Annotated in this window: 109 protein-coding genes and 1 tRNA gene (2 of these 110 only partly in view); 63 read left to right on the forward strand and 47 right to left on the reverse strand. The window is 57.3% G+C overall.

Annotated features, from left to right (window positions below; translation table 11 throughout):
- From selB to MC50_RS07535, 5 genes are all read right to left on the reverse strand, one after another.
- Window positions 1-1327: the 5' portion of a selenocysteine-specific translation elongation factor gene (gene selB, locus MC50_RS07515; RefSeq protein ID WP_047663588.1), read on the reverse strand. 512 nt of this gene lie to the left of the window's left edge; only the first 1327 of its 1839 coding nucleotides appear in the window; the start codon lies at window positions 1325-1327; the stop codon falls past the left edge of the window.
- The gene (gene selA / locus MC50_RS07520; protein WP_047663589.1) at window positions 1324-2712 is read right to left on the reverse strand and encodes an L-seryl-tRNA(Sec) selenium transferase; all 1389 of its coding nucleotides are present in this window, start codon (window positions 2710-2712) and stop codon (window positions 1324-1326) included. The genes selB and selA overlap by 4 nt, the downstream gene beginning before the upstream one ends.
- A gap of 106 nt (window positions 2713-2818) precedes the next feature.
- Window positions 2819-3427: a glutathione S-transferase gene (locus MC50_RS07525; protein WP_032696996.1), complete on the reverse strand. Its 609-nt coding sequence runs from the start codon at window positions 3425-3427 to the stop codon at window positions 2819-2821.
- 91 nt (window positions 3428-3518) lie between these two features.
- The gene (locus MC50_RS07530) at window positions 3519-4655 is read right to left on the reverse strand and encodes an HlyD family secretion protein (RefSeq protein ID WP_032690292.1); all 1137 of its coding nucleotides are present in this window, start codon (window positions 4653-4655) and stop codon (window positions 3519-3521) included.
- 2 nt (window positions 4656-4657) lie between these two features.
- Entirely contained in the window at window positions 4658-5014 is a 357-nt protein-coding gene (locus MC50_RS07535) for a DUF3302 domain-containing protein (RefSeq protein WP_032696998.1), read from the reverse strand.
- Window positions 5015-5678: 664 nt separating this feature from the next.
- On the opposite strand from MC50_RS07535, the gene mtlA reads away from it, so the two are divergent.
- The 3 genes from mtlA to mtlR all read left to right on the forward strand — a co-directional run bounded on the left by mtlA (window position 5679) and on the right by mtlR (window position 9463).
- A complete protein-coding gene (gene mtlA / locus MC50_RS07540) occupies window positions 5679-7598 on the forward strand; it encodes a PTS mannitol transporter subunit IICBA (RefSeq protein ID WP_032690291.1) in 1920 nt (639 codons plus the stop codon).
- Between the two features lie 120 nt (window positions 7599-7718).
- On the forward strand, window positions 7719-8867 hold the full coding sequence (gene mtlD, locus MC50_RS07545) for a mannitol-1-phosphate 5-dehydrogenase (protein ID WP_032690290.1): 1149 nt from the start codon (window positions 7719-7721) through the stop codon (window positions 8865-8867).
- Complete coding sequence (mtlR, locus tag MC50_RS07550; protein WP_032690289.1) at window positions 8864-9463, forward strand: mannitol operon repressor MtlR; 600 nt, start codon at window positions 8864-8866, stop codon at window positions 9461-9463. The genes mtlD and mtlR overlap by 4 nt, the downstream gene beginning before the upstream one ends.
- On the opposite strand, the gene MC50_RS07555 is transcribed toward mtlR, so the two are convergent.
- Window positions 9452-9676, reverse strand: a complete 225-nt coding sequence (locus tag MC50_RS07555) for a hypothetical protein (protein WP_032690288.1) — start codon at window positions 9674-9676, stop codon at window positions 9452-9454. The genes mtlR and MC50_RS07555 overlap by 12 nt on opposite strands.
- A 275-nt stretch (window positions 9677-9951) precedes the next feature.
- On the opposite strand from MC50_RS07555, the gene MC50_RS07560 reads away from it, so the two are divergent.
- From MC50_RS07560 to trmL, 5 genes are all read left to right on the forward strand, one after another.
- Window positions 9952-10314 carry a YibL family ribosome-associated protein gene (locus MC50_RS07560; RefSeq protein WP_032690287.1) on the forward strand — a complete coding sequence of 121 codons (363 nt, stop codon included), beginning with the start codon at window positions 9952-9954 and terminating at the stop codon, window positions 10312-10314.
- Window positions 10315-10849: 535 nt separating this feature from the next.
- A complete protein-coding gene (gene lldP / locus MC50_RS07565) occupies window positions 10850-12505 on the forward strand; it encodes an L-lactate permease (protein WP_047663590.1) in 1656 nt (551 codons plus the stop codon).
- Window positions 12502-13275, forward strand: a complete 774-nt coding sequence (gene lldR, locus MC50_RS07570; protein ID WP_032690285.1) for a transcriptional regulator LldR — start codon at window positions 12502-12504, stop codon at window positions 13273-13275. Before lldP ends, lldR begins: the two co-directional genes overlap by 4 nt.
- Window positions 13275-14459, forward strand: coding sequence for an FMN-dependent L-lactate dehydrogenase LldD (lldD, locus tag MC50_RS07575; RefSeq protein WP_047663591.1), 1185 nt, complete (start codon window positions 13275-13277; stop codon window positions 14457-14459). Before lldR ends, lldD begins: the two co-directional genes overlap by 1 nt.
- Window positions 14460-14552: 93 nt before the next feature.
- On the forward strand, window positions 14553-15026 hold the full coding sequence (trmL, locus tag MC50_RS07580; protein WP_032690283.1) for a tRNA (uridine(34)/cytosine(34)/5-carboxymethylaminomethyluridine(34)-2'-O)-methyltransferase TrmL: 474 nt from the start codon (window positions 14553-14555) through the stop codon (window positions 15024-15026).
- Between the two features lie 182 nt (window positions 15027-15208).
- Here the strand turns inward: trmL and cysE are convergent, their stop codons facing one another.
- The 5 genes from cysE to MC50_RS07605 all read right to left on the reverse strand — a co-directional run bounded on the left by cysE (window position 15209) and on the right by MC50_RS07605 (window position 18446).
- The gene (gene cysE / locus MC50_RS07585) at window positions 15209-16030 is read right to left on the reverse strand and encodes a serine O-acetyltransferase (RefSeq protein ID WP_004106845.1); all 822 of its coding nucleotides are present in this window, start codon (window positions 16028-16030) and stop codon (window positions 15209-15211) included.
- An 80-nt stretch (window positions 16031-16110) separates the two neighbouring features.
- Window positions 16111-17127 (reverse strand): NAD(P)H-dependent glycerol-3-phosphate dehydrogenase, encoded by a 1017-nt coding sequence (gpsA, locus tag MC50_RS07590; protein WP_032690282.1) that lies wholly within the window; start codon window positions 17125-17127, stop codon window positions 16111-16113.
- On the reverse strand, window positions 17127-17594 hold the full coding sequence (secB, locus tag MC50_RS07595; protein ID WP_004868904.1) for a protein-export chaperone SecB: 468 nt from the start codon (window positions 17592-17594) through the stop codon (window positions 17127-17129). The genes gpsA and secB overlap by 1 nt, the downstream gene beginning before the upstream one ends.
- Before the next feature lie 58 nt (window positions 17595-17652).
- Window positions 17653-17904, reverse strand: a complete 252-nt coding sequence (gene grxC, locus MC50_RS07600) for a glutaredoxin 3 (protein ID WP_004868906.1) — start codon at window positions 17902-17904, stop codon at window positions 17653-17655.
- A gap of 110 nt (window positions 17905-18014) precedes the next feature.
- Window positions 18015-18446, reverse strand: coding sequence for a rhodanese-like domain-containing protein (locus MC50_RS07605; RefSeq protein ID WP_004868909.1), 432 nt, complete (start codon window positions 18444-18446; stop codon window positions 18015-18017).
- Window positions 18447-18691: 245 nt separating this feature from the next.
- On the opposite strand from MC50_RS07605, the gene gpmM reads away from it, so the two are divergent.
- Genes gpmM through MC50_RS07620 form a run of 3 tightly spaced genes read left to right on the forward strand, consistent with a single transcriptional unit; the run spans window position 18692 to window position 22471 of the window.
- On the forward strand, window positions 18692-20236 hold the full coding sequence (gene gpmM / locus MC50_RS07610) for a 2,3-bisphosphoglycerate-independent phosphoglycerate mutase (RefSeq protein WP_032690281.1): 1545 nt from the start codon (window positions 18692-18694) through the stop codon (window positions 20234-20236).
- Between the two features lie 9 nt (window positions 20237-20245).
- Window positions 20246-21517, forward strand: a complete 1272-nt coding sequence (gene envC / locus MC50_RS07615; protein ID WP_047663592.1) for a murein hydrolase activator EnvC — start codon at window positions 20246-20248, stop codon at window positions 21515-21517.
- A gap of 3 nt (window positions 21518-21520) precedes the next feature.
- Window positions 21521-22471 (forward strand): divergent polysaccharide deacetylase family protein, encoded by a 951-nt coding sequence (locus tag MC50_RS07620; protein WP_032690280.1) that lies wholly within the window; start codon window positions 21521-21523, stop codon window positions 22469-22471.
- On the opposite strand, the gene MC50_RS07625 is transcribed toward MC50_RS07620, so the two are convergent.
- From MC50_RS07625 to kbl, 3 genes are all read right to left on the reverse strand, one after another.
- Complete coding sequence (locus MC50_RS07625) at window positions 22468-23265, reverse strand: glycosyltransferase family 2 protein (protein ID WP_032697000.1); 798 nt, start codon at window positions 23263-23265, stop codon at window positions 22468-22470. The two genes, MC50_RS07620 and MC50_RS07625, sit on opposite strands and share 4 nt — an antisense overlap.
- A 183-nt stretch (window positions 23266-23448) precedes the next feature.
- On the reverse strand, window positions 23449-24474 hold the full coding sequence (gene tdh, locus MC50_RS07630; protein WP_004868917.1) for an L-threonine 3-dehydrogenase: 1026 nt from the start codon (window positions 24472-24474) through the stop codon (window positions 23449-23451).
- A 9-nt stretch (window positions 24475-24483) separates the two neighbouring features.
- Window positions 24484-25677: a glycine C-acetyltransferase gene (gene kbl / locus MC50_RS07635; protein WP_047663593.1), complete on the reverse strand. Its 1194-nt coding sequence runs from the start codon at window positions 25675-25677 to the stop codon at window positions 24484-24486.
- Window positions 25678-25890: 213 nt separating this feature from the next.
- Here kbl and rfaD point away from each other — a divergent pair, with 213 nt between their 5' ends.
- From rfaD to MC50_RS07660, 5 genes are read left to right on the forward strand one after another with little or no spacing between them, the layout of a single operon-like run.
- Entirely contained in the window at window positions 25891-26823 is a 933-nt protein-coding gene (gene rfaD, locus MC50_RS07640) for an ADP-glyceromanno-heptose 6-epimerase (RefSeq protein ID WP_032690277.1), read from the forward strand.
- A gap of 8 nt (window positions 26824-26831) precedes the next feature.
- Window positions 26832-27890 carry an ADP-heptose--LPS heptosyltransferase RfaF gene (gene rfaF / locus MC50_RS07645; protein ID WP_032690276.1) on the forward strand — a complete coding sequence of 353 codons (1059 nt, stop codon included), beginning with the start codon at window positions 26832-26834 and terminating at the stop codon, window positions 27888-27890.
- A 3-nt stretch (window positions 27891-27893) separates the two neighbouring features.
- Window positions 27894-28865 (forward strand): lipopolysaccharide heptosyltransferase RfaC, encoded by a 972-nt coding sequence (gene rfaC / locus MC50_RS07650; protein WP_032690275.1) that lies wholly within the window; start codon window positions 27894-27896, stop codon window positions 28863-28865.
- Window positions 28865-29773 carry a sugar glycosyltransferase gene (locus MC50_RS07655; protein ID WP_032690274.1) on the forward strand — a complete coding sequence of 303 codons (909 nt, stop codon included), beginning with the start codon at window positions 28865-28867 and terminating at the stop codon, window positions 29771-29773. Before rfaC ends, MC50_RS07655 begins: the two co-directional genes overlap by 1 nt.
- Window positions 29751-30923, forward strand: coding sequence for an O-antigen ligase family protein (locus MC50_RS07660; RefSeq protein WP_046853333.1), 1173 nt, complete (start codon window positions 29751-29753; stop codon window positions 30921-30923). The genes MC50_RS07655 and MC50_RS07660 overlap by 23 nt, the downstream gene beginning before the upstream one ends.
- Before the next feature lie 46 nt (window positions 30924-30969).
- Here MC50_RS07660 and MC50_RS07665 read toward each other — a convergent pair whose 3' ends face one another.
- Both MC50_RS07665 and MC50_RS07670 read right to left on the reverse strand, forming a co-directional pair.
- Window positions 30970-32052: a glycosyltransferase family 9 protein gene (locus tag MC50_RS07665; protein ID WP_032690272.1), complete on the reverse strand. Its 1083-nt coding sequence runs from the start codon at window positions 32050-32052 to the stop codon at window positions 30970-30972.
- A 20-nt stretch (window positions 32053-32072) separates the two neighbouring features.
- Window positions 32073-33035 carry a polysaccharide deacetylase family protein gene (locus MC50_RS07670; RefSeq protein WP_032690271.1) on the reverse strand — a complete coding sequence of 321 codons (963 nt, stop codon included), beginning with the start codon at window positions 33033-33035 and terminating at the stop codon, window positions 32073-32075.
- Window positions 33036-33146: 111 nt separating this feature from the next.
- Here MC50_RS07670 and rfaQ point away from each other — a divergent pair, with 111 nt between their 5' ends.
- The 7 genes from rfaQ (at window position 33147) to coaD (ending at window position 40097) form a co-directional block, all read left to right on the forward strand.
- Complete coding sequence (rfaQ, locus tag MC50_RS07675) at window positions 33147-34223, forward strand: putative lipopolysaccharide heptosyltransferase III (protein WP_047663594.1); 1077 nt, start codon at window positions 33147-33149, stop codon at window positions 34221-34223.
- Window positions 34220-35347 (forward strand): glycosyltransferase family 4 protein, encoded by a 1128-nt coding sequence (locus MC50_RS07680; protein ID WP_047663595.1) that lies wholly within the window; start codon window positions 34220-34222, stop codon window positions 35345-35347. Before rfaQ ends, MC50_RS07680 begins: the two co-directional genes overlap by 4 nt.
- 2 nt (window positions 35348-35349) lie before the next feature.
- Window positions 35350-36444, forward strand: a complete 1095-nt coding sequence (locus MC50_RS07685; protein ID WP_032697010.1) for a glycosyltransferase — start codon at window positions 35350-35352, stop codon at window positions 36442-36444.
- Window positions 36445-36474: 30 nt separating this feature from the next.
- On the forward strand, window positions 36475-37464 hold the full coding sequence (locus MC50_RS07690) for a glycosyltransferase (protein ID WP_032690267.1): 990 nt from the start codon (window positions 36475-36477) through the stop codon (window positions 37462-37464).
- 91 nt (window positions 37465-37555) lie between these two features.
- A complete protein-coding gene (waaA, locus tag MC50_RS07695; protein ID WP_032690266.1) occupies window positions 37556-38830 on the forward strand; it encodes a lipid IV(A) 3-deoxy-D-manno-octulosonic acid transferase in 1275 nt (424 codons plus the stop codon).
- A complete protein-coding gene (locus MC50_RS07700; protein WP_032690265.1) occupies window positions 38830-39600 on the forward strand; it encodes a glycosyltransferase family 2 protein in 771 nt (256 codons plus the stop codon). The genes waaA and MC50_RS07700 overlap by 1 nt, the downstream gene beginning before the upstream one ends.
- A gap of 2 nt (window positions 39601-39602) precedes the next feature.
- A complete protein-coding gene (coaD, locus tag MC50_RS07705) occupies window positions 39603-40097 on the forward strand; it encodes a pantetheine-phosphate adenylyltransferase (protein WP_032690264.1) in 495 nt (164 codons plus the stop codon).
- Between the two features lie 92 nt (window positions 40098-40189).
- Here coaD and mutM read toward each other — a convergent pair whose 3' ends face one another.
- The 4 genes from mutM to radC form a co-directional block, all read right to left on the reverse strand.
- Window positions 40190-40999, reverse strand: coding sequence for a bifunctional DNA-formamidopyrimidine glycosylase/DNA-(apurinic or apyrimidinic site) lyase (gene mutM, locus MC50_RS07710; protein WP_032697013.1), 810 nt, complete (start codon window positions 40997-40999; stop codon window positions 40190-40192).
- Window positions 41000-41145: 146 nt separating this feature from the next.
- The gene (rpmG, locus tag MC50_RS07715) at window positions 41146-41313 is read right to left on the reverse strand and encodes a 50S ribosomal protein L33 (protein WP_003024094.1); all 168 of its coding nucleotides are present in this window, start codon (window positions 41311-41313) and stop codon (window positions 41146-41148) included.
- A 20-nt stretch (window positions 41314-41333) separates the two neighbouring features.
- Window positions 41334-41570: a 50S ribosomal protein L28 gene (gene rpmB, locus MC50_RS07720; RefSeq protein ID WP_002436699.1), complete on the reverse strand. Its 237-nt coding sequence runs from the start codon at window positions 41568-41570 to the stop codon at window positions 41334-41336.
- A gap of 216 nt (window positions 41571-41786) precedes the next feature.
- The gene (gene radC / locus MC50_RS07725; RefSeq protein ID WP_032690262.1) at window positions 41787-42452 is read right to left on the reverse strand and encodes a RadC family protein; all 666 of its coding nucleotides are present in this window, start codon (window positions 42450-42452) and stop codon (window positions 41787-41789) included.
- Between the two features lie 174 nt (window positions 42453-42626).
- On the opposite strand from radC, the gene coaBC reads away from it, so the two are divergent.
- The 3 genes from coaBC to slmA all read left to right on the forward strand — a co-directional run bounded on the left by coaBC (window position 42627) and on the right by slmA (window position 44996).
- Complete coding sequence (gene coaBC, locus MC50_RS07730; protein ID WP_072000064.1) at window positions 42627-43838, forward strand: bifunctional phosphopantothenoylcysteine decarboxylase/phosphopantothenate--cysteine ligase CoaBC; 1212 nt, start codon at window positions 42627-42629, stop codon at window positions 43836-43838.
- Window positions 43816-44274 carry a dUTP diphosphatase gene (dut, locus tag MC50_RS07735; protein WP_004868951.1) on the forward strand — a complete coding sequence of 153 codons (459 nt, stop codon included), beginning with the start codon at window positions 43816-43818 and terminating at the stop codon, window positions 44272-44274. Before coaBC ends, dut begins: the two co-directional genes overlap by 23 nt.
- Window positions 44275-44399: 125 nt before the next feature.
- Entirely contained in the window at window positions 44400-44996 is a 597-nt protein-coding gene (slmA, locus tag MC50_RS07740) for a nucleoid occlusion factor SlmA (RefSeq protein ID WP_032690260.1), read from the forward strand.
- 39 nt (window positions 44997-45035) lie between these two features.
- On the opposite strand, the gene pyrE is transcribed toward slmA, so the two are convergent.
- Both pyrE and rph read right to left on the reverse strand, forming a co-directional pair.
- On the reverse strand, window positions 45036-45677 hold the full coding sequence (pyrE, locus tag MC50_RS07745) for an orotate phosphoribosyltransferase (protein WP_004868953.1): 642 nt from the start codon (window positions 45675-45677) through the stop codon (window positions 45036-45038).
- 175 nt (window positions 45678-45852) lie between these two features.
- Window positions 45853-46569 carry a ribonuclease PH gene (rph, locus tag MC50_RS07750; RefSeq protein WP_032690259.1) on the reverse strand — a complete coding sequence of 239 codons (717 nt, stop codon included), beginning with the start codon at window positions 46567-46569 and terminating at the stop codon, window positions 45853-45855.
- 239 nt (window positions 46570-46808) lie between these two features.
- Here rph and MC50_RS07755 point away from each other — a divergent pair, with 239 nt between their 5' ends.
- Together MC50_RS07755 and MC50_RS07760 are read left to right on the forward strand one after the other, a co-directional pair.
- Complete coding sequence (locus MC50_RS07755; protein WP_032690258.1) at window positions 46809-47672, forward strand: YicC/YloC family endoribonuclease; 864 nt, start codon at window positions 46809-46811, stop codon at window positions 47670-47672.
- A 207-nt stretch (window positions 47673-47879) separates the two neighbouring features.
- Window positions 47880-48497, forward strand: a complete 618-nt coding sequence (locus MC50_RS07760; RefSeq protein ID WP_004868959.1) for a trimeric intracellular cation channel family protein — start codon at window positions 47880-47882, stop codon at window positions 48495-48497.
- Between the two features lie 5 nt (window positions 48498-48502).
- Here MC50_RS07760 and ligB read toward each other — a convergent pair whose 3' ends face one another.
- Window positions 48503-50182, reverse strand: a complete 1680-nt coding sequence (ligB, locus tag MC50_RS07765; RefSeq protein ID WP_046853330.1) for an NAD-dependent DNA ligase LigB — start codon at window positions 50180-50182, stop codon at window positions 48503-48505.
- A gap of 256 nt (window positions 50183-50438) precedes the next feature.
- On the opposite strand from ligB, the gene gmk reads away from it, so the two are divergent.
- From gmk to fpr, 7 genes are all read left to right on the forward strand, one after another.
- On the forward strand, window positions 50439-51062 hold the full coding sequence (gene gmk / locus MC50_RS07770) for a guanylate kinase (protein ID WP_032690256.1): 624 nt from the start codon (window positions 50439-50441) through the stop codon (window positions 51060-51062).
- A 54-nt stretch (window positions 51063-51116) separates the two neighbouring features.
- A complete protein-coding gene (gene rpoZ / locus MC50_RS07775) occupies window positions 51117-51392 on the forward strand; it encodes a DNA-directed RNA polymerase subunit omega (protein ID WP_004868966.1) in 276 nt (91 codons plus the stop codon).
- Between the two features lie 18 nt (window positions 51393-51410).
- The gene (spoT, locus tag MC50_RS07780) at window positions 51411-53531 is read left to right on the forward strand and encodes a bifunctional GTP diphosphokinase/guanosine-3',5'-bis pyrophosphate 3'-pyrophosphohydrolase (RefSeq protein WP_032690255.1); all 2121 of its coding nucleotides are present in this window, start codon (window positions 51411-51413) and stop codon (window positions 53529-53531) included.
- A 165-nt stretch (window positions 53532-53696) separates the two neighbouring features.
- On the forward strand, window positions 53697-54458 hold the full coding sequence (gene trmH, locus MC50_RS07785) for a tRNA (guanosine(18)-2'-O)-methyltransferase TrmH (protein WP_047663596.1): 762 nt from the start codon (window positions 53697-53699) through the stop codon (window positions 54456-54458).
- A complete protein-coding gene (recG, locus tag MC50_RS07790) occupies window positions 54459-56540 on the forward strand; it encodes an ATP-dependent DNA helicase RecG (protein WP_046853329.1) in 2082 nt (693 codons plus the stop codon). It begins immediately after the preceding gene.
- Window positions 56541-56607: 67 nt separating this feature from the next.
- Entirely contained in the window at window positions 56608-57618 is a 1011-nt protein-coding gene (gene glpX, locus MC50_RS07795) for a class II fructose-bisphosphatase (protein ID WP_047665426.1), read from the forward strand.
- Between the two features lie 194 nt (window positions 57619-57812).
- On the forward strand, window positions 57813-58559 hold the full coding sequence (gene fpr, locus MC50_RS07800) for a ferredoxin--NADP(+) reductase (protein WP_032698539.1): 747 nt from the start codon (window positions 57813-57815) through the stop codon (window positions 58557-58559).
- Here the strand turns inward: fpr and MC50_RS07805 are convergent, their stop codons facing one another.
- Window positions 58560-58988 carry a DUF805 domain-containing protein gene (locus MC50_RS07805; protein ID WP_032690251.1) on the reverse strand — a complete coding sequence of 143 codons (429 nt, stop codon included), beginning with the start codon at window positions 58986-58988 and terminating at the stop codon, window positions 58560-58562.
- Between the two features lie 112 nt (window positions 58989-59100).
- Here MC50_RS07805 and MC50_RS07810 point away from each other — a divergent pair, with 112 nt between their 5' ends.
- Window positions 59101-59700, forward strand: a complete 600-nt coding sequence (locus MC50_RS07810) for a DUF1454 family protein (protein WP_032690250.1) — start codon at window positions 59101-59103, stop codon at window positions 59698-59700.
- Between the two features lie 110 nt (window positions 59701-59810).
- Window positions 59811-60578, forward strand: a complete 768-nt coding sequence (tpiA, locus tag MC50_RS07815; RefSeq protein WP_015585511.1) for a triose-phosphate isomerase — start codon at window positions 59811-59813, stop codon at window positions 60576-60578.
- A 112-nt stretch (window positions 60579-60690) separates the two neighbouring features.
- Here tpiA and MC50_RS07820 read toward each other — a convergent pair whose 3' ends face one another.
- From MC50_RS07820 to zapB, 4 genes are all read right to left on the reverse strand, one after another.
- A complete protein-coding gene (locus tag MC50_RS07820; RefSeq protein WP_032697017.1) occupies window positions 60691-61995 on the reverse strand; it encodes an SLC13 family permease in 1305 nt (434 codons plus the stop codon).
- Between the two features lie 108 nt (window positions 61996-62103).
- Window positions 62104-62859, reverse strand: coding sequence for a CDP-diacylglycerol diphosphatase (locus MC50_RS07825; RefSeq protein ID WP_032690248.1), 756 nt, complete (start codon window positions 62857-62859; stop codon window positions 62104-62106).
- Window positions 62860-62950: 91 nt separating this feature from the next.
- Window positions 62951-63940 carry a sulfate ABC transporter substrate-binding protein gene (locus MC50_RS07830; RefSeq protein WP_004868989.1) on the reverse strand — a complete coding sequence of 330 codons (990 nt, stop codon included), beginning with the start codon at window positions 63938-63940 and terminating at the stop codon, window positions 62951-62953.
- Between the two features lie 160 nt (window positions 63941-64100).
- On the reverse strand, window positions 64101-64346 hold the full coding sequence (gene zapB, locus MC50_RS07835; protein ID WP_086815662.1) for a septal ring assembly protein ZapB: 246 nt from the start codon (window positions 64344-64346) through the stop codon (window positions 64101-64103).
- 557 nt (window positions 64347-64903) lie between these two features.
- Between zapB and MC50_RS07840 the strand changes: the two genes are divergently transcribed.
- Both MC50_RS07840 and glpK read left to right on the forward strand, forming a co-directional pair.
- Window positions 64904-65749, forward strand: coding sequence for an MIP/aquaporin family protein (locus MC50_RS07840; RefSeq protein ID WP_032690247.1), 846 nt, complete (start codon window positions 64904-64906; stop codon window positions 65747-65749).
- 21 nt (window positions 65750-65770) lie between these two features.
- Window positions 65771-67276 (forward strand): glycerol kinase GlpK, encoded by a 1506-nt coding sequence (glpK, locus tag MC50_RS07845; RefSeq protein WP_047663597.1) that lies wholly within the window; start codon window positions 65771-65773, stop codon window positions 67274-67276.
- Between the two features lie 100 nt (window positions 67277-67376).
- On the opposite strand, the gene gltS is transcribed toward glpK, so the two are convergent.
- Window positions 67377-68579: a sodium/glutamate symporter gene (gene gltS, locus MC50_RS07850; protein ID WP_032690246.1), complete on the reverse strand. Its 1203-nt coding sequence runs from the start codon at window positions 68577-68579 to the stop codon at window positions 67377-67379.
- A gap of 286 nt (window positions 68580-68865) precedes the next feature.
- Here gltS and MC50_RS07855 point away from each other — a divergent pair, with 286 nt between their 5' ends.
- The 4 genes from MC50_RS07855 (at window position 68866) to MC50_RS07870 (ending at window position 75365) form a co-directional block, all read left to right on the forward strand.
- Window positions 68866-70257 carry a nucleobase:cation symporter-2 family protein gene (locus MC50_RS07855; RefSeq protein ID WP_032690245.1) on the forward strand — a complete coding sequence of 464 codons (1392 nt, stop codon included), beginning with the start codon at window positions 68866-68868 and terminating at the stop codon, window positions 70255-70257.
- Between the two features lie 199 nt (window positions 70258-70456).
- Window positions 70457-72172 carry an AsmA family protein gene (locus MC50_RS07860; RefSeq protein WP_047663598.1) on the forward strand — a complete coding sequence of 572 codons (1716 nt, stop codon included), beginning with the start codon at window positions 70457-70459 and terminating at the stop codon, window positions 72170-72172.
- 240 nt (window positions 72173-72412) lie between these two features.
- A complete protein-coding gene (locus tag MC50_RS07865) occupies window positions 72413-73972 on the forward strand; it encodes a PTS transporter subunit EIIC (RefSeq protein ID WP_032690243.1) in 1560 nt (519 codons plus the stop codon).
- Window positions 73973-73985: 13 nt separating this feature from the next.
- Window positions 73986-75365, forward strand: a complete 1380-nt coding sequence (locus tag MC50_RS07870) for a family 4 glycosyl hydrolase (protein WP_047663599.1) — start codon at window positions 73986-73988, stop codon at window positions 75363-75365.
- A gap of 148 nt (window positions 75366-75513) precedes the next feature.
- Here the strand turns inward: MC50_RS07870 and MC50_RS07875 are convergent, their stop codons facing one another.
- Complete coding sequence (locus tag MC50_RS07875) at window positions 75514-76245, reverse strand: MurR/RpiR family transcriptional regulator (RefSeq protein WP_032697020.1); 732 nt, start codon at window positions 76243-76245, stop codon at window positions 75514-75516.
- 337 nt (window positions 76246-76582) lie between these two features.
- Between MC50_RS07875 and MC50_RS07880 the strand changes: the two genes are divergently transcribed.
- A tRNA-Sec gene (locus MC50_RS07880) sits at window positions 76583-76677 on the forward strand.
- Between the two features lie 201 nt (window positions 76678-76878).
- On the opposite strand, the gene MC50_RS07885 is transcribed toward MC50_RS07880, so the two are convergent.
- Window positions 76879-78075, reverse strand: coding sequence for a hypothetical protein (locus MC50_RS07885; protein ID WP_047663600.1), 1197 nt, complete (start codon window positions 78073-78075; stop codon window positions 76879-76881).
- A 552-nt stretch (window positions 78076-78627) separates the two neighbouring features.
- Here MC50_RS07885 and MC50_RS07890 point away from each other — a divergent pair.
- The 3 genes from MC50_RS07890 to MC50_RS07900 all read left to right on the forward strand — a co-directional run bounded on the left by MC50_RS07890 (window position 78628) and on the right by MC50_RS07900 (window position 81199).
- Entirely contained in the window at window positions 78628-79635 is a 1008-nt protein-coding gene (locus MC50_RS07890) for a zinc-binding alcohol dehydrogenase family protein (protein WP_032697022.1), read from the forward strand.
- Window position 79636: 1 nt separating this feature from the next.
- Window positions 79637-79936: a putative quinol monooxygenase gene (locus MC50_RS07895; protein WP_032690238.1), complete on the forward strand. Its 300-nt coding sequence runs from the start codon at window positions 79637-79639 to the stop codon at window positions 79934-79936.
- 213 nt (window positions 79937-80149) lie between these two features.
- On the forward strand, window positions 80150-81199 hold the full coding sequence (locus MC50_RS07900; RefSeq protein ID WP_032690237.1) for an NAD(P)-dependent alcohol dehydrogenase: 1050 nt from the start codon (window positions 80150-80152) through the stop codon (window positions 81197-81199).
- On the opposite strand, the gene MC50_RS07905 is transcribed toward MC50_RS07900, so the two are convergent.
- Complete coding sequence (locus tag MC50_RS07905; protein WP_032690236.1) at window positions 81196-82149, reverse strand: GlxA family transcriptional regulator; 954 nt, start codon at window positions 82147-82149, stop codon at window positions 81196-81198. The two genes, MC50_RS07900 and MC50_RS07905, sit on opposite strands and share 4 nt — an antisense overlap.
- 26 nt (window positions 82150-82175) lie before the next feature.
- Window positions 82176-82955: an MBL fold metallo-hydrolase gene (locus tag MC50_RS07910; RefSeq protein ID WP_047663601.1), complete on the reverse strand. Its 780-nt coding sequence runs from the start codon at window positions 82953-82955 to the stop codon at window positions 82176-82178.
- 168 nt (window positions 82956-83123) lie between these two features.
- On the opposite strand from MC50_RS07910, the gene MC50_RS07915 reads away from it, so the two are divergent.
- On the forward strand, window positions 83124-83678 hold the full coding sequence (locus tag MC50_RS07915; RefSeq protein ID WP_032690234.1) for an NUDIX domain-containing protein: 555 nt from the start codon (window positions 83124-83126) through the stop codon (window positions 83676-83678).
- Here MC50_RS07915 and MC50_RS07920 read toward each other — a convergent pair.
- From MC50_RS07920 to MC50_RS07930, 3 genes are all read right to left on the reverse strand, one after another.
- Window positions 83670-84530 (reverse strand): DMT family transporter, encoded by an 861-nt coding sequence (locus MC50_RS07920; RefSeq protein ID WP_032690233.1) that lies wholly within the window; start codon window positions 84528-84530, stop codon window positions 83670-83672. The genes MC50_RS07915 and MC50_RS07920 overlap by 9 nt on opposite strands.
- A 24-nt stretch (window positions 84531-84554) precedes the next feature.
- Window positions 84555-85364 carry a lipoprotein NlpA gene (gene nlpA, locus MC50_RS07925; RefSeq protein WP_047663602.1) on the reverse strand — a complete coding sequence of 270 codons (810 nt, stop codon included), beginning with the start codon at window positions 85362-85364 and terminating at the stop codon, window positions 84555-84557.
- Window positions 85365-85671: 307 nt separating this feature from the next.
- Entirely contained in the window at window positions 85672-86577 is a 906-nt protein-coding gene (locus MC50_RS07930; RefSeq protein WP_046853321.1) for a helix-turn-helix transcriptional regulator, read from the reverse strand.
- Window positions 86578-86694: 117 nt separating this feature from the next.
- Between MC50_RS07930 and MC50_RS07935 the strand changes: the two genes are divergently transcribed.
- Window positions 86695-87231 (forward strand): carboxymuconolactone decarboxylase family protein, encoded by a 537-nt coding sequence (locus MC50_RS07935; RefSeq protein ID WP_032697028.1) that lies wholly within the window; start codon window positions 86695-86697, stop codon window positions 87229-87231.
- Between the two features lie 17 nt (window positions 87232-87248).
- Here MC50_RS07935 and MC50_RS07940 read toward each other — a convergent pair whose 3' ends face one another.
- Both MC50_RS07940 and MC50_RS07945 read right to left on the reverse strand, forming a co-directional pair.
- A complete protein-coding gene (locus tag MC50_RS07940) occupies window positions 87249-87719 on the reverse strand; it encodes a nuclear transport factor 2 family protein (protein WP_032690229.1) in 471 nt (156 codons plus the stop codon).
- A complete protein-coding gene (locus MC50_RS07945; protein WP_047663603.1) occupies window positions 87716-88348 on the reverse strand; it encodes a pyridoxamine 5'-phosphate oxidase family protein in 633 nt (210 codons plus the stop codon). The genes MC50_RS07940 and MC50_RS07945 overlap by 4 nt, the downstream gene beginning before the upstream one ends.
- Before the next feature lie 102 nt (window positions 88349-88450).
- On the opposite strand from MC50_RS07945, the gene MC50_RS07950 reads away from it, so the two are divergent.
- Window positions 88451-89365 carry a LysR family transcriptional regulator gene (locus tag MC50_RS07950; protein ID WP_047665429.1) on the forward strand — a complete coding sequence of 305 codons (915 nt, stop codon included), beginning with the start codon at window positions 88451-88453 and terminating at the stop codon, window positions 89363-89365.
- On the opposite strand, the gene MC50_RS07955 is transcribed toward MC50_RS07950, so the two are convergent.
- Window positions 89362-90855 (reverse strand): MDR family MFS transporter, encoded by a 1494-nt coding sequence (locus tag MC50_RS07955; RefSeq protein WP_032690226.1) that lies wholly within the window; start codon window positions 90853-90855, stop codon window positions 89362-89364. The two genes, MC50_RS07950 and MC50_RS07955, sit on opposite strands and share 4 nt — an antisense overlap.
- Window positions 90856-90935: 80 nt before the next feature.
- On the opposite strand from MC50_RS07955, the gene MC50_RS07960 reads away from it, so the two are divergent.
- The gene (locus MC50_RS07960; RefSeq protein WP_032690225.1) at window positions 90936-91583 is read left to right on the forward strand and encodes a TetR/AcrR family transcriptional regulator; all 648 of its coding nucleotides are present in this window, start codon (window positions 90936-90938) and stop codon (window positions 91581-91583) included.
- 28 nt (window positions 91584-91611) lie between these two features.
- Here the strand turns inward: MC50_RS07960 and MC50_RS07965 are convergent, their stop codons facing one another.
- A complete protein-coding gene (locus MC50_RS07965) occupies window positions 91612-92028 on the reverse strand; it encodes a GNAT family N-acetyltransferase (RefSeq protein ID WP_032690224.1) in 417 nt (138 codons plus the stop codon).
- Window positions 92029-92228: 200 nt separating this feature from the next.
- Between MC50_RS07965 and MC50_RS07970 the strand changes: the two genes are divergently transcribed.
- The 9 genes from MC50_RS07970 to MC50_RS08010 all read left to right on the forward strand — a co-directional run bounded on the left by MC50_RS07970 (window position 92229) and on the right by MC50_RS08010 (window position 103677).
- Window positions 92229-92798 carry a TetR/AcrR family transcriptional regulator gene (locus tag MC50_RS07970; protein WP_047663604.1) on the forward strand — a complete coding sequence of 190 codons (570 nt, stop codon included), beginning with the start codon at window positions 92229-92231 and terminating at the stop codon, window positions 92796-92798.
- A gap of 135 nt (window positions 92799-92933) precedes the next feature.
- Window positions 92934-94058, forward strand: coding sequence for an efflux RND transporter periplasmic adaptor subunit (locus tag MC50_RS07975; RefSeq protein ID WP_047663605.1), 1125 nt, complete (start codon window positions 92934-92936; stop codon window positions 94056-94058).
- Window positions 94058-97165 (forward strand): efflux RND transporter permease subunit, encoded by a 3108-nt coding sequence (locus MC50_RS07980; RefSeq protein ID WP_032698519.1) that lies wholly within the window; start codon window positions 94058-94060, stop codon window positions 97163-97165. Before MC50_RS07975 ends, MC50_RS07980 begins: the two co-directional genes overlap by 1 nt.
- A 3-nt stretch (window positions 97166-97168) precedes the next feature.
- Window positions 97169-98533 (forward strand): efflux transporter outer membrane subunit, encoded by a 1365-nt coding sequence (locus MC50_RS07985; protein WP_032690221.1) that lies wholly within the window; start codon window positions 97169-97171, stop codon window positions 98531-98533.
- A 47-nt stretch (window positions 98534-98580) separates the two neighbouring features.
- A complete protein-coding gene (locus MC50_RS07990; RefSeq protein WP_032690220.1) occupies window positions 98581-99744 on the forward strand; it encodes a multidrug effflux MFS transporter in 1164 nt (387 codons plus the stop codon).
- A 164-nt stretch (window positions 99745-99908) separates the two neighbouring features.
- A complete protein-coding gene (gene murQ / locus MC50_RS07995; protein ID WP_032690219.1) occupies window positions 99909-100811 on the forward strand; it encodes an N-acetylmuramic acid 6-phosphate etherase in 903 nt (300 codons plus the stop codon).
- A gap of 24 nt (window positions 100812-100835) precedes the next feature.
- Entirely contained in the window at window positions 100836-102269 is a 1434-nt protein-coding gene (murP, locus tag MC50_RS08000; RefSeq protein ID WP_032690218.1) for a PTS N-acetylmuramic acid transporter subunit IIBC, read from the forward strand.
- Window positions 102270-102390: 121 nt separating this feature from the next.
- Entirely contained in the window at window positions 102391-103293 is a 903-nt protein-coding gene (locus MC50_RS08005; RefSeq protein WP_047663608.1) for an EamA family transporter, read from the forward strand.
- A gap of 93 nt (window positions 103294-103386) precedes the next feature.
- Window positions 103387-103677: a YicS family protein gene (locus tag MC50_RS08010; protein WP_047663610.1), complete on the forward strand. Its 291-nt coding sequence runs from the start codon at window positions 103387-103389 to the stop codon at window positions 103675-103677.
- Here the strand turns inward: MC50_RS08010 and MC50_RS08015 are convergent, their stop codons facing one another.
- The 4 genes from MC50_RS08015 to MC50_RS08030 are packed head-to-tail and all read right to left on the reverse strand — an operon-like array spanning window position 103678 to window position 107078.
- Window positions 103678-104544, reverse strand: coding sequence for an NAD(P)-dependent oxidoreductase (locus tag MC50_RS08015; protein ID WP_032698514.1), 867 nt, complete (start codon window positions 104542-104544; stop codon window positions 103678-103680).
- Window positions 104544-105626, reverse strand: coding sequence for a 4-oxalomesaconate tautomerase (locus tag MC50_RS08020; protein WP_032697037.1), 1083 nt, complete (start codon window positions 105624-105626; stop codon window positions 104544-104546). The genes MC50_RS08015 and MC50_RS08020 overlap by 1 nt, the downstream gene beginning before the upstream one ends.
- 1 nt (window position 105627) lies before the next feature.
- The gene (locus MC50_RS08025) at window positions 105628-106341 is read right to left on the reverse strand and encodes a 4-carboxy-4-hydroxy-2-oxoadipate aldolase/oxaloacetate decarboxylase (RefSeq protein WP_032690213.1); all 714 of its coding nucleotides are present in this window, start codon (window positions 106339-106341) and stop codon (window positions 105628-105630) included.
- Entirely contained in the window at window positions 106338-107078 is a 741-nt protein-coding gene (locus tag MC50_RS08030; protein WP_032697040.1) for a PIG-L deacetylase family protein, read from the reverse strand. The genes MC50_RS08025 and MC50_RS08030 overlap by 4 nt, the downstream gene beginning before the upstream one ends.
- 127 nt (window positions 107079-107205) lie before the next feature.
- On the opposite strand from MC50_RS08030, the gene MC50_RS08035 reads away from it, so the two are divergent.
- A complete protein-coding gene (locus tag MC50_RS08035) occupies window positions 107206-108426 on the forward strand; it encodes a LysR family transcriptional regulator (protein ID WP_032690211.1) in 1221 nt (406 codons plus the stop codon).
- Here MC50_RS08035 and MC50_RS08040 read toward each other — a convergent pair.
- The 3 genes from MC50_RS08040 to MC50_RS08050 all read right to left on the reverse strand — a co-directional run bounded on the left by MC50_RS08040 (window position 108423) and on the right by MC50_RS08050 (window position 112227).
- Entirely contained in the window at window positions 108423-109685 is a 1263-nt protein-coding gene (locus tag MC50_RS08040; RefSeq protein ID WP_032697041.1) for a gallate dioxygenase, read from the reverse strand. The two genes, MC50_RS08035 and MC50_RS08040, sit on opposite strands and share 4 nt — an antisense overlap.
- Window positions 109686-109698: 13 nt before the next feature.
- On the reverse strand, window positions 109699-111069 hold the full coding sequence (locus MC50_RS08045) for an MFS transporter (RefSeq protein ID WP_032697042.1): 1371 nt from the start codon (window positions 111067-111069) through the stop codon (window positions 109699-109701).
- 216 nt (window positions 111070-111285) lie between these two features.
- Window positions 111286-112227, reverse strand: coding sequence for a LacI family DNA-binding transcriptional regulator (locus MC50_RS08050; RefSeq protein WP_015585487.1), 942 nt, complete (start codon window positions 112225-112227; stop codon window positions 111286-111288).
- A gap of 294 nt (window positions 112228-112521) precedes the next feature.
- Here MC50_RS08050 and MC50_RS08055 point away from each other — a divergent pair, with 294 nt between their 5' ends.
- Entirely contained in the window at window positions 112522-112836 is a 315-nt protein-coding gene (locus MC50_RS08055) for a PTS sugar transporter subunit IIB (RefSeq protein ID WP_032690208.1), read from the forward strand.
- 11 nt (window positions 112837-112847) lie between these two features.
- On the forward strand, window positions 112848-113650 hold the 5' portion of the coding sequence (locus tag MC50_RS08060; RefSeq protein WP_046853315.1) for a PTS sugar transporter subunit IIC. It continues 523 nt past the right edge of the window; the window shows 803 of its 1326 coding nt (coding positions 1-803); the start codon lies at window positions 112848-112850; the stop codon falls past the right edge of the window.

Genomic DNA, 113650 nt, shown 5'->3' on the forward strand with positions numbered 1-113650 from the left:
CGCGGCCCGGTCCAGGCTCGTCGCGATGCTGATCGTGATAGCGCGCCAGCGCATCAAGGAGTTTTGTCTGCCAGCGCGCCGCCAGCGCAGGGCTGAGCAGGTTATAACCGGCCTGCAGATAGCCGGCGTTGCGGGTCAGCGCCGCCAGGCCATTTTCGTTCAGCTGACGGGCCCAGGCAAATTCATCCAGACGTACCGCGTCGCGCTGCAGGTGCGTCTCCAGCGCCTGGGCATCATCCGCAGCCGCCGCTAGCGCATGGAGCCACTGCAGATATTCCGCTTTCCGTTTGCCGCGCCGCGGCGGATTTAGCGTCACCACGCGGGCACCCGCCAGGGTAACGCGGGCGGAGATATCGCGCAGCACCAGGCGGTCGTTATCTGCCAGCCACAGCGGAGTATCGAGTACCAGTTCGGCAAGATTCCCCTCCAGCAGCGAGACGCGTCCGGTAATATGGCTGGCGGCATGATGGATATGCAAAGACTGCCATTGCGTCAACGGCGTATGGCACTGTAATTCAACAATCACCCGCCCGGACGCTTCGGGAGGCTGAACGGACAGCAGCCAGTCGCCGCGATTGAGCGCCTCTTTCTGCGCATCGCCGACAATGTTCAGCGCAATTCGCTGACCGGCCCGCGCCCGGTCGACCGGCTGGTTTTGCGCATGCAGCCCGCGCACGCGTATCGGCTTATCCACCCCGGTCAGCCATAGCGTATCGCCGACGTTGACCTCGCCGCTGAGCGCGGTGCCGGTCACCACCAGGCCCGCTCCTTTTACGGTGAAGGCGCGATCGATAGCCAGGCGAAAACGCTGATGCTGTGGGTGGGTGCGTTCAGGCAGCTGGCGCAGATGCGCGCGTAGCTCGTCGACCCCCCGGTTTTCCGTCGCCGCCGTGGCAAACAGCGTGGCGTGGGTAAAGCCAAATTCGGCCAGCACCGCGGCCACCTCGGCACGCACCTCGCTCACGCGCGCCCCATCAACGCGATCGGCCTTAGTCAACGCCACCGTCAGCGACGGCTTTCCCGTCAGCTGCAGGATGGCCAGATGCTCGCGGGTCTGCGCCATCACGCCATCATCGCAGGCCACCACCAGCAGCGCGTGGTCAATACCGCCCACCCCCGCCAGCATGTTAGACAAAAACTTTTCGTGGCCAGGCACATCGATAAACCCCAGCACGCGACCGTCGGGCTGTGGCCAGTAGGCGTACCCCAGATCGATCGTCATCCCGCGTGATTTCTCTTCCGGCAGACGGTCGGCATTAACGCCGGTGATCGCCTGCAGCAGCGTCGTTTTGCCGTGGTCAACATGTCCGGCAGTGGCAATAATCATTGTAATAACATCTCCATAAACCGGGGTTCATCTTCAAGACAGCGCAAGTCCAGCCACAGACGCCCATCGTAAATCCGTCCGATCACCGGGATCGTCAGCCCACGCCAACAGGCCGCCAGCGCCTCCAGCTGACTGCCTCGACCATCGCGCGGCGTAAAGGTCAGCGCCGCCCCAGGCAGACGGTCCACCGGTAGCGAACCGCTGCCAATTTGCGACTGACAGGGCTCCACCCGCACCTCAAACTGCGCGTAATGCGCGGCCAGCAATGGCTGCAGGCGCAGCGCCTGTGCCTGAATCGCCTCCGCCGTGCGGGTCAGCAGGCGTAGCGTGGGCAGCCGATCGGCCAGCGTTTCCGGATGCAGATAGAGCCGCAGAGTGGCTTCCAGCGCGGCAAGGGTCATTTTATCCGCCCGCAGCGCGCGCTTAAGCGGGTGCTGCTGCAGACGGGCAATCATCGCCTTCTCACCAACGATAATCCCCGCCTGCGGGCCGCCCAGCAGCTTATCGCCGGAGAAGCTCACCAGACTGACGCCCGCCGCGATCATCTCCTGCGGCATCGGCTCTTTCGGCAGGCCATACTGGCTCAAATCAACCAGCGACCCGCTGCCCAAATCCGCCACCACCGGAATACCCGTTTCGCGGCCAATCATCGCCAGCTCGGCTTCATCGACGGCCGCCGTGAAGCCCTCGATGCTGTAATTGCTGGTATGGACCTTCATCAATAGCCCGGTATTGTCATTCACGGCCTGGCGATAATCTTTCGCATGGGTGCGGTTGGTGGTACCAACTTCATGCAGGATACAACCCGCCTGGCGCATCACATCGGGAATACGGAATGCTCCGCCGATCTCCACCAGCTCGCCGCGCGAGAGCACCACCTCTTTACCGCCGGCGGTGGCCGCCAGCATCAGCAGCACCGCCGCGGCGTTATTGTTGACGATACAGGCATCTTCTGCACCGGTGATGCGGCACAGCAGTTCCGCCAGCGCCCGATCGCGGTGGCCGCGTCCGGCATCATCCAGGCTGTACTCCAGCGTGACCGGCGCACGCATCGCCTGGGCGACGGCATCAACCGCCGTTTCTGCCTGGATTGCGCGCCCCAGGTTGGTATGCAGCACCGTGCCGGTGAGATTGAACACCGGGCGCAGCGCGCTTTGCAATGTTTGCGCCAGCCGTCGCCCGGTTTCCTGCGGCCAGTCATCGCACCAGCCCGGCAGCGCCTGCTGCTGACGAATGTATTCCCGCGCCTCCTCCAGCATCTGGCGCAGCAGCGTCACCACCTGAGCATGACCATAGCGGGCCAGCACAGCAGAAAAAGCGGGGTCGCGAAGCAAACGGTCGGTGGCCGGAAGCCGGGTGTAAAGCGCACGAATATCGGTAGTCATGAATGGACCTGGCGGTAAGTTATTTACCCCCCTCCCGACGGGAGAGGGAGTCAACAAATCAGCGGTGATTGTAACGTCTCCGGGGGGAAACTGTTACCTGCCTGGGTCAAGTCCTTGGCGGTTCGGTACGGGCAAAACTGGCGCGCTGAAAAAGCGCATCGACCAGCTTAATCAGCTGAGGCCGCGTCGCACACCAGCCGGGCGCAACCCGCCGAAAGTTTAGATAGGCAATCGCGCACGCCGCTGAAATCGTGGCCAGATTGACCTCATCGATACGCAGGCTGCCATCGGCAACATAGGCTTCCAGCGCATCGAGGCCCCGGGTCACTTTCTCCCGCTGGCGCAGCAGCTCGCTTTCTGACTGCTGCGCCGCCGGACGGCTCTTTTCACGCACCAGTGCCTGCGCCGCCTCCATTACGCCGTCGGCCAGGGCCTCCAGCTGGCGCATTTTCAACGCCGCTTTCGGGTCCGATGGCACCATTGCCGGCGCCGCGCCGAGCTGATCGAGGTATTGCGCGATAATGGGAGAGTCATACCAGCATTCGCCGCCGTCGGTGACCAGCACCGGCACCTTGCCCAAGGGATTGTATTGGCCGACGCCGTTCTCGTCGTGGTAGGGAGATTCATTGACGAATGCGAAGGGGAGGTTTTTCTCCAGCAGAATGACGGATATTTTACGTACAAAGGGACTGGTGTAGCTGCCGATCAGTTTCATTGCCTGCTCCTTTCGCCAACAAAAAAGTAAGTATGGTTCAGGCGCAGGCAAAAGGCAGGTCAGACTTAACGTCAGCCTGCCTTCATCGCAATTAATGATCCAGGTAGAGGTAGTGCATCCAGCTGGTCATGCGTAGCAAGACCTTTCTCATGACCGATACATGGCTGAAGTGGTCAGAATAGACCGCCACCTGGGCATAAATACCGTCCGGCAGCGAGTCGACATCCGCGTTGGGATCCAGCTCAATTGTCGCCAGGACGCCATCGGTTCCCGGTAAGACCGTCAGCGACTGCAATGCCCCTTGCGCCTGGTAAGATCCCCCCGGGACCACCGGAAGAATACTGGTCAGCTTGCCATGGAATACCTGGCCCGGCAGCGCGTTAAAGACCACTTCGGCATCATCGCCTGGCTTCAGTCGCAGCAGCGAGTTTTGGCGGAACTGGGCAACAATCTGCCGTTTTTGTTCCGGGATAAAGACCATCACCGGGCGCAGCGGCAGCGCTGCCGCATAGGTGCCGGGACGGATCAGCACCTGGGTAACATAGCCGTTGCTTGGCGCGCGAATCACGGTCTGGTCGAGGTTATATTTCGCCTCCGTCAACTGCGCGCGCAGACTGACAACCTGCGACTGCTCACCCCCCACCATGCTGTCCAGTTGACTCTGTATCTGCGCCTGCTCGGCAACGGATGCTTTCACTAACGCATCCTGCGCCAGATAGTTTTGCCGGGCGTTATCGATATCGCTTTCAGAGAACGGGTTGACCCGCGCCTGGCTGCCTTTCAGATAGCGCTGGTAGTCCTTGTAGAGCCGATCGCGCTCGGCGGAAACACGTACCGTGTTGGCCTGCGCTTCTGAAAGCTGCGCCTTCAGAGTGTTGATGCTGTGCAGCGCGGTCACCAGATCGGCCTGCAGTCTGTCCACCCGGGCCTGATAACGCACGGGATCAATCGTAAACAGGACATCACCCTTATTAACACGTTGATTCGTTTTATCCGTCACGGTACTGACGATACCAGTCACCTGCGGCGTAATGGGAATAGAAATAACCGCCTTTTGTGCAGTAAATGTATAAGGATGATTATAGTTCATTAATAAAATAAGGGCGCTGACGAGAAATATGCCGCCTAATGCCGCCGTGGCTAAAGTCCACTGGTTAACCGGAATGCGAAATATCTTAAAAACCGCCCATGCAATCGCTACATAGGTCAATACAATTAACAGATCCATGATTAGCGCTCCGGGGTCTCTTTATCTGCGGATGATGGCACCGCACCCAGTCTTTTTTCCAACTCGGCAACGCGTTGTGAAAGCCTTTCGATATCGGGATCGCGTTCAGCTGGAGGAATATGAGATTTCATTCCCCACCCGCGCTCAGGTTGATAGAGCGTGGCCCAAATCCACAGGAATGGCCAGATAACATGCAGCGTAAACAGGCTCACCCACCCGGCGGTATGGATGGCATCAGCATGGGGATGATTACGTTTTTTGGCCATTAAATAGGGAATATCATGAATTGCAATGATTCCATAAAAGAGAACCAGAAAAACGAAGATCAATACACCCAACGCAAAATAGTTGAGAAACATATGTGCCTCACTAAACACGACGACAGCTCATCAATAATATAAAATGGTAAGCAACCAAATTAATTAATGAAATTTAAGTAAAAGAAAAATACGCTTATAATTTAAGGCCGAGGAGTATTGTTTTTAGTTATTCTCCTTGCAAGTTTTTAAGCGTGACAAAATATATCCTGAAGAACGATATACTTATCTTTACAACTTGAGCTTAAGCCACATGCTGACTTTTTTCCATACGGCCCGCCGATGATGTTTTTTCATTGTGAAGTCCGTGGACCGACGCCAGCCGCAGAGCGAGGGAGCAAAGTTTGCCGGCGATCACATCTGCAAAATTCAACGAATTATTTTTTGTGAACATGATCACAATATAGAGACAAACCAAAAACAATATTATGTGATGTAATTCACATTAATTGCCCTAATCAGGCTAATTTTGACCCATTGTCTTTTTTTTGCACACCAATTTTGTGATGTACATCACTACAAATAGCTGTCAGACACCTATATTCATGTGATCAGAATCACACAAAAACCCACCGACTGGACAGTTTAACCATTCAGTGCCAGATTCGCTTTATCAATCAGGGTCCGGCGACCTCTGCCGCCATATTCACAACAAGCCTCAGGCTTTTAGCCTACGCGATAAGCAAAACAGAAGAAGGGGTGTTTTATGTCATCCGATATCAAGATCAAGGTGCAAAGCTTTGGTCGTTTCCTCAGCAATATGGTGATGCCAAACATCGGCGCGTTTATCGCGTGGGGTATCATCACCGCATTATTCATACCGACAGGGTGGTTACCGAACGAGACGCTGGCGAAGTTAGTCGGCCCGATGATCACCTACCTGCTGCCGCTGCTTATCGGCTATACCGGCGGTAAATTAATTGGCGGTGAGCGTGGCGGCGTCGTCGGTGCCATCACCACAATGGGCGTCATCGTCGGCGCGGACATGCCGATGTTCCTCGGCGCCATGATCGCAGGTCCGCTGGGCGGCTGGGCGATTAAACATTTTGATGGCTGGGTAGACGGTAAGATTAAGTCCGGTTTCGAGATGCTGGTGAACAACTTCTCCGCCGGTATTATCGGGATGATCCTCGCGATTCTGGCATTCCTCGGCATTGGCCCGGCGGTTGAAGTCCTGTCCAAAATTCTGGCGGCGGGCGTTAACTTCATGGTTGTCCATGACATGCTGCCGCTGGCATCTATCTTCGTTGAACCGGCGAAAATCCTGTTCCTGAACAACGCTATCAACCACGGTATCTTCTCGCCGCTGGGTATTCAGCAGTCTCATGAGCTGGGCAAATCAATCTTCTTCCTGATTGAAGCCAACCCGGGCCCGGGGATGGGCGTGCTGCTGGCATACATGTTCTTTGGTCGCGGTAATGCGAAGCAGTCTGCAGGCGGTGCCGCAATCATCCACTTCCTGGGCGGTATCCACGAAATCTACTTCCCGTATGTGCTGATGAATCCGCGTCTGATCCTTGCCGTTATTCTCGGCGGTATGACCGGCGTGTTCACTCTGACTATCCTCAACGGCGGTCTGGTTTCTCCTGCTTCCCCGGGTTCTATTCTTGCGGTGCTGGCGATGACGCCGAAAGGCGCGTACTTCGCTAACATCGCGGCAATTATTGCGGCAATGGCCGTCTCCTTTGTGGTCTCCGCCATTCTGCTGAAAACCAGCAAAGTGAAAGAGGAAGATGATATCGATGCGGCGACTCGTCGCATGCAGGATATGAAAGCCGAATCTAAAGGCGCGGCTACCCCGCTGTCTGCAGGTACCGTAGCTAACGACCTGAGCCACGTGCGCAAAATCATCGTCGCCTGCGATGCCGGCATGGGTTCCAGCGCCATGGGTGCCGGGGTGCTGCGTAAAAAAGTGCAGGATGCGGGGCTGAGCAATATCTCCGTCACCAACTGCGCGATTAACAACCTGCCGCCGGATGTCGACCTGGTGATTACCCACCGCGATCTGACCGAGCGTGCGATGCGCCAGGTGCCGCAGGCCCAGCATATTTCGCTGACCAACTTCCTCGACAGCGGCCTGTACACCAGCCTGACCGAGCGTCTGGTTGCGGCGCAGCGCCATACTGACAACGAAGAGAAAGTCCGCGGCAGTCTGAAAGACAGCTTCGATACCGCCGACACAAATCTGTTCAAGCTTGGCGCAGAGAATATCTTCCTCGGTCGCAAAGCGGCGACCAAAGAAGAAGCGATCCGCTTTGCGGGCGAGCAGCTGGTGAAAGGCGGCTACGTTGAGCCGGAATATGTGCAGGCGATGCTGGATCGTGAAAAACTGACCTCCACCTATCTGGGAGAGTCCATCGCGGTACCACACGGCACGATTGAAGCTAAAGACCGCGTCCTGAAGACCGGCGTGGTGTTCTGCCAGTATCCGGAAGGGGTGCGCTTTGGCGAAGACGAAGATGACGTAGCCCGTCTGGTTATCGGTATCGCGGCACGCAATAACGAGCACATTCATGTGATTACCAGCCTGACTAACGCGCTGGATGATGAGTCGGTGATTGAGCGCCTGACCCACACCACCAGCGTTGAGGAAGTGCTGGCGCTGCTGAAAGGCAACAAAGCGTAAACGGTCCCGGCCACGCCGGGAGACGAATCCCTCTCTCTCTGACTGGAGAGAGAGGGTTCGGGTGAGGGGCAGGCCTCACCCGAACCCTCTCAGGTAAAAACATTAATGAAGGTTAATACTATGAATGCATTACATTTTGGCGCAGGTAATATCGGACGTGGCTTCATCGGCAAATTGCTGGCTGACGCGGGGATCGCTTTAACATTCGCCGATGTGAATCAGGTGGTACTTGATGCCCTGAATGCCCGTCATAGCTATCAGGTTCACGTCGTCGGTGAAAACGAGCAGGTCGATACCGTTTCCGGCGTCAATGCCGTCAGCAGCATCGGTGAGGAAGTGATTGACCTGATTGCCCGCGTTGACCTGATCACCACCGCCGTCGGCCCGGTTGTGCTGGAGCGCATTGCGCCGGCTATTGCGAAAGGGCTGGCGAAGCGTAAAGCGCAGGGGATAACCGCCCCGCTAAACATCATTGCCTGTGAAAATATGGTGCGCGGAACCACGCAGCTCAAAGGCCACGTGTTTAATGCCCTGGCGGAAGAAGACAAAGCCTGGGTAGAAGCCAACGTCGGCTTTGTCGATTCCGCGGTTGACCGTATTGTTCCCCCGTCCGCCTCTGCGACGCATGACCCGCTGGAAGTGACCGTGGAAACCTTCAGCGAGTGGATCGTCGATAAAACTCAGTTTAAAGGCACGCTGCCGGCGATCCCGGGAATGGAATTAACCGACAACCTGATGGCATTTGTCGAACGTAAGCTATTCACCTTAAACACCGGACATGCTATAACCGCCTACCTCGGAAAACTGGCCGGGCACCAGACGATCCGCGACGCGATTCTTGATGAGAACATTCGCGCCGTGGTGAAAGGGGCTATGGAAGAGAGCGGCGCGGTGCTGATCAAACGCTACGGCTTTGATGCACAGAAGCACGCCGCCTACATCCAGAAAATCCTCGGCCGTTTCGAGAATCCGTACCTGAAAGATGACGTTGAGCGCGTGGGTCGTCAGCCGCTGCGTAAACTGAGCGCGGGCGATCGTTTGATTAAGCCGCTGCTTGGTACGCTGGAATATGCTCTGCCGCACGTCAATCTGGTCAAAGGGATCGCGGCGGCAATGCACTTCCGCAGCGAAGAAGACCCGCAGGCGCAGGAGCTGGCAGCCTTGATTAACGACAAGGGCCCCCAGGCTGCGCTGGCACAGATTTCTGGCCTGGATGCAGCAAGTGCCGTGGTGACCGAGGCCGTTAACGACTACAACGCCACCAAATGAGGCAAGACCTGGCGCGGAATGAACCGCGCCCATTACTACTCCTGTCAGATATGCAGGCAATAATGGAAGAAACACAGGCATTTGAAAACCGCGTGCTTGAGCGTCTGAATGCTGGCAAAACCGTACGAAGCTTCCTGATCGCCACCGTCGAGCTACTCACGGAAGCGGTCAATATTCTGGTGCTTCAGGTGTTCCGTAAAGACGACTACGCGGTGAAATACGCAGTGGAGCCATTGCTGGATGGCGATGGGCCGCTGGGGGACCTTTCTGTACGCCTGAAGCTGATTTACGGCCTTGGGGTGATTAGCCGCGCCGAATACGAAGACGCCGAGCTGCTGATGGCCCTGCGTGAAGAGTTGAATCACGACGGAAATGAGTACAATTTTACCGATGATGAGATTCTTGGGCCTTTTGGCGAACTGCATTGCGTGACCGCCCTACCGCCGACGCCGCTGTTTGATGAGAGCGATGAAGAACTGCTGGCAATGCAGAAGCTGCGCTACCAGCAGGTGGTACGTTCAACAATGATGCTGTCTCTGACCGAGCTGATTTCCCGAATCAGCTTAAAAAAAGCCTTCCAGAAATCAACGCTCTGATTCAGGTTCAGACTGATCGCAGGTTGGCCGGTAAAGTTGCCGGTAATACTCCAGCCGATTCAAAAATAGCGCCTCTTTGTTCTGCGGAATCTCCGGTGGCACATGCTGTAAACGCGGGGATTTTTTCAGATACTCCATAAAAGCCTGGCTTGAAGCCATAAAATCAACTGTCTTGTCGATAATACGCGGTACGCCGTCACCGATTTTTGCCATCTCGCCCTCCTGTGTTCAGGGATCATCCTGTAAAGGATTAGCGAAAAGCGAGGTCAGGGTTGAGGAAAACGTGCTGTATTGACGACAGACTTCACAGAGATGAAAAACAGGCCACTCTTAGTCACAATATGATTAACATTCATATAATTATAAATCATTGCCTCTGAGACTTCCGCGGAAAAAACGCCGGATTCTGGATAAATGACTACCCACAACAGAAGTCACAGCACATACTATATGTTGTCGAAATCCCTTTATTAATAGATTAAGTCATCATGAAAGAAGTCGAAAAGAATGAAATCAAGCGTTTGAGCGACCGCCTCGACGCCATCCGCCACCAGCAGGCAGACCTGTCGCTGGTGGAAGCGGCGGACAAATACGCCGAGCTGGAAAAAGAAAAAGCCACCCTCGAAGCCGAAATTATTCGCCTGCGCGAAGTTCAGGGCCAGAAACTGAGCAAAGAAGCACAGAAGCTGATGAGCCTGCCACATCGCCGTGCGATTACCAAAAAAGAGCAGGCCGATATGGGCAAGCTGAAGAAAAGCGTTCGCGGACTGGTGATTGTTCATCCGATGACTGCCCTCGGTCGCGAAATGAACCTCAAAGAAATGACCGGCTTCGCTAAAACCGAGTTCTAAGCTTTTAGCCGCGAGAACCTCCCCCGGTGGCGCTGCGCTGACCGGGGCTACGGGAACGCGTACGCTGGCGGTCGGTGACCAGACAGGTGTATCAGGCGCCGTGTCCGGGAATCCCACGGTCTCCCGACGGCGCTGCGCTGACCGGGGCGACGGGAACGCGTACGCTGGCAGTCGGTGGCCGGACAAGCGTATCAGGCGCCGTGTCCGGGAATCCCACGGCCTCCCGACGGCGCTGACCGGGGCGACGGGAACGCGTACGCCGGCGGTCGGTGTCCGGACAGGCGCTGATTCGCATACCCTTCACATCCATGATTCCCCCACCCCATTGGCCCTACCAATTATTTCTTAAACCACTCAACGGTTCACATATCCATCATTTTTAGTCACAGATATATTGCCTGCCAATAACATTTGGTTAACCATTCGTTGTCGTTAACCCTACAACTAAATTTTGGCTGGGCCAGTTTTACAAAAGATGTGATCTGCAAGGAGCGCAGACTCAGCACCGCATCTTTTTGGCCCGATGGAGACCTGCATGAACCTCTGGCAACAAAATTACGATCCGGCCGGTAATATCTGGCTCTCAAGTCTTATCGCATCGTTACCGATTCTGTTTTTCTTTTTTGCCCTGATAAAGCTCAAGCTCAAAGGGTACCTGGCGGCGACATGGACCGTGGCCATTGCGCTGTCGGTCGCGCTGCTGTTCTATAAGATGCCCGTCGATCGCGCGCTGACTTCCGTGGTCTACGGTTTCTTTTACGGCCTGTGGCCCATCGCGTGGATTATTATCGCCGCGGTATTCGTCTATAAAATTTCGGTTAAGACCGGACAGTTCGATATTATTCGCTCGTCGATTCTCTCGATTACCCCTGACCAGCGCCTGCAGATGCTGATTGTCGGCTTCTCCTTCGGGGCTTTCCTCGAGGGTGCGGCCGGTTTTGGCGCCCCGGTGGCGATTACCGCCGCGCTGCTGGTCGGCCTGGGCTTTAACCCGCTGTATGCCGCGGGGCTGTGTCTGATTGTCAACACTGCGCCGGTGGCCTTTGGTGCGATGGGCATTCCGATTCTGGTCGCCGGCCAGGTCACCGGTATCGACAGCTTTGCCATCGGCCAGATGGTCGGTCGTCAACTGCCGTTCCTGACCATTATCGTCCTGTTCTGGATTATGGCGATTATGGACGGCTGGCGCGGTATCAAAGAGACCTGGCCGGCGGTCATGGTTGCCGGTGGCTCGTTCGCCATCGCGCAGTATCTCAGCTCTAACTTCCTTGGCCCGGAACTGCCGGACATCATCTCCTCTCTGGTGTCACTGGTTTGCCTGACCCTGTTCCTCAAACGCTGGCAGCCGGTCCGTATCTTCCGCTTCGGCGATATGGGTGCCGCCCAGGTCGATCAAACGCTGGCGCGTACCCATTACAGCGCCGGGCAGGTCGTCCGCGCCTGGTCGCCGTTCCTGTTCCTGACCGCCACCGTGACTTTGTGGAGTATTCCGCCGTTTAAGGCCCTGTTTGCTCCCGGCGGCGCGATGTATGACTTTGTTATCAATATCTCCGTGCCGTTCCTCGATAAGATGGTGGCCCGCATGCCGCCGGTTGTCAGCGCCGCCACCCCTTACGCGGCGGTGTATAAGTTCGACTGGCTGTCTGCCACCGGCACCGCCATCCTGTTTGCGGCTATACTTTCCGTCATCTGGCTGCGTATGAAGCCAAAAGATGCGCTGATCACCTTTGGCAGCACGTTAAAAGAACTGGCTCTACCGATTTACTCCATCGGCATGGTGCTGGCGTTCGCCTTTATCTCTAACTATTCCGGGCTGTCGTCGACGCTGGCCCTCGCGCTGGCGCACACCGGCCACGCGTTTACCTTCTTCTCGCCATTCCTCGGCTGGCTGGGGGTATTCCTGACCGGTTCAGACACCTCGTCTAACGCGCTGTTCGCCGCGCTGCAGGCGACCGCGGCACAGCAGATCGGCGTCTCCGATATTCTGCTGGTCGCGGCCAACACCACCGGCGGCGTCACCGGCAAAATGATTTCGCCGCAGTCCATCGCTATCGCCTGTGCGGCGGTAGGCCTGGTGGGGAAAGAGTCGGACCTGTTCCGCTTTACCGTAAAACACAGCCTGATCTTTACCTGCATGGTCGGTGTTATTACCACGCTACAGGCCTATGTCTTAACCTGGATGATCCCATGATAGTGATGCCCCGGCGCCTCGCAGACGATGTAGCCCGTCGTGTGCGGGCGCTGATTGAAGAACAGAAGCTGGAGGCGGGCATGCGACTGCCCGCCGAGCGCCAGCTGGCCGCCCTGCTTGGCGTCTCACGCAACTCGCTGCGCGAAGCGCTGGCGATGCTGGTGAGCGAAGGCCTGCTGGTCAGCCGCCGCGGCGGCGGGACTTTCGTGCGCTGGCAGCACGAGGCGTGGTCGGAACAGAATATCGTTCAGCCGCTAAAAACGCTGCTCGCCGACGACCCCGATTACAGTTTTGATATTCTGGAAGCGCGCCACGCCATCGAAGCCAGCACGGCCTGGCATGCGGCGATGCGCGCAACTGACGCCGAAAAAGAGCGCATTCGCCTGTGCTTTGAAGCGACCCAGAGCGAAGACCCGGACCTGGCCTCACAGGCTGACGTTCGCTTTCACCTGGCGATTGCCGAAGCCTCGCACAATGTGGTGCTGCTACAAACCATGCGCGGATTTTTCGACCTCCTGCAATCCTCGGTCAAACAGAGCCGCCAGCGGATGTATCTTGTCCCGCCGGTATTCGCCCGTCTGACTGAACAGCACCAGGCCGTGATGGAGGCCATTTTCGCCGGTGACGCCGAAGGCGCGCGGCAGGCGATGATGGCGCACCTAGGCTTTGTCCACGCCACGATTAAACACTTTGATGAAGACCAGGCCCGCCAGGCGCGCATTACCCGCCTGCCCGGTGACCACAACGAAAATGCCAGGGAGAACCCGTGATGATTATTTCAGCCGCCAGCGACTATCGCGCAGCCGCACAGCGTATCCTGCCACCGTTCCTGTTCCACTACATCGACGGCGGCGCCTATGCCGAACACACGCTGCGCCGCAACGTTGAAGATCTGTCTGATGTGGCGCTCCGCCAGCGGGTGCTGAAGAATATGTCGGACCTGAGCCTGGAGACCACGCTGTTCAAAGAAAAGCTCTCTATGCCGGTGGCGCTGGCGCCGGTCGGACTGTGCGGAATGTACGCTCGCCGCGGTGAAGTGCAGGCGGCAGGCGCCGCGGATGATAAAGGCATTCCGTTTACCCTCTCCACCGTTTCCGTCTGCCCGATAGAGGAAGTCGTGCCGACCATCAAGCGCCCGATGTGGTTCCAGCTGTACGTCCTGCGCGATCGCGGCTTTATGCGCAATGCGCTGGAGCGCGCCAAAGCGGCGGGATGTTCAACCCTGGTGTTTACCGTCGATATGCCCACCCCCGGCGCTCGCTATCGTGATGCCCATTCCGGAATGAGTGGCCCGAATGCGGCGATGCGCCGCTACTGGCAGGCGATGACCCACCCGCAGTGGGCGTGGGATGTCGGTTTAAACGGCCGCCCTCACGATCTTGGCAATATCTCCACCTATCTTGGCAAGCCTACCGGTCTTGAGGACTACATTGGCTGGCTGGCGAACAACTTCGATCCGTCTATTTCGTGGAAAGACCTCGAGTGGATCCGCGAATTCTGGGACGGTCCGATGGTGATCAAAGGGATCCTCGATCCGCAGGATGCGCGCGACGCCGTACGCTTCGGCGCCGACGGGATCGTGGTCTCCAACCACGGCGGTCGCCAGCTCGACGGCGTTCTCTCCTCAGCCCGTGCGCTGCCGGCCATCGCCGATGCGGTAAAAGGCGATATCACCATCCTCGCCGATAGCGGTATTCGTAACGGTCTCGATGTGGTGCGCATGATCGCGCTGGGCGCCGATAGCGTACTGCTGGGCCGCGCCTATCTGTACGCGCTGGCCACCCACGGCAAGCAGGGTGTAGCCAACCTGCTGAATCTGATCGAGAAAGAGATGAAGGTGGCCATGACCCTGACCGGAACCAAAACCATCGGTGAAATCAGCCGCGACTCACTGGTTCAGAACGCCGACGCGCTGCATACCTTCAATGCGATGACGCAGGGCAACGCGGCATAATCCCCCTGCCCGGCGCTCCCCCACGGGGATGAGGGCCGGGCAAATATCTGCTATTCTGCCCGCGCGATTAAGAGCCTAATGAGACAGGGCAGCATGCTGAACATTGTACTATTCGAACCTGAGATCCCGCCAAATACCGGGAACATCATCCGCCTGTGCGCCAACACCGGCTTCAATCTGCATATTATCGAGCCGATGGGTTTCACCTGGGACGATAAGCGCCTGCGCCGCGCCGGGCTGGATTACCATGAATTCGCCGCCGTTCAGCGCCATCGTGACTATGCTGCCTTCGTGGAAAGCGCCAGGCCGCAGCGCCTGTTCGCCCTGACCACAAAGGGCACGCCGGCTCACAGCGCGGTCAGCTATCAGGATGGTGATTTCTTGATGTTTGGCCCGGAAACGCGCGGCCTGCCGGCCAGCATTCTTGATGCCCTGCCGCCACAGCAAAAAATCCGTATTCCGATGATGCCGGACAGTCGCAGTATGAACCTGTCAAATGCGGTGTCGGTGGTGGTGTATGAGGCCTGGCGCCAGCTGGGGTATCCGGGGGCGGTATTACGCAGTTAGCCTGAGTCATTCACGGATTGCGAGGCGCTGCGCCTGAGCCAGGCTACCCGATCTCACAGGCCCGTCGCCCGGCTACGCGCAGCGCCAGCCGGGGGAAAGCAGTCCGGCAGCAAATGCCAGAATAGCCGCGCAGGCGCCTGCTCCTCGCTACGTCGGCAGCGCGTTATCGGGATAGCCCGAGTCTAGATACCGTCGCCGTACTCGAAGGTATGGTGAATACCGTTAAAGTGCTGATCCATATCCATCGCCGGCTTGTCGCTCTCTGGCTTACCGACGATACGCGCCGGTACGCCGGCTGCGGTGGTGTGCGGCGGTACGGGCTGTAGCACCACGGAACCGGCGCCAATTTTCGCCCCCCGACCAACTTCGATATTACCGAGGATCTTCGCACCGGCGCCAATCATGACGCCTTCACGGATTTTCGGGTGACGGTCGCCGCTGGTTTTACCGGTACCGCCGAGGGTCACGGACTGCAGAATCGACACGTCGTCCTCAATCACCGCCGTTTCGCCGACCACAATGCCGGTGGCGTGATCGAGCATAATCCCACGGCCAATTTTCGCCGCCGGATGGATATCCACCTGGAAAGAAACGGAAACCTGGTTTTGCAGGAAAATCGCCAGCGCCCGGCGCCCCTGATTCCACAGCCAGTGGCCAATGCGATAGGCCTGCAGCGCGTGGAAACCTTTCAGGTACAGCAGCGGCGTGGAGTACTTATCGACCGCCGGATCGCGGGTACGCACGGCCTGAATATCGCAGGCGGCGGAGGCGATCATCTCCGGATCAGCGGCATATGCCTCTTCCACTACCTCACGAATGGCAATAGCGGGCATAATCGGCGACGCCAGTTTATTCGCCAGCATATAGCTCAGGGCGCTGCCCAGATTTTCGTGCTTGAGTAGCGTTGCGTGGTAAAAACTGGCGAGCATAGGCTCACAGTCGGCCAGAGCCCGGGCTTCGGCTTTAATATTGTTCCAGACGATATCCAGTTCTTCACACGGCATTGCTGACTCCAGGCGATAGCAGAATGACCGGCCAGTTCTACGCTGACCGGGTCATCGAGGTGACAAAGGTTCCTTTAAGCTTAATTGCTGCGCTCGTCCTTGCGTGCGCGGCCCAATAAAGTCAATGCTGCCTCGCGCGCAATTTTTCCGCAATACAATACCTGATAAATTTCCTCGGTTATTGGCATTTCGACACCTAAACGCTGTGCCAGAACGCGAACTTCCTTGGTATTGCGATAGCCTTCAACCACCTGGCCAATCTTATCCTGCGCGCTTTGCACATCCATACCCTGGCCGAGCATCATGCCAAAGCGGCGGTTACGCGATTGGTTATCGGTACAGGTCAGCACCAGATCGCCCAGCCCCGCCATCCCCATAAAGGTTTCCGGATCGGCGCCCAGCGCGGTACCGAGACGAGACATTTCAACCAGACCACGGGTTATCAGCGCCGTACGCGCATTGGCGCCAAAGCCGATACCGTCAGACATCCCGGCGCCAATGGCGATGACGTTTTTCACCGCCCCGCCAAGCTGCACGCCGATAAAGTCCGGGTTGATATAGACGCGGAAGCTTTTACCGCAGTGCAGCAAGCGCTGCAGGTCGTCGGCAAATTGCGGCTCCGTGGACGCCAGCGAAATGGCCGTCGGCAGCCCTGCCGCCAGCTCTTTGGCGAAGGTCGGGCCGGAAATCACCGCCAGCGGGATTGTGTCGCCCAGCGCTTCGCGCGCGACATCCTGCAGCAGGCGACCGGTTTCAGCCTCAAGGCCTTTCGTCGCCCAGACCAGGCGCGCATCCGAACGCATCAGCGGTTTAATCTGGCGCAGGACCTCACCAAAGACATGGCTTGGCACCACAACCAGAATGTCGCGGCTGGCAGCCAGCGCGGCAGACAGATCGCTTTCAAGATGCAGCGTGTCAGGGAAAGGGACGTCAGGAAGGAAAGCGGCATTGCAGCGGTCATGTTGCAGCGTCGCGATATGTTTCGGGTCATGGCCCCAGAGCACAACATGGTGGCCATTTCTTGCCAGAGTGATGGCAAGAGCGGTGCCGTATGAGCCGGCACCGATCACAGTCATTGCAGCATTAAGTGCGTTCATCAGGCATCCTGATGTTGTTCGGCACCTTCGCCAGCTTGCTGCTGCAGATAGTTCATGAACAGCGCATCGAAGTTCACTGGCGCAAGGTTCAGTTGCGGGAAGGTACCGCGAGACACCAGGCTGGTAATGCACTCACGCGCATACGGGAACAGAATGTTCGGGCAGTATGCGCCGAGGCAATGCGCCATCTGGTTGCCGTCAATGCCGTCGATGGAGAAGATGCCGCCCTGCTGTACTTCACACAGGAACGCGGTTTCTTCGCCCAGCGCAGCGGTTACGGTTACGCGCAGCACCACTTCGTAGACGCCTTCAGCCAGTTGGCTGGAAGCTGTGTCCAGATCAAGTTTAACTTCCGGCTGCCAGTCTTTCTGGAAAACTTGCGGCGCATTTGGCGCTTCAAAGGAAATATCCTTGGTATAGATACGCTGGATCTGGAAAGTCATTTCGGTGCTGTTTTGTTCTGACATAGTAAAACCCTTTCGTGTTGTCCTTAAATACGCCTACCCGGCCTGGGTGGACGCAAAATTAGCGCAGCAGGGGATCAAGTCCACCACGTGAATCAAGCGCATACAAGTCGTCACAGCCGCCAATGTGCTGCTCATCAATAAAAATCTGCGGAACCGTCGTGCGACCACTGCGTTGAATCATCTCTTCACGCTTCGCGGCATTGCCATCAATCGGCAGTTCATTGAACGTTACGCCTTTGCTGTTCAGCAGTGCTTTCGCACGGATACAGAACGGACAGGTCGCTTTGGTGTAGATATCAATATTGGCCATGACTTCACTCCTGTTTTTACCCGCAGGATGTTACGCCGCAGACAAGGCTGCCCCCCAACGGATCGCCGCAGCGGGGGAAACCTGGCTACGTCATAAAGACGCGGGTAAATTTATTTGCCGCGTACCAGCGGAAGGTTTTCGCCGCTCCAGCCAGCGATGCCTTCTTTCAGTACAAAGACCTTTTCGAATCCGGCTTTATTCAGCGCGCTGGCAGGCTCTTGCGCCTGCATACCGGAACCGTCTACCACTATAATGGGTTGTGCTTTGTGTTTTTCCAACTCACCAACGTTATTTGCCTTGATTTCGGTCGGCAGCAGGTTGATGGAGCCCGCGATATGGCCTTTACGGAAGTCGTCACGCTGACGCAGGTCGACAACCACGGCATCTTCTTTGTTGATCAGACGCGTCGCTTCACCACGGGTAATGACTTTAACTTTCGACATCAGCCCCTTAAAGGTGGTGAACAGCACCGCCACCAGCAGCGCGATCCACGCGATGCTCAGGACGGGGTGACGGCCGACGAATTGCATAATTTCTTGCATGGGGGGTTACAACTCCCGACTAAGTGATAAAAAAACCAGGGAAGGAGTATACCTGTGCATTGCGGCAAATACAGCCAGTGAGCGCGATGTAATGTATTTTCTGCGGCCCGTCACGAAAAAATCCCCTTCCGACGACTTTCATGCGGGCCCGACGCTCTCTTTCTTTGATCTTTCACGGTGCTTTGAACGATTCAGCTGTAGTAAAATTACGCAAATTTTCTGTCTTTGAGCATGAGGTTGTCGCAATGTCGAATTCTAAAAAGCCGATGGTACTGGTCATTCTGGATGGCTATGGCTATCGTGAAGACCAGCAGGATAACGCGATTTATAGCGCGAAAACGCCAGTCATGGACGCATTGTGGGCGAAACGTCCCCATACGCTGATTGATGCTTCTGGCCTGGAGGTCGGTCTGCCGGATCGCCAGATGGGCAACTCTGAAGTGGGTCACGTTAACCTCGGCGCCGGTCGTATCGTTTACCAGGATCTGACCCGTCTTGATGTCGAAATCAAAGAACGCACGTTCTTTGCAAACCCGGTGCTGACCGCCGCGGTCGACAAAGCCGTTGCTGCGGGTAAAGCCGTGCACATTATGGGCCTGATGTCCCCTGGCGGCGTTCACAGCCACGAAGACCACATTATGGCGATGGTAGAGCTGGCCGCTGAACGTGGGGCAGAAAAAATCTACCTGCACGCTTTCCTCGATGGCCGCGACACGCCGCCGCGCAGCGCTGAAAAATCACTGGCGAAATTTGAAGAAAAATTTGCCGCTCTCGGTAAAGGCCGCGTGGCTTCCATTATTGGCCGTTACTACGCCATGGACCGCGACAATCGCTGGGACCGCGTTGAGCAGGCATATGATCTGATGACCCTGGCGCAGGGCGAGTTCCAGGCCGATACCGCCGTTGCCGGTCTGCAGGCCGCTTACGCTCGCGATGAAAATGATGAGTTCGTGAAGGCGACCGTGATCCGTGCCGCAGGCCAGGCCGATGCCGCGATGGAAGACGGCGATGCGCTGATTTTCATGAACTTCCGTGCTGACCGCGCCCGTGAAATCACCCGTGCCTTCGTCAACGCCGATTTCGACGGTTTTGCCCGTAAGAAAGAGGTCAAACTCGACTTCGTGATGCTGACCGAATATGCCGCCGACATCAAAGTCGCCTGCGCATACCCGCCGGCGTCCCTGGCCAATACCTTCGGCGAGTGGATGGCGAAGAACGACAAGACTCAGCTGCGCATCTCCGAAACCGAGAAGTACGCGCACGTGACCTTCTTCTTTAACGGCGGCGTTGAAGAGCCGTTCAAAGGCGAAGAGCGTATTCTGATCAACTCGCCAAAAGTCGCAACCTACGACCTGCAGCCGGAAATGAGCTCCGCCGAGCTGACCGAAAAACTGGTTGCTGCTATCAAGGGCGGTCAGTACGACACCATCATCTGTAACTATCCGAACGGCGATATGGTCGGTCATACCGGCGTCATGGAGGCGGCAATTAAAGCCGTTGAAACGCTGGACAATTGCATCGATCAGGTTGCCAAAGCGGTAGAATCCGTCGGCGGCCAGCTGCTGATTACCGCCGATCATGGTAACGCTGAACAGATGCGCGATCCGGCTACCGGCCAGGCCCATACGGCCCACACCAACCTGCCGGTACCGCTGATCTACGTTGGCGATAAAACCGTAAAAGTCGCCGAAGGTGGCAAGCTTTCCGATATCGCGCCAACCATGTTGTCGCTGATGGGAATGGAAATCCCGCAAGAGATGACTGGCAAGCCGCTGTTCATCGTGGAATAATCCTTCCCCATGAGGGGAAAGGCGACTTATTCAAATACATGGATCGCAACGGCTGTTCGATCCGTCCTTTACGCCAGCGCACTCAGCGCTGGCGTATTGCTGTGCGCCGCACCCGCTCAGGCGGATGACCGCGACCAGCTCAAATCTATTCAGGCCGATATCGCCGCAAAGCAGCGGGCGATCAAGCAACAACAACAGCAACGCGCCTCTCTGCTTGCCCAGCTAAAAGCGCAGGAAGAGGCCATCTCTGCCGCCGCCCGCAAACTGCGTGAAACCCAGGATACCCTGAACCAGCTGAATAAGCAGATTGACGAGATGAACGCGTCAATCGCAAAGCTGGAACGTCAGCGCGCCACTCAGGAGCGTAACCTGTCCGCGCAGCTTGATGCCGCGTTCCGCCAGGGGCCGCATACCGGGATGCAAATGATCCTCAGCGGTGAAGAGGGTCAGCGTAACCAGCGCATGCAGGTCTACTACGGTTATCTTAACCAGGCCCGCCAGGAGACCATCGCCCAGTTGAAACAGACGCGCGAAGAGGTCGCCGCGCAAAAGGCGGAGCTGGAAGAAAAGCAGAGCCAGCAGCAGACGCTGGTTTACGAGCAGCGCGCACAGCAGGCAAAGCTGGAACAGGCGCGGAACGAACGTAAGAAAACCCTTTCAGGCCTTGAATCGTCTATTCAGCAAGGTCAGCAGCAGCTGGGCGAAATGCGGGCTAACGAATCGCGCCTGCGCGGTCGGATCGCGCAAGCAGAAGCCGCAGCGAAGGCCCGCGCAGAGCGAGAAGCTCGCGAGGCTCAGGCCGTGCGCGATCGTCAGCAGGATGCATCCCGTAAAGGCACCACCTATAAACCAACCGAAAGCGAGCGTTCGCTGATGTCCCGCACCGGTGGTCTGGGCTCTCCGCGCGGTCAGGCCTACTGGCCGGTTCGCGGAACGTTGCTTCATCCTTATGGCGAACAGCTGCAAGGTGAACTACGTTGGAAAGGGATGGTTATCGCTGCGTCTGAAGGCACCGAGGTTAAGGCAATTGCCGATGGCCGGGTGATTCTCGCCGACTGGCTACAGGGCTACGGCCTGGTTGTGGTCGTTGAACACGGTAAAGGCGATATGAGCCTTTACGGCTATAACCAAAGCGCGCTGGTCAGCGTCGGCACTCAGGTCCGGGCGGGCCAGCCGATTGCTCTCGTAGGCAGCAGCGGCGGTCAGGGCCGTCCGTCGCTCTATTTCGAAATTCGTCGCCAGGGTCAGGCGGTCAATCCACAGCCGTGGTTGGGAAGATAAGTTTTGCTTCAATTTCGCAGAATTGCATTCGCGGTAGCCGGTACGCTGGCTATGGCATCATCGGCATTTGCCGGTAAACTCTCCATTGTTATTGACGACTTTGGCTATCGTCCACAGACTGAAAATCAGGTACTGGCGCTGCCAGCGACCATCTCCGTCGCCGTATTACCCAACGCGCCGCACGCCCGTGAAATGGCGACCAAAGCGCACAATCTCGGCCACGAGGTGCTTATTCACCTGCCGATGGCGCCGCTCAGCAAGCAACCGCTGGAAAAAGATACGCTGCGCCCGGATATGAGCAGTAACGAGATCGAGCGCATCATCCGCGACGCCTATGGCAAAGTGCCGTACGCCGTGGGCCTGAACAACCATATGGGCAGCGCGATGACCTCCAGCCTGTTCGGAATGCAAAAGGTGATGCAGGCCCTGGAGCGCTACAATCTCTACTTCCTCGACAGCGTCACCATCGGTAATACTCAGGCCATGCGCGCGGCGCAGGGTACCGGAGTGAAGGTGATCAAGCGGAAGGTGTTCCTCGATGACACGCAGAATGAAGCCGATATTCGCGTGCAGTTCAACCGCGCCATCGCGCTGGCGCGCCGCAACGGTTCCGCCATTGCTATCGGTCATCCGCACCCCACCACGGTGCGCGTCCTGCAGCAAATGGTCTATAACCTGCCGCCGGATATCACCCTGGTGCGTCCGAGCAACCTGCTGAACGAGCCGCAGGTCGATACCTCAAGGCCGGACAGCGGGCTACCGCCGTCGAAAACGACGCCGCCAACGTCGCCGCGTAATCCGTTCCGCGGCGTGAAGTTCTGTAAGCCGAAGCATCCGCCGGAGCCGGTGTACGCCAGCCGCTTCTTCAGCATCCTGAGCGAAAGCATCAGCCAGAGCCCTCTGGTGCAGTACTACCAGCTGAAATGGCAGGGCTGGGACAACCCAACGAACTAAACGGATCGGGAATCTGTTCGTTTTTCAGCGGCAGATTCCCGTTTATCTTCAAAGGCATACCAGGCTTTAAAATACTTCATAAAACTGTACAGGGTTGCATACAGCCCGGTCACGGCACCCACCTTCCCTTTCCGCCATGCCCCGCTAAACAGATACCACTTAAAAAAAGCGCCAGTCGCGCTGATGATCCCGCGGCCCAGCGAGGGTTTGATCTTCTGATGTTTCACCAGCCGGGTGGTATAACTATTGAGCTTACTAAAGACTTCGTGCAGCGAATAAAAGGTATCGTGACGCACCCGGCCCGGGAGTTTGACGGACCTGACGTGGCCGACCACCTGATCGTCAACCGGGCGGTTATTAAAGGCCGCCGTGGTACGATTGAATAAGCGAACCGGATAATCCGGCGATGAGACGGGATAAATTGTCCTGACGGCTTCGCCAAGCACATACCAGTAACGCGGCAGGCGCCAGGCACAGACAGGGTCGAGATCCTCGCCGGCTTTCAGCCTCAGAATCTCAGCGACAACCTCATTATCGAGAATTTCATCGCTATCCATGCACAGCACCCAGTCATAGCTGGCCAGCGTCGTCGCGTAGTTCATCTGCGCCCCGTGAGCGGTATAGGGGTGATGATGTACCGTCAGCCCAAACTGGCGACAGATATCCAGCGTCGTATCGGTACTGCCTGAATCCACGACAATGCACTCATCCGCCACCTTCAGGAGCGGAGGTAAAACCTGGCTCAGCAGACGGGCAGAATTACAGGTCAGCAAGCATACAGAGAGTTTAAGCATGGTGTTTATAAAATTAAACGGTAGTTAAACGAACTGTATAAACGAATAGGCCAAAAATCGATTTAGAAAAAGTGCGTTCCCGATGAAGGATCTGTGAAATGTTATCCAAATCTAAATAAAAAAAAGCGCCCGCAGGCGCTCAGCGTAAAACCCGACCGCAGCCGGGCTGCCGTTTTATCAGATTTAATCCCAGCTCAGCACCACTTTTCCGGACTGGCCGGAGCGCATCGCATCAAAGCCCTGCTGGAACTCATCGATGCCAAAACGGTGGGTAATGATCGGTGACAAATCCAGCCCAGACTGGATCAATGCGGCCATCTTGTACCAGGTCTCGAACATTTCCCGGCCATAAATCCCTTTAATAAACAGCCCCTTGAAGATAACTTTTGTCCAGTCGATGGACATATCCGACGGCGGAATACCGAGCATCGCAATACGGCCGCCGTGGTTCATGGTATCCAGCATGGTACGGAATGCCGGCGGCGCACCGGACATTTCCAGCCCCACGTCGAACCCTTCGGTCATCCCCAGTTCGGCCATCACATCGGTCAGGCTCTCTTGCGCGACATTCACGGCACGCGTCACGCCCATTTTACGCGCCAGACCCAGTCGATATTCGTTCACGTCAGTAATAACCACATTACGGGCGCCGACGTGTTTCGCGACCGCAGCCGCCATGATCCCAATTGGGCCTGCGCCGGATACCAGCACATCTTCACCAACCAGATCGAACGAGAGCGCCGTGTGGACCGCGTTACCAAACGGGTCAAAAATCGACGCCAGATCGTCAGAAATGTTGTCCGGGATTTTGAAGGCGTTGAAAGCCGGAATGACCAGATATTCCGCGAAACAGCCCGGACGGTTCACGCCTACGCCGATCGTGTTACGGCACAGATGTGTACGACCAGCACGGCAGTTACGGCAGTGGCCGCAGGTAATATGCCCTTCGCCGGAAACGCGATCGCCAATCTTAAAGCCGCGTACTTCCTGGCCGATACCCACGACTTCCCCCACGTACTCATGCCCTACTACCATCGGCACCGGGATAGTTTTTTGCGACCATTCATCCCAGTTATAAATGTGTACGTCGGTACCGCAAATGGCGGTCTTGCGGATTTTGATCAGCAGATCGTTATGGCCGACTTCCGGTTCCGGTACGTCGGTCATCCAGATGCCTTCTTCCGCTTTCAGTTTGGATAACGCTTTCATCTCACGCCCTCAGGCAATCACGCCCAGTTGTTTACCGATGCGGGTAAAGGCTTCTACCGCACGTTCAATTTGTTCAGGGGTATGCGCCGCCGACATCTGGGTGCGAATACGCGCCTGGCCTTTTGGTACCACCGGATAGAAGAACCCGGTGACGTAAATCCCTTCTTTTTGCAGCTCGCGCGCAAAGTTTTGCGCAATCACGGCTTCGCCCAGCATAACCGGGATAATCGCGTGGTCGGCGCCGGCCAGCGTAAAGCCCGCGGCGGTCATTTTTTCGCGGAACAGGCGCGCGTTGGACCACAGGCGATCGCGCAGTTCAGCACCGGACTCCACCATCTCCAGCACTTTGATAGAGGCCGCAACAATCGCCGGGGCCAGCGAGTTGGAGAACAGATACGGACGCGAACGCTGGCGCAGCCATTCAACGACCTCTTTACGCCCGGCGGTATAGCCGCCGGATGCGCCGCCCAGCGCTTTACCTAATGTCCCGGTGATGATATCGACACGGCCCATCACATCGCAGTATTCATGCGAGCCGCGACCGTTTTCACCCACAAAGCCGACGGCGTGGGAATCGTCGACCATCACCAGCGCATCGAACTGGTCCGCCAGGTCGCAGACGCCTTTCAGGTTGGCGATCACGCCGTCCATGGAGAATACGCCGTCGGTGGCGATCAGCACGTGGCGTGCGCCGGCTTCACGGGCCTCTTTCAGACGTGCTTCCAGCTCCTGCATATCGTTATTGGCATAACGGTAGCGTTTTGCTTTGCACAGGCGAACGCCGTCAATGATCGAGGCGTGGTTCAGGGCATCGGAAATAATGGCATCTTCCGGGCCTAACAGGGTTTCAAACAGACCGCCGTTGGCATCGAAGCAGGAGGAGTAGAGAATCGCATCTTCCATGCCGAGGAACTCAGCCAGCTTCTTCTCAAGCGCTTTGTGGCTGTCCTGCGTCCCGCAAATAAAGCGCACGGAAGCCATACCAAAACCGTGGCTGTCCATCCCGGCTTTCGCGGCAGCAATCAGCTGCGGATGGTTAGCCAGACCCAGATAGTTATTGGCGCAGAAGTTAATCACATTGCTGCCGCCGACGGTAATATCCGCCTGCTGCGCCGACGTAATAATGCGTTCTTCTTTAAATAACCCTTCCGCACGAGCGGTCTCAAGGCTATTGGTCAACTGTTCGTAAAAATCACCACGCATTGCAACTCTCCAGATTTGGCAAAATTTGGCACATATTACCCAAAGCTATACGCTGATACGAGATGATGCATGCCTGGATGAATTATTTGCAGCATAAATCACGCTCACCACCCCGCTTTTCGGCGAATGGCTGAAGCCTGCTCCATGTGGTGATATGATATGAGTATTCATGTCCGGATTGTCTCTGGACTCCATACTTCAAAGGTTACAGTTATGATCATCGTTACCGGCGGCGCAGGGTTTATCGGCAGCAACATCGTTAAGGCCCTGAATGACAAAGGCATTACCGACATTTTGGTCGTAGATAATCTGAAAGACGGCACCAAGTTTGCTAACCTGGTAGACCTGGATATCGCTGATTACATGGATAAAGAAGACTTCCTGATTCAGGTGATGGCCGGGGAAGAGTTCGGTGAAATTGAAGCCATATTCCACGAAGGCGCCTGCTCTTCCACCACAGAGTGGGACGGCAAGTACATGATGGATAACAACTATCAGTACTCTAAAGAGGTGCTGCACTACTGCCTGGAGCGTCAGATTCCGTTCCTGTACGCCTCGTCGGCGGCAACCTACGGCGGCCGCACCAGCGACTTTATCGAATCCCGTGAATATGAGCAGCCGCTGAACGTTTACGGCTACTCCAAATTCCTGTTTGACGAATACGTCCGTCAGATCCTGCCGGAAGCCGACTCGCAGATCGTAGGCTTCCGCTATTTCAACGTCTACGGGCCGCGCGAAGGGCACAAAGGCAGCATGGCGAGCGTGGCTTTCCACCTCAACACCCAGTTGAATAACGGCGAAAGCCCGAAACTGTTCGAAGGCAGCGATGGCTTCAAACGCGATTTCGTCTACGTAGGCGACGTGGCGGCGGTAAACCTGTGGTTCTGGGAAAACGGCGTATCCGGTATTTTCAACCTCGGCACCGGCCGTGCGGAATCTTTCCAGGCGGTAGCCGATGCCACGCTGGCATACCATAAGAAAGGCAGCATCGAATACATCCCGTTCCCCGAGAAGCTGAAAGGCCGCTACCAGGCATTTACCCAGGCGGATCTGACCAACCTGCGCGCTGCGGGCTACGATAAGCCGTTCAAGACCGTTGCCGAAGGCGTAACGGAATATATGGCCTGGCTCAACCGCGACGCGTAAGACATAACATGAAAATATTGGTGGTTGGCCCGTCTTGGGTGGGCGACATGATGATGTCGCAAAGTCTCTATCGCACGCTCAGGGCGCGCTATCCCCAGGCGATAATCGACGTGATGGCACCTGCGTGGTGCCGTCCGCTGCTGTCGCGCATGCCGGAAGTTAACGAAGCCATCCCGATGCCGCTCGGCCACGGCGCGCTGGCAATCGGCGAACGCCGTAAGCTGGGGCACAGCCTGCGCGAGCGTCGCTACGATCGTGCTTACGTGCTGCCCAACTCGTTTAAATCGGCGCTGGTCCCCTTCTTCGCCAACATCCCGCACCGCACCGGCTGGCGCGGCGAGATGCGCTACGGTCTGCTGAATGACGCGCGAGTGCTGGATAAAGACGCCTGGCCGCTGATGGTTGAACGCTATGTCGCGCTGGCCTATGACAAGGGCGTCATGCGCAGCGCCAAAGACCTGCCGCAGCCGCTGCTGTGGCCGCAGCTGCAGGTTCATGAAGGTGAAAAATCGCAGGCCTGTAGCGCGTTTAATCTCTCAGCCGATCGCCCGATGATCGGCTTCTGCCCCGGCGCAGAGTTTGGCCCGGCAAAACGCTGGCCGCACTATCACTACGCCGAGCTGGCGAAACAGCTTATCGACGACGGTTACCAGATAGTCCTGTTCGGTTCGGCCAAAGATAACGAAGCGGGCAAAGAGATCATCGCCGCGCTGAGCAGCGAACAGCAGGCCTGGTGTCGCAATCTGGCCGGGGAGACCCAGCTTGAGCAGGCCGTCATTCTGCTTGCCGCCTGTAAAGCGGTGGTCAGCAACGATTCCGGCCTGATGCACGTCGCCGCTGCGCTGGACCGCCCGCTGGTGGCGCTGTATGGCCCAAGCAGCCCGGACTTCACTCCCCCGCTGTCACACAAAGCACGGGTGATTCGCCTGATTAGCGGCTACCACAAAGTCCGTAAGGGCGATGCCGCGGAAGGTTATCATCAGAGCCTGATCGATATTACGCCGCAGCGCGTACAGGAAGAGCTAAACGCGCTCCTGCAGGAAAAAACCGATAAAGAGGAAGCGTAACGGATGCGGGTATTGATCGTAAAAACCTCGTCCATGGGCGACGTCCTGCATACGCTGCCCGCGCTGACCGATGCCGCGCAAGCTTTTCCCGGCATTCGCTTTGACTGGGTCGTCGAGGAAGGGTTCGCCCAGATTCCGTCCTGGCATGAAGCGGTGGATCGGGTGATTCCCGTCGCCATTCGCCGCTGGCGTAAAGCCTGGTTTTCCGCGCCGGTGAAGGCCGAACGCCAGGCCTTTCGCGATGCCGTACGGGCACAGAAATATGACGCGATTATCGACGCCCAGGGTCTGGTCAAAAGCGCCGCGCTGGTCACCCGGCTGGCGCGCGGCGTGAAGCACGGTATGGACTGGCAAACCGCCCGCGAGCCGCTGGCCAGCCTGTTCTACAATCGCCGCCACCATATTGCGAAACAACAGCATGCCGTTGAGCGCACTCGCGAACTGTTCGCCAAAAGCCTGGGCTACGCCCGACCGGAAAGCCAGGGGGATTATGCCATCGCCCGCCACTTTACCCGCCCGGAAACCGCCACTGCTGTGCCGTACCTCGTCTTCCTGCATGCCACGACCCGCGATGACAAACACTGGCCAGAAAGCCACTGGCAGGCGCTTATCGCCCTGCTGGCCGACAGCGGCCTGCAGATTAAGCTGCCGTGGGGCGCCCCGCATGAAGAAGCGCGGGCTAAACGGCTGGCGGAGGGTCACGACTTTGTCGACGTTCTGCCGCGCATGAGCCTGGAGCAGGTCGCTCAGGTTCTGGCGGGCGCCAGAGGCGTGGTTTCCGTTGATACCGGCCTGAGCCATCTGACCGCCGCGCTCGATAAACCCAATTTTACGTTATATGGCCCCACCGACCCGGGGTTGATTGGCGGTTACGGTAAAAATCAGTATGTCGTACGTCCGGAAAGCGGCAACAGCACCGGGGATATTTCCGCCGCCCGCATCGCGCAGCTGCTGCAATCTCAGGGGCTGATTTAATGGGTTCACTGTACAAGCAAATTTACCGCTACACGCACCCGCGTGCTTTTCGCCATAACGAAAATCTCTGGCCGTATACCAAAATCACCCGGGGCGAAAGCGGTGAAATCCGCACGCTGCAGTACAAAGGTCAAAATATTCCGCTGGTCAGCCTGAGCGCGTTAAAAAACAGCGCGCATGGCGAGGTTTTGTTGACGGCGACCGGCCCCTCTACCCGCGGTATTGATTTTTCACGACTGCCGGAGAGCGTGCCGGTGATGGGCGTCAACGGCGCCTGGTTTCTCTCTGATACGCTGCGGTTTTCGTTCTACACCATTGTCGATATGGAGTTTTACGACAAGCAGCCCGACATTATTCGCTCGGTGATCGGCCAGCCCGATCTTGTGCTGTTTACCACCATGCACGGGATCGCCAAAATCTACGATCGCTATCCGGCCGATCTGCGCTGCCGCCTGGCGCTGATTGAAGACGGCTGCTATAAAATTTACCAGCCTAAGGTCGCCAGCAGCGTGATGCGGAAAACCTATCAGCATATCGAAGCGCTGCGTTTCCACCCTGAGCGTCAGGATATCTGCTTTAGCACCGATATCCGCCACGGGGTCTTTGATGCCGGAACCGTGGTCTACTGGTCCTTACAGATCCTCGCCTGGCTGGGATTCGACACCATTCTTATCAGCGGGCTGGACATGAATAATTTCCACCAACCGCGGTTCTACGAAACACAACAGAATAAACTGCCTTCCTACCTGGCAAACAAAGTGGATGACCTGGTCATCCCGTCCTTTTCGCACGCCGCTTGTGTGCTACAACAAAACCATATTCGGGTCATCAATTTCTCTCAGGAGAGTGCGGTGCCGGAAACGATTTTTGCAAAGGTTTCTTTTGATGCGTACTTTAAAAATAAGTAACTATGCCATTCAGGGTTACTCCCTTTTCTTTCCCTTATTTTTATTTTTCAGCGCTATTTTTTGCATCTCCACCCGGACGAATAACCTGCTCCACCTGTCAATTCTGCTGTTCCTGCTGTCTTTACTGAACAAAGACCATCGCCAGGCGCTGGCGGAGAGTACCCGCCAGCAATGGCCGACCTATGCGCTGCTGGTGCTCTTCTTTGTCTACTATGCGCTCAGCAATCTCTGGGGGCATACGCCGCAACATATTGACTCGCCGCTGACTCACGGGACCTATCTCATCTTCTACCTGTTGCTGCTCGCCACCCTGCTGGGCCATCCCCGCACCCGGCATCTGGCGCTGCTCAGCGTGGTTGCCGGAGTCACCGTGCTGTCTGTCTGGACGCTGGCGATAGACCATACGCTGGTACTGACCCTGCGCGAAGTCTCACCGGAAAACCCAGGCCCGACCAACGTTATCGACCTGGCAGGATACTGCGGCATCGCCATCTTAATTTGCTGCCTGCTGTTGAAAGAGAAAGCCGGCCATTATCTCTATCTGCCGATCGCTATCCTGCTGGTGATGATGGTCTTTACCCAGAGCCGCGGGCCGATTATCGCCCTGGCGCTGGCCTTCTGCTGCACGCTGCATCTCCAGGTATTTACGCGCCGTAATTTAGCGATCGTCGCCACGCTGGCGGTGGTGCTCGGGCTGGTCTTCTTCCTGACGCCGGTTGGGGACCTGCTGCTAGCCCGCTTTGAGGAGATGGGGACGCAGAGTGGTCTACGTTTCAGCATCTGGCGCCATACGCTTGCGGAAATCGCGGACCATCCCTGGCTGGGCCGGGGGTTCGATTATGGACTCGAATTCATTAACTACAGCGGTGAACACATCACCACCACCCACAGCGTCTATCTCGGCTCGCTGTTGAAAGGCGGCATCATTGGCCTGCTGCTGCTGCTGGCGGTCATCGCCAGCGGATTATGGCGGGCATGGTGCAAACGCCGCGGCGACAGCCGGTACGGCCTGGCGATCTTCATGTACGCATTGATTTTTATGGCGTCGCAGGGGATGTTTATCGTCAGCAACCCACGAGAAACCTGGGTGCTGTTCTGGCTACCGCTCGGGATTGCGTTAAGCAATAACCTGACGGCAAAACGGCCGTAAGGCCGTCGTGAAACCGTAACAGAAAAGGGCCCGTCCGGGCCCTTTTTTATTGCCGCAAGCGCGTGGCCACCAGACTATCAGCCTGTTCTTTGATCATCGGCCATATGGCGTCAATCGAGACATCCGCCACGTTCTCTTCCTCGCAGACAATCTGTCTGGCCTTAGCATAACCCGGGGCCCAGATGGTATAACCCGGCAGGCCAGTATCCTTGAGCTTGCGCTTGTTATAGACCGCCACCATTGGCTTATCAAACACTCTGGCAATGTGCACAATGGAAGTGTCAGCGGTAATCACCAGATCGCAGCAGCGGATAACTTCTACTGCCGAGTTGATATTGCTGTCAGCCAGATACAGCGCCATATCCAGCCCAAGCTGACGAATTTTCTCACTGCGGCCAACCATCACCACGCTCACTTTATAGGGTAGCTGACGGAGTCGCTCAATGAGCGTGGCGACCTGATGACGGCAGAAGTCCTTATCGGTTGATGCGGTAAAGGGGTTGATGGCGACGCATAGCTGTCTGTCACTTTCTGTCGCCAGTAACTTTTCCACTCGCTCACGCTCGCGTATATCGCCGGGAACGTGATAATGATAGTGCTCATCTCTCACGCCAAAAAGCTTAACCACCTGTTTATAACGGGCGGAAATATGGCTTTTGCTATCATAAAAGGCGATTGACTGGTCATACAGCTTATATTTCTCTTTATTAAAACCAATCACGCAGGGCGCGCGTAAATCAGAGAGAAACTTAAACCGTTCATAGGTTTTCACATCATCAAAATCGATGACCACATCAAAATTAAGTGCCCGTAATGCAGCGAGAGACATCCGCGGTTTATACAAATATATATTCTCAAGAAATATTGAGCCTGCTAATATTTGCATACAGACAGGACCGGTGAGAACAGAGACTTTATAGCCGCGCTCGGCAAGAAGTCTGGCACAGCCTGTGGTCACCACCATGTCACCGACTTTGTCATCCAGACGCAGTAATAAAATGCGTTTCACCTGAGCCGGATTAAACGGCTGGCGCTCAGCTTTATTTCTATAACGAAAATTAATTAAATTAAATTTAATGTCGCGGAAGAAAGCATTCTTCTTCCGCGTCAGTTGTTTAAGGATACGCATACGGTACCTTAGGGTGCCTTTTATCGCTGTGTGTGTTTCCGCTGGTAATATTCTGCCAACGTCATTCCCTTCACCTGCGGCGCCAGCCAGTTAAAAAATGCTTCCAGGTCGACATATAACTGCTCGATATCCTGTTTATTTTTAAATGTCGGGCTGCCGCCAGGCATATACTCAGAAGAGTGCAGCATATATTCGACGTAATCATTACCCTGAGTCAATGTCTGCTGCACCACTTTCTTCATGGTGTCGACATTTCCCCCCATCGGGCGCAGCCAGTGAACGGAAGGCGAGCGCACTTTGCCGCGCAAGCGATCGTAGCCCTGCTTCACGCTGTTCATCCAGCCGGAGTGCTTATACTGAATGCTCATCGGCACTTCCAGCAGCGAAGAGCGGCCTTCGCGACTGATATCATTCTCATCAAGGAAATAGGCATGCTGCGGGAAACGACGGTAATCGGTCCCACCGTCCCCCTGCGGGGCGCCTTTCGCCGTCTTCCAGTTGACCCGCGGCGTGACCGAGCAGTCAACCAGATAGCCATGCTCCACCAGCAGACGGGCGTAGCGCTCATCAAACGCCCAGCGTCCGGCGCGATGGCTGACCATTTTCGTCTGGAAAGTGTCTTCCAGCAGATGGGTCATGTAAGCGACTTTTTCGCGCATCGCCGCATCGGAATATTCAATCAGGTAGGGCTTATGACGCCAGTCGTCATCGGTCAACGGGTCCGTCGGCGGACTGTTCCAGGCGTGGAGGTGCATGCCGATTTCCGCCGTCCCGCGGGCAATCACATCTTTGGCGAATTCGATATAAAAGGGATCAATCGCCATTTCATAGTTGGTCAAATAGACGGGTTTAAAACCATACTTTTCGCAAAGCTGCTGAAAACGCGGTAAATAGCGCGCATTCTCGGTGGTAATGCTGTCATGTTTTTGCCAGAGGTTATCGCCCTCTGTATCAATCGTGATGAGAAATGCGGGATTGTGCACGAAAACGTCCTCAGAGCATACGTATCGGGTCATGGTAGAGCAATACAACGCTTCTCTCAATCAGTCTGATCCCCTAGAATCGGAAACCTGATATTGAATGAAGAACAGAGAATGACGCCTGAAACCCGCACTTCCGGCCCTGTGACCCCGACGCGAATCCTGGTTATTAAGCTGCGCCATCATGGCGATATGCTGCTGATCACGCCGCTCATTCACGCCCTCAAACAGCAATATCCCGCGGCCAGCGTTGATGTTCTGCTTTATGAAGAAACCCGGGATATGCTCGCCGCCAATCCTGATATCAACCAGATTTTCGCCATTGACCGGCGCTGGAAAAAACAGGGCACCGGCCACCAGCTCAAGATGGAGTGGCAGCTGATTCGCGCGCTGCGCCAGCAGCGCTACGATATGGTGCTCAATCTTGCCGATCAGTGGCCAAGCGCAATTATCACCAAACTGACCGGCGCGCCAACCCGTATCGGCTTTGACTTCCCGAAGCGTCGTCACCCGGCATGGCGTTTTTGTCATACCGCTCTCGCCGCAACGCAGCAGCATAACCAGCTGCACACCGTGCAGCAGAATCTGTCGATTCTGGCGCCGCTTGGGCTGGATATTAATGACGCGCCGGCGAAAATGGGCTACAGCGAGCAGGACTGGGACGCCAGCCGTGCGCGGCTGCCGGAAGGATTTCAGGACAACTATATCGTCATTCAGCCGACCTCCCGCTGGTTCTTTAAGTGCTGGCGCGAAGAGCGGATGAGCGCCCTGATTAACGCTCTCTCTGACGCGGGCTATCCGGTCGTGCTGACCTCCGGTCCTGATATCAAAGAGAAGCAGATGATCGAAACCATTATGGCGGGCTGCCCCAATGCGCGTTTGCACTCCCTCGCCGGTCAGCTGACGCTACGCCAGCTGGCATCCATCATCGACCATGGCCGCCTGTTCATCGGCGTCGACTCCGTACCGATGCATATGGCCGCCGCGCTGGGTACGCCGCTGGTGGCGCTGTTCGGCCCCTCCAAGCTCACCTTCTGGCGTCCATGGCAGGCCAAAGGCGAGGTGATCTGGGCGGGGGATTTCGGCTCTATTCCCGACCCGGATGATATCGATACCGGCACAGACGAACGTTATCTCGATTTAATTCCCACCGACGCGGTTATCGCGGCGGCGAAAAAGGTACTGGCATGAGCAAATTCAGGCTGGCCCTGGTGCGACAGAAATATCGCCCGGACGGCGGCGCGGAGCGCTTTGTCTCCCGCGCGCTGGAAGCCCTTGATAGCAGCAATCTTGAACTGAACGTCATTACTCGCGAATGGCAAGGGCCGGTGAAATCCGACTGGAATATTCATATCTGCAACCCGCGTAAGTGGGGGCGGATCAGCCGCGAACGCGGTTTTGCCGACGCCGCCCGCCAGCTGTGGCAGAGCGAACATTTCGATCTGGTGCAGAGTCATGAACGCATTCCCGGCTGCGACCTGTACCGCGCCGGAGACGGCGTGCACCGCCGCTGGCTACAGCAGCGCTCGCGCATTTTGCCCGGCTGGAAAAGCCGCCTGCTGTTTGCCGACCGCTACCATCGCTATGTGATGCAGGCTGAGCGCGAAATGTACCAGGACTCGCACCTGCGCGGCGTCATCTGCAACGCGGAAATGATAAAACGCGAAATTATTGAAGACTTCGGCCTGCCGGCGGAGAAAATCCACGTTATCTATAACGCCATCGATAGCCAGCGTTTTCTGCCGCCTACGGAAGCGGCCTTTGTTGCGCTACGTAACCAATGGAATCTGCCGCTCCAGGCAACCTGCCTGATCTACGTCGGCTCCGGCTTTGAGCGCAAGGGGCTGAATGCGGCGATCCGCGCCATCGCCCCCACCGATCGCTATCTGCTGGTCGTCGGTAAAGACAAAGATCAGCATCGCTATCAGGCGCTGGCGAAAACCCTCAACTGCGAGGAACGGGTCCGCTTTTTCGGCATGCAGTCGGAAACCCTGCCGTTCTATCAGATGGCCGACGGCCTGCTGCTGCCGACGCTGTACGATCCGTTCCCTAACGTTATTCTCGAAGCGATGGCCTGCGGCCTGCCGGTCATTACCACCACCGGCTGCGGCGGCGCGGAGTTTATCGTTCAGGGCAGCAATGGCTATGTTTGCGATGCGCTGGATATCCCGGCGCTTCAGCAGGCGGTGATGGCGCTTCCTGCCCGCGCGTCAGGTTCTGCGGAAGGCCAACGCGCCCGCGAACGCATTATGACCTGCACCAGCGAACGACTCTCGACGCAGCTGCTCTCCCTCTATCAGGATCTGGTGAAATAACGATGCGTATACTGTTTGTGATCGACGGCCTGCCCGGCGGCGGAGCGGAAAAGGTCGTGCTGACCCTGGCAGAGCGTTTTCTGCGCCAGGGCGAACGGGTCTCGCTGTTTTCCCTGCGCGACGTCTGTGATTATGCGCTGCCGGAAGGGCTGGATTATCAGGTTGTGAGCGATCGCAGCCGGACACCCTGGCGCAAAATCACCGAACTTTCGCGCCGTGCCCGCCAGCTGGATGCAGCCATAGTCAACGCCGAGCAGCAGGGCGAATTCGATCTGGTGCTCTCCAACCTGCATAAAACCGATCGCATTGTCGCCCGCAGCCGGTCGCTGAAAAACCGGAACGTCTGGTTCTGCCTGCATGGCGTCTTTTCCACATCCTATCTGGGCCATCGCAGCGGATTTGATCGCTGGATGAAGCAGCAGAAGATTAAGCGTGTCTATCAGGGGCGCAACGTCATTACCGTCTCCGATGCGGTAGGCCAGGATCTGGTCGAACAGTTCGCTATTCGCCCGGCACAGTTAAAAACTATTTATAACCCGTTCGACATTCCCGCTCTGCGCGCCGCCGCCGATGCCCCTGGCGAGCAGCCCGCGGGTGATTATATTATTCACGTCGGTCGGTTCCACCCGGGGAAACGTCACGATCGCCTGATCGAAGCCTATGCGCAAAGCGGAATCACCGCGCCGCTGGTGCTGCTGGGTCAGGGTAAACCGGAGCAGGAACAGCGCCTGCGCCAGTTGGCACAGCAGCTACAGGTTGCCGATCGTGTCCTGTTTAAAGGCTTCCAGAAAAACCCGCTGCCGTGGATTAAGCATGCGCGGATGCTGGTGCTCAGCTCCGACAGCGAAGGCTTTGGTAATGTGGTGGTTGAGGCTCTTCTGCTCAATACCCCGGTCGCCAGCACCCGCTGTCCTGGCGGGGTGACGGAAATTCTCACCGGCGAATTAGCCCGCGGTCTGGCCGATCTGAACAGCCCGGCGCTGGCCCGGACGATGCAAAGCATTTACCATAACCCACCCGCTATCGAACCTTCTGCACTGGAAAAATTCAGTGTGGATACGATTTGTCAGCAGTACCGTCAGCTGCGTCGCGGCTGACGCCGCTATTTAACCAGGATCGAATGATTTATGAGTCAAACGCCTTTACTGAGCATTGTGGCTGCCGTTTATAACGGCGAAAAATTCCTTGCGCAATTCTTTGAGTGCATTGAACAACAGCAGCTGGAAAGCTATGAGCTGATCCTGGTCAACGACGGTTCGACGGACGGTAGCCTGGCGGTTATCGACGAATGGAAAGCACGCTTACCGCATATTATCGTGCTGGAACAGGAAAACCAGGGCGTCTCGGTTGCGCGTAATACCGGCCTGGCTGTGGCAAGCGGCAAGTACCTGGCCTTCCCGGATATTGACGATAAGCTTTATCCTGGAATGTACCGCACGCTGCTGGAGATGGCCGAAAAGGGCCGCCTTGATGTCGCCACCTGTAACGGCCGCTACGTTTACGAAACCCGAAAAGATATCCACCCGATTCTTCCACCGGACCGTCTGCCGTCGACCGGTATCCTGCCAGGCCACGTCTGGCTTAAACAGGCGTTGGATTCGCGCAAATTCCTGCACGTGACCTGGCTGAACATCTATCGCCGCGAATTTATCATGCAGCACAAGTTCCACTTCGAGCCCGGATTACGTCATCAGGACATTCCATGGACCACCGAAGCGCTGCTGGCGGCTGAACGCGTGCAGTACACCAGCGAACAGTTCTACGATTACTATATTCACTCGGAATCGGTATCGCACAAGCCGGACAACGACGACACGCTGATGCGCTCGGCGCGCCACTACATGAAAATTCTGGAGATGCTGGAAGCCATCAACCAACGCTATCCCGATAAGGTGCGTCATATTGCCGCCTGCCGCTGGCAAATCGCCAAAGAGGGGCTGGGAATTATTCATACCTTTGATAGCATGAAAGATGAGTCAAAAAAGCATATTATCATTAAAGAATTCTTTGACCGCGGCATCTGGCGTCTGATCTGGAAAAATGCGCGTACCTTCCGTTTACGCTGGCGCCTTGGCCGACGCTACCTGCGCATTAAACGCTATCGCGACGCGGCCTGACTCTGAATCCCGTTGTTTCCGCCAAAGAGATAGCTTTACGCGGGCTAAATGCTTAGAATTTGCCCGCTAAAACATAAATCGGATAAATCGCTTGGAATTGCTTTATACCACCCTACTCTATCTTATTCAGCCGCTGGTATGGCTGCGACTGCTGCTGCGCAGCCGTAAGGCCCCTGCCTACCGAAAGCGCTGGGCTGAACGTTATGGCTTCTGTCAGAACAAGGTAGCGCCGGATGGGATTCTGCTGCATTCCGTTTCCGTGGGTGAGACGCTTGCTGCTATCCCGCTCGTGCGCGCGCTGCGCCACCGCTACCCCTCGCTGCCTATCACCGTCACCACCATGACGCCGACCGGCTCAGAACGCGCCATGTCCGCCTTCGGCAAAGATGTTCACCATGTCTATCTGCCTTACGATTTGCCCTGCGCCATGAACCGCTTTCTCAACACGGTGCAACCGAAGCTGGTTATCGTGATGGAAACCGAGCTGTGGCCGAATATGGTCGCCGCGCTGCACAAACGTAAAATCCCGCTGGTCATCGCTAACGCCCGTTTGTCGGAGCGTTCCGCCAAAGGCTACGCGAAACTTGGGAAATTTATGCGTCGGCTGCTCAGTCGCATCACGCTGATTGCGGCGCAGAATGAAGAAGACGGCAATCGCTTTCTGGCGCTGGGTCTGAAGCGCAACCAGCTGGCGGTTACCGGCAGCCTCAAATTTGATATTTCCGTGACGCCAGAGCTGGCGGCACGCGCGATTACCCTCCGTCGCCAGTGGGCGCCGCACCGCAAAGTCTGGATCGCCACCAGCACCCATGACGGTGAAGAACAAATTATCCTGCAGGCGCACAGGAAGCTGCTCGATACCTTCCCGGACCTGCTGTTGATTCTCGTCCCTCGTCACCCGGAGCGCTTCGCCGATGCACGAGAAATGGTGCAGAAAGCGGGGATGAGCTTCACGCTGCGCAGTACCGGCGAAATCCCGTCGAATAGCACCCAGGTGGTGATCGGCGATACCATGGGCGAGCTGATGCTGCTGTACGGCATTGCCGACCTCGCCTTCGTCGGCGGCAGTCTGGTCGAGCGCGGCGGTCACAACCCGCTGGAGCCGGCGGCACACGCCATCCCGGTACTGATGGGCCCGCACACCTTCAACTTCAAAGATATTTGCGCCAAGTTGCAGCAGGACGATGGCCTGATTACGGTCACCGACGTCAGTTCGCTGGTCACCCAGGTCGCCAATCTGCTCACCGATGAAGACTATCGACTGTGGTACGGCCGTCACGCGGTGGAAGTGTTGCATCAAAACCAGGGTGCGCTCTCGCGTCTGCTACATTTACTGCAACCCTATCTGCCGCAGCGGAGCCACTAATGTCGACCCGACTGTCCGTCGTGATGATCGCCAAAAATGCGGCGGATCTGCTGGCTGATTGCCTGGCCTCGGTAGACTGGGCCGATGAAATCGTGCTGCTGGACTCTGGCAGTAGCGATAACACCGTCGAACTGGCCCGCAGCCTCGGCGCAACGGTCTACATCAACAGCGACTGGCAAGGCTACGGTATTCAGCGTCAGCGCGCCCAGGACTACGCGACCGGCGACTATGTGCTGATGATTGATACCGATGAGCGCGTGACGCCGGAGCTGGCCAGCTCGCTTCGCCGCGTACTGGAGGCGCCCCAAAGCGGCGCCGTCTACAGCATCGCCCGGCGTAACTATTTCCTTGGCCGCTTTATGCGCCATAGCGGCTGGTATCCCGACCGCGTCATGCGTTTGTACGAACGCAGCCGTTTCCGCTATAACAATAATCTGGTGCACGAATCGCTTGATGCCAAAGGCGCGCAGGTTATCGAGCTGCCGGGCGATTTACTGCATCTGACCTGCCGCGACTTCTCCGGCTTCCAGCAAAAGCAGCTGGCCTATGCCTCAGCCTGGGCACGGGAGCGTCACCAGAAGGGGAAGAAAACCTCTCTGGCGAGCATCTTCGGCCATACGCTGGGAGCTTTTGTGAAAACGCTGCTGCTGCGCGGCGGCGTGCTGGATGGTAAACAGGGCTGGCTACTCGCCGTGGTCAATGCGCAGTATACGTTTAATAAATACACCGAGCTGTGGGCGCTGAGCCGCGGCTATTCAGAGAAAGTGTAATTATGAGCACAAAAGCGATCTATCCGGGCACCTTCGACCCCATTACCAACGGGCATATCGATATCGTCACGCGTGCCGCCAGCATGTTTGACAAGGTGCTGCTGGCCATTGCCGCCAGCCCGAGCAAAAAACCGATGTTCACGCTCGACGAGCGTATTGCGCTGGCGGAGCAGGCAACGGCGCATCTGGTCAACGTCGAGGTGGTTGGTTTCAGCGATCTGATGGCGAATTTTGCCCGCGCGCAGCAGGCGAATATCCTCATTCGCGGTTTACGCGCGGTAGCGGATTTCGAATATGAGATGCAGCTGGCACATATGAACCGCCACCTGATGCCGACCCTGGAAAGCGTCTTCCTGATGCCCTGCAAAGAGTGGTCGTTTATCTCTTCATCGCTGGTGAAGGAAGTGGCCCGCCACCAGGGCGATGTTTCCCACTTCCTGCCGGCCAACGTACACCAGGCGCTGCTGAAAAAGCTGTCATCTTGCGCCGCAGAATGATGCCCGGCCCCCGTCCGGGCTACCCGTCAGCAATCGCGTAGACTCGTAGCCCGCTCAGCGAAGCGTCACCGGGATGGTGGCAACATCAGCCCTTACTTCTGGCACTGGCGGCAATAAAATGTTGCCCGCTGAGCATGTTTGCTGGCCGTAATCGGCGTACCACAAACGCGACAAAGTTCGCCCTTGCGGCCATAAACCTGCAGCTCCTGGGCGAAGTAGCCCGGCTTGCCATCACTTTGCAGGAAATCCTTCAGCGTCGTGCCCCCCTGCTCAATCGAGCGTAGCAGCACCGCTTTAATCACTTTTACCAGCCGTTCGCACTCTTCGCGCGACAGCGAAGACGCCAGCCGATCGGGATGGATCCCGGCCGAAAACAGCGATTCGCTGGCGTAGATATTGCCTACCCCGACCACCAGCTTGTTATCCATCAGCCAGGGCTTAATGGCGGTTTTCTTTTTCGCGCACTTGTGCTGCAAATAGTCGGCATTAAAATCATCGCTTAAGGGCTCTGGACCAAGATGCGCCAACGCAGGATGTCCTTCCAGCGTGCGGGTCCACAGCCAGGCGCCAAAGCGGCGCGGGTCGGTGTAGCGCAGGACCTTGCCATTACTCATCACCAGGTCAACGTGATCGTGCTTTTCTGCGGGCAGCTCTTCACTCAGAATCCGCAGACTTCCCGACATCCCAAGGTGGATAATAATCCAGCCGCCGGGAAGCTCGAGCAGCAGATATTTGGCACGCCGCTGCACGCTCAGCACCGGTATGTCGCTCAACCGATAGATTTCTTCACTGACCGGCCAGCGCAGACGTCCGTTGCGAATAACAGCATGCAGAATGGTCGCGCCCACCAGGTATGGTTCGATGCCACGCCGGCTGGTTTCTACCTCAGGTAATTCAGGCATTCGTTTTCCTCCGTTAACCCAGAGTATTGTGATGCAGCAACAGACGGTAGGGAAGTAAATTCCCGGCAGGGTTTATCCGACGGTGTCTGCCGGACAAAAACAAAAAACCCCGCCGGGGCGGGGTTTTCTTTACAAGGAAACTAAAATTATTTGATTTTAGCTTCTTTGTATAAAACGTGCTGACGGACAACTGGATCGAATTTTTTCAGTTCCAGTTTTTCCGGCTTAGTACGTTTGTTCTTCGTGGTGGTATAGAAGTGACCAGTACCAGCAGAAGAAACCAGCTTGATTTTCTCACGAATACCTTTAGCCATGATTTATTTCCTCTTAGTACTTAGTACTTTTCGCCACGGGCACGCAGTTCAGACAGAACTGTATCGATGCCTTTCTTATCAATAACACGCATACCTTTAGCAGATACACGCAGGGTGACAAAACGCTTTTCGCTCTCAACCCAGAAACGGTGAGAGTGCAGGTTCGGCAGGAAACGGCGTTTGGTCGCGTTCAGTGCGTGGGAACGGTTGTTACCGGTCACCGGACGCTTGCCAGTAACTTGGCAGACTCGGGACATGTCTATTCTCCAAAAATCAAATTAGCTCGAGCTTCGTATGGGGTATCGGCGCCTCGTCAGGCTTTACAGCCCGGTCATCGCAGTTCTAAGTGAACCATCGATTGCCAGGCCCAAATGCCAAACCCGAGATTCTCAAAGGTGGCGTAGTATACGCTGACTCGGCGATGTGCTCAAGTCCCGAACAGACAAAGATCCCGCTGGATCGCGTGATCGGGGCTAAATCCAGCCGCGTTCGGCAAAAGATACGTACGCACCGCGGCCGATTACGAGATGATCGAGTACTCGTATATCCATGAAACCACAACACTTTACCACACGTTCGGTCATCAGTCTGTCGGCCTTACTCGGCTCGGGACTACCGGACGGATGATTATGTGCAAGGATCACCGCAGCGGCGTTCACTTTGATGGCTTCGCGTACAATTTCTCGCGGATGCACCTCTACGTGGCTAAGAGTACCAGAAAAAAGCCGGCTATGTTTCAATACCCGGTTCTGATTATCTAAAAAGATCACGATGAAGATCTCCCGCTCTTCATCAGAGAGATGGCTTTGCAAAAACTCCAGCGTCATCATCGGCGTGACCAGCGAAGGCTCTTCAACCAGCCGCAGGCTAAAATAACGCCGCGCCAGCTCGGCCACCCCTTTTAGCTGGGCATATTTCGCCAGGCCAATCCCGTCTACCGTCTCAAACTGTGCTTTATTCGCTGACAGCAGACCATACAGCGAACCAAAACGCTGTAGCAGGTCATGCGAGTACGTCATGACATCTTTATCCCGCGTTCCGGTGCGTAAAAACAGCGCCAGCAGCTCAACGTCCGACAACGTTTCAATGCCGTAAAGCCACATTTTTTCCCGTGGCATCAGGGGTTCCGGTGTATCCATAGGGCCTCTCCTTTCTCGTGCCCCCCATCCTGGCACAGCCCGACGGTGCTGCCGACTACCGTATATACCTCTTGCGCAGCGCCTCGCAAAGTGAATTCCTGGCAGTCACGCGACGGCGACCGGATTGTGGTAATATGCGCGGATTCTGGTGTACTGCAACAGGAAAGAATCATGATGAGTCTGGCTGGTAAAAAGATCGTTCTTGGCGTGAGCGGCGGCATTGCTGCCTATAAAACGCCGGAACTGGTGCGCCGCCTGCGTGACCGTGGCGCGGATGTGCGTGTTGCCATGACGGAAGCCGCCAAAGCCTTCATTACGCCACTGAGCCTGCAGGCGGTGTCTGGCTATCCGGTCTCCGATAGTCTGCTCGATCCGGCCGCGGAAGCTGCGATGGGTCACATAGAGCTGGGCAAGTGGGCGGACCTGGTTATCCTCGCCCCGGCAACCGCCGATCTGATTGCCCGCGTCGCGGCCGGTATGGCCAACGATCTGGTTTCCACTATCTGCCTCGCGACCCCTTCTCCGGTTGCCGTTGTCCCGGCGATGAATCAGCAAATGTACCGCGCAGCGGCTACGCAGCATAACCTTGAGGTGCTTGCCTCACGCGGCTTACTGCTCTGGGGCCCAGACAGCGGTAGCCAGGCCTGTGGCGACATTGGCCCTGGCCGCATGCTGGATCCGATGACGATTGTTGATTTAGCCGCCGCGCATTTTTCGCCTGTCAAAGATTTGCAACATCTCAACATCATGATTACCGCGGGCCCCACGCGTGAACCGCTGGATCCGGTGCGTTATATTACTAACCACAGCTCCGGCAAGATGGGGTTTGCCATTGCCGCCGCTGCCGCAAGCCGCGGGGCGAACGTCACGCTGGTGAGCGGGCCGGTTGCATTACCGACGCCGCCGTTTGTCCAGCGAATCGATGTAACGACCGCGCTGGAAATGGAAGCGGCGGTCCAGCAAAGCGCTCAGCAGCAGCAGATTTTTATTGGTTGTGCCGCCGTAGCCGACTATCGTGCCGTCGCCATCGCTGAAGAAAAAATTAAAAAGCAAGGTGATGAACTCACCCTCAAAATGGTCAAAAATCCGGATATTGTTGCCGGGGTGGCAGCACTCACGGCTAATCGGCCTTTTGTCGTAGGGTTTGCCGCCGAAACGAATAATGTGGAAGAATACGCGAGGCAAAAACGCGCGCGCAAAAATCTCGACCTGATTTGCGCTAACGATGTTTCGCAGCCTGATCAAGGATTTAACAGCGACAGCAACGCATTACACCTTTTCTGGCAGGATGGAGATAAGCGCTTACCACTTGAGCGTAAAGAACTCCTTGGCCAATTATTACTCGACGAGATCGTGACCCGTTATGATGAAAAAAATCGACGTTAAGATTCTGGACCCGCGCGTTGGCCAGCAATTTCCGCTGCCGACCTATGCCACCTCCGGCTCCGCCGGACTTGACCTGCGAGCCTGTCTCGACGACGCCGTAGAGCTGGCGCCGGGTGCAACCACGCTGTTGCCGACCGGTCTGGCTATTCATATCGCCGATCCGTCTCTGGCGGCGGTGATTCTACCGCGCTCCGGGCTGGGTCATAAGCACGGCGTGGTTCTGGGCAACCTGGTTGGTCTTATCGACTCCGACTACCAGGGGCAGCTGATGGTTTCCGTCTGGAACCGCGGCCAGCAGAGCTTTACGATTGAACCTGGCGAGCGCATCGCTCAAATGGTCTTTGTACCCGTCGTACAGGCGGAATTTAACCTGGTGGAAGATTTTGACGCCACCGAACGTGGCGAAGGTGGCTTTGGTCACTCAGGGCGCGCATAAGCCCGACCACATCGAATCCGCATCCCAAAGTGCACTAATGCAATAACATCACCGCAAACGACCGTTTGCGGTCACTTTGTGGATGCCTGCCTGACAAGTGCTTATTTTCAGGGGTATTTTAAAACATGGCAGAAAAACAAACTGCGAAAAGGAATCGTCGCGAAGAAATACTTCAGTCTCTGGCCCTGATGCTTGAATCCAGCGATGGTAGCCAACGCATTACCACAGCGAAACTGGCGGCGTCTGTCGGCGTGTCCGAAGCGGCGTTGTACCGCCATTTCCCCAGTAAAACCCGCATGTTCGATAGCCTGATCGAGTTTATCGAAGACAGTCTGATTACGCGCATCAATTTGATTTTAAAAGATGAAAAAGATACATCAGCGCGCCTGCGTCTGATTGTACTGCTGATTCTTGGGTTTGGTGAGCGTAATCCTGGGCTGACGCGCATTCTGACCGGCCATGCGCTGATGTTCGAACAGGATCGTCTCCAGGGGCGGATTAACCAGCTGTTTGAGCGTATCGAGGTTCAGCTACGCCAGGTCATGCGTGAGAAGAAAATGCGTGAAGGTGAAGGCTACACCATCGATGAGGCGCTACTGGCCAGCCAGCTACTGGCATTTTGCGAAGGCATGCTGTCGCGTTTTGTGCGCAGCGAGTTTAAATATCGTCCGACGGATGATTTTGACGCCCGCTGGCCGCTGGTCGCCGCACAGCTGCGGTAGCGGAAATCCCGGAGGCATATCGCCTCCGGGGCTTTTGACTTATACGCCAAACTCTTCGCGGTAAGCACGTACCGTCGCCAGATGCTCAGCCATCTCCGGCTTCTCTTCCAGATAGGCAATCAGGTCTTTCAGAGTAACGATAGAAATCACTTTGCAGCCGTAGTCACGCTCGACCTCCTGAATCGCCGAGATTTCGCCGCGACCGCGTTCCTGACGGTCCAGAGAGATCAGCACGCCGGCCAGTTCCGCGCCGTGCGCCTGGATAATTTCCATCGACTCGCGAATCGCGGTGCCTGCGGTAATCACATCGTCAACCAGCATGACGCGTCCCTGCAGGGGACTGCCGACCAGGTTGCCCCCTTCACCGTGGGTTTTTGCTTCTTTGCGGTTAAAGCAGTAAGGCAAATCCAGGTCATGGTGCTCCGCCAGCGCAACCGCGGTAGTCGTCGCGATAGGAATCCCTTTATAAGCCGGCCCAAACAGCAGATCGAAATCAATTCCGGAATCGACCAGCGCTTCGGCGTAGAAACGGCCTAACAGTGCCAGATCGCGCCCGGTATTAAACAGGCCGGCGTTGAAGAAATAGGGGCTCTTACGCCCGGATTTCAGCGTAAATTCGCCAAACTTAAGTACCTGCTTGTTAAGCGCAAACTCAATAAACTGGCGCTGATACGGTTTCATGGATTCGCTCCTCATCTTACTTTTCATCATTTAGGTTTACGCCAAATACTTCACGCGTCATCAGGCGGCACAGATACGTCGATAACGCTGTGAGCTGGTCGCGTGTGGCAGCCGAGAAAGACCGCATGAAGGATAAAACGTAAAAAAAAGGGCGGCTCATCAGCCGCCCTTAAAATTAATTTTCTAACGCCGCTTTCTGCGTCGCGACAATGGATTCGATACCCCCGCGGGCCAGCGCCAGCAAGGTGAGTAGCTCTTCGTGGGTAAACGGCTCGCCTTCCGCGGTGCCCTGTACCTCAATGATGCGACCATCTTCGGTCATCACTACGTTCATATCGGTTTCCGCCGCTGAATCCTCGACATATTCCAGATCGCAAAGCGCTTCGCCATTGACGATACCGACAGAAACCGCCGCCACCATCCCTTTCATCGGGTTGGTTTTCAGTTTACCCGCCGCGACCAGCTTATTCAGCGCATCGGCCAGTGCCACACAGGCGCCGGTAATCGATGCGGTACGAGTGCCGCCGTCTGCCTGCAGAACGTCGCAATCAAGGGTAATGGTGAATTCGCCAAGCGCTTTCAGGTCTACCGCCGCGCGCAGGGCACGGGCAATCAGACGCTGGATTTCCATGGTACGGCCGCCCTGTTTCCCTTTCGCGGCTTCACGCGCGTTACGGGTATGCGTTGCACGCGGCAGCATGCCATATTCCGCCGTGATCCAACCCTGGCCCTGACCTTTCAGGAAGCGCGGCACGCCTTCATCGATCGATGCGGTGCACAATACTTTAGTGTCACCAAATTCGACCAGCACGGAGCCTTCTGCGTGTATTGTATAGTTACGGGTCAGGGTGACGGGACGCACCTGATTAGCGCTACGACCTGCTGGACGCATAATGATCTCTCCGGCTTGAAACGAATGTGGCGCGCATTATACACAAAATCATGCGGGATGCATGAGGTGACGCGCCCCTGACAGCATAGATAACTGGCGCTCAGGGCGGAGCGATGCCGCCAACAGAGGGGCTGTCAGAAGGATAACGTGTATATACGGATAATGCTCGCTTATTCCTATCCTGATAAGGCCCTGAAAGCTATAATCCACCTCACTCTCCTTTAAAAACAGGAACGTCTATGATCCGCAGTATGACCGCCTATGCCCGGCGTGAAATCAAGGGTGAATGGGGCAGCGCCGCATGGGAACTGCGCTCGGTAAACCAACGATATCTGGAAACTTATTTCCGTCTGCCGGAGCAGTTCCGTAGCCTGGAGCCTGTCGTGCGCGAGCGTATTCGTTCTCGCCTGACCCGTGGCAAAGTTGAATGTACCTTGCGTTTTGAGCAGGATCCCAGCGCCCAGGGCGAGCTGATTCTCAACGAAAACCTGGCAAAACAGCTGGTCAATGCCGCCAACTGGGTCAAGATGCAGAGCGACGAAGGCGAAATCAACCCGGTTGATATTCTGCGCTGGCCTGGAGTCATGGCCGCTCAGGAACAAGATCTCGATGCGATTGCCGCCGATATTCTGTCGGCCCTGAACGGCGCGCTGGATGATTTTATCGTTGCCCGCGAGACCGAAGGTCAGGCGCTGAAAGCGCTTATTGAGCAACGTCTGGAAGGCGTCACCGCTGAGGTCGCCAAAGTGCGCGCTCATATGCCGGAAATCTTACAGTGGCAGCGCGAACGCCTGGTGGCCAAACTGGAAGATGCGGAAGTACAGCTGGAAAACAACCGTCTCGAACAAGAGCTGGTGCTAATGGCACAGCGTATCGACGTCGCCGAAGAGCTGGATCGTCTGGAAGCGCACGTAAAAGAGACCTGGAACATCCTGAAGAAGAAAGAAGCCGTTGGCCGCCGTCTTGACTTTATGATGCAGGAATTTAACCGCGAGTCGAACACGCTGGCATCAAAATCCATTAATGCCGAAGTGACCAATTCCGCCATCGAACTGAAAGTCCTGATCGAGCAAATGCGCGAGCAGATCCAGAACATCGAGTAATCTCTTTTGCTGGCTCGTCTTGTTGCGAGCCAGCATTACTTTTACTTATCTTTTTTTCTCATCCTTCGATCAACATCCCCCTGCAATACTGCTCATGAAATATCTTTCACATTAGTTTTTCCTGGTGTAAATGCTTCACCTTAGAAAATCTCAATCGTGATCTTACGCACAAATCGCTAATCTGCCCGACATCATTGTGGGGGATTTATGCTGCTTCATATTCTGTATTTAATCGGTATTACCGCGGAAGCGATGACCGGCGCTCTGGCCGCCGGTCGCCGCCGGATGGACACTTTTGGCGTCATCATCATTGCTACCGCCACCGCACTGGGCGGCGGCTCAGTCCGGGATATCCTGCTGGGCCACTACCCGCTGGGCTGGGTAAAACATCCGGAATACGTCATTATCGTCGCCGTCGCGGCAGTGTTAACGACCATTGCTGCGCCGGTCATGCCCCATCTGCGCCGCCTGTTTCTGGTCCTCGATGCCCTGGGCCTGGTGGTATTCTCGATTATCGGCGCGCAAATCGCGCTGGATATGGGAGAAGGACCGGTGATCGCCTCTATTGCCGCAGTGATTACCGGCGTATTTGGCGGCGTACTGCGGGACATGTTCTGCAAGCGCATCCCGCTGGTTTTCCAGAAAGAGCTGTATGCCGGCATCTCTTTTGCGGCAGCTATCCTCTATATTGCCCTGCAGCATTACGTCAGCAGCCACGACGTCGTGGTGATCTCCACCTTGCTGTTTGGCTTTACCGCTCGCATGCTGGCGCTGCGCTGGAAGCTGGGGCTGCCCGTCTTCCACTACAACCATAACGCCCACTGATCTCCTCAAAACCCGGGAATATGTTGCCCGCTGAGCCACTGCGCCAGCGCGGCAACATCCGGGTGCTGGAGAAAGGCAACCAGCTGTCTCGCTCTCTCTGCCCCCATGCCCGGTAGACGCTGCCACTGTTCTTCAGAACGTTCCCGTAGCTGCTGCCAGTTTTCCCTCGCCAGACCGGCAAGCGCCACCCGGGGTATCGGTACGCCCATCGCCTGGACCCAGCGCAGAAAGGGCTGTTCGCGCGCCAGATTAAACTGGTGCCAAAGCCGCTGCCCGCGCCCGGCGGTTATCCCTGGAATCCCCTGCAGCTGCGCTGGCGTCAATGTCAGCCACGAGAACAGATGCTCCAGCGGGCGCGCATGTTGCACCGTGCGCCACACTGATTCACCCACGCCATCAAGATTCAGAATCGGTTTTGACGACAGCCAGATAAGCCTTGCGAGAAACTGCGCGTCACACCCCGGCGTGGTGAAATAGCAGGTCAATGGGGTAAACCGTTCCGGGGGTGGCTGCGGTTTCGTACGCTGCGCCGATCGCCATACGACGCTGTCGAGACGCGGAATGCCCTGGCCCGCCAGACTGATTTGTAGCTGATCGCCGGGACCAATATCCAGGCGCTTCCAACGGGAAAGTGACCCGATACTGACTTGCTTAACCCGTTTGTCATCCAGGTACTGCGGCTCCAGCAGCGCGACGACGGAAATTTTGCCGCTGCGCCCGACCCGAAAGTGAATGCCGCGTACTTCCATTAACCGCGACGCCGGCGGATACTTCCACGCAACGACCCACTCACCCTGCCCTGGCGCCCACAATCGCCCGGCGGGTTCGTGGCCTCGGCGCACGACCACGCCATCGGTAGCAAAAGGCAGAGGCGAGGTTAACCAGCGCTCTCGCCACCGTACCACCTGCTGAGCATCCGTAACGGGCTGCGTAAAAGATGCGCTATGGAGAAATCCGCTCTTGCGCAACAGGGCCAGACGCTGGCGCATATCCTGAGGACCATCTGGCCATGCCCAGATAAAGATCCCCAGCTCCGCGAGCTGCGCCGAGTTATCAAGGCGCATCAGAGTACCGGCCACTTTCGCCCGGGCATTCATTCCCCCCATCTGCTTCTGCACATGTCCGTCGCGCTGCAGGAAAAGCTCTCCCTGCAGCACGCTGTTCGCCAGCTCGCCCTCCGTCACCTTCGGCACGGCAGGAATCTGCCGCACCCTGGCGGTCCACTCCTCCCCGGATCGACCATCGCCACGGCTAATGGCCTGTGCCAGCCGCCCGTGGCGATACACCAGCGTCACGGCGACACCGTCCACCTTCGGCTGCACCCAGAGATCCGTTTTATCGCGCATCCACCGCGCGACATCCGATTGATCGGCCAGTTTACGCACGCCGGTATGGGCAACCGGATGCCCGACCTCTCCGGTTGTGGGCGGCACATCAGCGTTATCCGCGGGCGACACCAGCGAAAAACAACGCCGCCACTGCATGAGTCGCGCCGAAAGCTGGTCGTATATCTCATCACTGACCCCACTGCTTCCCTGTCGCCAGTATGCATTGTTCCAGGCCGTCACCTGCTGGTTCAGACGATGTACCTCCTGCCGGGCCTGCGCCTGCGGCCATTCAGGGCAGGCAGTCTGCCCGTATCCAGCCACCGCCCACGCGCCAATCATCCAGATCCATTTATGCATGACTCCACCTCCTGTTTACCGGCGAACATTCTGCAGGAGAGCGGTTTTATGCGGCGACGAGGGATTTATCACGCTGCGATCGGACATCCAGACTTTGTTTGTCTTCTGTGTAATACACGGCGAAATCAGGGAAACGGCTAGCAAAATGAAAGAAACAGAAGCAAAAAGTGTGACAGGGACTGCGTCACGGTGCGGCGCCGTGTATAATAGGCTCGTATGTAGTATCTCTTTCGACAATCACATACAAAAGACTCTCATGGCTCAAGGCACGCTTTATATTGTTTCCGCCCCAAGTGGCGCGGGTAAATCCAGCCTGATTCAGGCTTTATTGAAAACCCAACCGCTGTACGACACCCAGGTCTCTGTTTCACATACCACGCGCGCGCCGCGTCCGGGTGAAGTGCACGGCGAACACTATTTCTTTGTTAATCACGACGATTTCAGAGCGATGATTAGCAGAGACGCATTTCTTGAGCACGCGGAAGTTTTTGGCAACTATTACGGCACCTCGCGCGAAACCATCGAGCAGGTACTGGCAACCGGCGTCGATGTCTTCCTGGATATCGACTGGCAGGGTGCTCAGCAAATCCGTCAAAAAATGCCTGGCGCGCGCAGCATCTTTATTCTGCCGCCGTCAAAAGATGAGCTTGACCGTCGCCTGCGTGGTCGCGGCCAGGACAGCGAAGAGGTGATCGCAAAACGTATGGCTCAGGCTGTTGCAGAAATGAGTCATTACGCGGAATATGATTACCTTATTGTGAATGATGATTTTGATACCGCGCTGAGCGATCTGAAAAACATTATTCGCGCCGAACGTCTGCGCATGAGCCGCCAAAAGCAGCGACATGGCGCTTTAATCACCAAACTGTTGGCAGACTGAACCCACATTCAGTATCATGCCCAGTCATTTCTTCATCTGTGGAGCATTTTAAGTATGGCACGCGTAACTGTTCAGGACGCTGTAGAGAAAATTGGTAACCGTTTTGACCTGGTACTGGTCGCCGCGCGTCGCGCTCGTCAGATGCAGGTTGGCGGAAAAGATCCGCTGGTACCGGAAGAAAACGATAAAACTACCGTAATTGCGCTGCGCGAAATCGAAGAAGGTCTGATCAACAACCAGATCCTCGACGTCCGCGATCGTCAAGAACAGCAAGAGCAGGAAGCCGCTGAATTACAAGCCGTTACCGCTATTGCCGAAGGTCGTCGTTAATCACGCAGTGGGTAGCCCTTGTATCTGTTTGAAAGCCTGAATCAGCTGATTCAAAATTACCTGCCGGAAGAGCAAATCAAGCGTCTTCGGCAGGCATATCTCGTTGCACGTGACGCTCACGAGGGCCAGACACGTTCAAGCGGTGAACCCTATATCACGCACCCGGTAGCGGTAGCCTGCATTCTGGCCGAGATGAAGCTCGACTATGAAACGCTGATGGCTGCGCTACTGCATGATGTGATTGAAGATACCCCTGCCACCTACCAGGATATGGAGCAGCTCTTTGGCAAAAGCGTTGCTGAGCTGGTAGAGGGGGTATCGAAACTTGATAAGCTCAAGTTCCGCGATAAGAAAGAGGCGCAGGCCGAAAACTTTCGCAAAATGATTATGGCGATGGTGCAGGACATCCGCGTCATCCTGATCAAACTTGCCGACCGCACGCACAACATGCGCACCCTGGGCTCACTCCGCCCGGATAAACGCCGCCGCATTGCCCGCGAAACGCTGGAGATCTACAGCCCGCTGGCCCACCGTTTAGGTATCCACCACATCAAAACCGAGCTCGAAGAGCTGGGCTTTGAAGCGCTGTATCCCAACCGCTATCGCGTCATCAAAGAAGTCGTCAAAGCGGCGCGCGGCAACCGTAAAGAGATGATTCAAAAGATCCTCTCTGAAATCGAAGGGCGTTTACAGGAAGCGGGAATCCCCTGTCGCGTCAGCGGTCGCGAGAAGCATCTGTACTCCATCTACTGCAAAATGGTGCTGAAAGAGCAGCGTTTTCACTCGATTATGGATATCTACGCCTTCCGCGTGATTGTGCATGATTCTGACACCTGCTACCGCGTGCTTGGCCAGATGCATAGCCTTTACAAGCCTCGTCCTGGCCGGATGAAAGATTACATCGCCATTCCCAAGGCGAACGGCTATCAATCTTTGCACACCTCGATGATCGGCCCTCACGGCGTCCCGGTTGAAGTACAAATTCGTACCGAAGACATGGATCAGATGGCAGAAATGGGGGTTGCGGCGCACTGGGCATATAAAGAGCACGGCGGCGAAAGCAGCACCACCGCACAAATCCGCGCGCAGCGCTGGATGCAGAGCCTGCTGGAGCTGCAGCAAAGCGCAGGCAGCTCGTTTGAATTTATCGAGAGCGTCAAATCCGATCTGTTCCCGGATGAGATTTACGTTTTCACCCCGGAAGGGCGTATTGTCGAACTCCCCGCTGGCGCCACGCCGGTGGATTTCGCCTACGCGGTGCATACCGATATCGGCCATGCCTGCGTTGGCGCACGCGTCGACCGCCAGCCGTATCCATTGTCCCAGTCGCTCTCCAGCGGCCAGACGGTGGAAATTATCACCGCACCGGGCGCACGTCCGAATGCCGCGTGGCTGAATTTTGTCGTCAGCTCAAAAGCGCGCGCCAAAATTCGCCAGCTGTTGAAAAACCTTAAGCGCGATGACTCCGTCAGCCTGGGCCGCCGTCTGCTCAACCATGCCCTGGGCGGCAGCCGTAAACTGGCTGAAATCCCGCAGGAGAGCATTCAGCGCGAACTGGAACGCATGAAGCTGGCCAGCCTTGACGATCTGCTGGCGGAAATTGGCCTCGGCAACGCGATGAGCGTCGTGGTAGCCAAAAACCTGCAACAGGGCGAGACCGTCACCGCACCGGCGCAGGGTGCCTCTTCAGGCCACGGTCATCTGCCGATTAAAGGCGCTGACGGCGTGCTGATTACCTTTGCGAAGTGCTGCCGTCCGATTCCCGGCGACCCGATTATCGCCCACGTCAGCCCCGGCAAAGGCCTGGTCATTCACCATGAGTCCTGCCGTAACATTCGTGGCTATCAGAAAGAGCCAGAGAAGTTTATGGCCGTCGAGTGGGATAAAGAGACCGCGCAGGAATTTATCACCGAAATTAAGGTGGATATGTTTAACCACCAGGGTGCACTGGCGAACCTCACCGCGGCCATTAACACCGCCTCTTCCAATATTCAGAGTCTGAATACCGAAGAAAAAGATGGTCGCGTGTACAGCGCGTTTATCCGCCTGACGGCGCGCGATCGCGTCCATCTGGCGAATATTATGCGCAAAATTCGCGTTATGCCGGATGTAATTAAAGTCACCCGTAACCGAAACTAACCTTGTGCGCAAAATCATTTGCGTTTTGCACCGTACCGGTCCCGAAGGGCCGTGCAGTCAGCCGGATCGCGCGGCGAGCGAATGAATTACCCGGCCCGTACAGGAATACGTAGCCGGGGTAATGAGTACGGCTAACGCCGAGGCAATTTGAAGGATGAAGTGTTTATGAATCCACAGCGTTATGCGCGTATCTGCGAGATGCTCGCCAGGCGCCAGCCTGACCTGACGGTCTGCATGGAGCAGGTCCATAAACCTCATAACGTCTCTGCGGTGATTCGTACCGCAGACGCCGTTGGCGTGCATGAAGTCCACGCCATCTGGCCCAGTAGCCGCATGCGTACGATGGCCTCTGCCGCCGCCGGCAGCAATAGCTGGGTGCAGGTTAAAACCCACCGCTCGATTGACGATGCCGTCAGCCATTTAAAGGGCCAGGGCATGCAGATCCTGGCCACTCACCTCTCTGACAAAGCCGTCGATTTCCGCGAAATCGACTATACCCGCCCAACCTGCATCCTGATGGGTCAGGAAAAAACCGGCATTACCCAGCAAGCCCTGGCGCTGGCCGATCGGGACATCATCATTCCGATGACTGGCATGGTGCAGTCGTTGAATGTCTCCGTCGCCTCGGCTCTGATTCTGTATGAAGCCCAGCGCCAACGGCAAAATGCGGGGATGTATAAGCGTGAGAACAGCATGCTGCCGGAAGAAGAACAGCAGCGCCTGCTGTTTGAAGGCGGGTATCCGGTACTGGCCAGAGTGGCAAAACAAAAAGGTCTGCCTTACCCCTACGTGAATGCGCAGGGCGAAGTCGAAGCCGATGACACGTGGTGGGCAACCATGCAGGCTTCTGGTTCCGCTCACAGCAGCACGCGGGACAACCGTGCCGGAGCAGGCCAGACAAGACGCAGTCTGAAGGATGAAGGATAAATGGCCGGTCGCCTGTTAGATGCTGTCCCGCTCAATTCGCTCACCGGCGTTGGAGCGGCACAAAGCAACAAACTGGCGAAAATCGGCCTGCATACCGTGCAGGATCTCCTTCTGCACCTGCCGCTACGCTATGAAGACCGCACCCATCTTTACCAGATAGGCGAGCTGCTGCCGGGCGTTTACGCCACCGTTGAGGGTGAAGTTCTCAGTAGCAACATCACCTTCGGCGGCCGCCGAATGATGACCTGCCAGATCAGCGACGGTTCCGGTATTCTCACCATGCGCTTTTTCAACTTCAACGCCGCCATGAAAAACAGCCTGGCGACCGGCCGCCGCGTGCTGGCCTACGGAGAAGCCAAACGGGGAAAATACGGGGCGGAGATGATTCACCCGGAATATCGCGTGCAGGGTGACATGAGCACACCCGATCTACAGGAAACGCTGACGCCGGTTTACCCCACCACCGAAGGCATCAAGCAGGCGACGCTGCGCAAGCTCACCGATCAGGCGCTGGAATTACTGGAGACCTGCGCCATCGCCGAGCTGTTGCCGCCCGAACTGGCTCAGGGAATGATGAGCCTGCCGGAGGCGCTACGCACATTACACCGTCCGCCGCCGTCGCTGCAGCTCAGTGACCTGGAAAGCGGTAAGCATCCGGCGCAACAGCGCTTAATTCTGGAAGAACTGCTGGCGCATAACCTGAGCATGCTGGCGCTTCGCGCCGGCGCCCAGCGTTATCATGCCCTGGCGCTCGGCGCAAACGACACATTCAAAAACCAGCTGCTGGCCTCCCTGCCCTTTAAGCCAACCGGCGCACAACAGCGAGTCACCGCCGAAATTGAACGCGATATGGCGCTCGATGTGCCGATGATGCGTCTGGTACAGGGCGACGTCGGCTCTGGTAAAACGTTGGTTGCCGCCCTCGCAGCGCTGCGGGCGATCGCTCACGGCAAACAGGTAGCGCTGATGGCGCCGACCGAACTGCTGGCGGAACAACACGCCAATAACTTCCGCCAGTGGTTCGCGCCGCTGGGCATCGAAGTGGGCTGGCTGGCCGGCAAACAGAAGGGGAAAGCCCGCCAGGCACAGCAGGAGGCCATCGCCAGCGGCCAGGTACAGATGATCGTCGGCACCCACGCCATTTTTCAGGAACAGGTGCAGTTCAACGGTCTGGCGCTGGTGATTATTGATGAGCAGCACCGCTTCGGCGTCCACCAGCGTCTGGCGTTGTGGGAAAAAGGCCAGCAGCAGGGCTTCCATCCCCATCAGCTGATCATGACCGCCACCCCGATTCCACGAACCCTGGCGATGACCGCCTACGCCGATCTTGATACCTCAGTTATCGACGAATTGCCGCCGGGCCGAACGCCGGTCACCACGGTGGCCATCCCTGATACCCGTCGCCACGATATTATCGATAGGGTTCGCAACGCCTGTACTCAGGAAGGGCGTCAGGCCTACTGGGTCTGCACCCTGATCGAAGAGTCCGATCTGCTGGAAGCGCAGGCGGCAGAAGCGACATGGGAAGAGCTTAAGCTCGCGCTGCCGGAGCTGAATATCGGCCTCGTGCATGGCCGGATGAAACCGGCAGATAAACAGGCGGTTATGCAGGCCTTCAAGCAGGGCGAACTGCACCTGCTGATCGCCACCACGGTCATTGAGGTCGGGGTCGACGTACCGAATGCCAGCCTGATGATTATCGAGAACCCGGAACGTCTGGGGCTGGCGCAGTTGCACCAGCTCAGAGGACGCGTCGGGCGCGGCGCGGTCGCTTCCCACTGCGTGCTACTCTATAAATCACCGCTGTCAAAAACGGCGCAGAAACGCCTGCAGGTTCTGCGCGACAGCAACGACGGTTTCGTTATTGCCCAGAAAGACCTGGAAATCCGCGGCCCCGGCGAGCTACTCGGTACCCGACAAACCGGCACCGCCGAGTTTAAAGTCGCCGATCTGCTGCGCGATCAGGCGATGATCCCGGACGTTCAGCGCATCGCTCGTCATATTCACGAACGTTATTCTCAGCAGGCCCAGGCGCTTATTGAACGCTGGATGCCGGAAACCGAACGCTATTCCAACGCCTAGCGTCCGCTCTGTCCCACAAGGCCAGAGCAGGATGCTGCGCGCAATTTATCTTCACAACGAGTGGATTATGAAACGAGAACTGGCCATCGAATTTTCGCGTGTCACCGAGGCTGCCGCGCTGGCAGGCTATAAATGGCTGGGCCGCGGCGATAAAAATACCGCCGACGGCGCCGCCGTCAACGCCATGCGCATTATGCTCAACCTGATTAATATCGACGGCACCATCGTAATTGGCGAAGGTGAAATCGATGAAGCGCCGATGCTGTATATCGGTGAGAAGGTCGGCACCGGCAACGGTGATGCGGTGGATATCGCCGTTGACCCTATCGAAGGGACGCGCATGACGGCCATGGGCCAGGCCAATGCGCTGGCGGTGATGGCGGTCGGCGATAAAGGCTGCTTCCTGAACGCGCCGGACATGTACATGGAAAAACTGATTGTCGGTCCAGGGGCAAAAGGGGCGATTGACCTCAATCTGCCGCTGGCGGAGAACCTGCGTAATGTCGCAGCGGCGCTGAATAAACCGCTGGCCGAGCTGACCGTCACCATTCTGGCCAAACCGCGTCATGATGCGGTGATTGCCGAACTCCAGCAGTCGGGCGTTCGCGTCTTCGCCATTCCGGATGGCGATGTGGCAGCGTCGATTCTGACCTGCATGCCGGACAGCGAAGTAGACGTCCTGTATGGCATCGGCGGCGCCCCGGAAGGGGTGGTTTCCGCCGCGGTGATCCGCGCTCTGGATGGCGACATGCAGGGTCGCCTGCTGGCTCGTCACGATGTCAAAGGCAATACCGCAGAAAATCGTCGTATCGGCGAGAACGAGCTGGCGCGTTGCAAAGAGATGGGCATCGAAGCGGGCAAAGTGCTGCGCCTGGACGAAATGGCCCGTAGTGATAATGTGGTGTTCTCCGCAACCGGTATTACCAAAGGCGATCTGCTCGATGGCATTACCCGTAAGGGCAATATGGCCACCACCGAAACGCTGCTGATTCGCGGTAAATCCCGTACGATTCGCCGTATTCAGTCCATTCATTATCTCGACCGTAAAGACCCGGATATCCAGCTGCATATTCTGTAAACATCCGATCGCCCGTGCGGAATGCACGCTGGCGCCAGGCCCAGGGACGGGCCGAAAACGGATGCCGCCAACCCACAGGCAATTGAAGTATGACGGGAATATTTGATCAATAGAGCTTTTCGGCGCCGTCAGGCTGGAAATCTTTGCCGCGTGCAACGAAGATAAGGCAACGCTTTGCGCAACGGGAGAAGATGATGGCGGACTGGGTTAGCGGTAAAGTAAAAAAAATAGAGTTCTGGACCGATACGCTGTTCAGTTTGTACGTCCACGCGCCCGTTCACCCGTTTACCGCCGGGCAATTTACCAAGCTCGGACTGGAAATTGACGGTGAGCGCGTTCAGCGCGCCTATTCCTACGTTAACGCGCCGGGCAATCCCGATCTGGAATTCTATCTGGTCACCGTCCCGGACGGTAAGCTCAGTCCACGCCTTGCGGCGCTCAAACCGGGCGATGACGTTCAGCTGGTCAGCGAAGCCGCGGGATTCTTCGTTCTGGAAGAGGTGCCTGACTGCGAAACCTTATGGATGCTGGCGACCGGCACCGCGCTCGGCCCGTATCTGTCAATTCTGCAGGAAGGTAAAGACCTTGAGCGCTTCAAAAACCTGGTGCTGGTCCATGCCGTGCGCTATGAGGCCGATTTAAGCTACCTGCCGCTAATGCGCGAATTAGAACAGCGCTATGGAGGAAAGCTGCGGATTCAGACCGTCGTGAGCCGTGAAACCGCCGCCGGTTCGCTGACCGGACGGATTCCGTTTCTTATCGACACCGGCGCCCTGGAAGAGGCCGTTGGCCTGCCGATGAACGCCGATACCAGCCACGTGATGCTGTGTGGAAACCCGCAGATGGTGCGTGATACCCAGCAGCTGTTGAAAGAAACCCGGCAGATGACCAAACATTTGCGCCGCCGCCCGGGCCACATGACCGCCGAGCAATACTGGTAATCAGGGCTCCGCCTTCCAGCGAACATCCTGCGTATCTTTACCAAATTTATTCTCGCCCTGGGTGCCGACAAATGCGCCCAGGTCGATGAACATCATGACGATAATCAGCGTCGGCACAAACCGCCCGACAACCCATTGCCAGACGCCCGGCAGCACCGACCAGTTCCCCGCCAGCAGCATCCACGCCAGAATCATCAGCAGCGCCCAGAGCCCCGATTTACCGCGATCGTGCAGGCGTTTGATCGTCACCGCCGCCGTCGGCCACAGCAGGCACACCAGGATAAACGCGGCGGTCTGCACATTGAGCAAATGGGTGCCGGCCAGGGTAAAGAGCGCGCTCATGGCAAGAACCCAGATGGCCATCCAGATCCAGAAATCACGGCGCCCGATACGCCCCTTAATTGAGAACATCCACTGCTGTAGGGTCATGTTTTATTCCTTATCATCATCATTCGCGTAGTTTACCCTGAAGCCGTCACTTTTTGACAAGCGCGACGGTTCCCGTTTTAATCGTCTGCAGGCAAAAAAAGGAAAGACCGGCATGAAGACGTGGATGACTGTATGTTTTATTGGGCTGACGGCCATATCCGTCGGCCCGAAGGCGTTGTCCGCGGTGCCCGAATCCTCCGCCACCGCCCCTTATCTGCTGGCGGGCGCCCCTACCTTTGATATGTCTATCAGCGACTTTCGGGAAAAATTCAATGCGCAGAATCCGAAGCTGCAGCTGAATGAATTTCGCGCCATTGCCTCCAGCCGCGACAGGGAAAATCTGACCCGTGCGGCGAGCAAAATTAATGAAAATCTCTACGCCTCCACGGCGCTGGAGCGCGGTACTCTGAAAATAAAATCGATGCAGGTGACCTGGCTACCTATTCAGGGGCCCGAGCAGAAAGCGGCGAAGGCCAAAGCGCAGGAGTATATGAGCGCCGTGTTACGCATATTCGCGCCCACCTTAAGCGTGGCTCAGAGCCAGCAAAAACTGCAGAAAATGCTCGCCGCCGGCAAGGGAAAACGTTACTTCGCTGAAACGGAAGGTGCGATACGTTATGTTGTCGCAGACAACGGTGAAAAAGGACTGACCTTCGCTGTTGAACCGATTAAGCTGGCGCTATCTGAAACGCTGGAGAGCAATAATAAATGACAAAAAGCAAAGCCTTTCCAACGATGAATCTCTATACTGTTTGACAGACCATGCTGCCCTGACGGGTGGCTATATTCCTTAATTCGCTTAACGTAGCGTGGAGAATTAAAATGCGACATCCTTTAGTGATGGGTAACTGGAAACTGAACGGCAGCCGCCATATGGTAAACGAACTGGTTGCTAACCTGCGTACCGAACTGGCTGGCGTTTCTGGCTGTGCCGTTGCAATCGCTCCGCCAGAAATGTACATCGATCTGGCTAAGCATGCGGCAGAAGGTAGCCACATTCACCTGGGCGCGCAGAACGTTGACCTGAACCTGTCCGGCGCATTCACCGGTGAAACCTCGGCTCAAATGCTGAAAGATGTCGGTGCTGAATACATCATCATCGGTCACTCTGAGCGTCGTACTTACCACAACGAGTCTGACGAGTTCATCGCTAAGAAATTCGCGGTTCTGAAAGAACAGGGTCTGATTCCGGTTCTGTGCATCGGCGAAACTGAAGCAGAAAACGAAGCGGGCAAAACGGAAGAAGTGTGCGCACGTCAGATCGACGCCGTTCTGAAAACTCAGGGCGCTGCGGCATTCGAAGGCGTGGTTATCGCTTACGAACCTGTCTGGGCAATCGGCACCGGCAAATCAGCGACTCCGGCACAGGCTCAGGCCGTGCACAAATTCATTCGCGATCACATTGCGAAAGCAGACGCGAAAGTGGCTGAGCAGGTCATCATCCAGTACGGCGGTTCCGTTAACGCTTCTAACGCAGCAGAACTGTTCACCCAGCCGGACATCGACGGCGCGCTGGTTGGCGGCGCCTCCCTGAAAGCAGACGCTTTCGCGGTGATCGTTAAAGCAGCTGAAGCAGCGAAAAAAGCGTAACCTGCACTCATCCCGGCCCCGGCGGCGCACCGCTTACCGGGGTGAAGGGATAGCGCAATACGAGGAGCCCGGACAACGCGCGCAGGCGCCGCATCCGGGCTTTTTTATGCCGCTACAATTTCCCCAACGCGTGATACCACAGATAGTCCAGCGGCAGCAGAATCAAATAGCTCACCGCCGCCAGCACGATACACAGCAGCATTCCCGCCCGCGCCGGCACTTTGCCTAGCCCCATCGCCACGACAATCGGCGACGCCTGATACGGCAGCAGCGGCGTGGAATAGCCCAATACCTGAATCATAATCACGCTTAGCAGCGGGAAACCGGTGGCATCGGAAAAGCTCTGCGCAAAAGTGGTGTACAGCGCGGGGACGCCGTTAGCGGTCATAATAAAGTTCAGGGCGCTGGTCATGCCGGTTAATGCCAGGAAGCTGGTGAACGGACTCTCTTTGTCGAGCGGCATCACCTGCAGCAGCGCATTGCCGACCACCTCGCCGATCCCCGTTTGGGTGACGGTAATCGCCAGTCCGAGGATCCCGGCGACGTAAATGCAGGTGCGTATATTCACCCCGCTGGAGAACTCCTCCCCGCTGATAAAGCCAACCCGCGGCAGCAGCGTGACGACTGCGGCTGCCAGTCCCGTCCAGGCGGGCCCGATACCGTGCCAGCTCTCGCTCACCCACAGCACCAGCACTACGGCCAGCAGCCAGGCCAGGCGCTTCTCGTCCCGACTCATCGGCGGAAGCGGCGTCAGTTCGCGCGGCGGATGCGGCTTGCCCGGGAACAGCCAGCAAATCAGAGCAATTAAGATCCCCCCCTTCAGCCAGCCCAGCACCGGCGTGTGCAGCAGCAAGTACGGCAGGTAATTAAGGTGGATCCCGTACGAACCTTCGGCGGCGCCGCTCATCACCAGGTTCGGGACGTTGGCGGGCAGAATGGTCGCCGACAGCTGAAAGGTCCCAAACCCCACCGCCAGCGCCAGCCCATACCAGGCCCGCGTGCCGTCTGCGATACCGGCCCGCTTCGCCATCGCCGCCACGATGGGCATCAGCAGCGCGATGCGCCCCATATTCGACGGCATCACGAAGGCCAGCGCATAGCTGAGTAGCACGACGCTACCCACCATCAACGGCCAGGAGTCCGTCAGTCGCGCCGATAGCGCCCGCGCCGCTCTGTCCGCCAGTCCGGTTTTACGAATCGCAATCCCGAGGACGAAGCCGCTGAATACCAGCCAGAATGCTGACGAGGCAAACCCGCCAAAGATCGCTTCCGGCGGCGCAATTTTGGCGATCATCGCCGCCGCGAAAAACAGCAGCGCGGTCATAAACTCCGGCAACAGCGAGGTCGCCCACAGCAGAATGGTTATCGCGATAATCAGCGAGGGAAGGAACAGAGGGTGAGAAAACCAGAGCGACATGCCTGTCTCCTGTCGTTTTTTCTGCAAGAATACGATCGGGGGCGAGGCAGGTAAACCTATCAAAAAATAGCCAGCCATGCGGGAACCCGCATGGCTCAGCAATAAAGGTTATTTCAGGATCGAGCAGCGATGATCCTGAATCTCTTCCGCAGAGGCACGATTCAGGGTCAGCAGGTTGCGCTCGGTCGCCAGCAGCACCAGCGAGCCATCGCTCTGTTTCGCCAGCGCCAGCGCAAAGCGCCCCATATGTTCACGCGCCTCCGGCACCTCTTCCGCCAGCATCAGAAACGGGCTACGCTGCGCCAGTTCGGACTCAGTCACTCGCCGCGCGAGATATTCATGGCCGAGCAAACCACCGGGAAGCGGCAGCCATCGGCTGCTGATGGCGGCGGTATCGTTATCCAGCCGGGCACGCACATCTTCGCGTAGGCAGGAGATATGAATATGGAAATGGTTTTGCGTGCGTCCGCTACGGGAGTTAATGGCTAATGACACGGCGCTATCCGGTATCGCCGAACCGCGGCGCTCACTCATGATGTCGCGTCCCTGCCATGCCTGCCAGAAGAAGTTCGGCGTTAACGGGTCGAGCAGCAGCGGGCTCTCGGTGCCGTTAATTCGGTACGTCGGCATCAGCAAATACTGCAGGGGTCCGTTACGATCTTTAAACAGCACGTAACCGCCCTGCAGATTAACGTCGGCACACGGCGAGGGAGTTTGGTGCTGCTGTTGATTAGGAACGCATTGCTGCAAAACAATCTGTCGCAGCGCGTCAGGGTTACCGGAATGCAGCCAGTACCAGCCGCCGGCCGCCGCTGCCAGCACAAGCACCGGCAGCAGCCATAAAAGGTATCGTACTCTTCTCATCATCTTTTCCTGTCCAGCCAGAAACGGAAGAGTAGCGTAGTTTGATGACTAAATAAAAACGCCCGGCTATTTAACCGGGCGTTCGGAACGATTAACGCTGACTGATTTGATCGAAAGTGCCGCCGTTTGAGAAGTGCTCTTTCTGGGCCTTAGTCCAGCCACCAAACTCCTGGTCGATGGTAAACAGCTTCAGTTTCGGGAACTCATCGGCATATTTCTTCGCCACTGCCGGGTCACGTGGGCGGTAGAAGTTCTTCGCCGCAATCTCCTGGCCTTCCGGCGAGTAGAGATACTTCAGGTAAGCTTCAGCCACCTGGCGGGTGCCTTTTTTATCGACCACTTTATCAACCACGGAGACGGTCGGTTCAGCAAGAATCGATTCGCTCGGAGTCACAATTTCAAACTTATCTTTGCCCAGCTCGTTCGCCGCCAGCAGCGCTTCGTTCTCCCACGCAATCAGCACATCGCCGATCCCGCGTTCAACAAAGGTATTGGTCGAACCGCGCGCGCCGGAATCCAGCACTTCGACGTTCTTATACAGCGCCTTCACAAACTCCTGGGCTTTTGCCTGGTCGCCGTGATTCTGGTGCAGGGCATAGCCCCAGGCGGCCAGGTAGTTCCAGCGTGCGCCGCCGGAGCTTTTCGGGTTTGGCGTAATCACCGACACACCCGGTTTAATCAGGTCGTTCCAGTCATGAATCTGTTTTGGGTTGCCTTTACGCACCAGGAACACGATGGTGGAGGTATACGGCGCGGAGTTATCCGGCAGACGTTTCAGCCAGTTTTTATCGATACGGCCGCGTTCAGCGATCGCATCAACATCGTAGGCCAGCGCCAGCGTCACGACATCGGCTTCGATACCGTTGATCACCGACGTCGCCTGTTTACCGGAGCCGCCATGCGACTGGCGAATCACCACATTGTCGCCGGTTTCTTGTTTCCAGTGCGCGCTGAATGCCTTGTTGTACTGTTCGTACAGCTCGCGCGTTGGATCATAAGATACGTTTAATAACTGAATGTCTTTGGCCAGAACGCTGGCGGATGCCAGCAACAGAGTTAACCCAACGCCCCACTTGTTCATCGCACCGCTCTCTTTATGTCGTGTTGTGATGAGTTAAGCGTGCCAGAAAGCGAAACAATGATTAAAGAATAAAAAAAGATTGGCTATAACTTGCGAGTATATGTAAAGCGGAGGGGAATGCTTACCCTCTCCAGGAGAGGAGAGGGTGAGGGCGAGAGGGTTACACTTCTTCCATGCGACCCAACAGCGCCTGCAGACGATCCTGCCAGCCCTGCAGCTGTTCTCTCAGCTGACCGTTTTCACGCTCCAGCTCTTCACGGCCGTGCTGTGCGCCCTGGACTTCCTGCGCCAGCGTGTTGTTTTTTTCTTTCAGCTCTTCGATTTCCATCTGCAACAGAGTGATGGTATCAATCGCCTGCTGTACTTTTGATTCTAATTTCTCAAACACTTCTAATGACATCGTCATACCTCTCCTGAACTTGCAAGGCGTTGATAGAGTACTATCCCGTACACGTCGTCCTTCAAGCTGCTTCTGCGTTAGCGGGTGCTTCCCGAACACTTACCGAAGTAAGCGGCGAGGATTCATTCGCTTGCCGTTTTGACACATCCCGAATGATGTTGTGTACCTACGCGGTGACGCCTTAACGAAAATAAGCGCACTACAGTGGTCATGCAGTCGATTGTATGAATCCCCGCCTTCCCTGTCCAGCGACAACCCGCGCAGATTGCGGTTTGCAACACTTTTCAGTCTTTACCTGGCGCATTCGGCGCGTTTCTGTGGAAGTTATCCTGCAATTGTTAATCAATGGGTTAACAAAATCCGCCGGAAAAGCGGGGCAAATGTGTCACAACACGCGTTTATGGCGCGAAAACGCTCATTTTCTTGACGCAGCACACACATTTATATTTCGATATTTCTCGTTTTTGTTCGTTAACGATAAATTAACACTATGCCTACAAGGCAGCGTGGTCGTCTATGACCTTCATACATACAATAATCACCACTTCGCTTCAGGATTCGATATGAGCCAAACATCAACATTAAAAGGCCAGTGCATCGCAGAGTTCCTCGGTACCGGGTTGTTGATCTTTTTCGGCGTTGGGTGCGTCGCGGCGCTCAAAGTTGCGGGAGCCAGCTTCGGTCAGTGGGAAATCAGCATCATCTGGGGTCTGGGGGTGGCCATGGCTATCTACCTGACCGCGGGCGTATCCGGTGCGCACCTTAACCCGGCGGTCACTATCGCATTGTGGCTGTTTGCCTGCTTCGACGGGCGTAAAGTTGTTCCTTTTATCATTTCTCAATTCGCAGGCGCCTTTTGCGCCGCGGCGTTAGTTTACGGGCTTTACTACAATCTTTTCTTCGATTTCGAACACAGCCACAATATGGTGCGCGGTAGCGTCGAAAGTCTTGAGCTGGCCGGTATTTTCTCCACTTACCCGAACCCACACATCAATTTTGTGCAGGCTTTCGCGGTAGAAATGGTGATTACCGCTATCCTGATGGGCGTTATCCTGGCACTGACTGATGACGGCAATGGGATTCCGCGTGGTCCGCTGGCGCCGCTACTAATCGGCCTGTTGATTGCGGTTATCGGCGCATCCATGGGACCGCTGACCGGATTTGCCATGAACCCGGCCCGCGACCTCGGACCAAAAACGTTTGCCTGGCTTGCCGGCTGGGGCGACGTCGCCTTCACCGGCGGTAAAGATATTCCTTATTTCCTGGTGCCGCTGTGCGCACCGGTGGTGGGCGCCGCGCTGGGCGCGTTCAGCTATCGTAAGTTGATCGGCCGCCACCTGCCTTGCGACACCTGCGTCGAGGAAGTGAAAGAGAGCACCTCGACTACGCAACACAACGCTTCGCTGTAATCTGACTACGGGACTCATACTATGACCGACAAAAAATATATCGTTGCGCTCGACCAGGGCACCACCAGCTCCCGAGCCGTTGTGATGGATCACGATGCCAATATCGTCAGCGTTTCTCAGCGAGAATTTGAACAAATTTATCCGCATCCAGGCTGGGTTGAGCATGACCCGATGGAGATCTGGGCGTCGCAAAGCTCCACGCTGGTTGAAGTGCTGGCAAAAGCCGATATTAGCTCCGACGAGATCGCCGCAATCGGGATCACTAACCAACGTGAAACCGCCATTGTGTGGGAGCGCGAAACCGGTAAACCGATCTATAACGCTATCGTCTGGCAGTGCCGTCGTACCGCAGAGATCTGTGAACAGCTCAAACGTGACGGCATGGAAGAGTACATTCGCAAGGCCACCGGCCTGGTGGTTGACCCGTACTTCTCCGGCACCAAAGTAAAATGGATTCTCGATCACGTGGAAGGCGCCCGCGAGCGGGCAAAACGCGGCGAACTGCTGTTCGGAACCGTGGATACCTGGCTGGTGTGGAAAATGACCCAGGGCCGCGTCCACGTGACCGACTACACCAACGCCTCGCGTACCATGCTGTTCAACATCCACGAACTGGACTGGGATGACAAGATGCTGGAGGCGCTGGATATTCCGCGCGCCATGCTGCCGGAAGTGCGCAAGTCTTCCGAGGTATACGGTCAAACCAACATCGGTGGTAAAGGCGGCACGCGTATTCCTATCGCCGGTATCGCCGGTGACCAGCAGGCGGCGCTGTTCGGCCAGCTGTGCGTCAAAGAGGGGATGGCAAAAAACACCTACGGCACCGGCTGCTTTATGCTGATGAATACCGGGGAAAAAGCGGTAACCTCCACGCATGGCCTGCTGACCACGATCGGCTGCGGCCCACGCGGGGAAGTGAACTATGCGCTGGAAGGCGCAGTCTTCATGGCCGGCGCCTCCATTCAGTGGCTGCGCGATGAAATGAAGCTTATCAACGACGCCTTCGATTCCGAATATTTCGCCACTAAAGTGAAAGACACCAACGGCGTGTATGTGGTTCCGGCCTTTACCGGTCTCGGCGCGCCATACTGGGACCCGTATGCGCGCGGCGCCATCTTTGGCCTGACGCGCGGGGTGAACGCCAACCATATTATTCGCGCCACGCTGGAGTCTATCGCCTATCAGACACGCGATGTACTGGAAGCGATGCAGGCAGATTCAGGGATTCGTCTGCACGGCCTGCGCGTCGACGGCGGTGCCGTGGCCAACAACTTCCTGATGCAGTTCCAGTCCGATATTCTGGGTACCCGCGTAGAGCGCCCGGAAGTGCGTGAAGTGACGGCGCTGGGCGCCGCTTACCTCGCAGGTCTGGCCGTTGGCTTCTGGCAAAATCTGGATGAGCTGCAGGAGAAAGCGGTGATTGAGCGCGAGTTCCGCCCGGGTATCGAAACCACCGAGCGTAACTACCGCTACAACGGCTGGAAAAAAGCGGTGAAACGCGCGCTGGCGTGGGAAGAACACGAGTAACCGCGACCACAGGACTGCCCCGGTGACGCTACGCTTACCGTGCCTACAGAGTCAGGATTTTGTAGGCACGGTAAGGCGCAAGCCGCCACCGGGCCACTCATCAGCCAAATATCGGCAGCAGCAGATACAGCTTAATCACCAGCGCATTCACGATATCAATAAAGAACGCGCCGACCATCGGCACCACCAGGAACGCCATATGAGACGGGCCAAAGCGGTCGGTGATTGCCTGCATATTGGCAATCGCCGTCGGCGTCGCCCCGAGACCAAAACCACAGTGCCCGGCCGCCAGCACGGCGGCGTCATAGTTTTTCCCCATCATGCGATAGGTCACGAAGACGGCATACAGCGCCATCGCCACCGTCTGGACCGCGAGGATCGCCAGCATCGGCAGCGCCAGCGAAGCCAGTTCCCACAGCTTCAGGCTCATCAGGGCCATGGCAAGGAACAGCGACAGGCTAACGTTGCCCAGCACCGATACCGCACGCTCAAACACGCGATAGAAACCTAACAGCGACAGACCGTTGCTGAGGATCACCCCGATAAACAGTACGCAGACAAAAGTGGGCAGTTCAAAGACGGTGCCGGTCAGCAGTTGCGCAACCACCCTCCCTACCGTCAGGCAGATGGCAATTAAGGCGATGCTCTCAATCAGCACCAGCGAGGTGATCATGCGGCCCATATCCGGTTTTTCGAAGGCGGTAGGCGCCAGCTGATCATCCGGCGTTCCGTCAGGTGAAGAAGAGTGTTTAACCAGATAGCGCGCCACCGGGCCGCCAATCAAACCACCCAACACCAGACCAAAGGTGGCGCACGCCATTGCGACTTCGGTCGCGTTGGCAAAGCCGTAGCGTTCAACAAACAGCTTACTCCACGCCGCGCCGGTGCCATGGCCGCCAGACAGGGTAATTGAGCCTGCCAGCAGACCCATCAGCGGGTCCAGCCCTAGCAGCTTCGCCATCCCGATGCCGAGGGCGTTTTGCAGCAGCAACAGTCCCACCACCACAATCAGGAAGGTGCCCACCACTTTGCCGCCGGCCCGCAGGCTGGAGAGGTTAGCGTTCAGACCGATAGTCGCAAAGAACGCCATCATCAGCGGGTCTTTCAGGCTCATATCAAAGTCAATTTCCCAACCCATGCTCTTTTTCAGCACCAGCAGCGCCAGCGCCACCAGCAGACCGCCCGCGACGGGTTCAGGGATTGTGTATTTTTTCAGGAAGGGGACATTCTGCACGAGTTGTCTGCCCAACAGCAGCACCAATGTTGCGGCAACGAGCGTCGATAAGGTATCGAGATGAAACATAAAAAGAGCTCCTTAAAGGCGCATGATCCATTCACACGCGTCGGTATTCCCGGTGTCGATTACTTCTCATCTTGAGGAATCGGAGGGGGATTTTAAGCAGAACCGCGCAAAAAATGACAGGAAAAGATATTTTGTTTTGATATTGATGCGATCAAGCATACAAAATGTTAATTAATAACCGACCCCGCTGAGTTGTATAAATATTTCTCAGCAAACGCTGGCAAACGTTTGCTTTTGTACTACAGTCCGATAAAATTCCCGCTTTGCCACCTTGGGATTGTTTGTGATGTCCGTTAACACCGCCGAGTCAGAAGCTGCGCAACCGGTTGCGCATAAAACAACCAGCGAATTAATCTACCGCCTCGAAGACCGCCCGCCGCTGCCGCAAACCCTGTTCGCCGCCTTTCAGCATCTGCTGGCGATGTTTGTCGCGGTCATCACGCCGGCGTTGTTAATCTGTCAGGCGCTGGGCCTCCCGGCTCAGGACACGCAGCACATCATCAGCATGTCGCTGTTCGCTTCCGGCGTGGCATCCATTATTCAGATTAAAGCCTGGGGACCCGTCGGTTCCGGCCTGCTCTCTATTCAGGGCACCAGCTTTAACTTCGTCGCCCCGCTGATTATGGGCGGCACCGCGCTGAAAACCGGCGGCGCCGACGTGCCGACAATGATGGCCGCGCTGTTCGGCACCCTGATGCTGGCCAGCTGCACGGAAATGGTCATCTCGCGCGTTCTGCACCTGGCGCGGCGGGTGATTACCCCGCTGGTCTCCGGGGTGGTGGTGATGATTATCGGCCTGTCGCTGATTCAGGTCGGGCTGACCTCCATCGGCGGCGGCTATGCGGCGATGGCCGACCATACCTTCGGCGCGCCGAAAAACCTGCTGCTGGCGGGCATCGTCCTGGCGCTGATCATTATTCTTAACCGCCAGCGCAACCCGTATCTGCGCATCGCGTCGCTGGTTATCGCCATGGCGGCGGGTTACCTGGCGGCCTGGCTGCTGGATATGCTGCCGGCAAATACCGCGCCTGCCAACGATAGCCTGATTACGGTCCCGACCCCGCTCTACTACGGCCTTGGCATCGACTGGAGCCTGCTGCTGCCGCTGATGCTGGTGTTTATGATCACCTCGCTGGAAACCATCGGCGATATCACCGCCACCTCTGACGTGTCGGAGCAGCCGGTCTCCGGTCCGCTGTATATGAAGCGCCTGAAAGGCGGCGTGCTGGCTAACGGCCTGAACTCCTTTGTCTCCGCCGTCTTTAATACCTTCCCGAACTCCTGCTTCGGCCAGAATAACGGCGTAATTCAGTTGACCGGCGTCGCCAGCCGCTATGTCGGCTTCGTGGTAGCGCTGATGCTGATCGTACTGGGCCTGTTCCCGGCAGTCAGCGGCTTTGTCCAGCATATTCCGGAGCCGGTACTCGGCGGCGCAACGCTGGTGATGTTCGGTACTATCGCCGCTTCCGGGGTGCGCATCGTCTCCCGCGAACCGCTCAACCGCCGCGCGATTCTGATTATCGCCCTGTCGCTGGCAGTGGGCCTCGGCGTTTCCCAGCAGCCGCTGATTCTGCAGTTCGCCCCTGACTGGCTGAAGAACCTGCTCTCCTCTGGCATCGCTGCCGGGGGTATCACCGCCATTGTGCTGAATTTAGTGTTCCCGCCAGAGAAGAATTAAACCCGTATCCCCGATGGCGCATTGCCTGACGGGGATAACGGCGGAATATCCCGGATGAGGCCTTCACACCGCCCTCCGGGTATGCCTGAATAAAACGTATCTCCCATCACTCTGTCATTCAAATAAACAACTCCTGTCTTGAGGATTGCGCATAAATCGTGCATAACAGCCCTATGTGCACTTCTCAGGATGGAAGATCATGAAATTTATTGGAAAGCTGATTTTGTGGCTCGCGATCGCCCTACTGGTGGTGGTGATTGCCCTCTATTTCCTGCTCCAGACCCACTGGGGTTCACGTCAGGCCAGCGCCTGGCTGAGCGATGGCACCGGCTGGCAGGTTTCCTTCGATGCGATGGAGCACAGCTTCTCCTCCCCTCTTCACCTGCAGCTGCAAAATGTCACTTTCGGACGCGACGGCAAACCGCCGACGCTGGTCGCTAAAGCGGTGGATATTGGCTTCAGCACCCGCCAGTTCAGCGATCCGCTGCACGCCGACGAGATTGTGCTTAGCGACGGGACGTTAAATCTCTCGCCCTCCTCCGCTTCTTTACCCTTTGCCGCCGACCGTCTGCAGTTGCGCAATATGGCGTTTAACAGCCCGGAAACCGGCTGGGCGCTGAGCGCACAGCGCGTTGACGGCGGCGTCAGCCCCTGGGCGCCGGAAGCGGGCAATGTGCTGGGTAAAAAGGCACAGATTCAGATGAGCGCAGGCTCGCTGACCCTCAACGGCGTGGATGCCAGTAACGTGCTGATCCAGGGAAGCCTTGATAATGGCGAAGTAACGTTATCCACGCTGGGCGCCGATATTGCGCGCGGGACGCTGACCGGCAACGCCAAACGCAACGCCGACGGCAGCTGGCTGGTAGATAATCTGCAGCTCAACGAAATTCGCCTGCAGAGCGATAAATCGCTGGCAGAATTCTTCACCCCGCTGACCAGCGTCCCTTCACTGCACATTGGCCGTCTCGACATGACCGACGCCCGTTTGCAGGGGCCGGACTGGGCGGTGACCGATCTCGACCTCAATCTACGCAACCTGACCCTGAGCCAGGGCGGGTGGCAAAGCGATGACGGCACCCTGTCGATGAACGCCAGCGAATTTATTAACGGATCGCTGCATCTGCTTGATCCCATCGCCAATGCCGAATTTTCACCACAGGGTATCGCGCTGCGCCAGTTCACCTCACGCTGGGAAGGCGGGATGGTACGGACTTCTGGCAACTGGCTGCGTGCGGGTAACGCGCTGGTGCTGGACGACACCGCCTTTGCCGGGCTGGAATATACCCTCCCCGCTAACTGGAAACAGCTGTGGATGGAGTCGCTGCCCACGTGGCTGGAAAGCCTGACGCTGAAGAAATTCAGCGCCAGCCGCAATCTGGTTATCGATATCGATCCCGCATTTCCATGGCAGATCACCGCCCTTGACGGCTACGGCGGCGAACTGCAGCTGGTGAAAGATCATCGCTGGGGCGTGTGGAGCGGCAGCGCAACGCTGAACGCCGCCGCCGCAACCTTTAATCGCATCGACGTTCGCCGGCCATCGCTGAAGCTTAACGCCAATGCCTCAACGCTCAACATCACCGAGCTAAGCGCCTTTACCGAGCGCGGTATCCTGCAGGCCACGGCGGCCGTCTCGCAGCTTCCCCAGCGCCAGGTCACGCTCAGTCTGAACGGTCGCGGCGTACCGCTGAATATTCTGCAAGCCTGGGGCTGGCCCGCCCTGCCGGTTTCCGGCGACGGTAATTTCCAGTTGACCGCCAGCGGCAGCGTGCAGGCCGATGCGCCGCTGAAACCGACGGTTAACGGCCAGCTCAGCGCGGTGAATATGGAGAAACAGCAGGTTGCGCAAGTGATGCGCAACGGCCAGCTAAACAGCGAGCCGGCTCAGCCGATCGCTCCCCCGCCAGCACCGTAATCGCCCTCCGCCCTCTCTCCGCCGGAGAGAGGGTCCCGCTCTGGTCTTCGTCCATCGGTCCCTCTTCCACTCCCTCAGGCACGCCTTTCTCGTCAGCGAAACCTGTGTGCATTTTGCGGCTACCTGTACCTATTTCCCGCAACCTGTTTCTTTCAAAGATCGGAATTGCTATAAACAAAATACTGGAAGTAGAGATAACAATTAAAAACCCTATGTAAATATAAAAATAAAGGAACGACTATGTCCGCAATACGTCAACGTATTCTGGAGAATATGCAAAAATTCTCCAGAGCAATGATCGGTGCAGTCCTGTTCTTGCCCGTCATTGGCCTGATTCTGGCACTCAGTTCTGTCTTAACCAACCCTACATTAATTTCTGAAACCAGTTTTTTACATCAGTCAGGACAATTACTCGGCGATACGTTCTGGCCGCTGTTTGGCAATCTTGGATTACTTTTTTGCGTCGGTATTAGTTATGGGCTGGCGAAAGATAAAAAAACAGAAGTCGCCCTGGTTTCAGTGATGTGTTTTATTATGTTTCTGGGCGCTAACCATTCGTGGCTGGAACATATCCACGGCATTGCCGAAAAAATTAATGGCGAATACTACGGCACCGGTCAGACACAACTGCTCGGTTTTGTGGTCGTCGATATGGGGGTGTTCCTCGGCATTATCCTCGGCTGCACCATTGCCTGGGTGCATAACAAAGTCTCGAACATCGAACTGCCCGGCGCGCTGTCAATGTACGGCGGCGCCAAGCTGACCCTGGTAGCCATGACCCCGGTGGTGATTTTCTATGCCATCGCCTTCACCTGGATCTGGCCGTTTATGACCCACGGTATCGGGGCGTTAACCGGATTTATGAAAAACGCCGGCGTGGCGGGGGTTTTCGTTTATGGCTTCTTTGAAAAATTCCTTATCCCCACCGGCCTGCACCATTTCGTCTGGTCGCCGTTCCAGCTCACGCAAATCGGCGGTACGCTAAACGTTGACGGACAGGTGGTTTCCGGTACCCAGGCGATTTTCCTCGCCTATATGCGCCACCCGGATCTGACCCCGGTCATGAACGATGCGCTCCGTTTCTCACAGCAGGGGATGACCACGATTTTCGGCCTCGCTGGCGCATCGCTGGCCTTTTATCACACGGCGAAACCGGAGAAAAAAATGATGGCTAAAGCGATTCTGCTGCCCGCCATTATTACCTCAATGCTCACCGGTATTACGGAGCCGATTGAGTTCACCTTCCTGTTCGTGTCGCCGCTGCTCTGGGTGATTCACGCCACCCTGACCGCCGCGTCACAGGCGATTTGTGACATCTTTACCGTTCGGCCGTGGGGCGCATCCGGGCTTATCGAATTCCTGATTTATAACCTGCCGCTGCCGGTCTCATTAACGCGCTGGCCTGGGTATGTTCTTATCGGTATCGGTCAGTTCGCCGTTTATTACGTTATTTTCCGCACCCTGGTAGTGAAGCTGAATTTAAAAACGCCGGGCCGTGAAGACGACGATAACGTGAAGCTCTACAGCAAAGCAGATTATCGTAAAAAGGTCGGTAATCCGCAGTCGGTGACCGATGAGATTATTAATGGCCTCGGCGGTAAAGAAAATATTATTTCGGTCGACAACTGTTTCACTCGCCTGCGGGTGGTAATTAAAAATATGGATTTGGTTGATGATCTCATATTGAAAAGTACCGGTGCCAATGGCGTCGTACGAAATCGTAATGAAGTTCAGGTTATTTATGGCGTCAAAGTGGGACAGGTACGTTCCCGGGTTGATAGCTGGCTGGCAGAAAATTAATTGGGAGTGATGTATGAAATTAACCGTATTAGGCGGGGGCGGCGTTCGCTCTGCATTTTTGGCGAAATCTCTGGCTTATAACGCCCACCGCATAGGTTTAACGGAAGTGGTATTTCTGGACAGCTCGGAAGATAATCTGGCCTTGTTTGGTGAAATTGCCCGCTACGTGTTTAATACGATTCGTCCGGATATTGCGTTCAGTACGACCAGCGATCCGGTCGCCGCGCTGAAAGGCACAAATTATGTGATTACTACCCTGCGGGTGGGTGGCGATGAGAGCCGTATTCGCGATGAGCGTATTGCGCTTGAGCATAATACCTTAGGCCAGGAGACCACCGGTGCGGGCGGCTTTGCCATGGCGATGCGTTCGATCCCGACGATCCTCAACTACTGTCGCCTGATCGAAGAGCATGCCGCCGAGGATGCGATCCTGTTTAACTTTACCAACCCATCGGGGCTGGTCACCGAGGCGATCATCAAGTCCGGCTTTAAACGTCGCGTATATGGCATTTGCGATGCGCCGTCGGAGCTGATCCGCGAACTGCCCGAGATTCTCGGCTGCGACGAGCGCGATCTCAGCGTCGAGTGCTACGGGCTGAACCATTTCTCCTGGTTCACCCACATCACCGTACGCGGGGAAGAGGTGACCGAACGCCTGATCGCCAGCCCGGATTTATACCGTAAAACGGCGATGCAGTATTTCTCGCCGGAGCTGGTTCAGCTGTGTGATAAGCAATTACTCAACGAGTACCTCTATTATTACTATTATCGCGAGGTAGCCTTAAAAGCGATTCAAGAGGCGGACGAAACGCGCGGCGAGCAGATTGCCCGTATCAATCGCGATATGCGGGACGCGCTGCGCGGCATTGATGTGAAAGCCGATCCGCAGGCGGCATTTTCTCTGTGGATGACGCACTACCTGCGCCGGGAAAATAGCTATATGCAGAACGAGTCGCAGCAGGAGAAATTCCATACCCGCGAACCGTTAACCCTGCGCCAGTTTATCGAGGAGCCGGATACCGGCGGCTACGCCGGGGTGGCGCTGGACATTCTGGAGGCGGTCAACAGCCGCACCACCAAACGAATCGTGGTCTCCATACCCAATAACGGCACTCTCGATTTCTTGCGTCCTGACGATGTGATTGAGATCAGCTGCGACCTGAGCAAAGACGGCTTAAAACCGGTGACGCCAGCGCACGTGCCCACGGCGCAGAGAAACATGATTGCCAGCGTGAAAGAGTATGAGCGGCTGGCAGTGGCGGCCATTTTGCAGCGCGATAAATCCCTGGCGATACGCGCATTAATGGCACACCCGCTGATCGGCTCTTTTTCGCTGGCCAAAACCCTGGTCGAGGCCTATCTCGACGACGCGCAGTTCGCCGACTGGCAATAAACGCCCGGCTCAATCCCCCGGATAGCGGCTAACGCCTTATCCGGGCTACCGGATAAGGCATGATTGGCCGGTTTTGTAGCCTGGGTCAGGCATCTAAGCCACAACCCGGGAACGCGTAAGTTGTCATTTTATCGCCCTGACAGGCGCGTCAAACGCCGCCTCCAGGGTTCTCCGTCTGTATAAACCACATCTTCAGCAGCCGCTCAAACCCGAGTATGCAGTAACCGAAAAACGGGTTGCTCCAGTAAATATCATCGTCGAACTTCTGCGGGTCATGAATAATGAATGCGGTATCCGCCGCCTGCGCCAGCGGGCTTTGATAATCGCCGGTAAAGCACACCAGATTAATCGCCTTGCCTTCCAGCGCCTTCACCCAGTTCAGAGCCGAGCTGCTGCGCCCGGATTTTGAGACGATCCAGATGGAGTCGAATTTCGCCGCATTTTTTTGCTCCAGGATTTCGTAATCCGGCCACAGCGCGAGGCTGGCGTTCACGCCGGTCACCAGGAACTTATTATAAATATATTGCGCAATCAGCTGCGAAAAGCCGCTGCCGTGGATCAGGATCCGCTGATGCTGCAGGCTTTCCAGCAGCGGCGTCAGCCGCTCTGTCGGCTGAATACTCATATAGTCGATGTCGTTGGTGACATCGAGTTTCGGCATGGTGATATTGAATTTAATAAAATAGACCAGCTCCAGCCAGCCGCTGAACTTCAGTTTCTTCGCCAGCCGCACCAGCGAGGAGGGGTTGCTATAGCAGCGCTCAGCGACGCTGCGGATGCCTTCCCGCACACACTGCTCAGGATCATTCTGGATAAAGCGCAGCACGGTCATTTCCGTTTTGCTCAGCTTGACGTCACGAAAGATATTTTCTAAGTCCATTGCGGGCTCCTCTCAGCGGCAGATTACGCTATCACCAAACGGCAAAGGTGTCTGTGGGGGAACTCACTGGCAGGAAAGAGCGAATAGCGACATGGCATGCATGCGCCACGCTGACTGAGACGCATGGAGGCGGCCGCGTATCTCTCCAGCGTCGTTTTTTCCTGCCAGATCGCCCTCGCAGAAAAAATATAAAAGTGTAACCCGCGGATTTTACGAGGGTTTGTGTCAGACTGTTCTGTAAAGTCCAGTTTTAACAGTAAAAAAGTGCGTTCAGGTATGTGGTAAATGCCTGAAAGTAGCTATAATGCGCCCCGCCTCCATGTAGCAATCGAGGCGCGGAAGATCGTCATCTCCGGTGAGGTGGCTGGACTTCAAATCCAGTTGGGGCCGCCAGCGGTCCCGGGCAGGTTCAACTCCTGTGATCTTCCGCCAGTTTGCTACCTCTGAACTTCCCCATATGCAATAAACCATGCCAATCCGCGGTGTCATCCTCAGGCCAACTCATGTTGACCCAGACCCCGAATATCATCAGGAATAACCGGCTTCATATTGCTTGCATCTTCTGGCAACCGGCAGACTTCTTAGCAGGATGGCTGTGCGAAGCGGGGGCTTTTGAGAAGCCAGTTCCCCTCATCAGAAGTAATAACCAATATTAACGTTAGTGCGGAAATACCATTTGCCGCTGCCCTCGGACTGAGTGCTGGTCCAGCCGGTAGAGTTCAGCGCGCCGCCCCACGGATTGACGTTCTTCGCCCAGCTGAGATCGACCCAGAACATCACCGGTAGCGCGAAGACCTGCACGCCGAGGGTGTTCATCTGCGAATCCTGCCAGCCGCTTTTGTCTTTCCACAGTACGCTGTAGTCATTGTAGAAACGCAGCTTCGAGACTGTCCCCCACTTCATATCGACGTCGCGGGCAAGGTTGAGCGATGCGGTGGTCGCTTGAGCCGGGATCAGGTAGGCCGGAGTCAGGCCGTTGCCGCCCATCAGAATCGTATCGTCGCTGACCCCCGCCGGGTTCTTCGGATCGTACTGGTAGCGAATCAGCTGCGAGGTGAGCTGCCACGGCCCGTTATGCAGCATGCCGTGTACTCCCGCCGCCCAGAAGGTACCGTCGTCGTCAGTCTCGCGGTTGTGCAGGCGCGCCAGCGCCAGCGAGCCGCCCAGCTCGTTACTCCAGCCGCCGCCGTGGAAATTGCGCGCGATACGCACATTAACCTGATCGCGCTTTTCATTATGCTGCTGATGCTGGGTAGGATAGATTGTGTTTTTCAGACGATCGTAATCGCCGACATCCGGCGCGTAGCGTAAATTCTCCGGCTCCATCCACGGAAAATAAGCCACATCCAGCGACCAGTTATTATCGTGATATTGATAGTTGACGCCACTGCCGGCGCTGACGCCAAAACCTAAATAAAACGGTATGCCGTACGACCAGCCAAATTGCGGATAGGGCTGCAGACCGAAAGGTTTGCCGGGAATGCCCAGCTGAATATTATTATTACCATCAACGCGATATCCTACATAGGCGCGGTCGACGGCGTATTTACGATGATCCTGGAACCAGAATCCGGCATCAAAGAAATAATGATTATAAAAACCGCTGCTGTCGATACGAAAGGTATCAAAACGCAGATGCGGCGGGTTACGATAATTACTGCCCTTCCAGTCTTCATAGCGGTAATTGGCCCGCAGCGCGCCGCCGAAATCCAGACCAGCGAGATTGTCCGCGCTGCGCCAGCCGATATGCGGAAAAGGCTTGCCGTCGTCCGCCTGTGCCAGCCCGTTGGCGCTGGCGACCAGCAGCAGCGAAAGAACTAATTTACGCATAGTACATCCCTCACTTTATATTTTAATAAGCGATAAAAAGCCTCACCGCTTAATATCGGCGTTTTTATTTATTTTTGTCTCAGCAGTGAAACTATCGATTAAATAGCAAGATTTTTATATTTTCGTTCCAGATATGAAACTCTGTTTATTATTTTATAGAGGGAAAATCGCACGCAGGATGCCAGGAGTCAAGGCATAAACCTTGAGCGATAACGCAATATTATTATTCCCTGCGGAAGATATTCATATTTGTGGTACAGGAACAAAAACATTCTCAAATATGAAACATAATTAGCGAAGTACAAACCACATTCCCCGGAGCGATCGTTTAGCGATATTCCTCCCGGGAGTCTCTGCATTGGCGCCGTGCCACCGGCGAAGTCAGCGTATCCGCGCTGAGGGATCTGCGTCGGATAGCGCGACGCTTATCCCCGGAGCTGATTTTCAGCTTTTCAATATAACTCTTATCGCCCGGGCCCCGTTTTTCCCTCCCCGCCAGGGGTCTACCATTAATGGATTCCCACAGAAACCCCATTTAAAACCGGAGAGTGTATGAAAGCGATTGCCATTACCCGCGCCGCTACTGAAGGCAGTAACATCCCATTTTTAAGCGCCATCGAGCTACCGGTTCCGGTTGCTGCGGGGCATGACCTGCTCATCGAAGTGAAGGCGATTTCCGTGAATCCGGTGGATACCAAAGTGCGCGCCGGATTTACCGGCGATACCCCGCGCGTGCTGGGCTGGGATGCGGTTGGCGTCGTAAAATCGGTCGGCGAGGCGGTCACCCTGTTCGCGCCGGGCGATGAAGTCTGGTATGCCGGTGCGCTGGGGCGCGCGGGAAGTAATAGCGAGTTTCAGCTCGTCGACGAACGGATCGTCGCCCTGAAGCCGCGCTCGCTGGATAACGCCTCTGCCGCCGCCCTGCCGCTGACCGCCATCACCGCATGGGAGTTGTTGTTCGATCGTCTTGGCGTGCAGGAAGGCGGCAACGCCGGGGACGCGCTGCTGATTGTCGGCGCGGCGGGTGGCGTCGGCTCCATTCTCACGCAGCTGGCGCGCAAACTGACGCGTATGACGATCATCGGCACCGCTTCGCGCCCGGAAAGCCAGAAATGGGTGCTTGATGCCGGGGCGCACCACGTTATCGATCACAGCAAGCCGCTCAGTGAAGAGCTGGCGCGGATTGGGGTCAACGCCGTGACGCACGTCGCCAGCCTCAACAATACTGAGCAACATTACGCGCAGCTGATTGCGGCTCTCGCCCCGCAAGGCAAGCTGGCGTTGATTGACGATCCGCAAACCCTGGACGCCCGCCCGTTGAAGGCTAAAAGCCTTTCGCTGCATTGGGAGTTTATGTTCACCCGTTCGATGTTTGAAACGCCGGATATGCTGGCCCAGCATCAGCTGCTGACCCGGGTAGCGGCCCTGATTGACGATAAGACCCTCAAAACTACCCTCGGCGAGCATTACGGTCCAATCAACGCCAGCAACCTGCAGAAAGCGCACACTCAGCTGGAAACCGGACGCGCGGTCGGCAAAATCGTGCTGGAAGGGTTTTAAGATGACGAACGACACGGTATCTGTCATTGCGGTTCTGAAGGCCAAACCGGGGCAAACGGCCGCTCTGCGGCAGGCGCTGAAAGCGCTGTTACAGCCGACCCGTCAGGAAGCGGGTAATCTGGATTATGCCCTGTTTCAACTGCGCGATGCGCCGGACACCTTCTACATGCGCGAGTCGTGGCGTGACCCGGCGGCGCTGGAGGCACACATCGCTCTGCCGCACTTTCAGGCCTTTATCGCGCAAATGGACAGCCTGCTGGCTGAGCCGCTGCGCCTGGATTATCTGACGCCGGTTGAATAATCGCCTCAACGCTGCGGGTTCCCTGCCAGGCAGGGAACCCGCCTCTTTTTGCCCCTTTCCGCTTTTATCCCGTCTTTTTCCCTTTGTCTGTTTAACACTCTGAGCTAATCGCCCCACGCCCCGCGCTGACCAGGCTACGCTTACCGTTGCCGCCAAAAAGCAGGTCATCCCCTCCGAATCATCCAGCACGTTCATTCAGAAAGAGGTTTCGCTATGCAGATCAATGCTATTGGTACGTACTCCGCCACCCAACCGCTGAAATCGATGGCTATCTCCCGCCGCGACCCGGGCCCCCACGATGTACAGATCGCCATCGATTACTGCGGCGTCTGCCACTCCGACCTTCATCAGGCGCGATCTGAATGGGCCGGTACGCTCTATCCTTGCGTGCCGGGACATGAAATCGTCGGCCAGGTGACCGCCATCGGCAATCAGGTCTCGGGATTCAACGTGGGAGATCTGGTCGGCGTCGGCTGTATGGTCGACAGCTGTCAACAGTGTGAAGAGTGCGAAGCAGGGCTGGAAAATTACTGCGACCATATGATTCTCACCTACAACGGCCCCACGGCAGACGCGCCCGGACACACTCTCGGCGGTTATTCGCAGCAGATTGTGGTGCACGAACGCTACGTGCTGCACGTGCGCCATCCGAAAGCCCAACTTGCCGCCGTGGCGCCGCTGCTCTGCGCGGGGATCACCACGTACTCTCCGCTGCGCCACTGGAACGTCGGGCCGGGAAAAAAAGTCGGCATCGTAGGTATTGGCGGGTTGGGACATATGGGAATTAAGTTGGCCCACGCCATGGGCGCCCACGTGGTGGCCTTTACCACCTCAGAATCGAAGCGGGAAGCGGCAAAAGCGCTGGGCGCGGATGAGGTGGTTGTCTCACGCAACGAGGACGAAATGGCCGCCCACGTGAAAAGCTTCGATTTCATCCTCAACACCGTGGCGGCACCGCACAACCTTGATGCCTTCACCACCTTGCTCAAACGCGATGGCACCCTGACCCTGGTCGGCGCGCCGGCCAGCCCGCATCCTTCGCCGGAAGTGTTTAATCTGATATTTCGCCGTCGTGCGATTGCCGGTTCGATGATTGGCGGGATCCCGGAAACCCAGGAGATGCTCGATTTCTGCGCCGAACACGGCATCGTCGCCGATATTGAGCTGATTCGCGGCGATCAGATCAACGAAGCCTGGGAGCGGATGGTCAAAGGCGATGTCAAATATCGCTTCGTGATCGACAGCGCGACGCTCGCCGGCTAAATGCCGCGGCGAAAGGTGCGCCGCCACTCCGCCGGGCTGACGCCAAATCGGGATTTAAACTGCTGGCGCCAGGTCACGGCGGAGCGGAATCCAACGCTCTCCGCCACCTGCTCGACGGGCATATTCCCCTCCTCGAGCAGGAGCTGACTGCGCCGCAGACGTTCAATGGTCAGCCAGTCGGCAATGCTCATGCCGGTAGCCCGGGTAAAGTGACGAGTCAGCGTACGGCGGCTCATCGCCACCACCTGCGCCAGCGAGTCGAGGTTGTGCGGCTCGGCGATATGCTGCTGGAGATACTCCAGCAGGCCGTTAATCCGCGCGTCGCGGGTATTTTTCGGTACCGGCTGGGCGATAAACTGCGCCTGGCCCCCTTCACGATGGGGCGGCACGATCATACGCCGGGCGATTTGATTCGCCGCGAGGCTGCCGAAACGCTGGCGAATGATATACAGGCAGCAGTCGAGCGCCGCCGCGGTGCCCGCTGAAGTAATGATCCGCTGGTCATCAACGTACAGCGCGTTGATATCCAGCCGCACCTCGGGAAACTGCTGCTGAAATGCCTGTTCAAACTCCCAGTGGGTCGCCGCCCGTTTGCCGTCCAGCAGCCCGGCATAGCCGAGAACAAAGGCACCGAGGCACAGCCCGACGATTTCAGCGCCGTTCTCCCTTGCCCGTACCAGGCTATCCAGCAGCGACTGGGGCGGACGCTGATGCACCGCTCCCCAGTAAGGCACCACCACGATATCGGCCTGCTCAAGGGCGGTGAAATCTGCGCTGGCGTTGAGCGCAAAACCGTCGCGCGCGGTCAACAATCCCGGCCGTTCGGCGCAAATCTGCAGGTTAAAGCGTTTCGTTTCCGAGACGCTATCGCCAAACAACATGCAGGGAACCGAGTAGTGAAAAGGGCTGAACCCGTCCACGGCAACAATCGCGACATCGGTTAATTTCATCATCCTCTCCGTTCCCCGCGGCGGGCTTAAAAGATCATACTTTCCCCATCCTGCGGGATGCTGACACAATCGGCAATCTGATTATCCGCCACGTATTCGCGCAGCTCCTCGCGGCTCAGCAGGCAGTGATTAACCGCCTCAAGATGGATGGCGACAATTTTCGCCTCTGGCAGGGTGAAATGGGTTTTCAGCACATCTTCTTTGCCCATGATAATCGGCCCGAATCCAATCACGTGCGCGTACCCGGCATTCAGTACCACGACATCGGGACGTAGCCGTAGCATGTCGGCCGCAATTTCAGGACGCCAGATGGTATCGCCGACCAGCCACAGCGTCTTCTCCTGCGGATGGCGAAACACCACGCCGCAGGCTTCGCCCAGCCGCTCCGCCATAGCCGGTACGGCATAGGTGCGGTCGCTACCATGCTGCCCGGAGGTGGTTTTCTGTAAACGGACGCCGGCAAACTCGCTCTCTTCCGACAGCAGACGGACATCCTGAAATCCCTGTCCACGCAGCAGCCCGGCATCACCGTCATGCTGCACAAAAACCGGCAGCGTTTTCGGGATCGCGGCGATCGCCGCCTCATCCCAATGATCATCATGCGTATGGGTGACGATCGCCGCATCGACATCAATGATAGTTTTCAGGGAAAAAGGCAGCCCGACCAACGGATTACGCAGCTCTGCGCGGGCGGTGCCCGGGAATCCCGGCCAGGCGCCACGATCCGCCAGCATCGGGTCAATCAGGAACTTTTTCCCTGCATATTCAATAAGCTGAGTTGAGTTACGGATCTGGGTCATTTTCATGATGTTCACTCCTCTTCGCGGTTATCTGGCGAACATCGTACGTCCCACCAGCCTGGCGCAATATGGGCATTTGGGCAATGTTCGATGAGATTGGGCCAACTTTCTGCGGTTGCCATCCGCCCCAGGCTATGGTGTCCTGAACGCGGGTTTTCTGAGGAAGTGGCTACGATGAAAAAGAGACTAAGCGCCGCCGATATGCACGACGCCGAAGTGATTGCGCAAACTCCGTGGTTCAGCATGCGTAAAGTGGCCATCGATGTCACCGACGCCGAGCGCCGCGATTTTTACTCTGTCCATTACCCGCGTCCGGCGGTGGGGATTGTCGCCATGCAGCAGGACAAAGTGCTGCTGATCCGCCACTATCGGTATCTGATCGATAAGGTGGTATGGGCTATTCCGTCCGGCGGTATTGATGAAGGGGAAGAGCCGCGCGCGGCGGCCCTGCGCGAGCTACGGGAAGAGACCGGCTATCAGGCGAAACAGGCCACAGAAATTATCCGCTACAACCCCTCCTACGGCAGCAGCGACCAGCTGTTTATCACCTGGCTGGCTTGCGATCTGACGTATGTCGGAATGGATGAGGATCAGGATGAGGTGATGGAAACAGGCTGGTTTACCTTCGCCGAAATCAGCCAGCTGATCGCCCGCGGCGAGATGCCTGACGGGCTGTCGCTGGTGCCGCTGCTGCATCTGATGGCGCAGCAGCATAACGGTTTAGCGTAACGGCCTGAGCATCCGCCAGCGGAACCACAGCTGCGCCACCAGGATCAGCATACCGCCAATAATCTTTTGCAACGGCAGCTGTTCGCCGTACCACAGCGCGGCGGCAATGACCGTCAACAGCGGCTCCAGCACCATGATAATCGCAGCGCTCGCCACCGCCGCGTACTTCTGCCCCTTCATTTGCAGGCCGAAACGCAGACTGGTGGCGATAACAATACTGGCCAGCAGCCAGCCGAAAGTGGGCAGCGTGAACGGCTGGTCCCAGGTTTCGACAGCGGCGGAGATCCCCAGCCCAACGACCCCGGTAATCGCCAGTTGCACGGTGGTCAGCGGGATCAGGGGCACATCGCGGGCGCAGCGGCTGGTGTAGCAAAACCAGATCGACTGCACCAGCGCGGTCAGCAGAAACCAGCCCTGGCTAGGGTGGAAGGCAATCGGCATATGCAGACTGAGCAGCCCGAGGCCGACGATCGCGACCGGCAGGCACTCCCAGTATGCCCGGGCCGGGCGTGTTTTCATCATCACCCATGCGGTGAGCGGCACAAACAGCATCGACAGGCTCATGATAAACGCCCCCTCGCCCAGCGAGGCGGTGGTCGAGACCGAGTAGATCCACAGACACAGGTTCAGCGCAAACCACAGCCCGCCGATCGTCATCTGCCGCCAGTGTCGCCTCTCAACGTGAAAGCCGCGACAAAACGGCAGCAGCAGCAGCGCCGCAAAAAAGAAACGCAGCCCGAGGAAGGCGAAAACCGGCATTCCGGCGATGGCTTCGCGAGAAAATATCCACCCACATGCGGCGATAACCGTAGCGGCTACCAGCAGTAAATCCGCCTGACGCTGCCGGACCATATTCACCTCTCCTTGTGTTGACGATTACCAGCCGGGAACCGCACCACCGTTAAAGATAGTCTCTGCCGCCTTTGCCACTTCCGGCGACTGATAGGACTGCATAAATTCCTTCACGTTTTCCGCGTCTTTATTCTCTTCGCGGGCCACGATGATATTCACGTACGGCGAGTTTTTATCTTCAATAAAAATCCCGTCATGCACCGGCGAGAGACCGGTCTGCTGAAGATAAGTGGTGCTGATAATCGCCACATCCACTTTCGGGTCGTCCAGCACGCGCGGCAGCTGCGCCCCTTCCAGCTCCATAATGTTCAGGTGACGCGGGTTGGCGGTGATATCGACCGCCGTAGGCAGCAGGCCAGTCCCTGCCTTCAGGGTAATCAGCTGCTCTTTTTGCAACAGCAGTAACGCGCGGCCCAGGTTGGTGGGATCGTTCGGAATGGCGATAGTCGCCCCGTCTTGCAGATCGGCCACTGATTTTATTTTGCGTGAATAGCCCGCCATCGGAAACACGAAGGTGTTGCCGACCGCCACCAGATGGTAGCCGTGCGCTTTATTATCCTGCGCCAGGAACGGCCGGTGCTGGAAGACGTTAGCATCCAGATCGCCGGCGTTCGTCGCTTCGTTAGGCAGAAGCGAACCGCTAAAGCCCACCAGCTCGACATTCAGACCATATTTCTCTTTGGCGACCTTTTTAGCCACTTCCGCTACATCCTGTTCCGCGCCGTTGATGACGCCGACTTTAATGTGTTTCGCATCGCTGCCTTTCTGGTCGCAGCCTGCCAGCAGCAGACCCGCCAGCACCACGGCGGCGGCTGTCCGTAAACGCAATTTCATCATTTTTACCCTGTCAGTCCATAGAAGTCGTTATTATTTTTCGTCCGAAACTATAACGACTTTATGGTCAGGTTTTAAACTGCAAAAACAACAACCGGAAATAAAATCATCTACCGGTGTTTGGCTTCATGCGCCAGCAGCCCAGGCGTCGCCTGTTGCTGTTGCTGTGCGAAATCCATAATTCCTCCGGTTTGGTAATGATACGGCGGATGCTGGCCCGCGCGTCACAACCGGAAACCGGACGACAATGTTGTGTTTACGCCGCTGCGGCACCGGCCGTCACGACCAGCCTCGGCGCCACAGCCGCTTACCGACGCCGCCACTCCCCAGGCGTTACGCCATACAGTTTTTTAAACGCCTTCGAGAACGAGGCCTGCGACTGAAACCCACAGCGCCCGGCAATCACATCAAGGTTGGTCTGCCGCTCCACGCGCAGCAGGCGCGCAGCCATCGCCATCCGCAGCTGCGAAAGCCAGGCCTGCGGCGTGAGGTGATAAGCACGGGCAAAGTGCCGGGCGAAGGTCGCGCGCGATAAAAAAGCGCGGGCGGCCATGCTTTCCAGCGTCCAGGGCTGCTCCGGCGTCTCCAGCACCGCGAAAACAGCGGGCATCAGCCGTTCATCGCTCATCAGCCGCAGCAGCCCTTCCGGCGGTGCTTCGCTGCCCAGTAGCGTGCGCAACAGCAAAACCAGCAGCGTGTCGCCGAGGCTACGCACGATAGCCCCGCCGCCGGGGCGCGCCATCAGGCTCTCCCGTACCAGCACGTTAAGCAGCAGCTCCAGCTCCGGGCACTCCGCCCGCTCATCGGTGTGCAGATGAATCAAGTCAGCCGGTTCCGCAAATAACCAGTTGACGTGCGGGCCGAAGTAAAATTCGCCGCACAGCATCTCCAGCGCATCGTGGTCGGTAGCGGTTCGGACCTCGGTCAGGGTCCCGTTAAAGCGGTGGGCGACGGGCAGAATCTGCCCCCACTCCACCAGACTTTCCATCAGATGCGGCGAGCCGTGCGGGAGCAAGATGACATCGCCCGCCCGCATCTGCCGGGTTTGTCTGCCGACCGTCAACCGCCCCTCGCCACGCAACACAAAATGCCAGGGCACTACGCCGCTGCGCATTTGCTCATGCCCGGCCTGCCAGCGACCGCCAAACCGGCAATGCAGATTCACTTCGCAGCGCGGCGCCAGCAGCGCCAACAGATGACTGAGACTGTCCATGCCACTCCTGAGACGATAAGACAAAAAAATGAGACAAAGAGCCTCAGTCTAGCACGCCGCCTGTCCCTAACATGTCGCCATTGCCACATCACACCCTCACAGACACAGGAGCACACCATGAGCCGTTTAGCTGATATTCGTGAACAAGACGTCACCGGTAAAGCCGCAGAAATTTTCGGTGCGATCAAAAAAGCGATGGGTAAAGTGCCCAATGCCTATCTGACCATTGGCGGTCATTCACCGGCGGCATTGCAGCAGGCGTTGGCGCATAACGCGATGCTGAGTAAAAGCAGCCTGAATGCCAAACAGCTGGAAGCGATTAACCTGGCCGTGAGCGAGGCCACCGGCTGCGATTACTGCCTGGCGGCGCATACCTTAATGGCGAAAAAAGCGGGTTACAGCGGCGAGCAAATCCATGCCCTGCGCCGCGGCGAGTTTACTGATGATGCCCGTCTCGATGCGCTGGTCAAGTTTGTCCAGACCCTGGTGCGCACTCGCGGTACGCTCCCGGAAGCCGACGTCAGCGCACTGCGTAACGCTGGCTTCGGCGACCAGCAGGTGATTGAGATTATCAGCGCGGTGAGCGCCATTCTGTTCACCAATATGGTGAACCGGGTGAATGATACGGTCGTCGACTTCCCGAAAGCCGATTAACCCGTCACATCGCCTGTTTATAGCCCCAGCTCGCTCAGCCCCGGATGGTCATCGGGGCGGCGCCCCTGGGGCCAATGGAACAGGCGATCCCGCGCGGCAATCGGCAGATCGTTAATGCAGGCGTAGCGGGTATGCATCAGGCCATGCTCATCAAACTCCCAGTTTTCATTGCCATATGAGCGGAACCAGCTGCCGCTGTCATCACACCATTCATAGGCGAAACGCACGGCAATACGGTTATCGTTCCACGCCCACAGCTCCTTAATCAGCCGGTACTGCTGCTCCTTTTGCCATTTTCGCGTCAGGAAGCCGATGATTTCCGCACGCCCATGGACAAACTCACTGCGGTTGCGCCACTGGCTGTCGGCCGTATAGGCCAGCGCCACTTTTTGCGCGTCGCGGCTGTTCCAGCCATCTTCGGCGGCGCGAACCTTTTGCAGCGCGCTTTCCCGGGTAAACGGCGGTAGCGGCGGGCGAACTTCGGTCATGGTCGTTCTCCTTTTAACGTTAACTGTTGTTGTAGCTTCAGATTTTCCTGCTCCAGCGCCTGGATACGCTGCTGCAGCGTCTGGCTGTACTCCGCCACCTGTCGGGCGCTGTAGCGCGGCGTTATGTGCTGCCGACAGTTCCAGTCAAACGCCTGCAGATGAAAGCGAAACAGGCGCTCCACCCGGGCGCGGTAATTGTCCGGCGTGACCCGAGCCAACAGCCCGGGATCATCGTCCTTCGCCAGCACCTCGACGGTGGCATAGATTTTCAGCCTGGCGCGGCGCGGGTAATCCATCAAAAACAGGCAGGCCCGGTCGCTGCCGCGCAGGTTGCCGGTGGTGATGTACTGCCGGTTGCCGCCAAAATCCGCCATCGCCAGGGTGGCATCATCCAGCAGATGGAGAAAACCCGGCGGCCCGCCGCGATGCTGGATGTAGGGCCAGCCGGTTTGCGATAACGTTGCCAGATAAAAACTGTCGCGGGTGGCGATCATCTCCTCTTCGCTGGCGCCGAAACGTTCTCCCCTGCGCTGGCGATACGGCGACTGCCACAGACCATCGCTTCCCATTTCATGTTGAACGTCCATCACATCAGGCGTGATGGCAATATCGAGAAAGTCCCCCGGCATAGATCCTCCGAACGCGCTGTGACTGCGCTCATCATGGACTCTGCCGCCATAAATGATAATACTGCGATACTGACAATCATCTTTCCGGAAAACGGGATAATTATGGATCGCTTGAGCGCCATGGCGCTGCTGGTAAAAGTCACTGAACTGGGCAGCATGTCGGCGGCGGCGCGGGCGCTGAATACGCCGTTGACCACCATCAGCCGCCATATTGCCGAGCTGGAAAGCACGCTCGGCGTGCGCCTGCTGCTCCGCACCACCCGCAAGCTGACGCTGACCGATGCCGGTATCGATTATGTCGCCGCCGCACGGCGGATTCTCGAAGAGGTTGACCAGGCCGAGCGCCAGGCGGCGGGGGAATATCAGCAGCCGAAGGGTGAGCTGACGATCGCGGCACCGACGATGTTTGGCCGACAGCATGTTTTGCCGGTTGTCACCACTTTTCTCGCCCGTTACCCGCAAATTCGCGTCCGTTTGCTGCTCAGCGATCGTAATGCCGACCTGGTCGACGACCATATCGATCTCGCGGTGCGTATCGGTACGCTACCGGATAGCGGAATGGTTGCCACTCGCCTGGGCGAGATGCGTATTGTCACCTGCGCCCACCCGGCGCTGCTGGAGAAGCACGGATACCCGCAGCGCCCGCGTGAGCTGAGCACACTACCGGCCATTGGCATTGAATCACCGATGCCCTATCGCGGCTGGCGGTTTAAGGCGCCGATGGCGGAAGACCGGCACGTAGTGCTTCAGCCGGTGCTCTGCGTGACCACTCCGGAAAGCGCCGCCGACGCCGCGCGACTGGGGGCCGGCGCGGCGCGCCTGCTGCACTACCAGGCCATCGATGGTCTGGCGTGCGGTGAACTGACGCTGATACTGGAAGCGATGGAACCGGAGCCTGCGCCGGTACACCTGCTGTATACCGCCCGCGGGCTGGCACCTCTTAAGTTGCGGAAGTTTATCGATTTCGCCACCCCGATGCTGCGCCAGGCGCTGGCGCGCATCGCGGCAACCCGCTAGCTCGCCACCGTTTTCAGCGGCGCCTCTTTCAGCAGCCATGAGAGCAGGAAAGCGACCGCCATGATGCAGGCTGCCATCAGGAATGCGGCATGTATCGCCGAGCCAAAGGCATCGAGATAATCGAGGCGGATCTCTGACGGCAGGTTCTGCACCGCGGCCGGATTCAGCGCCCGCGGCAGCGCCGTCCCTTCCGGCAGCAGACGCTGCAGGTTGTTTTGCAGAACGTGGGTGAACACCGCGCCGAACAGCGCCACCCCGATGGAACCGCCGATCGAACGGAACAGCGTCACGCCAGAGGTCGCCACGCCGTACATCTGCGCCGGCATGGCGTTCTGTACCGCCAGCACCAGCACCTGCATCACCAGTCCCAGGCCCATCCCCAGCACGGCGGTAAACAGATACAGCTGCCACATCGGCGAGTAAATGGTAATACGCGTCAGCAGCACCATCCCCACCATACCTGACAACGTGCCAAGAATCGGGAATATGCGGTACCGGCCAGTGCGGCTGATAATGCGCCCGCTGACGATCGACGTCATCAACAGCCCGCCCATCAACGGAATGAGCTGCATCCCGGCTTCGGTCGGCGTCGCCGCCTTCACCACCTGCAGATAGAGCGGCAGGAAGGTGACCGAGCCAAACAACGACATCCCGATGACAAAGCCAATCAGGCTGCACAGCAGAAAGCTGCGATTGCGAAAGAGGGAGAGCGGGATAATCGGTTCTGCGGCGATCCGTTCTTCATAAATAAAGCCGATAACCCCCACCACGCCGAAGGCGAGAATGCACCACAGCTGCGGGTCGTTCCACGCGCGCACGCTGCCGCCTTCAGAGGTGAAGAGAATGATACACAGCAGCGCCATACTCAGGTAAATCGCGCCCAGCCAGTCAACCTGATGCTGGCTACGTTTATTGCTGCTGTGGAAAACCGCGCCGATCACCAGCAGCGCAAACAGCCCCAGCGGCAGGTTGATATAGAAAATCCAGCGCCATGAAGCGTGCTGGACCAGGAAGCCACCGATGAGCGGCCCGATCACCGTCGCCAGGCCGAATACCCCGCCGAACAGCCCCTGATAGCGGCCGCGGTTGGCCGGTGGGATCACGTCGGCCACCGCCGCCATGCTGATCACCATCAGGCCGCCGCCGCCCAGCCCCTGTAGCCCACGCATCAGCACCAGCTGCGTCATATTCTGCGCGACGCCGCACAGCGCGGAACCGACCAGGAACAGCACGATCGCAACCTGGAGCACAATTTTGCGGCCAAACAGATCGCCAAATTTACCGTACAGCGGTACGACAATCGTCGAGCTGAGAATATAGGCGGTGACCACCCAGGAGAGCTTATCCAGCCCCCCAAGCTCACCAACAATCGTGGGTAGCGCCGTCGACACAATGGTCTGATCCAGGGCCGACAACAGCATAACCAGCATCAGCGCGCTAAACAGCAGACGGATCGACGGTGCCGGTTGGGTCGCGACTTGAGACGTCATCACATCACTCGCTTGAAATTAATTAAATGTATAATTAATATTTAGGGAAATGATGAATCCCGTCAAGAGAGGATCAAGAAATGGCCGCACAAAAAGACAATGATGTCCCTCGCCGCCCGGGCCGCCCGCGGGGTAAAAAACCCGGCACGGCCAGTCGCGAGCAGCTTATGGATATTGCGCTGATGCTGTTTGCCCGTCAGGGGATCGCCCATACTTCGCTCAATGCCATTGCCAAAGAAGCCGGCGTGACGCCGGCGATGCTGCACTACTATTTCAGCTCGCGGGAAGCGTTAGTAGACCAGTTGCTGGAAGAGCGCTTCATGCCTTTGCGCAGTGAGATAGGACAGATTTTTATCGAACATCCGGAAGATCCGGTGACCGCTTTCACCTTGCTGATCGAGGCACTGGGGACGCTGGCGGAGAAGCACAACTGGTTTGCGCCGCTGTGGATGCAGGAGGTAATTGGCGAGATGCCGATACTTCGCCAGCATATGCACGCGCGCTTTGGCGATGATAAATACCACCGGATGCTGGCAACGGTGAAGCGCTGGCAGGAAGAGGGTAAACTCAACCCGGCCCTGTCGCCGGAGCTGCTGTTCACCACCCTGATTAGCCTGGTTCTGGTGCCTTTCTCCCGCCTGCGTACCGACACACGCTTAGCCTCCGTCTCCCGACAGACCATTGTCAGCCACGCGCTGACGCTGATCCGCCAGGGAATTGCCGGTTAAGCCACGCGCTATCGGCTGCCCGCCGGAGCTACAGCGCTTTCGACAGGTAGTGGCGCGCCATCCCGACGTGCGGAAAATCAGGAAGCGACATCTGCAGCTGATAGCCCTGCTTTTGATAAAACGGCAGGGCCTGGAAGCTGAAGGTATCGACCAGAACATGGCGACAGCCCTCCTCGCGCGCCTGCTTTTCCGCCGCGCGCATCAGTTCGCCGCCCAGCCCGCTGCCGCGCGAAGCTTCACTGACCCACAAATACTCAATACAGAGCCAGTTGGCCTTTCTTTTGGCAATCAAACCGCCCAACATGACCCCGGCCTCATCACGGAAGTAGACGCCCAGGTCAGCAAACTGCGTCGCATCCAGATAGCGCAGGTTGTATTCACGTAATCCTGCCAGCAACTCCTCCTGATCCGCTGGATTAATACTTTTCGTTATAATCAATGCCATCGGTATTCTCCTTAATTCAATATTATGAAGATATCTCTGCGCTTACTTTCACAAAAAATACTTATTTTCTCCATTATTTCCTGTCTAAATTTTCCGGGCTTATTTTTAATTAAAAAAACCTTTCCATCATCCGCTGGAAACGTATAATGAAGGAAAAATGAGAATGATCATTCTCACTTTATGTCACCACGGAGAAAACCATGAGCAACGCCCTGGCCGCCCGGCAAAAGATCCGGCAGGATGAAATCATCGCTGCCGCACGTCACTGCTTTCGCCGTCATGGTTTTCACGGAGCCAGCATGGCGCAGATCGCCAGCGAGGCGAAGCTGAGCGTCGGGCAAATCTACCGCTACTTCGCCAATAAAGACGCCATTATTGCGGAAATGATCCGCCGCATCATCGATTATCGTATTGCCGAGATGGACGGAAAAACGCAGACGGACCAAATTCCGCGGCTGCTCGCCTGGCGACAGACCCTGGATGAAGATGATGACGCGCTGATGCTGGAAATGGCCGCCGAAGCGACCCGCAACCCGCAAATCGCGGCCATGATGGTGGAAGCCGACAAGCGCATGTTTGCCAACGCCTGCGCGCATATACGCAAAGCGCACCCGCATCTGAGCGACGAACGCATCCGCTGCTGCGTTGAGATCACCGCGGTAATGATGGAAGGGACGATTTACCGGCGTCTTGTTCCACAAACGGTGGCACCAGAAGTCCTCGAGAAACTTTATCGGGAAATAACCGCTATGTTGCTAATGGATAAATAATTAACTGCAATTAATAAACAGGGAATTTTAAATTCCCTTTTTGTCGTTTCCGTTTATCGGAAATGCGTCACCCGCTGGCCTGAACCCTGCTATTTAATTAGCGGGGAGGACGTCGTTCATCCTGAGAAAAATATAATGAAATATACCATAATCCCCATCGCAGCGGCCTTATTCATCCTGAGCGGATGCGATAATGCCCAAACATCAGCCCCACCACAGGTGACGCCGGAAGTGGGTGTCGTCACGCTGAAAAGCCAGCCCGTTTCCGTGATCAGCGAACTGACCGGTCGTACCACGGCCTCACTCAGCGCCGAAGTGCGTCCGCAGGTGGGCGGCATCATTCAAAAACGCCTGTTCACCGAGGGCGATAGGGTAAAAGCCGGCCAGGCGCTGTATCAAATCGACCCCGCCAGCTATCGCGCAGCCTATAACGAAGCCGCCGCCGCGCTCAAGCAGGCCCAGTCGCTGGTGACATCCGACTGTCAGAAAGCCCAGCGCTACGCGGCGTTGGTGAAGGACAACGGCGTTTCCCGTCAGGATGCCGACGATGCTATCTCCACCTGCAATCAGGACAAAGCCAGCGTGGAGTCGAAAAAGGCGGCGCTGGAGAGCGCGCGGATTAACCTGAACTGGACCACTGTTACCGCGCCGATTGCCGGACGGATCGGCATCTCTTCCGTCACCCCCGGCGCACTGGTTTCCGCCGACCAGGATACCGCCCTGGCGACGATCCGTGGGCTGGACACCATGTATGTCGATCTCACCCGCTCCAGCGTCGATCTGCTGCGCCTGCGCAAACAAGCGCTGGCGACCAACGACAATACGCTTAGCGTGTCGCTGACCCTGGAAGATGGCAGCACCTACAGCGAAAAAGGGCATCTGGCGTTGACCGAAGTGGCGGTGGACGAATCCACCGGTTCGGTCACGCTGCGCGCAGTCTTCCCCAACCCGCAGCATGTCTTGTTACCGGGAATGTTCGTGCGCGCCCACGTCGATGAAGGAGTGATGGACGATGCGATCCTGGCGCCACAGCAAGGCATCACCCGTGATGCCAAAGGCAATGCCACCGCGCTCGTCGTCAATAGCAACAGCAAAGTAGAGCAAAGGGAAGTCGAAACCGGTGACGCATACGGCGACAAATGGCTGGTGGTGAACGGCCTGAAAAGCGGCGATAAGCTGATCGTTGAAGGCACCAGCAAAGTCGCTGCTGGCCAACAGGTCAAAGCCGTCGAAGTCAACAATGACGGAGGCAACGCCTGATGTTTTCCCGCTTCTTCGTGCGTCGCCCGGTTTTCGCCTGGGTTATCGCCATTCTGATCATGCTCGCCGGGGTGCTCGCCATCCAGACGCTGCCGGTGGCGCAATATCCTGACGTCGCCCCTCCGGCGGTAAAAATCTCGGCCACCTATACCGGGGCCTCTGCGGAAACCCTGGAAAACAGCGTCACTCAGGTCATTGAACAGCAGCTGACCGGGCTGGATAACCTGCTCTATTTCACCTCCACCAGCAGCTCTGACGGCTCGGTAGATATTACCGTCACCTTCGAGCAGGGGACCGACCCGGATACCGCCCAGGTGCAGGTGCAGAACAAAGTCCAGCAGGCGGAATCACGCCTGCCGAGCGAGGTGCAGCAGTCCGGCGTCACGGTAGTGAAATCGCAAAGTAACTTCCTGCTGATCCTCGCGGTGTACGATAAAAATAACAAAGCCACCAGCTCCGATATCTCCGACTGGCTGGTCAGTAACATGCAGGACCCGCTGGCACGCGTTGAGGGCGTCGGTAGCCTGCGCGTTTTCGGCGCAGAATACGCGATGCGTATCTGGATGGATCCAACCAAACTGGCCTCCTACGCGCTGATGCCTTCCGATGTACAAACGGCGATTGAAGCGCAGAACGTGCAAATTTCCGCGGGCAAAATCGGCGCGCTGCCGTCATCCAGCGCGCAGCAGCTGACCGCCACCGTCCGCGCTCAGTCGCGGCTGCAAACCGTCGATCAGTTCAAAAACATTATCGTCAAGAGCAAGTCAGATGGCTCGGTGGTGCGTCTGGGCGACGTCGCTCGCGTTGAGATGGGCAGCGAAGATTACACCGCCACCTCAAACCTCAACGGCCATCCGGCCGCCGGTATCGCGGTGATGATGGCCCCGGGCGCCAACGCGCTGGATACCGCCACGCGCGTGAAAAGTAAAATTGCTGAATATCAGCGGCAGATGCCGCAGGGCTACGATATCGCCTATCCGAAAGACAGCACCGAGTTCATCAAAATCTCGGTTGAAGATGTTATTCAAACGCTGTTTGAAGCCATCATTCTGGTGGTTTGCGTGATGTACCTGTTCCTGCAAAACTTCCGCGCCACGCTGATTCCGGCGGTGGCGGTGCCGGTCGTGCTGCTGGGGACCTTTGGCGTGCTGGCGCTGTTCGGCTACTCCATCAACACCCTGACCCTGTTTGCGATGGTACTGGCCATCGGCCTGTTGGTGGATGACGCCATCGTGGTGGTGGAAAACGTCGAGCGTATTATGCGCGACGAGGGCCTGCCCGCCCGTGAAGCTACCGAAAAATCGATGGGCGAAATCTCCGGGGCGCTGATCGCGATTGCGCTGGTGCTGTCGGCGGTATTCTTACCGATGGCCTTCTTTGGCGGCTCGACCGGCGTGATTTATCGCCAGTTCTCGGTGACCATTATCTCGGCGATGATGCTGTCGGTGGTGGTGGCTCTCACCCTAACGCCGGCGCTGTGTGGCGCGCTGCTCTCCCACTCTAAGCCGCATACCAAAGGGTTCTTCGGGGCGTTTAACCGCCTGTGGGGCCGTACCGAACAGGGCTATCAGCATCGCGTGCTCGGCGGGCTACGCCGCTCTGCCATGATGATGGGCGCCTTTGTGCTGATCTGCGGCACCATGGCGCTGGCGATGTGGAAGCTGCCGGGAAGCTTCCTGCCGGTAGAGGATCAGGGTGAAATTATGGTCCAGTACACCCTCCCGGCGGGCGCCACCGCCGTGCGTACCGCCGAGGTACGTCGCCAGGTGACCGACTGGTTCCTCAGCAAAGAAAAAGCCAATACCAACGTTATTTTCACCGTCGATGGCTTTAACTTCAGCGGCAGCGGACAAAACGCCGGGATGGCCTTCGTGTCGCTGAAAAACTGGTCCGAGCGTAAAGGCGCCGAGAACACCGCCCAGGCCATTGCCCTGCGCGCCACCCGGGATCTGAGCAGTATTCGCGACGCCTCGCTGTTTGCCATGACCCCGCCGTCGGTGGACGGTCTGGGGCAGAGCAACGGCTTTACCTTTGAACTGATGGCCAGCGGCGGCACCGATCGCGATAGCCTGATGAAAATGCGCAGCCAGCTGCTGGCTGCCGCCAACCAAAGTCCGGAACTCCAGTCGGTCCGCGCCAACGACCTGCCGCAAATGCCGCAGCTGCAGGTCGATATCGACAATGACAAAGCCGTTTCCCTGGGACTGTCGCTGAGCGATGTCACCGACACGCTCTCCAGCGCATGGGGCGGCACCTACGTCAACGATTTTATCGATCGCGGACGCGTGAAGAAGGTTTACATCCAGGGAGAAAGCGACGCCCGCGCCGTGCCGTCCGATCTCGGTAAATGGTTCGTACGCAGCAGCAATGACAGCATGACGCCGTTCTCCGCCTTTGCCACCACCCATTGGCAATATGGCCCGGAAAGCCTGGTGCGCTACAACGGCGCCACGGCCTTCGAAATCCAGGGTGAGAATGCCTCCGGCTTCAGCTCGGGTGCGGCAATGGAAAAAATGGAAGCGCTGGCCAACAGCCTGCCGGCAGGCACCACCTGGGCATGGAGCGGCATGTCGCTTCAGGAAAAGCTGGCCAGCGGGCAGGCCATGAGCCTGTATGCCATCTCGATTCTGGTGGTGTTCCTGTGTCTCGCCGCGCTGTATGAAAGCTGGTCGGTCCCCTTCTCGGTGATCATGGTGATCCCGCTGGGCCTGCTCGGCGCGGCGCTGGCGGCGTGGATGCGCGATCTGAGCAACGATGTCTACTTCCAGGTCGCACTGTTGACCACCATCGGTCTGTCGTCGAAGAACGCCATCCTGATTGTTGAATTTGCCGAAGCGGCGGTCGATGAGGGCTATTCCTTGTCGCGCGCGGCGCTACGTGCGGCGCAAACGCGTCTGCGTCCTATCGTGATGACCTCGCTGGCGTTTATCGCCGGGGTCCTGCCGCTGGCGGTAGCGACCGGCGCCGGGGCCAACAGCCGCGTGGCGATCGGGACCGGTATTATCGGCGGCACCCTGACCGCAACGCTGCTGGCAGTGTTCTTCGTTCCCCTGTTCTTTGTGCTGGTGAAGCGTCTGTTCACCCGCCAACGCCCTACTCAGGAGTAAGTTATGTTCCGTTTGACCCTGGTTTTTGTTGCGCTCCTGACCGCAGGCTGTGTTTCCCTCGATCCGGACTATAGCCGCCCGGCGGCGCCGGTTCCCGCGACGCTCCCTGGCGCTCACGGTGAAGCCACTGCGGTGGTCGGTAGCTGGCAGCAGGTTGTCAACGATGCGCGGCTGAAAAAAGTGGTCAGCATGGCGCTGACCAGCAACCGCGATCTGCAGAAAGCGATTGCCGACATTGAGGCCGCTCGGGCGCAGTATGGCGAAACCCGCGCATCGCTGTTCCCCACCGTTGACGCCGAACTGAGCCATACCCGCAGTAAAACTGTCGCCAGCGGCCTCACCTCATCCTCAGAGGCCGACGGCGCGGTCTCCAGCTTCGAGCTGGATCTGTTTGGTAAGAATCAGAGTTTATCGCGGGCGGCACGGGAGACCTGGCTTGCCAGCGAATACACCGCGCAGAATACGCGCCTGACGATGATTGCCGATCTGACCACCGCATGGGTCACGCTCGCGGCGGATAACAGCAATCTGGCGCTGGCCCAGCAGACCCTGGCCAGCGCAGAGAACTCACGCAAAATTGTTGCCCGCCAGATGGCGGTAGGCACCGCTTCCGCGGGCGACCTCAGCGATGCCGAAAGCGTTTACCAGCAGGCGCGTGCCAGCGTCGCCAGCTATCGCACCCAGGTGGCGCAGGACAAAAACGCGCTCAATTTACTGGCCGGTGAAACCGTGCCCGACAGCCTGCTGCCCGGTACCCTGGAAAGCCTCGGCGACCACAGCATTAGCCTGGTACCGGCCGGCGTATCCTCGTCGGTGCTGCTCCGCCGCCCGGATATCCAGGAAGCGGAGCATAACCTGAAGAGCGCCAATGCGGATATCGGCGCGGCGCGAGCCAATTTCTTCCCGACCATCTCCCTGACCGCCAGCGCTGGCGTGGGCAGCGATGCGCTATCTTCCCTGTTCAGTCACGGAATGCAGGTGTGGTCGTTCGCCCCGTCGATCAGCCTGCCGCTGTTTACCGGCGGCAGCAATCTGGCCCAGCTGCGCTACGCGGAAGCGGAGAAAAAGGGATTGATCGCCACCTACGAGAAGAGTATCCAGAGCGCCTTTAAAGACGTGGCCGATGCGCTGGCGCGCCGGGAAACGCTGAGCGAGCAGCTGGATGCCCAGCGCCAGTACGTCGCCGCCGAGCAGACGTCGCTGGATATTGCGTTGAGGCGTTATCAGACCGGCGTCGGCGATTATCTGTCGGTCCTGACCGCCCAGCGCACGCTGTGGTCGGCGCAGGCCACGCTGATATCGCTGCAACAAACCGATCTGGAAAACCGCATCACGCTCTGGCAGTCGCTGGGAGGCGGCGCCAGCTAAATCAATATCAACCGGGCGGCAACGCCCGGTATGCTAAAGGAGTTTTTATGCCGCGCATCTCCCTCTCCTGGGCGTTAATTCTCGGCCTGTTAACCGCCATCGGTCCGCTGTGCACCGATTTCTATCTGCCCGCGTTGCCGGATATTACCCGGCAGCTGAATGCCACCGGCACGCAGACCCAGTTCTCGCTAACCGCAGCGCTGATTGGTCTTGGTCTCGGCCAGCTGTTTTTTGGTCCGCTCAGCGACCGCATCGGGCGTAAAAAACCGCTGGTGCTCTCGCTGCTGCTGTTTATTTTCTCATCGGCGATGTGCGCCGCGACCGACGATATTCATCTGTTGATCGGCTGGCGTTTTCTGCAGGGCTTCGCCGGTGCGGGGGGGTCAGTGCTCTCCCGTTCGATTGCCCGCGATAAATATCAGGGCGCCCGACTGACCCAGTTTTTCGCCCTGTTGATGACCGTCAACGGCATCGCCCCGGTGGTGTCGCCGGTGATTGGCGGCTACATCATTACCGCGTTCGACTGGCGAATTTTGTTCTGGACGATGGCCGGGATCGGCGGCGTACTGCTGCTCCTGAGCCTGACGGTGCTACGCGAAACGCTGCCGGGTAAAGATCCGGCCACGACGCATCAGCAGAGCGACATCCCGGTGCTGAAAAACCGCCCCTTTATGCGCTACTGCCTGATTCAGGCTTTTATGATGGCCGGACTGTTCTCATACATCGGCTCGTCGTCGTTCGTGATTCAGAGCGAATACGGCATGACGGCCCTGCAGTTCAGCCTGCTGTTTGGCGTAAACGGCATTGGACTGATTATCGCCGCGCAGATCTTCTCCCGCCTCTCGCGCCGCTATAGCGCCGATACGCTGCTGCGCGGTGGCCTGAGCCTGGCGGTCCTGTGCGCAGTCATCACCCTGTTTCTCGCCTGGCAACATCTGCCGCTACCGGCGCTAATCGGCCTGTTCTTCACCGTGTCGTTCATGAGCGGTATCAGCACCGTTGCCGGCTCAAAAGCGATGAGCGAGGTCAGCAGTACGCAATCGGGTACCGCCTCGGCGCTGATGGGGACCCTGATGTTTGTCTGCGGCGGCATCGCGGCGCCGCTGGCCGGACTCGGCGGTGAAACGATGTTGAAAATGAGCCTCGCCATGACCATCAGCTATCTGATCGCCCTGTTCTTCGGCCTGCAAAAAAACCACTCGACCCGTTAAGCGCGAATGCAGTAATAAAATATTCCAATTTTGTTACTGCATCACTTCCCGACCTGCCTACAAATCTCTTATTATCCGTTGAGTATTAATCGTGATAACCTTCACATGATTGGAATAATTAATTCCTTAGAATCTGGCTTAACTGTGATTGAAGAGGTTTGTGTATGAGTATCGACCTGAGCGCGCTGCTGACCGAGCGCCGCAATGCCAATAGCGCCAATATAGACACCCTGTCCACCGTCGAGATGCTGACGGTTATTAACCAGGAAGACCAGCAGGTGCCCCACGCGATCGCCCCCTATTTACCGCAAATCGCTCAGGTCGTAGATAAAGTGGCCGCGGCGTTACAAGCCGGTGGACGCCTGATTTACATTGGCGCCGGGACCTCCGGGCGCCTGGGGATCCTGGATGCCAGCGAATGTCCGCCGACTTTCGGTACCCGTCCGGAGCAGGTGGTCGGGGTGATTGCCGGCGGCCATAAAGCCATTCTCAGCGCCGTGGAAAATGTGGAAGATAACAAAGCGCAGGGCGCCATGGACCTGCAAAATCTTAACTTCAGCAACCGCGATGTGCTGGTTGGCCTGGCCGCCAGCGGACGTACGCCGTACGTCATTGGCGCCATGGAGTATGCCCACAGCCAGAACGCCTTTGTGGCCATCGTCAGCTGCAACCCGCACGGTGAAATGGCCCGTCTGGCCGATGTGGCCATTACCCCGGTCGTGGGTCCGGAAGTGGTCACCGGGTCTACCCGTCTGAAAGCGGGAACCGCGCAAAAGCTGGTGCTGAACATGATCTCCACCGGTGCCATGATCCGTATTGGTAAGATTTACAGCAACCTGATGGTTGACGTTGAAGCGACCAACGCGAAGCTGATTGAGCGCCAGGTCTCGATCGTTATGGAAGCAACCGACTGCGATCGCGCCACCGCGCAGGCCGCGCTGGACGCCTGCGGTCGCCACTGTAAAACCGCCATTGTCATGGTGCTGGCGAATCTGAACGCTGCCGAAGCCCAGTCCCTGCTGGCGCAAAATAACGGTTTTATCCGCCAGGCGCTGAGCAACACCTAAGCGCCGACAACCCGGTAACGTGCAATGGCAAAAATAAATAAAGAGATGATAGCGCGGATCCTGACCCATGTTGGCGGGGCCGCAAACGTCGCCCAGGCGGGGAACTGTATGACCCGCCTGCGTTTAACCCTACGTGATGAGCAGCTCGCCGATAGCGCCGCCATCCGCCAGATTGAAGGGGTGATGGGGGTTATCGTCAGCGATGAGCAGTTTCAGGTGGTGCTCGGCCCCGGTAAAGCACAAACCGCAGCGGAAATGATGAACGGACTGCTGGAAGAGGCGCCGGCCGACGCGCCGTCTCTGGCGGAGGTGGCGGCAGAGAAAAAACAGGCGCTGAAAAGTAAGCAAACCAGCGGCGTGCAGAAGTTTCTCGCCAAATTCGCCACTATTTTTACCCCGCTGATTCCCGGTTTTATCGCCGTCGGTCTGCTGCTCGGCTTCGCGACGCTGGCAGAACAGATGTTTGTGCTGGAGAACGCCCATCCCAACGCCTCCCTGGTGGCGCTAATTGGCTACATGAAAGTCTTCAGCAAGGGGATGTTCACCTTCCTGAGTATCCTGATCGGCTATAACGCGCAGAAGGCGTTTGGCGGCTCCGGAGTCAACGGCGCCATTATCGCTTCGCTGTTTGTCCTCGGCTACAACCCCGAAGCCACCAGCGGGTTCTTCTCCGGGATCACCACCTTCTTCGGCCACGGCATTGACCCGCGCGGCAACATTATCGGCGTGCTGATTGCCTCGATTCTCGGTGCGTGGGTGGAAAAGCAGGTACGCCGCGTGATGCCGGCCAACCTCGATATGATCCTGACCTCGGCAGTCACCCTGCTGATTATGGGCGCGGTGACCTTTACGGTGATTATGCCCATCGGCGGCTGGTTGTTTACCGGGATGTCGTGGCTGTTCCTCCATCTCAACGGCAACCCGTTTGGCTCCGCGGTGCTCGCCGGTCTGTTCCTGCTGGCGGTGATGTTCGGCGTCCATCAGGGCTTCGTGCCGGTCTATTTTGCGCTGGTCGATGCGCAAGGATTTAACTCACTGTTCCCGATCCTGGCGATGGCGGGAGCCGGGCAGGTTGGTGCCGCGCTGGCGCTGTACTGGCGGGCGAAGCACGGCTCGATGCTGCGGACCCAGATTAAAGGGGCGATCATTCCCGGCTTTCTCGGTATCGGCGAACCGCTGATTTATGGCGTAACCCTGCCGCGCATGAAGCCGTTTATCACCGCCTGTATTGGCGGTGCCTGCGGCGGCTTTTTCCTCGGTCTGATCGCGTGGCTGGGCCTGCCGGTAGGGCTGAATACGGTCTTTGGCCCTTCTGGCCTCGTGGCGCTACCGCTAATGACCTCCGCGAGCGGGATCTACGCTGGCATGGCGGTTTACGCCGCAGGTCTGGCCGTTTCCTACCTCTGCGGCTTCGCCTTTACCTGGCTGTTCGGCAGTAAAAACGTCGATTTGAGCTAACGCCAAATCACCCCGGGGTCCCGGCCATCGCCACCACGCCGGGCCCCACCATTTCCTGCCCGCCTTCGCGCGTCAGCTCATGCTATGATGCGCCCTTTGCAATATTTCATTCGAGGAAAAGATGGGCTCCAGCAAAAAAGGGATGCTGAACGTACTGATAGCCGCGGTGCTATGGGGCAGTTCTGGCGTTTGCGCGCAGTACATTATGCAGCAAAGCCAGATGTCATCACCGTTTCTGACCATGACGCGTCTGCTGTTCGCTGGCCTGATTCTCCTGATGCTCGCTTTTGTGCACGGCGACAAAATTTTCCGCGTCCTGCAAAACCGCAAAGATGCCTTCAGCCTGCTGTTCTTCTCGCTGTTTGGCGCGCTGACCGTGCAGTACACCTTCCTGATGACCATCGAGAAATCGAACGCCGCGACCGCAACGGTGCTGCAGTTCCTGTCGCCGACCATTATCGTCGCCTGGTTTGCGCTGGCCCGCAAAACACGACCGGGGCCGCTGGTGCTGGCCGCCATCGGGACATCGCTGGCCGGTACGTTCCTGCTGGTCACCCACGGCAATCCCACCACGTTGTCCATTTCGCCGTCGGCGCTGCTCTGGGGGGTGGCGTCGGCCTTTGCCGCCGCGTTTTACACCACCTGGCCGTCAACGCTCATCGCCCGATACGGCACCCTGCCGATCGTCGGCTGGAGCATGCTGCTGGGCGGGGCAATGCTGCTGCCGTTCTACGGCGGTCAGGGCGCCCACTTTGTCGTCAATGGCCGTCTGCTGCTGGCGTTCTTCTATCTGGTGGTGATCGGCACTTCGCTGACCTTCAGCCTCTATTTAAACGGGGCACAGAAAATTGGCGGCGCGAAAGCGGGGATTCTCAGCTGCGCCGAACCGCTGAGCAGCGCGCTGCTGTCGCTCATGCTACTGGGCATCACCTTTACGCTACCGGACTGGCTCGGTACGCTGCTGATTCTGTCCTCTGTGGTGCTGATCGCCGTGGATTCCCGACGTCGGGTTCGGGTAGCATAGATCTGATTTTAAACAACTTAACTTCCTGATAATTTGCGTGTTTCGCATCCTGCGCATATAGTTGACTGAAGCTACTATTTGAGGAGAAGCACCATGAAAGCGTGTTGGGTATTGTGCCTGGTTACCACCCTCAGCGCGACGGCGGCCTGGGCCGAATCACCGCTGAAGAGCCTGCAGTTCGAGCAACAAAAGCAGCTGGTGTTAAAAGCGGTGAAGGAAAAATGTGCCCCGAAGCCCCCCCTGAGCGATACCGATTTTGCCAATAAAATCCTCACCTCTCAGGCAAACCAGGAGTATGTCCGGGAGGCCACGCTGGCGAAAGAGCGAAATAACCAGCAGGGTTATCAGGCAGCCATCGATAAAATCAGCTGCCCGGAAACGTAATCACTTTAGCTTCGCCGCCAACGCTTTCCAGTCGAACGGCACCAGCTGTGCATAGTTCAGGTCGCGTGCGGCCATGCTCTGCGGCAGCTGGCGTTGCGCCTGGGCCGTCGCCCGGCTCATCAGCCCTGCGCCCCCCGCATCACGCAGCGTTTTCACCACCTCTTCCATCTCCTCACTGCGGCGAATACCGTGTTCAGCCACCCGGCTAATCAGATATCCCGGCAACGCGTCGTTCCAGCCCAGCGACGGAAAACTGGCGTGCAGCGATGCCAGTACCTGCTCTTCCACCCCATATTCGCGGGCGGCGAACAGGCATTCGGTCGTCAACGCTTCCAGGCCTTTGATCATCACGCTCCGGCACATTTTAATGGCCGACACCTTGCCCACTTCATCCGCGCCGTAACGAGCGTTCAGCCCCAGGGCGCTTAAGCGTTCCGTGAGTGCGCGAGCCTGCGTGCCCCCGATCAGCAACGGCGTGCTCAGCCGCGCCGGCGGTACCGGCGCCATGACCGCCACATCGAGATAGGCCCCGGGCAAAAAGCGATTGGCCGCGATACGTTTAGTTTCAGGGGCCACCGAGTTCAAATCGAGGAAAAACTGGCCTTCGCGTACGTATTCGGCTGCTGCCAGCGCGACTTCCAGCGCCGAGCCGGCGGTCACGGTGGAGAAGATCAGCGCTGCCCCCTCCAGCGCCTGGGCAAGCGAGTCCGCAACCCGGACGCCAGCGAGATGCGCTTTTTCCCGCATCGCTGCGCGCTCTGCGCCCTGAAGCTTGTGGTCCCAGATGGTAACGTCATTTTCCCGTGCCAAATCACCCGCCAGAATCCCGCCCGCTTCGCCAAAACCAATAAATGTTATTGCCGTCATCATTGCTCCTTATGCGGCCAGACCCTGGCCGGAATACAGACTTCGCCGGAAAACAGCAGACGGGCGGTACGCAGCAGACCGCAGCCCGCCAGTTCACCCTGCGCGCCGCGCCGCAGGGCAACGCTGAACTCGCCGCTGGGGTGCTCAACGCTGATAAGCGGATTGTCGCCCACCCGCGCCAGCCCCTCGGCGACCGAACCGGGGATCAGACAGGCGCTGGCGACGCTGACTGCGCCAAATACGCCAATCGACGCATGGCAGCGGTGAGGGATAAAGGTCCGGCTGGAAATCGCGCCACCGTCGCGCGGCTCGGCGAGCAGGGTCATTTTCGGTACCGTACGCCGCGCAACATCGCCCAGATTCATTCGTGGGCCGGCCTGCAGGCGTATCGACTCCAGCCGCTGTTTCAGCTCGCTGTCGTTATCCAGCTGTTCACGGGTTTCATAGCCGCTTCGCCCAAGGTCGCGGGCACGTAACAAAATCACCGGCATACCGTTATCGATGCAGGTCACCTCGATGCCGTCGAAGCGATCAATGGCGTTGCCGGTTGGCAGCAGCGCGCCGCAGCTGGAACCTGCGACATCAAGAAAATTCAGTACGATTTGGCTGGCATACCCCGGCACCCCATCAATACGCGTCCCACCCGCATACTCCACACCGTCTTCATCGCAAGGCACCTCAGCGATAGCCGTCTGACCGGTGTTTTCCATAAATATTCGCACCTGGGTCAGCGGCGGCGCGTGGGCCACCAGGCCGCGTTCAATCGCGAACGGCCCGACGGCGGCGAGAATATTGCCGCAGTTCTGCCCGTAATCGACCACGGCGCTATCGACGTTAACCTGAGCAAACAGGTAATCGACGTCAGCGTCTGGTCGCGCGGAGCGGCGGATAATCGCCACTTTGCTGGTCAGCGGATCGGCGCCGCCGATGCCGTCAATCTGTCTGGCGTCCGGCGAGCCCATCGCCGCCAGCAGCACCGCATCGCGCTGCGCGGGGTCTGACGGCAGATCGTCCGCCAGGAAACAGGCGGCTTTCGAGGTGCCGCCGCGCATCAGCAGGCAGGGTATCTTGCGTTGCGCCATCTTAGCCCTCCACATCGTCCGCATTGTCGTAGTAACGCAGCCCCTTTTCCGCCAGACGCGGACGCATGGCGTAGATATCCAGTCCCAGCTCGCCGTCGCGCAGCCGATCGCGCTTCGCCATTTCATTAGCCATTCGGGTTTCCGCTTTGGCCAGCACCGCGCGGGCTTGTGCATGCGGTACGACCACGACGCCATCGTCATCCGCCACCACCACATCGCCGGGGGTAACCAGTTGCCCGGCGCAAACAACCGGGACGTTGACCGATCCCAACGTCTCTTTCACCGTCCCCTGGGCATAGACCTGGCGCGACCACACGGCAAAGCCCATTTCTCGCAGGGTATGCGAGTCGCGGATCCCGATATCGCCCACCAGGCCTATCACGCCCCGTGATTGCAGCGACGTTGCCAGCAGGTCACCGAAGAAGCCATCGCCGCAGGGCGAGGTCGGGGCCACGACCAGAATATCGCCCGCGCGACACTGCTCGACCGCCACGTGGAACATCCAGTTGTCGCCCGGCGTCACCAGCACCGTTACGGCGTTCCCCGCCCGGCTGACGCCTTGCTGAATCGGGCGAATGGCTGGAGCCATCAATCCCTGCCGATCGTGCGCTTCATGAATCGTTGCCACCCCAGCTGTTGCAAACTGCTGTAACGTCGCCGCGTCGTGGCGCGGCAGATTACGGACAACAATGCCTTTTTTATTCAACAGGTTCATGCCAGATTCTCCGTCACCCGAGGGAAGATGCTCTGATATGCTTCGCCGTGAACGATATCGCGGGCGGCGGTGATGCCGATATTGCGTTTCGCCTGCACGCCGCGCTGCAGCGCAACCCGGGTGTAGTACTCCCAGAGATGCTCCTGGCCCTGCATACACTGAATAGCCTGATATTTTTTCTCCCACACGCTGGTGATATCCAGCAAGACATCCGGCTGCCAGTGGCACTGTTCCGGCTGGTGCGGCTCAAAGCAGTAAACCGGCGGCGCGGCAACGATCTTTTCGCCGGGACGATAGCCTTCTGCCTGGGCAATGATCCGCGCTTCCTGGGCCAGATTAGAGGCCATCGGATGGTCGTAGTTGTAGGGGTCCTGCAGCGAGTGAGTCAGGACAAAGTGCGGCTGCACGCGACGATAAACATCGGCCAGACGGAACAGCGTCTCTTTATCGGCGCGCAGAGGATAATCGCCGATATCAAAGAACTCGACGCTGGCGCCGAGGATATCGGCGGCGGCCTGCGCCTCTTGCTGGCGGATCTGCTTCACCGTCTCTTCGGTCATGTTGCCTTTGCGCCACAATTTGGCCGATTCGCCACGCTCGCCGAACGACAGGCAGACAATATGGACCTGGTAGCCCTGGCTGGCGTGCAGGGCAATCGCCCCGCCAGCGCGCCAGACGAAATCGGCAGAGTGGGCGCTGACGACAAGGGCACTTTTTTCGCTATGCGGATGAGACATGATGGCTTCCTCTGTTGTTTTTTTCAGCTTGTCATGTCCCGGGGTCCGCGGGTAATTCCTTAACTTGCGAAGGCTATGATTTTTATTTATGTTGTAGGAAAGCTCACAACCTGGCGCCTGGTACAGAATGTTGAAGAGAAAATACGATAAGACGATAAATATCATGCAGCTACGCTTCTTCTGCCAGGTCGCTCAGCGCGGTAGCGTCTCGCGTGCCGCTGATGACTTATTTCGTACACAGTCGGCGATCACCCGGGCAATCCGCGATCTGGAAGCGGCGCTGAACGTGACGCTATTCGAGCGCCACTACAGCGGGATGGTGGCGACAGAGTACGGTAAATGTATTCTGCCGCGCGCCCTGCGCGCGATCGGTGATTTACAGGCGATTCCCGCCCTGTTGCACAAGCTGAAAGCCCGCGCCTCATCGGCGCTGCCGGACGCCGGCTGGCTGTTTAATACCCGGCGGCTGGAGATTTTTCTGCAGCTCTACCATGTCAACCACACGCAGACCGTCGCCACGCAGCTGGGTATCACCCAGCCGGCGGTCAGCGCGGCGCTGAAAATTCTGGAAAAAGGCGCCGATTCCGCGCTGTTTCGCCGGACACCGGAAGGCGTCCGCCCGACGCCGGCAGCAGACCTGCTGTACCCGCCCATCAGCCGGGCACTCAACGAGCTGGAGAATATCTGGAGCGATCTTGCCGCCCGTCGGGGGGTGCTTGAGGGTAGCGTGCGCATCGGCGCCCTGCCGCTCAGCCGTACCCGGCTGCTGCCTGCGGCGATTAGCGCCTTTCTGGCGCATCATCCGGGGATTATGGTGATGACCAACGAAAGTCCGTATGAGTCGTTGGTTTCCGACATGCGCGCGGGGCACATCGATTTTATTATCGGCGCGCTGCGTCAGGATGAAGAGCTGCCGGACCTGAGCTGCGAGGCGCTGTTTGAGGAAGATATGTTGATTCTTCTGCGCAACGAGCACCCGCTGCTTCGCCACCCCGACCCACTGAGTCAGCTAGCGGCCGCGCAATGGGTACTGCCACGCTCGAATGCTCCGGCACGACGCCTGCTGGAGCGGGCGTTTCTGACATTGGGATTACCTTTGCCGCAGCCAACCGTGGAGACAGGAGATGCGGCGATGGTGCGCGGCCTGCTACGCGACTCTGATATGCTGGCGGCAGTTTCCGCCAGCCAGATGTGTTTCGAAATCGACAATGGCCTGCTGACCGTCCTGCCGGTGCAGCTGCCGGATACCACCCGCCGCATCGGGCTAACCTTCCGCGCGGGCAGTTTGCCGTCGCCGGCGACCCAGGCACTGCTCAGCTTTATCCAGCGGCAGGTCGCGCAAGGTTAACGGGTTCCGGCCACCGAGTAAGTCACCTGCTGATTTCGCGTTTTCTGGAACTCTTCCAGCGTCTGTCCGCGCATGGCGGCGTAGATATGCAGGTTGGATACGCCCACCACCGCCCCCATTTTCTCCAGCAGGAAAAAGCTGGCGCCGTACTGAATCAGCCCACGCCAGTCGCGCTCGTCGAGCAGACGTTGCTCCTCTTCGCTGAGCCCCGCTTCGGCGTAAAGCGCCTGCGGTTGCTTGAGAAAACGCTCGCGCCAGGCGGGCTGGATCAACTGGTGGAGGAAACTGTTCAACCGCAGGCTATTCAGGCTCCGTTCATGGGTGAACGGATAGGTCCCCGGCAGCTTTTCCACGCCAGCCAGCTGCTGTGCCATGTGCTGACGATGGCGGCTAAGGGTATCCACCGGCGGAGTGCGGGCATTATTTTCCAGAATCAGGGTGGCGATGCCGGTCATTGACGGCAGGTAGTAGTCACGCCAGGTTTCAGTCACATTCGCCGACAGCGCGCCGCGCATGACCAGCCACATAATCACTTCAGACCCTTCCATCCCCCCAAGCGTGGCGTACTCGCCAAGCGTCATTTCAGCCAGCTTTTCCGGATCATTAACCAGCATATCAACGAACTGCGCGTCCCACTGCGGATTGTTGAAACCACAGCGCTCGCCATGAACCTGATGCGACAGGCCCCCGGTCGCGACGATCGCCACGTTGATATCTTGCGGGTAGCTTTCGATCGCCCGTCGCAGCGCCTGGCCAAGCTTGTAGCAGCGCCGGGCGCTGGGCACCGGGAATTGCAACACGCCGATTTGCAATGGGATCACCCGCGTCGGCCATCCCGTGTCCTGCTGCCACGGCAGCAGCGCCGAGAGCGGAGAGAACAGGCCGTGGTCGAGCTTTTTGTTCATAAAGAACGACATATCAAACTCGTCCGCCATCAGGCTCGCGCCAATATGCCTGGAGAGCGCCGCATCGCCTTTTACCGGCGGCAGATCGCGCGGGCCACCCCCTTCGTCTGCCACATCGTATTCGTTATCAATCCCGAGCGTAAACGTCGAGTAGTGGTCGAAGAAAAAGGCGGTCACATGGTCATTGAATATATAGACCAGCGCATCCGGTTTTTTCTCATCAAGCCAGCGCTGCAGCGGCTCAAAGCTCTGGAAAATAGGTGCCCATGCCGCGTCCTGCTGTTTGTGATGATCGACGGCAAAGCCGATGGTCGGGGTATGAGAAACGGCGATCCCGCCGAGTATTCTGGCCATAAGGTAACTCCACTTATCGGTTATGCAACGTTTGCGACAGCGCGTTCAGATCCGCCTCTGTTTGCCGAGGCTTAGGGTGGTTCATACGGTGCAGTAAAATCGCGATCCCCGCCAGGCAGGCCGGTAGCGCCAGCACCAAAAATATTGAAGAGTGGCCCGGTACGGCGAGCATAATCACGCCACCGAGGGTAGAGCTAAGTATCGCTCCGCTACGGCCAATACCGTGCATCCAGCTAACGCCGGTGGCGCGAATTTCGGTCTGATAGTAGGCCGGCGAGTAGGCCTGCAGGCCATTTTGCGCGCCGTTAATACACATGCCGCTGATAAAGATCAGCACCGCCAGCGCCGCCGAGCCGAAGTCCATCAGCCCCTGGGTTAACAGACACATACAGCCGAGGAAATAGGTCACCGCAATCACCGCTTTTGCCGAGCCGCGGTCCATCAGATAACCGACAAGGATCCCCCCCAGCGGGCCGCCCAGCTGGAACAGACCGGTGATAATCGCCGCCTGCTGCAGCGACAATCCACCAGAACGTAAAATCGTGGGCAGCCAGCCGTTGAGCAGATAAATCACAAACAGCCCCATAAAATAGGTCAGCCACAGGGCGAGCGTGCCGCGCGCATAGCCGTTGCGAAACAGCTGCGCCACCTTACTGCGCCGTGAGATTTGCGGCGCATTGAGCTGAAAGACGGTGCTGCTATCGAAGCTGCCGCCCAGACGGTTGAGGACCCGGGCAATATGCTCACCCGGTAAGCGACGCGCCACCATATTCATCGCCGACTCCGGCAGCATGACGACCATGAACGGCAGCACCACCAGCGGCAGTACGCCGCCGAATATCAGCGCCGAATGCCAGCTGTAATGCGACAGCAGACCCGCGGCGATAAAGCCGCCCAGCCCGGAGCCGACGTTAAAGCCGCTGTACATCAGGGTGATCATCAGCCCCTTACGACGTTCGGGCATATATTCCGCCACCAGCGTCACGCAGTTGGGCATCACCGCCCCCAGCCCCAGCCCGGTGAGAAAGCGCATCAGCGCCAGCTGTGACGGGCTCTGCGCCAGCGCGGCGGCAAGGCTGAAGAGAGCAAAAAAGGCCACCGACCACAGCAGAATACGCTTGCGACCGTAACGATCGGAAAGCGGGCCGGCAACCAGCGCGCCGAGGGCTACGCCAAACATGGCGGCCCCGAGGATCGGCCCCATTTCGGCCCGACTGATGCCCCAGTCTTCAATCAGAGCCGGGGCGATAAAACCCATCACCGCCGCATCGTAGCCATCAAGCATAATGATGACAAAACACAGCAGCAGGACGTTCCACTGAAAACGTGAGATCGGTCGGGCATCGATCCACGACTTCACGTCGACAACACGAGGGTGATTCATAGGGTGACTTCCTTAAGCAGGCGATACGAATGTTCTGGTTAATGATTTTTGGTATTGAACTTTCGTATTCAACTTAAGGTAGTCACCGGGCGCTGTCCGGTTCAAAAAACCGGCGGCAGCTATGAGTTCTGTTTATATTGTGAAGTGGGCAGCAAAAAGGTCGGTATAAAAAAACCCGCGGTGTTAAAGCCGCGGGTCGAGGTTCAGAAGGGGCGCTTAGCGCTTCGGAATAATTAAATCACCGCGCAACATGCTGCCGCCGAGCATCTGGGTTTTTTCCGTCAGCCAGCTGACGATGCGTGCCGCCATGGCGTCCATCGAATACTCAATTGCCGGGATGGTCGGAATACCGGGCAGCTGTAACGATCCGGCCAGGCTGAACACCATGACTTTTTCCGGCACCGCCCGGTTGAACGCCAGCAGCTGCGGCACAATATGCTGAGCCTGTTGCTCGTCGGCAACCAGTAACGCATTGAAATTCAAGGTGGTCGCATTGTTCACCAGTTCCTGCACCGCCACCGACGGCGATGTGCTGTCGAGGAATACCAGGTTGCGATTAAACGGCAGGAAATTTTTTTCCAGCGCATGTTTGTAGCCCAGCAAAACCTGGTCGGCAAAGCCGCTCCCTTCCGGATGAATTAACGCAATCTGTCGCCGCCCCTGGCTAATCAGGTAGTTACAGGCCGTTTCCGCCGCAAATGCGTGGTCAAACTGAATATTGTTCACCCCTTCGCTTTCCAGGCAGTCAATCAGCGCCACATCCGGCCGGTCGATATTTAATGGAAACCGCGCGCCGATAATCAACACATCATCACACAGGCCGCAGCTGAGCTCTTCAAGGGCGCTCATCACGCCGGCGCGCGTGTTGGCAAAGCGCAGCAGCAGATGCTTCTGATGCAGGCTCAGCTGTTTTTCCAGAGCATACAGATAGCTGGTCGTTTGATTAATATTGTCCTGAGCACAAATCACGCCGATACAGCCGGTGCTCTGGCTAAGCAGCGACTGGGCTATCATATTGGGTCGGTAATTGAGTTCTTCTGCCGCCTGCAGTACCGCCTGACGGCTGGCCTCTTTGACGCCGCGCGAACCGCTCAAAACCCGAGAGACGGTGGCTTTGGACACCCCTGCTAAACGTGATACATCATTGATTGTAGACATCATTATCCCCTGACAGGGCGCGTCCGATCCCTGTACATCCCCGGCCCTGAATCGCTTCAATTATAACCATCGCCAGTATATCCGTTTCCCTTTTCATTTGGAAACCGATTTTCCGTTTCATGGAAAAACATCGCCAAACCGGCTGAAATCTGTGAGCAGAATCCAATTAATTAGCGCTATAAGGAGAAGATCTTGACAGTCATCACAGTTCTGTTTTTTATGAATGGAAACCGGTTTCCGTCTGATATCAAATCATCCACGCAATAACTTTTTACATTTTGAGGATGAGTGTCGATGTACAAGATTATGCTGTGCTGCTCTGCCGGGATGTCCACAAGTTTGCTGGTCAGGAAGATGGTCGACGTGGCGAAAGAACGTAACCTGCCGGTGCAGATTGACGCCTACGGCGTTTCCGAATTTGACATGCAGTTTCCGCAGTACCAGGTGGTACTTCTTGGTCCGCAGGTGAAATACATGTTGAAAACATTGTCAGAAAAAGCCGCCTCCCTGAATATTCCGGTCCAGCCTATTAATGCCATGGACTACGGGATGCAACGGGGAGATAACGTCCTGGATTATGCGCTGTCGCTGATTAATCCGGCGCAATAAGAGGTGTGCAAATGAGCTCTCTGTATCAGTCCATGATTGCCGTGATCGAGCAATCTATTACTCCGCTGGCAGGACGCCTTGGGCAGCAGAAGTATGTTATCGCTATTCGCGATGGCTTCACTGCCGCATTGCCGTTTATGATCATCGGCTCTTTCATGCTGGTATTTATCTTTCCTCCCTTTTCACCGGATACCACCAATGGTTTTGCCCGCGGCTGGCTCGATTTCTCGCAGCAGTACCGCGAACAGCTGATGCTGCCGTTCAACCTCAGTATGGGGGTGATGACGTTCTTTATCTCCGTCGGTATTGGCGCCAGTCTGGGACGCCAGTTTCAACTCGACCCGGTGATGTCCGGCCTGCTGGCATTCATGGCCTTTTTACTGGTGGCGGCCCCTTATGCTGACGGTAAAATCTCGACGCAGTACCTGTCAGGTCAGGGGATCTTTACCGCGCTGATTACCGCCATTTACTCCACCCGCGTCTACGCGTGGCTGAAGCAGAACAACATTACCATTCGCCTGCCGAAAGAGGTGCCAACCGGCGTCGCCCGTTCGTTTGAAATCCTGATCCCGGTCCTGGTGGTGATTGGCACCTTGCATCCGCTAAACCTGTTTATCGAAGCCCAGACCGGCATGATCCTGCCGCAGGCGATTATGCACCTGCTGGAACCGCTGGTATCCGCTTCCGACTCCCTGCCCGCGATTCTGCTTTCCGTGCTGATGTGCCAGATTTTCTGGTTTGCCGGGATCCACGGCTCGCTGATTGTCACCGGAATTATGAACCCGTTCTGGATGGCAAACCTGTCGGCAAACCA

The sequence above is a fragment of the Klebsiella planticola genome, from assembly GCF_000783935.2.
Lineage (GTDB): Bacteria > Pseudomonadota > Gammaproteobacteria > Enterobacterales > Enterobacteriaceae > Klebsiella > Klebsiella planticola.

Coding starts and splice junctions, on each gene's coding strand:
- selA (WP_047663589.1), bottom strand. CDS start 2,712: ATGACTACCGATATTCGTGCGCTTTACACCCGGCTTCCGGCCACCGAC.
- MC50_RS07525 (WP_032696996.1), bottom strand. CDS start 3,427: ATGAAACTGATCGGCAGCTACACCAGTCCCTTTGTACGTAAAATATCC.
- MC50_RS07530 (WP_032690292.1), bottom strand. CDS start 4,655: ATGGATCTGTTAATTGTATTGACCTATGTAGCGATTGCATGGGCGGTT.
- MC50_RS07535 (WP_032696998.1), bottom strand. CDS start 5,014: ATGTTTCTCAACTATTTTGCGTTGGGTGTATTGATCTTCGTTTTTCTG.
- mtlA (WP_032690291.1), top strand. CDS start 5,679: ATGTCATCCGATATCAAGATCAAGGTGCAAAGCTTTGGTCGTTTCCTC.
- mtlD (WP_032690290.1), top strand. CDS start 7,719: ATGAATGCATTACATTTTGGCGCAGGTAATATCGGACGTGGCTTCATC.
- mtlR (WP_032690289.1), top strand. CDS start 8,864: ATGAGGCAAGACCTGGCGCGGAATGAACCGCGCCCATTACTACTCCTG.
- MC50_RS07555 (WP_032690288.1), bottom strand. CDS start 9,676: ATGGCAAAAATCGGTGACGGCGTACCGCGTATTATCGACAAGACAGTT.
- MC50_RS07560 (WP_032690287.1), top strand. CDS start 9,952: ATGAAAGAAGTCGAAAAGAATGAAATCAAGCGTTTGAGCGACCGCCTC.
- lldP (WP_047663590.1), top strand. CDS start 10,850: ATGAACCTCTGGCAACAAAATTACGATCCGGCCGGTAATATCTGGCTC.
- lldR (WP_032690285.1), top strand. CDS start 12,502: ATGATAGTGATGCCCCGGCGCCTCGCAGACGATGTAGCCCGTCGTGTG.
- lldD (WP_047663591.1), top strand. CDS start 13,275: ATGATTATTTCAGCCGCCAGCGACTATCGCGCAGCCGCACAGCGTATC.
- trmL (WP_032690283.1), top strand. CDS start 14,553: ATGCTGAACATTGTACTATTCGAACCTGAGATCCCGCCAAATACCGGG.
- cysE (WP_004106845.1), bottom strand. CDS start 16,030: ATGCCGTGTGAAGAACTGGATATCGTCTGGAACAATATTAAAGCCGAA.
- gpsA (WP_032690282.1), bottom strand. CDS start 17,127: ATGAACGCACTTAATGCTGCAATGACTGTGATCGGTGCCGGCTCATAC.
- secB (WP_004868904.1), bottom strand. CDS start 17,594: ATGTCAGAACAAAACAGCACCGAAATGACTTTCCAGATCCAGCGTATC.
- grxC (WP_004868906.1), bottom strand. CDS start 17,904: ATGGCCAATATTGATATCTACACCAAAGCGACCTGTCCGTTCTGTATC.
- MC50_RS07605 (WP_004868909.1), bottom strand. CDS start 18,446: ATGCAAGAAATTATGCAATTCGTCGGCCGTCACCCCGTCCTGAGCATC.
- gpmM (WP_032690281.1), top strand. CDS start 18,692: ATGTCGAATTCTAAAAAGCCGATGGTACTGGTCATTCTGGATGGCTAT.
- envC (WP_047663592.1), top strand. CDS start 20,246: ATGAGGGGAAAGGCGACTTATTCAAATACATGGATCGCAACGGCTGTT.
- MC50_RS07625 (WP_032697000.1), bottom strand. CDS start 23,265: ATGCTTAAACTCTCTGTATGCTTGCTGACCTGTAATTCTGCCCGTCTG.
- tdh (WP_004868917.1), bottom strand. CDS start 24,474: ATGAAAGCGTTATCCAAACTGAAAGCGGAAGAAGGCATCTGGATGACC.
- kbl (WP_047663593.1), bottom strand. CDS start 25,677: ATGCGTGGTGATTTTTACGAACAGTTGACCAATAGCCTTGAGACCGCT.
- rfaD (WP_032690277.1), top strand. CDS start 25,891: ATGATCATCGTTACCGGCGGCGCAGGGTTTATCGGCAGCAACATCGTT.
- rfaF (WP_032690276.1), top strand. CDS start 26,832: ATGAAAATATTGGTGGTTGGCCCGTCTTGGGTGGGCGACATGATGATG.
- rfaC (WP_032690275.1), top strand. CDS start 27,894: ATGCGGGTATTGATCGTAAAAACCTCGTCCATGGGCGACGTCCTGCAT.
- MC50_RS07655 (WP_032690274.1), top strand. CDS start 28,865: ATGGGTTCACTGTACAAGCAAATTTACCGCTACACGCACCCGCGTGCT.
- MC50_RS07660 (WP_046853333.1), top strand. CDS start 29,751: ATGCGTACTTTAAAAATAAGTAACTATGCCATTCAGGGTTACTCCCTT.
- MC50_RS07665 (WP_032690272.1), bottom strand. CDS start 32,052: ATGCGTATCCTTAAACAACTGACGCGGAAGAAGAATGCTTTCTTCCGC.
- rfaQ (WP_047663594.1), top strand. CDS start 33,147: ATGACGCCTGAAACCCGCACTTCCGGCCCTGTGACCCCGACGCGAATC.
- MC50_RS07680 (WP_047663595.1), top strand. CDS start 34,220: ATGAGCAAATTCAGGCTGGCCCTGGTGCGACAGAAATATCGCCCGGAC.
- MC50_RS07685 (WP_032697010.1), top strand. CDS start 35,350: ATGCGTATACTGTTTGTGATCGACGGCCTGCCCGGCGGCGGAGCGGAA.
- MC50_RS07690 (WP_032690267.1), top strand. CDS start 36,475: ATGAGTCAAACGCCTTTACTGAGCATTGTGGCTGCCGTTTATAACGGC.
- MC50_RS07700 (WP_032690265.1), top strand. CDS start 38,830: ATGTCGACCCGACTGTCCGTCGTGATGATCGCCAAAAATGCGGCGGAT.
- coaD (WP_032690264.1), top strand. CDS start 39,603: ATGAGCACAAAAGCGATCTATCCGGGCACCTTCGACCCCATTACCAAC.
- mutM (WP_032697013.1), bottom strand. CDS start 40,999: ATGCCTGAATTACCTGAGGTAGAAACCAGCCGGCGTGGCATCGAACCA.
- rpmG (WP_003024094.1), bottom strand. CDS start 41,313: ATGGCTAAAGGTATTCGTGAGAAAATCAAGCTGGTTTCTTCTGCTGGT.
- rpmB (WP_002436699.1), bottom strand. CDS start 41,570: ATGTCCCGAGTCTGCCAAGTTACTGGCAAGCGTCCGGTGACCGGTAAC.
- radC (WP_032690262.1), bottom strand. CDS start 42,452: ATGGATACACCGGAACCCCTGATGCCACGGGAAAAAATGTGGCTTTAC.
- coaBC (WP_072000064.1), top strand. CDS start 42,627: ATGAGTCTGGCTGGTAAAAAGATCGTTCTTGGCGTGAGCGGCGGCATT.
- dut (WP_004868951.1), top strand. CDS start 43,816: ATGATGAAAAAAATCGACGTTAAGATTCTGGACCCGCGCGTTGGCCAG.
- slmA (WP_032690260.1), top strand. CDS start 44,400: ATGGCAGAAAAACAAACTGCGAAAAGGAATCGTCGCGAAGAAATACTT.
- pyrE (WP_004868953.1), bottom strand. CDS start 45,677: ATGAAACCGTATCAGCGCCAGTTTATTGAGTTTGCGCTTAACAAGCAG.
- rph (WP_032690259.1), bottom strand. CDS start 46,569: ATGCGTCCAGCAGGTCGTAGCGCTAATCAGGTGCGTCCCGTCACCCTG.
- MC50_RS07755 (WP_032690258.1), top strand. CDS start 46,809: ATGATCCGCAGTATGACCGCCTATGCCCGGCGTGAAATCAAGGGTGAA.
- MC50_RS07760 (WP_004868959.1), top strand. CDS start 47,880: ATGCTGCTTCATATTCTGTATTTAATCGGTATTACCGCGGAAGCGATG.
- ligB (WP_046853330.1), bottom strand. CDS start 50,182: ATGCATAAATGGATCTGGATGATTGGCGCGTGGGCGGTGGCTGGATAC.
- gmk (WP_032690256.1), top strand. CDS start 50,439: ATGGCTCAAGGCACGCTTTATATTGTTTCCGCCCCAAGTGGCGCGGGT.
- rpoZ (WP_004868966.1), top strand. CDS start 51,117: ATGGCACGCGTAACTGTTCAGGACGCTGTAGAGAAAATTGGTAACCGT.
- trmH (WP_047663596.1), top strand. CDS start 53,697: ATGAATCCACAGCGTTATGCGCGTATCTGCGAGATGCTCGCCAGGCGC.
- recG (WP_046853329.1), top strand. CDS start 54,459: ATGGCCGGTCGCCTGTTAGATGCTGTCCCGCTCAATTCGCTCACCGGC.
- glpX (WP_047665426.1), top strand. CDS start 56,608: ATGAAACGAGAACTGGCCATCGAATTTTCGCGTGTCACCGAGGCTGCC.
- fpr (WP_032698539.1), top strand. CDS start 57,813: ATGGCGGACTGGGTTAGCGGTAAAGTAAAAAAAATAGAGTTCTGGACC.
- MC50_RS07805 (WP_032690251.1), bottom strand. CDS start 58,988: ATGACCCTACAGCAGTGGATGTTCTCAATTAAGGGGCGTATCGGGCGC.
- MC50_RS07810 (WP_032690250.1), top strand. CDS start 59,101: ATGAAGACGTGGATGACTGTATGTTTTATTGGGCTGACGGCCATATCC.
- tpiA (WP_015585511.1), top strand. CDS start 59,811: ATGCGACATCCTTTAGTGATGGGTAACTGGAAACTGAACGGCAGCCGC.
- MC50_RS07820 (WP_032697017.1), bottom strand. CDS start 61,995: ATGTCGCTCTGGTTTTCTCACCCTCTGTTCCTTCCCTCGCTGATTATC.
- MC50_RS07825 (WP_032690248.1), bottom strand. CDS start 62,859: ATGAGAAGAGTACGATACCTTTTATGGCTGCTGCCGGTGCTTGTGCTG.
- MC50_RS07830 (WP_004868989.1), bottom strand. CDS start 63,940: ATGAACAAGTGGGGCGTTGGGTTAACTCTGTTGCTGGCATCCGCCAGC.
- zapB (WP_086815662.1), bottom strand. CDS start 64,346: ATGACGATGTCATTAGAAGTGTTTGAGAAATTAGAATCAAAAGTACAG.
- MC50_RS07840 (WP_032690247.1), top strand. CDS start 64,904: ATGAGCCAAACATCAACATTAAAAGGCCAGTGCATCGCAGAGTTCCTC.
- glpK (WP_047663597.1), top strand. CDS start 65,771: ATGACCGACAAAAAATATATCGTTGCGCTCGACCAGGGCACCACCAGC.
- gltS (WP_032690246.1), bottom strand. CDS start 68,579: ATGTTTCATCTCGATACCTTATCGACGCTCGTTGCCGCAACATTGGTG.
- MC50_RS07855 (WP_032690245.1), top strand. CDS start 68,866: ATGTCCGTTAACACCGCCGAGTCAGAAGCTGCGCAACCGGTTGCGCAT.
- MC50_RS07860 (WP_047663598.1), top strand. CDS start 70,457: ATGAAATTTATTGGAAAGCTGATTTTGTGGCTCGCGATCGCCCTACTG.
- MC50_RS07865 (WP_032690243.1), top strand. CDS start 72,413: ATGTCCGCAATACGTCAACGTATTCTGGAGAATATGCAAAAATTCTCC.
- MC50_RS07870 (WP_047663599.1), top strand. CDS start 73,986: ATGAAATTAACCGTATTAGGCGGGGGCGGCGTTCGCTCTGCATTTTTG.
- MC50_RS07875 (WP_032697020.1), bottom strand. CDS start 76,245: ATGGACTTAGAAAATATCTTTCGTGACGTCAAGCTGAGCAAAACGGAA.
- MC50_RS07885 (WP_047663600.1), bottom strand. CDS start 78,075: ATGCGTAAATTAGTTCTTTCGCTGCTGCTGGTCGCCAGCGCCAACGGG.
- MC50_RS07890 (WP_032697022.1), top strand. CDS start 78,628: ATGAAAGCGATTGCCATTACCCGCGCCGCTACTGAAGGCAGTAACATC.
- MC50_RS07895 (WP_032690238.1), top strand. CDS start 79,637: ATGACGAACGACACGGTATCTGTCATTGCGGTTCTGAAGGCCAAACCG.
- MC50_RS07900 (WP_032690237.1), top strand. CDS start 80,150: ATGCAGATCAATGCTATTGGTACGTACTCCGCCACCCAACCGCTGAAA.
- MC50_RS07905 (WP_032690236.1), bottom strand. CDS start 82,149: ATGAAATTAACCGATGTCGCGATTGTTGCCGTGGACGGGTTCAGCCCT.
- MC50_RS07910 (WP_047663601.1), bottom strand. CDS start 82,955: ATGAAAATGACCCAGATCCGTAACTCAACTCAGCTTATTGAATATGCA.
- MC50_RS07915 (WP_032690234.1), top strand. CDS start 83,124: ATGAAAAAGAGACTAAGCGCCGCCGATATGCACGACGCCGAAGTGATT.
- MC50_RS07920 (WP_032690233.1), bottom strand. CDS start 84,530: ATGGTCCGGCAGCGTCAGGCGGATTTACTGCTGGTAGCCGCTACGGTT.
- nlpA (WP_047663602.1), bottom strand. CDS start 85,364: ATGAAATTGCGTTTACGGACAGCCGCCGCCGTGGTGCTGGCGGGTCTG.
- MC50_RS07930 (WP_046853321.1), bottom strand. CDS start 86,577: ATGGACAGTCTCAGTCATCTGTTGGCGCTGCTGGCGCCGCGCTGCGAA.
- MC50_RS07935 (WP_032697028.1), top strand. CDS start 86,695: ATGAGCCGTTTAGCTGATATTCGTGAACAAGACGTCACCGGTAAAGCC.
- MC50_RS07940 (WP_032690229.1), bottom strand. CDS start 87,719: ATGACCGAAGTTCGCCCGCCGCTACCGCCGTTTACCCGGGAAAGCGCG.
- MC50_RS07945 (WP_047663603.1), bottom strand. CDS start 88,348: ATGCCGGGGGACTTTCTCGATATTGCCATCACGCCTGATGTGATGGAC.
- MC50_RS07950 (WP_047665429.1), top strand. CDS start 88,451: ATGGATCGCTTGAGCGCCATGGCGCTGCTGGTAAAAGTCACTGAACTG.
- MC50_RS07955 (WP_032690226.1), bottom strand. CDS start 90,855: ATGACGTCTCAAGTCGCGACCCAACCGGCACCGTCGATCCGTCTGCTG.
- MC50_RS07960 (WP_032690225.1), top strand. CDS start 90,936: ATGGCCGCACAAAAAGACAATGATGTCCCTCGCCGCCCGGGCCGCCCG.
- MC50_RS07965 (WP_032690224.1), bottom strand. CDS start 92,028: ATGGCATTGATTATAACGAAAAGTATTAATCCAGCGGATCAGGAGGAG.
- MC50_RS07970 (WP_047663604.1), top strand. CDS start 92,229: ATGAGCAACGCCCTGGCCGCCCGGCAAAAGATCCGGCAGGATGAAATC.
- MC50_RS07975 (WP_047663605.1), top strand. CDS start 92,934: ATGAAATATACCATAATCCCCATCGCAGCGGCCTTATTCATCCTGAGC.
- MC50_RS07980 (WP_032698519.1), top strand. CDS start 94,058: ATGTTTTCCCGCTTCTTCGTGCGTCGCCCGGTTTTCGCCTGGGTTATC.
- MC50_RS07985 (WP_032690221.1), top strand. CDS start 97,169: ATGTTCCGTTTGACCCTGGTTTTTGTTGCGCTCCTGACCGCAGGCTGT.
- MC50_RS07990 (WP_032690220.1), top strand. CDS start 98,581: ATGCCGCGCATCTCCCTCTCCTGGGCGTTAATTCTCGGCCTGTTAACC.
- murQ (WP_032690219.1), top strand. CDS start 99,909: ATGAGTATCGACCTGAGCGCGCTGCTGACCGAGCGCCGCAATGCCAAT.
- murP (WP_032690218.1), top strand. CDS start 100,836: ATGGCAAAAATAAATAAAGAGATGATAGCGCGGATCCTGACCCATGTT.
- MC50_RS08005 (WP_047663608.1), top strand. CDS start 102,391: ATGGGCTCCAGCAAAAAAGGGATGCTGAACGTACTGATAGCCGCGGTG.
- MC50_RS08010 (WP_047663610.1), top strand. CDS start 103,387: ATGAAAGCGTGTTGGGTATTGTGCCTGGTTACCACCCTCAGCGCGACG.
- MC50_RS08015 (WP_032698514.1), bottom strand. CDS start 104,544: ATGACGGCAATAACATTTATTGGTTTTGGCGAAGCGGGCGGGATTCTG.
- MC50_RS08020 (WP_032697037.1), bottom strand. CDS start 105,626: ATGGCGCAACGCAAGATACCCTGCCTGCTGATGCGCGGCGGCACCTCG.
- MC50_RS08025 (WP_032690213.1), bottom strand. CDS start 106,341: ATGAACCTGTTGAATAAAAAAGGCATTGTTGTCCGTAATCTGCCGCGC.
- MC50_RS08030 (WP_032697040.1), bottom strand. CDS start 107,078: ATGTCTCATCCGCATAGCGAAAAAAGTGCCCTTGTCGTCAGCGCCCAC.
- MC50_RS08035 (WP_032690211.1), top strand. CDS start 107,206: ATGTTGAAGAGAAAATACGATAAGACGATAAATATCATGCAGCTACGC.
- MC50_RS08040 (WP_032697041.1), bottom strand. CDS start 109,685: ATGGCCAGAATACTCGGCGGGATCGCCGTTTCTCATACCCCGACCATC.
- MC50_RS08045 (WP_032697042.1), bottom strand. CDS start 111,069: ATGAATCACCCTCGTGTTGTCGACGTGAAGTCGTGGATCGATGCCCGA.
- MC50_RS08050 (WP_015585487.1), bottom strand. CDS start 112,227: ATGTCTACAATCAATGATGTATCACGTTTAGCAGGGGTGTCCAAAGCC.
- MC50_RS08055 (WP_032690208.1), top strand. CDS start 112,522: ATGTACAAGATTATGCTGTGCTGCTCTGCCGGGATGTCCACAAGTTTG.